Consider the following 104441-nt stretch of genomic DNA (forward strand, 5'->3'; position numbering starts at 1 on the left):
ACGCGCCATTAAACCGCTGGTCATTGGAAGAAAAAATTGGCTCTTCTCAAATACACCAAATGGTGCTGATGCGAGCGCGATGCTTTACAGCATCGTCGAGACAGCGAAAGCCAACGGCCTTATCCTCTACGACTACATAGTCAAGTGCATGAAAGAGCTCGCGAAAGCTGAGCCTGATATCGATGCGCTCCTACCTTGGAACTTCAAACATTAACAACACCGCCCCGTGGGTTCATGGGGCGCATACGAAATTTCTTTGCTCCTTCCCTCGCGTTACGAAGATTGATTTGAATCTCTTCTTCGCTAGGTCGAATATCATGCTCAATCATAATATCGACACGTTCGCTGTATTGACGTTGTTCATATATCAATCTGTGCCACCCGTTTAAGAGGATTCTACAGGCATCTTCTTTACTATTCGTCGTTGTAAAGCCTAAGTCATAAACTTTTTGGGGAGTCACAACATTATCAGTACTCTTAGCTTCTAACTTATCGTCGGTCAGCCAAATAGCAGTAGCACCTGATCCTTTAGTCGAAATTTCTAGTGTGCTTCCCCAAGCTATAACCTGCATACGGTTAGCATTTTTGAAAAGGATCATTTCATTACGATCCAAAGTTGTACCTAAATCGACTCCATCAGCAATGATTTTTGCTGGCTGTTTTGCAACAAATGCAGAAACGCCACTATCGCTCGCTATAATTTGTAAGGGCAAGCTTTTAGGAATAGCAGTCTCCGCAATCTTAGCTCCATTGCTAAGTTCACGAACGGTATAGTCGCCAAAGCTCTTGGCTTGAGCTCCAACAGAGACAATCATTAAGACTATGGAAATTATTGTATTTCTCATATCAATTACCTCTAAAGTTTATAATGCTCTTGCTCATCCAAAGTTGTGTATAGGCGATTGTACTGTATGCCATTGGGATAAAGCTTCCCTAAAAACGTTTCGGTGGGTACTAGTTCGCCCGTAGAGTGGTCAAATGTAACGGTTCGTGTTTCTTGATCGACTTTAACGTCAACCACGTAGCGCTCCTTTCTACTCATATCATAGATCGCCATTTTAGATATCACTCGAGCCATACTTGCACCGATACGCCATCCACCAAGTGGAGTAATCTTTTCTTTGGACATCCAGTACTCAAGTTTGTGACCATCTGGGTTGGATGAATCAATTCGACAATGAACCATCGCCTTTTTCATTGGAGTATTTCCTCTTAAAAACCAATTAGAATTCGGGATAAACTTATACAGAACAATATACCTATAAGTGGTTTTGTTTTCAAATCTAAGCTCGAAACCTAAGTAGAAAGGCTATTCATAGTTAGTCTAGATCTGAAAGTTAGAAGCTTTTCCCGCTGTTACCCAATTCAAATAACACAAAAGTTGCGAATTGTTTCTTTTCAAATAACCAACATAATTTTTATTGATAGTTCGCTAGGATCAAAAAAGGCCTCGCAATGCGAGGCCTTTGGTTTTTCTATCTATCAGAAGAGATTAGTCGCGAAGTGCTGCGCCGAATTTCTCTGAGATTGAAGCTACGATAGCATCTACTGAACCAGCGATGTCTGCGTCTTCTAGTGTGCGCTCTACAGACTGTAGAGTCAGTGCGATAGCTAGGCTCTTCTTGCCTTCTTCTACGCCCTTACCTACGTAAACGTCGAACAGTTTAGCGTCTGTTAGGAATTCGCCACCAGCTGCGATACACGCTTCTACGATGTCGCCAGAAGCGACTGCTTCGTCAACAACAACGGCGATATCACGACGGTTTGCAGGGAACTTAGATACGGCTACTGCTTCTGGAAGCACGCGAGTGTTAATAGCTGCCCATTCGATTTCGAATACGATAGTACGGCCGTTAAGACCAAACTTACGCTCTAGTTCTGGGTGAACAGTACCAATGATACCCACTTCCCTTTCTGTTTCTAAACCAGCGTCTACTACGATAGCCGCAGTTTGACCAGGGTGAAGTGCTGGGTGCTTAGCTGCTTTGAAGCTGTATGCGATTTCGTTTGCAGAAAGCTCAAGAACTGCTTCTAGGTCACCTTTAAGATCGAAGAAATCTACAGTGTTAGTTGCAATGTCCCAGTGCTCTTCACCACGAGTACCAGAGATAACGCCCGCAAGCATCATTTCTTGGCGCATGCCGTTTTCAGCCGTTGCTTCAGGGATGAAACGTAGGCCTGATTCGAATAGACGAACGCGAGACTGTTGACGCTTCTGGTTGTGAACAACTGTGTTTAGAAGACCTTGGATTAGGCCAAGACGCATCGCTGACATGTCCGCAGAGATTGGGAATGGCAGGATTAGCGGCTCAACACCAGGTACAACAAGTTTTTGCTGTTCTGGTTCTACGAAGCTGTATGTGATTGCTTCGTGGTAGCCACGGTCTACAAGAAGGTCACGAACGCGCTTAAGCGGTTGGTCAGCTTCTTTGTGGTCATTCATTTTAAGTGCCGCTTTAGGCGCTTGGTTTGGAATGTTATCGTAACCGTAGATACGACCTACTTCTTCAATTAGGTCTTGCTCGATTGCGATATCAAAACGCCAAGATGGAGACGTTGCCGTCCAACCTGCTTCCGTAGTCTCAACTTCACAACCTAGGCGAGTAAGAATTTCCACTACGTCTGTAGATGGGATTTCGTGACCTAGTAGGCTGTCTAGCTTAGCGCGACGTAGAGCAACTACGTTTGCTTTAGGAAGATCAGCTTCAGATTCGCTGCCGTTTACTGGCGCTACTTCACCACCGCAGATTTCAACTAGAAGCTGTGTTGCACGCTCCATAGCAGCTAGCTGAAGTGTTGAATCAACACCACGTTCGAAACGTAGAGAAGAATCTGTGTGTAGACCGTAAGCACGTGCGCGACCACGGATGTGATCTGGTGCGAAGAATGCTGCTTCTAGAAGTACGTCTGTAGTTTCAGTTGTTACACCAGACTCTTCACCACCAAAGATACCAGCGATTGCTAGTGCTTTGTTGTGGTCAGCGATAACAAGCGTGTTGCTGTTTAGTTCAGCTTCGTTGCCATCTAGAAGTGTTAGTTTTTCGCCCTGCTCTGCTAGACGAACCACGATGCCACCTTCGATCTTAGCTAGATCAAATGCGTGCATTGGCTGGCCTTGCTCTAGCATCACGTAGTTTGTGATGTCTACAACTGGGTCGATTGAACGGATACCACAACGACGCAGTTTTTCTTGCATCCAGATTGGTGTTTCCGCTTTCACGTTTACGTTCTTAACCACACGGCCAAGGTAACGTGGGCAAGCATCAGTTGCTTTAACTTCAACAGATACTGTGTCTTCAATGCTTGTTGCAACAGCTTCTACTGCTGGCTCTGTAACGTCTGCGCGGTTTAGTACGCCAACTTCACGAGCAAGGCCACGGATGCTGAAGCAGTCTGCGCGGTTTGCTGTTAGGTCTACATCGATAGTTACGTCGTTAAGCTCAAGAAGCTCACGTACGTCCATACCTAGCGTTGTGCCTTCTGGCAGCTCAAGGATGCCGTCAGACTCTACGTCGATACCTAGCTCAGAGAAAGAACAAAGCATGCCGTGCGATGGAACACCACGTAGTTTTGCTTTCTTGATTTTGAAGTTACCAGGCAGTACTGCGCCAACTGTTGCTACTGCTACAGTTAGGCCAAGACGACAGTTAGATGCACCACAAACGATGTCTAACAGCTCTTCTTCGCCGATATCAATTTTAGTTACTTGTAGTTTGTCTGCGTCTGGGTGCTGACCGCACTCAACCACTTTACCTACTTTAACGCCGGTGAATTCACCAGCAACAGGTTCTACATCGTCAACTTCCAAACCAGCCATAGTGATTTGGTGAGCTAGCTCTTCGCTGTTAATTGCAGGTTTAACCCACTCGCGTAGCCAAGATTCACTGAATTTCATAGTTTCGACTGCCCCGGATTACTTGAATTGTTTAAGGAAACGAAGGTCGTTCTCGAAGAACGCACGAAGGTCATTTACGCCGTAACGAAGCATCGTTAGACGCTCTACACCCATACCGAATGCAAAACCAGAGTATTTCTCAGGGTCGATGCCAACAGAGCGAAGTACGTTAGGGTGAACCATGCCACAGCCTAGAACTTCTAGCCATTTGCCATCTTTACGTTTCACGTCAACTTCAGCTGAAGGCTCTGTGAACGGGAAGAATGAAGGACGGAAACGCACTTCAACTTCTTCTTCAAAGAAGTTACAAAGGAAATCGTTAAGAATGCCTTTAAGTTGTGCGAAGTTTACGTTCTCATCAACTAACATACCTTCCACTTGGTGGAACATTGGCGTGTGAGTTTGATCGTAGTCGTTACGGTAAACACGACCCGGAGCAATGAAGCGGAATGGCGGTTTGCCGTTTTCCATCGTACGGATTTGAACACCAGAAGTGTGCGTACGTAGCATTAGATCAGGGTTGAAGAAGAAAGTATCGTGATCAGTACGAGCTGGGTGATCGTCTGCGATGTTTAGTGCATCAAAGTTGTGGAATGCATCTTCGATCTCAGGGCCAGACTCAGTGTTAAAACCAAGCTCACCAAAGAACTGTTCGATACGCTCAACTGTGCGAGTAACTGGGTGAAGACCACCGTTCTCAATGCGACGACCTGGTAGGCTCACATCGATAGTTTCTTCAGCTAGTTTCGCTTCAAGCTCTGCACGTTGTAGTGCGTCTTTGCGAGCTGCGATCGCTTGTTGAACAGCACCTTTCGCTTTGTTGATCTCTTGACCAGCAGTGCGACGCTCTTCAGGTGGAAGTTTACCTAGGCTTTGTAGTTGAAGAGTTAGTTCACCCTTCTTACCTAAATACTGAACTCGCACTTCATCAAGTGCGACTAACGAATCTGCTGTATCAATAGCAGTCGTTGCATTAGCAATGATCTCTTCTAGATGTTGCATCATTTCCTCATCTACCAGTTGGTAGTGTCCGTATCGGATGATTAGTTTTTTTAGATAGCTACACATAGTAATCAAACACGCAACCAATGCCAAATTGAATCGCTAAAAGAACAAGTTATTGCCTAAAAACACGGCAAATTTAACGTTAGAAAACAGAATTTCATTGAAATCGGTGAAATCAGAGAGAAACCGATACAAAAACGTCACCAAGTGAGACAGTTTGATTACATTCACCGAAGCTAGGTTGAGGCAGTGTTGTTCACAGGATTTGGATAGGAAGGATGGAATTGAGATCAGAGTGTACAACTGAGATAACTAGGTAGAACGGAGATAAGAGACCAAGGAGCGAGGTTTAAGGCCATCGCTCCTTGGCTTATTCGTGGAAAAGCTGAATATGAACTTAAAAATTGAAGCTAAAACATCGAGCCTTTAGAAGTAATACTCCAACGCAACTTCGACAAAATCATCTTTGCGAGCGAAGAACAGCAAGTCCTCCGGGGTTTCATTCTCAAACAACCACGCATTCAGTCGCCACTTGAGGTTGTTGTTAATGCGGCTTGAGGCTTCTAGCTTAGCGCTATAGACATCGCTGTTATCTAAGTCTTGAGTGATGCCAGTCAACACTTCGGTGCCGTCTTCATCATTCAAGGCGAAACGCGCACCAAGGAACACATCGTTTTGGCCGATGGTTTGCGCGTTATTGCCTCGGCTGTCATACAAGTATTCAGCGATGAAGCCGATGTCCCAGTACGATTCAAGCGCCCCCACCCAAGTGTATTCAAAGCCTGTTGCTACGCCTGTGTGGTTATCGTAACTGTCGCGATAAATGCTTTCCAGCTTCCATAACCAATCACCAATAATGCCTTGCACATCAAGCCCGAAGTGCTGCATTTGTGCGTAGTATGGCTTGAGCTGATTGCCTTGCACACGGTAGTAAGGGTCGCGGTTTGTGCCGCCTAAATAACTTAAACCGACATCCCAATCACCGTACATTTGGCTATAGCGCAGCGCTACATCCACATGCTTTTCTTCTCGCGAGGATTCATAAAGCGCATCGTCTGATACGGGTACGGTTGGCCTTAATCGTCCGTCTTCGCCTGCAAAAGTACGCTCACGAAAATACGGCAATAACATGGCGTCGATGGTGCCCCACTCTTTTATCGAGGTGAAGTGCACCATGGGCTGACCTAACTTGGATTCGCCATCGACCGATTCAATGGCATCGGTCTGGTTTACCACATCCACTAAATGTGCCGATTCGGTTACGCCCCAAAATACTTTGCCTACACCTGCTCTCAGTTCGTAGTCATCCCAATAGGTTAGATACAAAGCTTCGCGAATATCACCATGAGTTCGTTCATCGTCTTCGCTGTCTAGGCGATAAAACGGGGTGAAGGTAAAGCTGCCGTTGCCCTCTTCTTGCTCCCAGTAAAACTCTGGCTGCAACACCAATGAGCTTTGCCCTTTATCTTGCCCTTGTAAGCCGTCGCTAAAGAACTGCCTGTGTTCAATATTCACCTGCCCTGCGAGCTCTGGGCTAAAGCCAGCTGCCACACAAGGCAACGACACCTGCATAAGCCCGACTGTCGCTGCCAAGGTTAAGGATAACTGGGTTCCTGTTGCCACAATCCTTTTCATATTCCTGCCTTATTTCGCACGTTTTAGTGTGTTCTTTTGGAAATCCTTGTCTTTAAGACCGGTCTGGAACACTAAATCTGTCGTGGTTAATACGGTGCTTTTACCTGTTTGATGGTTCTGCATCGACATGGTGTGTGCGCGCCAGTATTGGTTCAGGTACTGTTTGTAATCTTGGAACGATAGCGTCTTCAACAGTGCGCCTTTGCGGTCGTAAAATTCGACTTTCATTGGGCGGTAGTGTTGTTGGTCTAGCCATACTTTCTGCATGGTGTAGCCTGAGTTTTTATCGGTCGGTACTTGCTCTAAAACAAAGGTGTCTACGCCTTCCAGTTTCGCGTCTTCAATGTAGTTGAAGGTGTACTTTTCTAGCTCAAACGAGCTTAAGTCTTCATACGCAAATTCACTGCCCATAAATGGGCCCGATTTGTTGCGTGAAGAGATGCGTTTCACACGTTTCAATGCAGGCAGATACAACCACTGGTCATCTGATTTGGTGATGTGAGAATGGTTTAGGAAAGCCGTGCCTTTTACATCGCGCGGTTCATCAAAAATGGTTAAGCCTTTATCGCCATCGTTATCGACTTCTAACGATTTCAATCGCATCAGGCGTGTGCTGCTTTCGCCCTGTTTGTTACGAAGTAGCATTTCCATGGTCGCGACAGAATCGCCCCACCCAACATCGACCGCTTTACGTTGTTCGGCAATTTCTAAGCCTTTCGCAGGGTCTGCTAACGCTGGGAAAGCGGCGAATGTGCCTATTGTTAACGTACCGACACTCAACGAGCTGACAGTAAGTAATGTAGTAACGAATGATTGTTTAACGCTTTTCATAAATATCTCCTTGAGTCAGCCCACCGCAGCAGGCTGACGTTTCCTTATTTGGTCGATGTCGTCAATTCGGCTGTCGATCTAGGCTGCGACTTGTTGTCAGGCTTTGATTCGTGCTGAGTTTTAGCTGAGTAGTGGGTCTGCTTGTCGAAGATCATCAGTAGGCTTGGTAGCAAGATGAAGTCGACCACCAACGCAATGAAAATCACAATCGCGCTGAGTAAGCCCATGTCGGAGTTGAGTCTGAAGCTCGACATCGCCAGTACAGAGAAACCAGCCACAAGTACCACTGTGGTGATCCACAATGCGCGTCCAACCGTGTGGAAAGCGTATCGAACCGCTTCTTCTGCCGATTTCCCTTCGATTCTTGCGCGCTGATATTTGCTTAAGAAGTGCACCGCATCATCAACCACAATGCCCAGAGTGAGCGTTACCACCACGGACAAACCAAGGTTGATTTCACCAGAGATAAGCGCCCATAAACCAAAGCCAATGATCGCAGGTGCAATGTTTGGCACTAGGCTGATCATGCCCAAGCGAACTGAGCGCAACGCAAAGATCATCAAGCCAGAGATAAGCACTAAGGTGATAGGCAGAGTCGATAGCATACTCGCCATGTTGGTTTCACCAATGTGGGCAAACATCAGTGATGGGCTAGATGCGACGACTTCATATTGAGGTGCATTGGCTGCAAACCATGAGTAAATGCGCTCTTCAAGTTCGACTAGCTCAACGCTGCCAAGGTTGTCGACAGTAAGAACCATTTTGATCGATGACTTATCGACGTTGATCTGGTTGTTCAAGTCCAAGCCATAAGGCAAAGACATCTCATAAAGCAGCAGGTATTGCGCGGCAAGTTCACGGTTAAGCGGCAGCTTGTAGTAGCTTTCGTCGTCGCCATGCATGTTCTTATTCAAACGCATGTAAACATCGGAAAGCGTTGCCACATGGTCGGTTTCTGGTTGAACGCGTAGCCATTCAGTAAAGTCACCAATCGCTTGCAAAAATACAGGATCAGCAATCGCTTGAGACTCGTTGGTCTTAACCGCAATGCTGATGGTGGTCATACCGCTTACCGTTTCTTCCATGAAATCGGCGGCTTGTCTGAATTCGCTTGAGGTATCGAAATACTTCACCGATTCATCGTTCACTTTGTTTAGCGGAATTAACGCAGCAGCGCCAACAATCACCAGAGTTGAAATCGGCAGCAATGCTTTACGGTTAGTTACGACAAAATCGCCAAGCTTATCCATAAAAGTGATTTGGTCTTCCGCTTTAGGGTTGGCAGATAGGCGTTTGACTGGCAGCAGTTTTAGCAACGCAGGCAACATAGTCACAGATAGGAAGCACGCAATGAGTACACCCAGTGCCGACAAGTTACCGAAGTCACGCAGCACTGGAGAGTCCGACATGTTCATCATCAAGAAACCAATCGCAGTGGTCACTGAAGTTATCAGAATCGGCATCGCATTAAGCTTGATGCTGTATTGAATGGCTTGTGCTTTCTCCATGCCGCGTTGCATTGCTTGTCTCATGGTCACAATTACGTGAACACAATCGGCGACAGCAAGAGTTAATACCAAGGTTGGAACATTAACCGTCGCGGTGCTGAGGAACATCCCTGCCCAACCGGATAAACCCATGGTGGCAACAATTGAAGCGATAATCACAATAAGCGTCGCCACCACACTAAAGAACGAGCGCAACATAAAGGTCAGGAACACCAGTACCACCAACAGCATTAACGGCACTAGCGTCGAGCTATCTTGTTGAGCCGAAGTCATAAAGGCGTTGTTCATGGCGATGATGCCCGCTTTATGGAATTCGACATTAGGATACTGAGCTTGGTACTTGCCGATCATGGCATTGATCGCCGCAATCACCTCTTGCACTTCCGCAGTCTTGTCCACTTCTGGCAGCTGCACGGTCACGTTAACAATCGTCACATCGCCAGAGGCCGACACCAAGGCATTCTTAAGCAACGGTTCGTTTAGGGCGATCTGTTTTACTTTGGCGATGCGCTCTGGTGTGTGTTCGTACTCTCCATACAACAGGTCTTCGACCAAAAGATCATCTTCAATGGCTTCGGTGTGCTGATAATTGGCAAGGGAATCCACACGGCTTGAATACGGGATCTGCCACGCATCGACCGTGAGGTTTTGAATCAGGGTGAGAGTTTCTGGAGTGAAGACATTGCCATCTTCAGGTGCGACAACAATCGCAAGGTTGTCGGTTTTTGCAAAGGTGGTTTGGATTTCATCGAACGCCATCAACTGCTTATTGGTGCCTTCGAAGAAGATGTTGTAGTCCCCTCTAAAGTAGAGGTTCTTGGCCCCTAATGCAGAGAGAATGATGATTGAAAACACCACCAGCAGAACGATAAACGATCGCTTGGTAGGTATTGAGTGCCAACTGTTTAGATCTGCGTTTGCACTATCGGCATTAGGGTTATCTCGGTTTTGCTGATCGAACGTGGGCTTCTGGCTGTCATGTTTCATCACAGTCTCCATTTGTGACGATTCGTCATATTTGTGTCATAAAAAGCCAGCCGAAGCTGACAAAAGACACAATGCTTAGTCAAATACTCAAGAAAACAGCAACCACAGTCGGTCAGTCTCAAGTTTGTGACGAATCGTCAAAAATGGTTATTAATAAACCCACATGTGTGGGCTTAATGGAAGCTATCGACCTACAGATTCTAAGTAAGCGATCTCTTCACTGAACAGCTCTTGTTCTACACGACGCCAAGTTTTTCGGTAATCCCAATCGCTAGAAAGGGGCTGCCAATTGAGGCCATCTAGAATCATGTTCGCGTTGTGTAATACTGAATACGGGTCTTGTAACCGCTTAATACAATGACTGTTTGATGCATTCTGTGACAAAGCATTTGAACCAAATGCAATTGACCAGTTAGCAAAAACGATGGCATCAGAACCAACACCAGAAGAGAACTTTAGGTCACCCGCTTCTACCGCTTGGTTAACCATAGAGTCGCATTGTTCAATCACCAACTCTTCCAGTTCATTCATCTCGGCGACGCGTGCACTAGACGCTTTCTCTAGTACCCACGGGCTTTTAGCCATGATCGCACAGGTTGACAGTACCGGTTCCATGCGAGCATAGATTCGGTAAGCAACGTGCAGTGCGACGATCTTTTCACGTGTGTTGCCTTCAAACTCTCCAGAACGAGCAAACATCATTGCTTCTGTTTTAAGAGAGTGAATACATAACGCTAAAACGACGTCTTCTTTGCTGCAAAAGTGATTGTAGATTGTCCCTTTAGAATAAGAGCTCGCAGCCGTTAGCTTGTCCATCGTTAGGTTTCCGAACCCTTGTTCTCGAACCAGATCTTTCGCCAACAACATCAACTCTACTTCTCGGTCTGCAATAGACTGCTGCTTTTTAGACAACACGCCTTTGCAACCAAAGATACCTTGTTTATCGCCTTTACAACCAAAGCCAAACATAATTTCTCAGTCCGTATTTGAGCTTAGCCATTATCTAAGCTTAGCCAGTATTTAAAACACTCCTGTCCAATATTAACACGAATAGTAAATTCATGTAGTTAACCATTTTGTGACGCTTCGTCATTTTTGACTTATCGTCATAATAGCTCATTTATTGATCATATCAAGATGTTTTATAAATTTAATATACTTTGTGAATAACTGGGTGAATAGGTGAGAGAATTATCAATAGCTAAAAGGTGTGATGGGTATGTGAACATCCTACGAAAAAATTGGCGTGTCATGCTGCCTTTATGGGGCAAACCTCTCCTTATGGTTAATATTTGTCTCACTGATGTGGTTTTCTGCTAAGTTGCTATAAATTCAGTATGGGGTGACTTACAATAGAGTCAACGACCTACCTTTTTTGAGAACACGATATTGAGCGCCAAATATTCTTATTTAGCTTGGCAAGTGAATACTTCTAGCCCAGCAGAAAAGCTTGTTTTATTGATGCTTGCAGACGGTGCGGATGAATCCGGTTACACCAATGTGTGCCTGCAATCGGCAAGTCAGCTTTGTGCTCTCTCTACGTTTGGTTTAGCCGACTGCCTTAAGTGCCTAGTCGACCAAGGTATTCTCGATAAGGTAAAAGTAGATTATCGAGATCAAAAAGAGATTCACGTTTTCAAAATGCTCATTGAGCAAGAGCAAGCTGCAGCGGACATTGAGGTTCAACCGACCAATAGTATTCCGGTCTACTCTACTGCACCTAAGTTTCAGCCTGCTCCGGCACCGATGCAAAACATGCAGCATGCCCCTCGCCCACAAAGCCGAGGCTCAATGACCAGCAACACGGTTTCCACTCATGATTTGGATGAAGAGATCATTCCAACATGGGCAGAACGTGCGTTTAAATTCTCCGGCCTTGCTGGTGACCATAGCTTAATATGGAAAAAATTTGTCCTCTGGTATAAAGCCAAAGCCAATGAACTCATGCCAATCTCTCGCATCGAATCTAAGTTGCAGTACTGGTTAGTTAACGAGAAGCAAAATGAAAGACAACAACAGCAGAAGACCTCTCAATATTCAGGAAATGCAGGACAAGCTCAAGGAAATGGGTATCGACAAAAGCTTAGCCCATCTGAACGCTTCAGGCAGCAGCTCATTCAAAAAGGCAAAAAGCCAACCTTCTGATCCTGCACCTACAGTCGTTCCAGAAGTTTTACCGGCAGTTTCGTCGCCATCGGTACCTGTTGTTGAATCAGACACTGACTCAAATCAACAAGTACCTGTGGTTGACCAAGATCCTTCTGAACTAGAACTGACTGATTGGTGTATCCATGTGTTCGGCTCTTTCTTGAGCGTGTACGAGACTCAGTGGGAATACCAATACGGTAGTGAACCAAGCGGTAAGTTCATTGAATTTGCTAACTCTGTCGATTCTGACGGCCTTAACCGTGTGCTCATGCACTGTCATGAGCGTATTCAGCTAGGCAACAGCTGGCCACCGCAAATGGGTGAGCTTTGGATTCTGAAAGACTCTCTGACGGAAGAAGAGCTGTTGGATAGCCGCATTCGAGTATTGTCTCGCACTGCTGCGAACAAGATTGAGAAATGGCTTATTCAAAACAAGCTGTATGACTTAAAACGCACTGCGGAAAACAAGCTTGATGGCCTGTTTAAGAAGTATTACTTGGAAGCAAAACGTTTAGACGAGAAAGGTATGCTTGAAACGGAGTTACCGCAATTCCTTCTTGCCGCCAACTCAGTGAAGAATCTGAATGATTTGAAGCGTGAAGAGTACGAAAGCAAACATGGTAAAGCGCTGAATCCAAGAATCCAACAGATTCTCAACAGCAAGAAATAGCCACTCGCTTTCTAGTGTGAAATACACAGTGAACAGATACAAAAATGCCAGCAATTAAGCTGGCATTTTTTATGAATTCTTACGAACTCTTTAGCGACTAAACAACCGTTATTTACGATCGCCTTACTGAGTAGTTACAGTAGGTGGATAGTTGCGTTTAGCGTGAATACGCCTGAGTCGTCATCTTTCATTTTGAAGTTTTGGTAGCTAGCGCCTACAGATAGAGGACCAAAGATAAAGTATTCTGCGCCTACACCGTACATGATATCAACATCGTCTTGCTTGAAGTTGTCGCCTTTCAGCTCGTAAGAGTGAAGACCACCTTTCGCGTATACGTGAAGAGGACCGAAGTCGATGCTTGGTTTGATTGCTAGGTAAGCAGTGCTTGCATCTAGGTTTGTAAGATTACGGTTACCGTACTTAACGCTGTCGAAAGAGCCTAGATCCCAGTAACCCGCTTCAACACCGATAAGTGGCAGGATACCTGTACCCACGTGGATACCCACTGCTGTTTCTTCTTCGTTACCTAATGAGTTTTGACCACCCATTACACCGCCGTACAACCAAGAATCAGCCATTGCTGTTGAAGATGCACCTAGCAGTGCTAGTGCCAATAACGTTTTTTTCATATTCGACCTTTTTCGTCCTAGTGGCAGGCCTTGAGTGGTAATAAATTGCCACCAAGTCGCCCTGTATGTAATAACTATTCAATTAGTAATGCAATAAGCAAGATTTATACCCAAACCTTGCCATTGCGTCTAGCATTATTCCTTCAGCAAGCATCGATTGCGTTTTTAACACGCTTATCTGACACCGGATAAGGCGTACCGAGTTGCTGTGCGAAGAAGCTTACACGAAGCTCTTCTATCATCCAACGCACCTCTTTTACGTTTTCTGGAACCGCGATCCCTTTTGGAATTTTATTCAGCAGCTCTTTGTAATCATTCATTACCGACTCAACTTTGATCATATGCAAACGATCTTTGTTAGGGTCAATTGGCAGCTTCTCCATGCGGCGTTCGATTGCCTTCATATAGCGTAGGATATCTGGCAAGCGTTTCCATCCACATTCTGTGGCAAAACCCTTAAAAATCAAACCTTCTACCTGAGCTTTTATGTCAGAAAGTGCAAATGCCATAGAAAGATCCACACGCCCTTTCAGCTTCTTGCTAATGCTGAATGCCGTAGTAAGGATGGTTTCTACCTGCTGAGCAATCTCAACCACAGTATCACCCAACTCCGCACGTACGTGTTCTTTCAGTGCTTCGAACTGCTCTGGTTCCCAAACCAAACCGCCCTTCTCTTCGATCAGCTTATCAATACCACAAGCGATACAGTCATCGATAAGATCGAGAACCTTGCCGTATGGGTTGAAGTACAAGCCAAGTTTCGATTTGTTCGGCAAGTTCGAGTGCAAGTATTTGATTGGCGACGGCACGTTCAACAAGATCAAACGACGCTGACCCGATTTCATTGCTGAGATCTGCTCTTGCTCCGTTTCGAACAGTTTGATCTCTACACTGTCTTTGGTATCCACTAACGCTGGGAAGGCTTTTACATCGTAGCCACCGCGCTTCTGTTGGTAGACTTTTGGTAACTCACCAAAGCTCCACGTATGCAGGTTTTGCTGCTCAATATCGTCATCCGCAACTTTAGAGAGCGTCTCTTGAACTTTGTCTTTCAGGCTCTCTTTCAGTTCATGTAAGTCTTTGTGTTCTTTCAACTTACGTTTGCGATGATCCACCGCACGGAATGTTACCTTTAAGTGCTCTGGAATCTGGTCTAACTTCCAATCATCTCGTACCACTTCTACACCTGTCATGCGGCGCAGCTCTTTCTCAAGAGAATCCAGTAACGGCGCTTCAAGTGGTGTCACACGAGCCAAGAACGCATCAGCGTAATTTGGCGCAGGCACAAAGTTACGTCGTAACGTCTTTGGTAGTGACTTGATTAAGCTAACCACCAATTCTTGACGTAGGCCTGGGATCTGCCAATCAAAACCGTTCTGGTCGATTTGGTTCAAGATAGGCAGCGGAATGTGTACCGTTACACCATCGTTGTCATCGCCTGGCTCAAACTGGTAGCTCAGTTTTAACTTCAGGCCATTTTGGTGCCAGAAGTTCGGATAGTCTAAATCGGTAACGTGGCTCGCATCACCGCGGAACAGCATCGATTTCTCGAAGTTAAGTAGCTCTGGAGTCTCTTTGCTGGTTTTCTTCCACCAAGTATCAAAGTGACGGCCCGAAACCACCTCTTCGCCTACGCGCTGGTCGTAGAATTCAAACAGCTCGTCATCATCGATTAAGATGTCACGACGACGTGATTTATGCTCAAGCTCTTCCACTTCTTGGAGAAGCTTGCGGTTCTGTTTGAAGAACGCGTGCTTGGTTTCCCATTCACCTTCAACCAGTGCACTACGCACGAACAACTCACGGCTAATCGTTGGGTCAATCGCGCCATAGTTCACTAGGCGTTTCGGAACGATTGGAATTCCGTAAAGCATCACTTTTTCGTGTGCCATTACCGCCGCTTGTTTCTTAGACCAGTGTGGTTCGCTGAAGCTACGCTTAATTAGGTGCTTCGCTAACGGCTCAATCCACTCAGGCTGAATTTTAGCAATCACACGACCCCATAGTTTTGAGGTTTCCACCAGCTCAGCAGACATGATCCACTTAGGCTGTTTCTTAAATAGGCCAGACGCAGGGAAGATATGGAAGCGCGCGTTACGTGCGCCTTGGTATTCATTCTTCTCTTGGTCTTTCATACCGATGTGAGAAAGCAATCCTGATAGTAGCGACTGGTGAATGCCATCGTAACTACCCGGTTCATCGTTGAGCTTGGTATCCAGCTCACGCATTGCTTGGTGAATTTGGAAGTACACGTCTTGCCACTCACGAATGCGCAGGTAGTTCAGGTAATCTTGTTTACACTGCTTACGGAACTGGTTACTCGACAGCGCTTTTTGCTGTTGCTTGATGTAGTCCCACAGGTTCACAAAGGTGATGAAGTCTGAGTCTTTGTCGAAGAAACGCTTGTGCTTGTCGTCAGACGATTGCTGTTTGTCTGATGGACGCTCACGCGGGTCTTGGATTGAAAGTGCAGACGCAATAACCATCACTTCATGTAGACAGCGGTTGTTTGGCGCTTCGATAACCATGCGCGCTAAACGCGGGTCGATCGGTAGCTTAGACAGCTTACGACCAATTGCCGTTAGCTTCTTAGTATCGTCGCCTTGGTTCTTGTTCTTGTTGCTTGGTTTACCAGAAGCAATCGCACCCAGCTCTTCAAGCAGTCTTACACCATCTTGAATGTTGCGCTTATCTGGCGCTTCAACGAATGGGAATGCTTGAATGTCGCCTAGCCCTAGTGCCGTCATCTGCAGGATTACCGACGCTAGATTGGTACGCAGAATCTCAGGATCGGTAAACTCTGGGCGTGACTCGAAATCTTCTTCAGAGTACAAGCGAATACAGATACCCTCAGCCACACGACCACAACGACCTTTACGCTGGTTCGCACTCGCTTGAGAAATCGGCTCAATCGGTAGACGTTGTACTTTGGTACGGTAGCTGTAACGACTGATACGCGCAGTACCTGGGTCGATTACGTACTTGATGCCCGGAACCGTTAGCGAGGTTTCTGCTACGTTAGTTGCCAGTACAATGCGACGGCCTGTGTGTGACTGGAAGATACGGTTCTGTTCACCCGCCGATAAGCGTGCGTACAAAGGTACAATCTCGGTATCACGCAGATTACGCTTACTTAGTGCGTCCGCAGTATCACGAATTTCACGCTCACCATTCATGAAGATCAGGATGTCGCCTAAGCCTTCATCACACAGCTCATCAACCGCTTCGAAGATACCTTCCATTTGGTCGCGATTAGAATCGCTGTCGTCACCACCTAATGGGCGGTAGCGTGTATCAACTGGGTAAGTACGGCCCGATACTTCGATGATTGGTGCATTATCGAAGTGCTTAGAGAAACGCTCTGGGTCGATGGTTGCCGAGGTAATGATCACTTTTAGATCAGGACGCTTTGGTAGCAACTCTTTCAGGTAACCCATGATGAAATCGATGTTTAGGCTACGTTCGTGTGCTTCATCGATAATGATGGTGTCGTACTGATTTAAGAAACGGTCGTGTTGAATCTCCGCCAGTAGAATACCGTCGGTCATCAGTTTGATTTGTGTGTTGTCAGAAATCTGGTCGTTGAATCGAACCTTATAACCAACAAATTCACCCAACTGGGTTTCCATCTCTTCAGCAATACGGTTCGCCACCGAACGCGCAGCTAGACGACGAGGCTGAGTATGACCAATTAGGCCAAAGCGGCCACGGCCAAGCTCAGAACAGATCTTAGGTAACTGAGTGGTTTTACCCGAGCCCGTTTCACCCGCCACGATAACCACTTGGTTTTCTTCAATGGCTTTAGCGATGTCGTCGCGCTTTTGGCTAACAGGAAGAATCTCTGGATATTCAATGGTTGGTTTTTGCGCAGTACGCTGGGTTGCCGTCATCATCGATTGGGCAATGTCTAATGTGATTTCATCAAAAACAGCATGCTTAGATTGTTCGTTCTTAATTTTGCTTGCACCAGCAATTCGCTTACTCAAACGGAAGCGATCGCGCATCATGCACTCATTTAAGGCCTTACGAAGAGAGGCTGGGCTATTTTGAGATGATGCTGTATTGGTTGCTGCTGAATGATCGGCAGGTTTAGCTTTTGGTTGTTTAGCAGGTCGGGTCGATGCGGGGTTGTTCGATTTCACTTCGTTCATTGTAGAACTCTGCTGTGCTGCATTCTTGTTGTTATCTGCTTTTTCCGGAGACGAAGTCAAAGCGCTTCCTATTCTTGTACTTATTAAACTCGCGCGATTATATCACAAATCTCAAACAAAAAGCCTGATAGCGAAGGGAAAACCTTTTGCTATTAAATTGATTAATCACGCTGCCACTAGCACGAGCTAAGAAAGTGAGATCAAATGTATGTCGCACTTAATAAACTACGGCTTAAAACTACTTAAAAACGTATTATTAAAAACTACAGTTAAAAGCCACTCTTAAAACTCGAACTGGAAGTAAACCGTGTTGTAATTACTGCCGCCTTTGATGCGACCAAATTGGGATGCCTTTTCAAAGATCGCAGAACGGTGGTGCAGTGAGTAACCAAACCATAAATTGTTGAGGTCATTCTTACCGATAAGGTCACCGACATTCACATCAAACGAGAAGTCCAAGTAGTTTAATAAGTGACTTGCCGTGTAGCCCTTACGGTCCATTTCAGAACCTTCGATGTAAGTAATCGAATCTATGTAAGACATACCCTCCGCAACACCAAATCGCCACTGCGTTGGCCAGTTAAAGGTGTAGTACGCTTTAATCGCAATAATGTATTCCGTGCTACTGGATTGAACCTCTGAACTCCAATGGTGAGCGATACCTGGCGTTAAGTAGATATCCAACGGCAAACCAAAGATCTCATCAGTTAAAGGGTGACCATAGAAGAATGATGTGAGTTGGTTATTGTACTCGTCTTTCTCGGTGTTGAATTTCATGATGTCGCCGATATTCGACGGCGTTGCCCAACCGTGCGCGACTCGTAAGTAAGGCGCATTGCTCAACTTAGGCTTAGGCGCTTTTGTTTGGTCGCTGAAGAAACCAAAACCAAGGTAAAGCTCGCCTTGGTAACGATCTTCGATAATAGAAGAGTCGTAAGCGTTGTCATCCAATCGAGTCACACTGGTTGAACCCAACAGATAAAGGTTAGAGATAACATGGTAACGCGCTTCAACGCCAAGATTTAAATCTACGCCTGCACCAATCGACTGTCCCGTAGCCGAGTAGTATTTACTGTTAAAATCAGCGCTTTTATAACGCAGTGTCGCACTTGGGTAGAACTCCCAGTCGCCTGTCTCGTACTTGGCTTTCGCACGTAAGTTACTGTGAAGGTTGAATTCACTATCACTCATGATTTCCGTTTCAACCGCCCACTGCTCATCCAATTGATACGTCAGTTGTCCACCGAAGTCAGTGATGTCACCTTCAATCGCATTCTGTTCAGAGGTCGGGATATCAATAAAGCGCATTCGAGAGATGGCGTTGAAAGACCACTTTTGATCTTCGGTTTGATATAGGTAAGCACCCATTTCCGTACCATCAATGAACACATAGTTGTTTTTAAAGAACAACATTGGGACAAACGAACTGACTGTCTTATCACCACCAGCGGTGTCGTAAGGGATACTGGCAGTACGGAACATTGCCGCAATACCCCACTCTTGCTCTTCAGCAGCCCACGCCACACTATTCGCTAAGAAAGCGTTACTTAATAAAATTGTCCCATACGAGATGAGCTTCGGTGAAAATTTGCGCTTCATTCTTGTTTAATTACTCTTTGTAATAAAATTTGTGGTACTGGTTAGACATTTATTGACTATTCTAGCCAACAATTTTTAGGTTTGATTGAGATTGACCGTTACAATGAAGAATATTCTCGGTTAAATAAAAGTATTGTGAAAGTCTCCGAATTACAAAACATTATAGACCACTTACCCAATGATTCCGATCCAGATATTGTTATGGGTGAAGCGTGGTTACCTGAACGCTTGATGAGCACCAACCTAAACGGCGACATGCTATTTCTTGAATTCGATAATGCCCCTGATGACAATCAAGGGGGTGAAGAAGGCCGTGGTTTTGTGGAACACGAAATCGCAATGATTCGAGAAAAACTAGAGCAAGTGTTGGATGAGCCTTCTGATACCAAAACGAAAGCCGACGCCCTATTAGCAATATTTCTGATGGGACATGAACTTTCTAGTTCAGAAGTTATCGAAATCCTGGAATCAACAGAGCCAGACATTGAACCCAATGAACATGAAATGGCCGCTCCAGACTTCAACGCCGAAGCGCTTAACGACTAACCAACAAAGATTTAGGATCCGACTTGAAACGCCCGATGATGCCCTCTCTTCCCTTCTTACTCGCTGGCCCTATTTTAAGAAAGACTACCGCAACTGAGGTTGTGCTTTGGGTTGTCACAAGTACACCACTCAATGGTAATGCAGAGCTATACAACCAAGGCCAAGAAGCCCCTTTTTATACGTCACCACTTAGCGAACACGAATCGATTAAGGTCGGTACACATGCTTGGGTAAGTTTGATTCAATTAAAGGGTGAGTTCCCAACCAACACGCATTTGGAATATCAGATAGAGACAGATCAAGGCGCGTTAACCGAGCTCGCTCCGCATTTGGTGTACCAAGATCAACAAAACACTACTGGTGCTGCGCCAAGAATAGCCTTTAAGATCTCAACCTGCGCTGACTACATCTTGCATGGTTCATGTCGTAACCCTCATCATCCAAGCAAAGACAGCCTAGTCGCGGCAGATAATAAAGTCGAAAAGCAAAGCGTAATTGAGAGACCAGATATGCTGATGATGAGCGGAGACCAGATCTACGCTGATCACGTCGCAGGCCCAACACTCGATGCAATTCATCAATTGATTCAACTGCTTGGATTAGTGAGCGAAGACCTTCCAACCGATTCATTAGACGGAAAAATCGATAGCAGTGAAGCTCTGTTCAACAGCGACTACCACCTCTATCAACGCGATCATTTGCTACCACACCACAACACATCACATTCATTGCTCGATAAGCTATTCCCTACACGCGGAATACCAATCTTCAGCTCTACCAACTGTGAAAACCACTTGGTGACCTTGTCTGAATTTATTGCCATGTATCTGCTGGTTTGGTCACCGACCTTGTGGCAATGCATTAACCGCGAACGGTTGATCGAGAATAACTTCATGCAGGCTGGCCGACAGCTAACACCAGCCGAGCAGCAACAATGGCGTGATGAAAGTATCATCATCGATGATTTTATCGCCGGTCTGCCGCAAGTACAGCGTCTATTTGCTCATATTCCAACGTACATGATCTTCGATGATCATGATGTCACTGACGACTGGAACCTCACCGTTGGTTGGGAGCATGCGGTGGATCAAAACCAGTTTGCGACACAAGTCATTGGTAACGGCCTTGCGGCTTATTGGATTTGCCAAGGTTGGGGGAACGCACCAGAGAACTTCAACCGCGATTTCATGGAGCAAACAAAACAACTGTTCTCGAAGTTGGCGAATACCAATCAGAGTGAACAAGCCATTGAGGCGCCTATTGGACAACTCGAACCTACAAGACACAAGCAGTATCTTGAAATGCTCGATCGCTTTGAAGAGTGGCATTACACCATCAACACCTCGCCGAAGGTGATTGTGTTAGACACTCGTACCCGCCGCTGGCGCTCTGAATCACTTATGAATAAACCATCGGGTTTGATGGACTGGGAAGCACTCACCGAGTTTCAACATCAGTTGATTAACCAAGAGAAAGTAGTGATAGTGTCTGCCGCGCCAATGTTCGGGGTGAAATTCATCGAAACACTACAGAAGATGATGACCACACTAGGAAAACCACTAGTGATTGATGCCGAGAACTGGATGGCGCACCGAGGCAGTGCCAATACGCTGATCAGCATCTTTACCCATACTAAAACACCGACCAACTTCGTGGTGCTTTCTGGCGATGTTCACTACTCATTTGCTTACGATATCAAGCTGAGATATCGCAGAAACAGCCCGAACATCTATCAAATCACCTGCAGTGGCATTAAAAATCAATTCCCTGCTCCGCTGCTTAAATTCTGCGATATATGGGACCGTTTGTTGTACAGCCCTCGCTCAGTCTTGAACTATTTCACTAAGCGTAAACGCTTGAAGATCGAAAAGCGAAGCCCTGACAATCAGACCTTCTATCGCCTTTCAAACCGCAGTGCGATTGGTGAGTTGAGGCTAGACAGCGATGGGAAACCGCAATCAATTACCACCCTGAGCGGCGATGGCAAGGTCACGCGTTTTCCGGAACCGGACTAGGATGTGTTCCTTATTGCTGGCTTATCCGTAATGTCAGTTTTAAGTAAAGGGGCTTGCGGTCACACTCTGTAGGCCCAATAGTTATGACTATCAGCGTTACGGAACCCAATACAAATTTTAACTGGAGCTCGTTATGTTCAATTCTCTCACATCAATGTTTAAACAATTGATTGAAGGCCAGGACCTAAGCAAAAACCAAGGTACATCACCTAATATCGCCATCGCGAGTTTGTTGTGTGAAGTCGCGGGTGCCGACCATCAGATCAACGAATCAGAAAGAGTCGCTAAGCTAAAGCTTCTGCAACGTTTGCTCGATCTAGATGAAGAACAAGCAAAGGCACTGCTAGAACAAGCAGAACCAAAAGTAGAGAAATCAGTATCACTGTATGACTTTACATCGCAACTTAGAGATCTCTCTCAGGCAGTGCGAATCGATTTAATCAAAGCTATGTGGGAAGTGGCGCACGCCGACGGGGAAATTGACCCTATCGAAGACTCTGTGATCCGTAAAACAGCGGAACTGCTCTACGTCGACCACAGCGACTTTATCAAGACCAAACTAAACGTGCTTGGCGAAGACTAAATTCTGCAGCTAGTGGGCAGCGTAAGGCAATGAATCCAACGCTGTCCTGTCTTTTTAACAAAGACCAAACACCTTTCATCCCCTCTCAGCTAATTAGCACCTCAGTTAGACTCACCACCAATCAGCGCATCGATTTTCTATAGAGGATACCATTGAGCTCGAGATCGTGCCGCCTTTCGTAATGTACGCGACTCGCTGGTCGGAAATTAAAACGCTGCGCTTTTTCTGGTGGTGCTTGATGAATAGATTTTTGACGTTGAAGGTTTGATTTCCGTGGATTTGATTCTGTTCCAACTGGTAGAAGTAATAGTGATTACCCCAACACAAAAATACGTCAAACAACTGCTTGGTTTGCACAACGCGCCTATTCAGGTCATAGCCAACATATAAGAGACAGCCTTGATTCGCTGGCTTCTGTATATATCCGTTCAGATATTGAAGTTGTTTACAGCATAGTCAAAGCAAGTTTCGCTAAGTTGTAAGCATCAATATAACCTGAATGTTGACGACCTTCCCATTCGATATTTTTTGCTTCTTGAGCCGCTCGATGGCCAATGCGCTTGTCTTTTAATCGGTTTTGAACTCGATAAAGCGTTGCAATATTCAAGAACTCACTGAAAGGAGGCTCGATGCCTTTCTCAATACACTCTTTGTGTAAAATCAGGTCATCACGTCCCCACGCAGCATAGATTTTGTTAGGACCACCGAAGTTCTTGATCATCGATTTGATGACTGATTCTAGCGGACGCCCCTGCTTTTCAAGCTTACGTGAAGTAATGCCGGTTAGCTCGGCACAGAACTGAGAGACTTCGTCTTTTTCTGGCTTAACGTAGTATTGCGCTCGTTTCACTATGGTTCCAGATGCCAGATCAATCTCAGCAAGACCCACTTCAATGATCTCGCCTGTTGTTCCTACACCATTTTCGCTCCAACAGCACATTTCCAAATCGAAACACACCACTCGATTGTGATTCATACGTCGCCTAATTCTCTCGTCAAAAATTTTGTGAAATTGTACATGAGCCCAATACAGAACTCGACCCTAGTTACATCAAGTGCTCATTTAGCCTGCAATTGTCACGCGATTTCGACCATTTAACTTACTTTGATAGAGCATACTATCTGTTTTTTGGAGCAGTTCTTCCGTGTCTTCATTTGTATGGATAGCCGCACCAATACTCAAAGTGCAGCTTAACTGTTGCCCTTTATGCTCACAATGAGAGTGACTCACTGTGCTTAGAATACATTGTAAGTATCGGTTAAGCTCTTTACGATTTGAGATATTCGAAATGATACAGAACTCATCACCACCAAGACGGAACAGATTGTCACCGTCCTTTAAGTTTACCGAAATTAACTTAATCACGTGAACAAGCAAAGCATCACCAGCAGGGTGACCATACTTATCATTGATGCTTTTAAATTTATCGACATCAAACCCAATCAAGCTAAATGACTCACTTCGCTTAACCGCCCTATCAAACATCTTGTTGAAAGCACGTCGGTTATAGATTTCAGTTAAGCTATCGCGGTTCGCTAGAAATCGAAGTTCCTCTGTTCTTTTGTCTAACATCCAATACAAACGCTCTTTCTCTCTGATCTGCATGTTAACGATATACGCTAGCAACAATGAGATGGTTGTCCCGACTAGCGCGATGCCAGTTAATACAAGGTAGCCATAAAATGAGATATAAGAGTCTATCTTGTAATCGATTTTCCAATTTCGGTTGGTCAATTCGATAGTCTTAGTTATATGGTGACCTGTTACGCCCTCATAGCCTTGAGTTTCAAATAAGATTGGGGAATCTTCGGCTTCGAAACCGGTATCCGTCACACGAATGTAAACATCCATATCACCCACAGCAGAAGCCAATAGATTCTCAAAGTAATAAGTTGTGCGAACCACACCAATCACAACACCGAGTAAATTATCACTCTCCCCCTCAAATACCGGGTGATAAACCAACATGCCTCTCTTAGGTGTTTCTTGAGTTAGGCCATCTTGAATCAGACGAACCTTGTCTGATAAGCTCGCCTCTCGAGTTTGTTTAATATTGTCTAAAACTAGCTTGAAGCGCTCACGAGAAGAGTAAAAACCAATCATTCTGTCGTTCGCTTCAGTATTCGGATAAATATCGGTAGCAATAAAAGCAGGCTCGCCATCTAACTGGTAACCATAGGTTTTGGGTTCATGTTTAGGAATGGTGAACAGGCGGTAAGATGGGTACTTTGCTTCCATTTTCGCAGTGTGTTCGGCAATCTGATCTGCCGTGACTTTCTGCATCCACTGCAAGCCAATTAAACTTTTTGAGCCATTAATGGTTTGCTGTGCAAAACGGTCAAATTTATCCCAGTTTTCAGGATCATTAGAATAGAAAAAGTTAGCGCCAGACCCTATGTAAGCCACATCATTATCGATAAACGCTTCCAAGCTCAGTGTTTGGTGTTTAGCAAAGCTGTCCAAATTCATGTTCAATGCGCGGTTTTGGTTGAGCGCGACTAGAATAAAACACAACACTGTAATCAAAAAGCTGACCGAAAATACGACCAGTGGAAGCGTTCGTCTCTTCAACCCGGTTAGCGGATCGGTCGTGTCTGGCATAGATATTCCAATTCGGCTTTAATGAACTAAAAGTATATAACGTAAGGGAATGATGCTCCATTTAAGTTTGATTTTAAAAATGACATAAAATGGGCATTGTTTACCTCGCTCTTACATCGACGACCAATATTCGACCGGATTTCGACTAAATTTCACGCTAACACACCAAAAAACTACTTGATTAAAAACATTAAATACCACGCTTAAGCCTTGAATATGCTAATATCCATCCATATTTATAGCTTGAAAGTGACCGTTTCGGCTTCGTGCCACTGAGCTTCCTTCCAACCTGTATATTCCTTTAAACCGACGAATACACCGTTAAATCAATTTTAAAGAGAAATCACTATGATCGTTGATTTGAACCTAATCCCACAAACGTTTGATATGCTTCACGCAGGCCTAACTGCATCAAGCGTTTTACTACTGCTTATTGCCGTTTCTCGTAAAAGCAAAGTGGTTGAGAAAGTCGTAGAAAAACCAGTAGAGAAGATCGTTGAAGTTGAAAAGCCAGTAGAAAAGATTGTCGAAGTAGAAAAAGTTGTTGAAGTAGAAAAAGTCATCGAGAAAGTAGTCGAAGTTGAATCTAAGCTAGCTACTGCACCAACAGATTCTGCAATGCAGCTACTGTCTATCATGCAGCAAGAAGCACGTCTAATCGACTTCCTAAAAGAAGACCTGACTTCGTTCTCTGATGAAGAAGTTGGTGCAGCAGCACGTGTTATTCACACTGGCGGTAAAAAAGTACTAGCAGACTACGTAACGCTGTCTCACATCCGCACTGAAGATGAAGAAACACGTATCACGGTTGTTGAAGGCTTCAACCCACAAGAAATTCGCCTAACAGGCAACGTAACGGGTAATGCACCGTTCAATGGCACATTGGTTCACAAAGGCTGGAAAGCAACGGACATGAACCTGCCTAAACTTGCTGAGAACTACGATGCATCTGTGATTGCACCGGCAGAGGTGGAGCTATAATGGAACACCAAACCCAGCCATCATCGCACGAGTCATCTGCACAGACGCATTCACAAGAGCTATCTTCTCAAGAGCAACATCAGGCGCCTAAGTTCAGTGTTGGTATCGATTTAGGTACAACACACTGCGTTTTGTCTTACATCGACACAACCAATGAAGATGCTCGTGTAGAGGTGATGCAAATCCCTCAGCTAACGGCACCTGGTACAGTAGAAACTCGCAGCCAACTCGGCTCGTTCCTATACCAGCCGCACGAACATGAAATGAATGGGGGTTCTCGCGTTCTGCCTTGGTCTTCTGAGCCTAAAGCACTGGTTGGTGCTATTGCTCGTAACCTTGGTTCTAAAACCCCTATCCGCTTGGTCGCAAGTGCTAAATCTTGGCTATGCCACGGTGGTGTGAACCGTCGTGATGCGTTCCTTCCTGCTGGTAGCCCTGAAGAAGTTGAAAAAGTATCTCCGCTTAAGACAACTGAGTTGTACCTAGAGCACCTGAAAGATGCTTGGAACCACGCTAACCCAGAAGACAAACTGGCAGACCAAGATGTAACGATCACCGTTCCAGCTTCGTTTGATCCTGCGGCTCGTGACCTAACTGCTGAAGCTGCACGTAATGTTGGTTTCACTCACCTGACGCTTCTAGAGGAGCCACAAGCGGCTCTTTACAGCTGGATTGATAACAGCAACGACACATGGCGCGATGAAGTGAGCGTTGGCGACATCGTTCTTGTTGTCGATATCGGTGGTGGTACGACTGACCTTTCGTTAGTTGAAGTAACACAAGATGAAGGCAACCTAAGTCTGAACCGTATCGCAGTAGGTGAACACATCCTACTTGGCGGCGACAACATGGACTTAGCACTCGCTTACCGTCTGAAAATGAAACTGGCTCAAGAAGGCAAAGAACTGGCTCCTTGGCAGGTTCAAGCGATGACTCACGCGTGTCGTGATGCGAAAGAAGCATTGCTAAACGATGCTGAACTCCAATCTGTGCCGATCGTTGTTCCAAGCCGTGGCTCTAAGCTACTTGGCGCAACACTGAAAACAGAACTGACTCAGCAAGAAGTACAACAAACATTGGTTGACGGCTTCTTCCCACAAGTCGCTGTAACGGATCACCCGGTACAGAAAACTCGTGGTGCACTGACTCAAATGGGTCTGCCTTACGCTCAAGACGCAGCTATTACTCGTCACATTGCCGCATTCCTTTCTAAGCAAGCGAACGCGCTTTCTGGAAACAGCGAAACGGCTCAGCAAGATTTCAACCCGTTTGCAAACATGCCCGGTATGCCAGGTGCAGAAGCGCCAGCGGCAGACTTCATCAAACCAACAGCGGTACTGTTCAATGGTGGTGTTCTAAAATCTAACCTACTTGCTGATCGTCTTTCAGACACGATCAATGAATGGCTAATTAATGCAGACGAAGAATTCGCTAAACAGCTTTCAGGCCTAGATCTAGATCTAGCAGTGGCAAGTGGCGCTTCTTACTACGGCGCAGTACGTCGTGGCCAAGGCGTTCGTATCCGCGGTGGTATTGCTTCTTCTTACTACGTAGGAATTGAAAGCGCGATGCCAGCTATCCCAGGTATGGCTCCTCCGATGGAAGCACTGTGTGTTGCACCATTTGGCATGGAAGAAGGTTCAAGCGTTCAAGTGCCTAGCCAAGAGTTTGGTCTAGTGATTGGCCAGCCTGTTCACTTCCAATTCTTCGGTTCAACAACACGTCGTGAAGATGAAGCGGGCACGCACCTTGATCACTGGGCTCCAGAAGATCTTGATGAGCTTCCTGAAATTCAAGTGACACTGCCTGTTTCTGAAGGTCGTCGCGAAGGTGAAGTGGTTCCGGTGACTTTGGCGTCTCGTGTTACTGAATTAGGCACGTTATACCTAGAAGCGATTGCCACTGACAATGGTCAGAAATGGCACGTTGAGTTCGACGTTCGTGAAGATACGAATAGCGACTCAAACGAACAAGCATAATGAATCAACGGCACCTTAACGGGTGCCGTTACTTTATCAATGCGATTCCCTAGCCCTGTATTAAAAACATTCCAAAGACAATAATAAGACCAAGACTATCCATTAACTGGTCATCACTTTGGCAGAATAAGGTTTTGTATGGCATCTCCTCGTTTTTTAGTCGGCATTGACTTAGGCACAACCAACACTGTGGTTGCCTACTGTGAAATCAACGACGACCTACAACACGCTCCCGTTTCCCTTTTCGAAATCGATCAGCTTATCGGCCCTGGTGAAGTGGTTCGTAAGCCTCTACTCCCATCGTTTCGTTACCACCCAGCCCAAGGTCAAATCTCCCCTTCAGACCTAACTATGCCGTGGGAACCAAACCCAGTTGAAGGCGATATCAAGAATGTTATCGTTGGTGAATGGGCGCGTGAATTAGGCGCAAAAGTTGAAGGTCGACAAGTATCGAGTGCGAAGAGTTGGTTATCGCACCAAGCGGTGGATCGTAGCTCAGACATTCTCCCTTGGGCTGGCGCAGTGGATGTCGATAAAGTTTCGCCAGTTGTCGCGAGTGCTAGCTACTTAAATCACATTCGCCAAGCATGGAACTACCGTAATCCAAGTAACAAACTTGAAGACCAAGATGTTGTTGTAACGGTTCCTGCATCATTCGATGAGACAGCTCGTAAGCTGACACTTGAAGCCGCAGAACTTGCAGGCTTAGGTAAGATTTTATTACTCGAAGAGCCGCAAGCGGTTTGTTACGACTGGTATGCGCGCCACCAACAAACAGCGGCGGAAGAACTTCAACAGATCCCTTTGATCTTAGTGTGTGATGTCGGCGGTGGTACTACCGACTTGAGCTTGATTGAAGCCCAGTTCAATGGGGATAGCGATGCAGATAATGCTGGTCATAACGAGCTCGCTCTCGATCGTATCGGTGTTGGCGAACACTTAATGCTAGGTGGTGATAATCTAGATTTAGCTCTCGCTCACCTTGCGGAGCAGCGCTTCAACCAAAACAAGAAGCTGAATGCCTCTAGCCTCACTAAACTGATTCAACAAACTCGCGCTGCAAAAGAGAGCCTGCTTTCTGCTGATGCGCCAGACGATGTCAAAATCACTATGCTTGGTAGCGGTTCGAAGCTACTAGGTGGCACAAAGAGTATTGGCTTAACCAAACAAGAAGTTCATCAAATCGCATTGGAAGGCTTCTTCCCACTCTCTGAGTTTACCGAAACACCAGACAAGCGTCGCAGCGCTGTAGTTGAATTCGGCCTGCCTTACGTTGCCGATCCTGCAGTCAGTAAACACGTTGCTGAATTCCTGACAACGCATCAGCAAGTGTCTAAAGCGGCGCTACAAAATTCAGATGCGGTTCAATTCGATCACACCAAGCCGGCTATCCCTGTCGGTGTGCTGCTTAACGGTGGTGTGTTCAACAGTGAACTTATTACAGAGCGTATTACTCAGATCCTAGGTAACTGGAACGGCGCTCCAGTCACAGTACTAGATAACCCTCACCCAGATTGGTCTGTGGCATTAGGTGCGGTTGCGTTCGGTAAGGCTCGCCGTGGTGCCCAACTGAAAATCGGTGGCGGTGCTGCTCGTTCTTACTTCTTACATCTACAAGAAAAGAACAAGATGGGTAAAGCGCTGTGTCTGCTTGCCAAAGGTACCGAAGAAGGCCAAGAGATACGCTTAAACAGCCGTCGTTTCTCACTGACTATAGGTGAGCCAGTTCGTTTTAACCTGCTAACTTCAACTCACGATCAAATTGCTCACGAAACGGCAATTCAAAATGGTGTGATGGTCGATGTTGATGCGGACCTGTTCTCCCCTCTTCCACCTTACATCTCGACGCTGGAAAGTTCAGGTACAGCAGAGCTTCAAGCTAACCAAAAAGAGCGTGTTGAAGTGCTGCTCGCTTGTCAGTTAACCGAAGTCGGTACATTGAAAATGGAATGCGTGAGTACTGAAGATGACTCGAAGCGTTGGTTACTTGAATTTGAAGTCAGAAACAAACAAGGCGAAGAATCCGACAACTCTACACCTCATCCACGCTTAAATGAATGTAAAGAGCTGATTTCTCGCCTGTACAGTGGCAACAAAAAGAGTGCGGAATCGAAAGAGATCAAAACCCTATCGAAAGATCTTGAAAAACGACTCGGTAAACGCGATGAATGGGATTTCACCACCCTTCGTCATCTATTCGATACTTTGTCATTAGGTCGTAAACGACGTCGTCGCTCAGAAGCACACGAGAAAAACTGGCTACGTTTAGCTGGTTACTCGCTGCGCCCTGGCTTTGGTGATCCAACGGACTCATGGCGTATTGAGCAAATTTGGGGACTTTATCAACAGAACATTCAGTTTAAGAACCATCAAGGCTGGACAGACTGGTGGGTGTTCTGGCGTCGTGTTGCCGGTGGGTTAAACCAAGAGCAACAAGAGAGTATCTTAGCGGACATCGCTAAGTACCTTCACCCAGGCGCAATGAAGAACCCTAAGACAGCCAAAGATGCACAAGACAATGGTTATGAAGCTATGGTTCGTTTAGCGGCGTCACTTGAGCAACTTGAGGTGGAAGACAAAGTACTGCTGGCAAGTTGGTTCTTAAGCAAAGCAATTAATCATAACCAATTTGAACAAGCACACTGGTGGGCTCTGGGTCGGTTAGCATCAAGAACGCCTTTGTATGGCAGCCAACACAGTGTCATTCCTCGTGAGCAAGCTGAGCAATGGTTGCCGAAGCTGCTTGAGCAGAACTGGCATAAAGAGCAGATGATCGCCTTCGCTGCTGTGATGATTTGCCGTAAAACCGGTGACCGTGAATTTGATATCTCTGACGACTATCGTAATCAAGTGATTGAGAAGCTCAAGCAAAGCAAGGTACCTGATTCATGGCTAACGCTGGTTAGCGAAGTAACTGAGCTGTCCGAGAGCGAATCTAAGCGTGTGTTTGGTGATGCTTTACCGAGCGGCTTAAGCCTGATTAATAACTAGGTTTAAAAACGATTAGCTTTAGTTGCTAATGAGTAAAGAAAAAGCCACTTTCGATTCGTTGAAAGTGGCTTTTTTACCGGTGGCTTAAGGCTGGTATGTGTAATCGACTTATAGCTTTTTGGTTAAGAGCCTTAGCCGTGTTGCGGTTAATCATTGTTAATGTTTCGTTCCGTTTGGGTTGATACTAAAGTCTGTATTCTCATAGATGTCAGACAGTTTTTTGGGGTTCTTCTCTTTAGCTCCTTTATTGGGTTGGTTATGAGTTTCGCTCAAAAGCCATTCCTCATGCATTTTTGCTGAATCCAAAAACTCTGGATCTTTCATTGCTTCCTTGCGAAGTTTATTTACACGTTCGAGAGTATCCCAAATCATAATACTTCACCTCCACTAAGGCTACGCTTTCCAATATAGAATCCCACCCTATTGATTCAATACTTTTCGGTTAAACCATAATGAATTTGTGATTTACATATCGAAAATCGCTTTATAAGCACATTATGTAACCAGATTCCTTCCCTTTGTAATTATTTGATTAACGAATAGTTATTACGTGACTATTTGCGACACTTGCCCCACAGAATCAAGATATTTGTGCTATCTGTGTTGAACAAGCTCACATCCTCTGCGGAAATGTTGATATCGCGAAAAAATCCGTTACTCTATTTGTATAGTCAAATAAGGTTTCATTATGTCAAAAGCGCCACTCTACCTGCAAATAAAACTGTTCATAGACGATAAGATCAGCAGTGGTCATTGGCCGGTTGGTTATCAAATCACAACGGAGCTCGAACTCACAGAGCAGTTCAATGTAAGCAGAATGACGGTCAATAAGGCCATTCGAGATCTTGTGTCTGAAGGCAAGCTAATTCGGAAACCAAGACTGGGCACTTTTGTCTGTGAGCCTGAGGAAAAAGCACAATCTCCCCTACTTGATATCAACAACATCGCGCAAGAGATCAAAGACCGTGGCCAAACGTACACAAGCCAAGTGATCAAGCACGATAGCATCAAGGCTGATGAAAGCACCGCTACACGGTTGGGTGTGATGATCAATGCGGAAATCTTCTATAGTGAAATCATCCACTTTGCCGACAACACACCGATACAGCTAGAAGCTCGCTGGGTAAACTCACAAGCGGCTCCCCAATACTTAGAACAAGATTTTTCAACCTCAACGCCGAATGAATACCTTTCCAAAAGTTGCCCGTTGAGTGCGATTGAACACACAGTCGAAGCCATCATTCCAGACTCCAATATCCGTCAGGCATTAAAACTAACGGAATCAGAACCTTGCTTACTTCTCAATAGAAGAACATGGAGCAAGGAACGCCTTATCAGCTTTGCATTACTCTACCATCCTGGCTCTAAATACAAATTAAGCTCTAAAATAGTTTTAGATTAAAGAATATAATCCTGATCTACGATCACATTTTTGCAACATCAACTTGATTCGGGTCAGTATTTAGCCTATTTATTTGTATATACATTTATTGTTTAGCAAAGATCTAGGTGATTATGAATTTGATCCTCAAGAATGCACGAGTGGTCTCAATGAGCTCGGGAGCCGACGGTTACCAACCTTCTTCCCCGCAAGATATCGTTATCGAAAACGGTAAGATCGTATCCCTGTCTCACTCAAGCGATGAGTCACTCCATGGTGAAACCGCGAGTGCTAGCCGCTCTGTTGATCACATCATCTACGACTGCAAAAACAAGCTCGTTACCCCAGGGCTGATTGATTGCCACACACACCTGGTGTTTGCAGGTAATCGCGCCAATGAATTTGAACAACGTTTAAATGGTGTCTGCTACACCGACATCGCAAAGCAAGGCGGTGGTATTTTAGCAACAGTAAAGGCGACACGAGCCGCACATGAAGCCGAACTGGTTGAGATGGCGCTGCCTAGATTAGACGGCCTGCTAAGAAGCGGTGTCACCAGCGTTGAAGTAAAGTCTGGCTATGGCTTAACGCTTGATGATGAACTTAAGATGTTACGTGCTGCTAAAGCCTTAGAAAATCACCGTCGTATTAAGGTCACCACCACACTACTCGCAGCACACGCTGTACCAACCGAATATAAAGAACAACCCGATCGTTACGTTGATCTGGTATGCCAAGAGATCATCCCCAAGGCTGCAGAGCAAGGGCTAGCCGATGCTGTTGACGTGTTCTGCGAATCTATCGGCTTCAACCTAGAACAAACCGAACATGTATTTGCGGCAGCTAAAGAACATGGGCTGGCGATCAAAGGCCACACAGAACAGCTTTCTAACATGGGCGGCAGTGCGCTAGCCGCTAAATACGGTGCTCTCTCTGTTGATCACGTTGAGTACTTAGATGAAGCGGGTGTAAAAGCGCTGGCGCAGTCAGGTACAGTCGCCACCTTATTACCGGGCGCTTTCTACTTTTTGAAAGAGACTCAACAACCGCCTATTTCGCTACTTCGCGAGCACAACATTCCAATGGCAATTGCGACCGACTTAAACCCCGGCACTTCTCCTTTTGCTGACTTAACACTGATGATGAATATGAGCTGTACCCTGTTTAGCACAACCCCAGAAGAAGCATTACGTGGGGTGACTTGCCACGCAGCAGCCGCCATTGGCGAGTCGCAAAATAGAGGCAAAATTGAAGTAGGTTACGCCGCTGATTTGGCTATTTGGAATATCGACCATCCAGCCGATCTAAGCTATCAAGTCGGCGTACCTCATTTGCATAAGCGCATTGTTAATGGCGAGGTATGTCATGACTCAATCTAAATCCAACAGCACTAACGCAACTGCGGTCACCACTCACAACGTTGTGTGGACGGGACGCAATGACCTTGAAGATGGCGAGCTCGGTACTCGCGTTCATCACATTACCAAGCAAGTGCATAGTACTGATTTAAATGACGGACTTACTGACAACACTGTTGCCTTGGTTGGTTTCGCCAGTGATGCCGGAGTGGCAAGAAATAAAGGACGTGTTGGCGCAAAACAAGCACCTAATTTGATTCGCCAAGCGTTGGCTAATATGGCTTGGCACAGTGATACACGCATTGCTGATCTTGGCGATATCGAATGTAGCGATGATCAATTAGAAGTCAGCCAAAAGCAGTGCGCTGATGTGATTGCCAATGCGCTATCAACCAGCAAGGTGATTACCCTCGGTGGTGGTCACGAAGTCGCTTGGGCTTCTTTCCAAGGCCTAGCTGAGCATCTTCACAGAACTCAATCAGATCACAAACCTAAGATAGGCATCGTTAACTTTGATGCTCACTTTGACCTTCGTGAATTTGAAAGCGACATCGCTGACGTCAAGCCAAGCTCAGGCACACCCTTTAATCAGATTAGCGAATACTGCAATGCACATCAGTGGCCATTTCAATACGCTTGCCTAGGCGTAAGTGCTGCCAGCAATACCAAAGCGCTTTTCAACAAAGCCGACCAACTTGGTGTGTGGTACGAACATGATCGCGATATCACCCAAGTAAACCAAATTGGTCAACTGGTTAAGTTGCAAAAATTCATCGCTGAGTGTGATTACCTCTATCTCACTATTGATCTCGATGTCTTCCCTGCGGCGACGGCACCGGGTGTCAGTGCCCCAGCGGCAAGAGGCGTGAGCTATGACGCGCTCGCACCTTTCTTAGAACAGATTTTTAAACACAGTGAGAAACTCATTATCGCAGACATTGCGGAATACAACCCAGACTACGACGTCGATGGCCAAACGGCTCGATTGGCGGCTCGTTTGTGTTGGGATATAGCCAGTGCAATGGCCAGCGACTAATCAAGCTATACCGATAACTACAACTACAACTACAACGATACAACGTGAAACAGAAGGAATTCCAAAATGACGGAACACCACAACAGTGACCCTCGTCTCGACACGACTCGCGAAATTCGCGCACCTCATGGTACCACTTTGCGCGCTAAATCTTGGTTAACAGAAGCACCACTGCGTATGCTGATGAACAACCTAGACCCTGATGTGGCAGAACATCCACATGCACTGGTTGTGTATGGCGGTATTGGTCGTGCAGCACGTGATTGGAAATGTTACGACAAGATTGTTGAAGTATTAGAGCGTTTAGATGATGACCAAACACTACTTCTTCAATCTGGTAAACCTGTAGGCGTGTTCCCGACTCATAAAAACGCACCTCGCGTGTTAATCGCTAACTCGAACCTTGTTCCACACTGGGCAAACTGGGAACACTTCAACGAGCTCGATAAAGAAGGCTTGATAATGTACGGCCAAATGACCGCAGGCAGCTGGATCTACATCGGCTCACAAGGCATCGTTCAAGGTACTTACGAAACCTTTGTCGCGATTGCGAAGAAACACTTCCAAGGCGAAGCAAAAGGCAAATGGGTACTCACGGGTGGCCTTGGCGGCATGGGCGGTGCTCAACCTCTTGCGGCAACGATGGCTGGCTTCTCAATGATCGCCGTGGAATGTGATGAATCACGAATCGACTACCGCTTGCGTACTGGCTATGTCGACAAAAAAGCCACCAGCTTAGATGAAGCAATGGCAATGATTAAAGAGTCAGACACACCTATCTCTGTTGGTCTATTAGGTAACGCTGCTGACGTATTCCCGGAGCTAGTCGAGCGCAACATCACACCTGACGTAGTGACCGACCAAACCTCTGCCCACGATCCTCTGAATGGCTACTTGCCTCAAGGTTGGACGATGGAGAGAGCCGCACAAGAACGCACCATTGATGAAGCGAAGGTCGTTAAGGCAGCTAAGCAGTCCATGGCGGTTCAAGTTCAAGCGATGCTAGACCTGCAATATCGCGGCGCTGCGACCGTAGATTACGGCAACAACATTCGCCAAATGGCACTAGAAGAAGGCGTGGAAAACGCATTTGATTTCCCAGGCTTCGTTCCTGCTTATATTCGACCTTTATTCTGCGAAGGTATTGGTCCTTTCCGCTGGGCTGCGTTATCTGGTGACCCGGAAGACATCTACAAAACAGACCAAAAAGTAAAAGAACTGATTCCAGACAACCCGCATCTACACAACTGGCTAGATATGGCGCGTGAACGCATTCAGTTCCAAGGCCTACCCGCTCGTATTTGTTGGGTTGGATTGAAAGATCGCGAACGTTTAGGCCAAGCATTCAATGAAATGGTTAAAAATGGCGAACTGAAAGCACCAGTTGTTATTGGTCGTGATCACCTAGATTCAGGCTCAGTAGCAAGCCCGAACCGCGAAACAGAAGGCATGATGGATGGCTCAGATGCCGTATCTGATTGGCCACTATTGAACGCCCTTCTAAATACTGCAGGCGGCGCAACATGGGTTTCTCTCCACCATGGTGGTGGCGTTGGCATGGGCTTCTCACAACACTCAGGTATGGTGATTTGTTGTGACGGCAGTGAAGATGCATCACAACGTATTGCTCGTGTACTTCACAATGATCCGGCCACTGGCGTTATGCGTCATGCTGATGCGGGTTACGATATTGCCAAGCAGTGTGCTAAAGAGCAGAAGCTTGATTTGCCTATGCTAAACGAAGAACTTCGTCGCCTTTAATGTCTGGAGAAAACATGTTGAATTTATTACTTAAACCAGGACTTCTAGGCCTGCCTGAACTACGTAAGATTAGCCGTAGCCCTGTGAACTTATCACTCGATCCAGCAGCAATCCCAGATATTGAAGCGAGCATGCACGTTGTCGAGCAAGTGATTGCTGAAGATCGTACTGTGTATGGCATCAACACTGGCTTTGGCTTACTGGCGAACACCAAGATTGCTCCAGAAGATCTCGAAGTTCTGCAGAAAAGTATCGTACTTTCTCACGCAGCAGGCATCGGTAAATTCATGTCTGACGAAACCGTGCGCTTGATGATGGTACTTAAGATTAACAGCTTGTCTCGTGGCTACTCAGGTATCCGACTCAAGGTGATCAATGCCCTTATCGATCTTGTGAACGCACAGGTTTACCCATGTGTTCCACAAAAAGGATCTGTGGGTGCTTCAGGAGATCTTGCTCCCCTCGCCCACATGAGTACTGTACTTCTAGGTGAAGGCCAAGCACGCCACAACGGCAAGATCATCACTGGCTTAGAAGCAATGCAGATCGCTGGCTTGGAGCCAATCACACTTGCTCCGAAAGAAGGCTTAGCTCTGTTAAACGGCACACAAGCATCCACCGCATTCGCCTTAGAAGGCCTATTCGCAGCGGAAGACTTATTCGCGTCTGCAACCGTGTGTGGCGCGATGTCTGTTGAAGCCGCGCTGGGTAGCCGTCGTCCGTTTGATCCGCGTATTCATCGCGTTCGTGGTCATCGTGGCCAGATGGATGCAGCACTTGCTTACCGCCATATGCTTGATCAAAAGAGTGAGATTGGTGAATCGCACACGTGTTGTGAAAAGGTTCAAGACCCTTACTCACTGCGTTGTCAGCCTCAAGTGATGGGTGCTTGCTTACAGCAGATTCGTAATTCAGCTGAAATTTTAAATGTTGAAGCGAACTCGGTATCGGACAACCCGCTGGTTTTCGCTGACGATGGCGACATTATTTCAGGTGGTAACTTCCACGCTGAGCCCGTCGCAATGGCAGCGGATAACCTTGCATTGGCCATTGCCGAAATAGGTAGCTTGTCAGAACGAAGAATGGCGCTACTGATTGATAGTGCACTAAGCAAGCTGCCACCTTTCTTGGTCGATAACGGCGGCGTGAACTCAGGCTTTATGATTGCTCAGGTTACCTCTGCAGCATTGGCGAGTGAGAACAAAACCTTAGCGCATCCTGCGTCAATAGACAGCCTTCCTACATCAGCAAACCAAGAAGACCACGTATCTATGGCAACCTTCGCTGCACGTAGGCTTAGGTACATGGCTGAAAATACCCGTGGGATATTGGCAGTGGAATACTTAGCAGCAGCACAAGGACTTGATTTCCGAGCGCCAAATCTATCATCCCCTCGTGTCGAAGAAGCGAAACAGATTTTGCGTGAAAAAGTCAGCTTCTACGACAAAGACCGATATTTTGCACCGGATATTGAACAAGCGAACTTATTGCTCAAATTATCCGTTCATAATCACCTAATGCCAGAAGGCACTTTGTGTAGCTTCTAAAGCAAAAATATTCTGAACAACACCCATTAGAGTGTCATATAAACAAGGGCTATCGATTAGCCCTTGTTGCATTGAGCCAAAGGCCATATCTCCCTTAAAATCGTCACATACCATCCAACGTATTTATCTAATTGACTGATATATAAGAAAAGTTAACTGGATAGACCATTAGAACGAAGTTAGTTAGCTATAATCCACCCCAGATTTGATGACTAATAGCGATACTATGTTTCTGACACCTTACTTTTCTACTGAAGACAATCAATTTCAATTCACTCGTGAACAGGCTAGCCACTTTGCTAAAAAAGTAGCCGCTGACTTCAACCCAATTCACGATGAAGACAACAAGCGCTTCTGCGTGCCTGGCGACCTTTTATTTGCAGTTCTTCTGCAGAAGGAAGGCATCAGCCAAAAAATGCGTTTTGATTTTTCAGGTATGGTGGGTAACGGTATTGCGCTTAGCGTTGACAACAAGTGTGAGAAAGAAAGCTCACTGGTTGACGAGAAAGGCAAAGAGTACCTACACATGTCTTGTGAAGGTGAAAAGAGCCACGACCAAGCGTTCATCGAGCACGTAGTAACCAACTACGTTAAGTTCTCTGGCATGAACTTCCCACACATCATGGTTCCTCTTATGGAAGAACAACAAATGATGATCAACTGCCAACGCCCTCTTGTGATTTACGAGAGCATGGAAGTTGAATTTACTCGCCTAGATCTATCTCACCCAGAAGTTGAATTCTCTGGCGCGACTTTTGACGTTGAAGGCAAGCGTGGCATCGTGACACTGAACTTCGATTTCAAAGAAGACGGCGAAGTTGTCGGGAAAGGCGTGAAGCGCATGGTAGCAAGTGGTCTTAAGCCATACGACCAAGCTTCTGTAGACGACCTAGTAAACCGCTTCAACGAGCGCAAAGAGATGTTTCTAGCTCAGTTCGCAGCTGCTGCTTAATCGGCACTCTTATTTACATCACTCGATGTAAATAAGCTCTAGAACAAGATCAATAAAGCCCAGCTTGATACCCTCAAGCTGGGCTTTTCTATTGCGACTTTGCTTAACCCCAAAACACCCTGCTATGTTTCAAATCCAACGTCTAACCTTTTGTTTGTAATCAACATATTCCGCACCGAACAATCGCTCTAGAGCTCGTTCTTCTGGCTTAATTTGGAACTGAGTCATGTACATTACAAATACAAAACTGAGTAAAACACTTAACAGGTTTTGGAAGAAGTAACCAAAGCTAAACAGTAGGATGAATAGCCCTAGATACATTGGGTTTCGCGTGTAGCCAAAGATCCCACTGTCCACGACAGCTGAAGCGGTTTCGACCTTAATAGGGTTAACGGTGGTATTCTGTTTTCGAAATTCCCATATGCCTGATATTCCAATAACACCACTCAATACAATCCCGATACCGAGTACAATCATTCCATAAGGCAGTGCCAATGCTCCTAGGGTCAACCGCTGCGCGCAGAAGTACGAGGCTATAAATACAATAATGAACAGTGCAACGGGTGGTACTTTTAATTCAAGAAATCTCATAGCTTTCCTTATTAACAATTCCATTGTTAGTTTAGAAAAAAGCCCAGCAATTACTGGGCTAAATAGTTTAAAGAATTTGTGCTAGTGCCTGTAATGGGTGGGCGAGCTTCTCACCTTCAAAACGCTTCACTTGGCTACGGCAAGAATACCCTGTTGCTAAACAGCGCTCTTTTGGTAAGTCTTGAATCCTTGGCTTCCAACTTAAACCGTAGATGTCTTTAGACATTTGTAACTTATCGATTTCATGTCCGAACGTCCCCGCCATACCACAACAGCCAACAGGTACGCTAGTAAGTGCTGATCCAAAGTGTTGGAAGATAGCACCCCACTCTTTTTCTGCGTTTGGCATCTTAGTTTTTTCTGTACAGTGAGAGAATAAATACCACATCTCTTCACTCACGGATCGCGCTTCATAGTCACCGAGCGATGGTAATAACCATTCATGAACAGTGAGCACATCAAAGTCACCACGCTTATCCTCTAAAATCTCGACATATTCATCGCGATAGCAAAGCACCAAAGCCGGATCCACACCCACTAGTGGGATACCAATATCAGCCACCATCGACAAGAAATCAGAAGTGGATTTCGCCTCGCGTGCAAAACGACTTAAGAAGCCCTTGATGTGCAAAGCTTTACCATTTGGTTTAAACGGCAGTAACACAGGTGTTTTGCCAAGCTTTTGAGCCAGAGTGACGAAATCTTCAACCACCTCTGCATCATAGAAGCTGGTAAACGGGTCTTGGACGATCAAAACATGCTGCTTCTTCTCTTCAGAGGATAGCCCTTCTAGATATTGAATATCGAAAAGTTGCAGCTCTTTGCTTGCCAGACGATTCTTAAGCGTAGGTACCGACATCAGTGGCGCATCGACATAACCGACCGTTTTCGCGGTTGCAGATTGGACCCACTTTTGACCCAATGCAGCGTTGACAACTTTCGGCACTTTCGCCATTAGTGGCAGCATGGTTTCAATGTTAGCCACCAAGTAATCTTTGGCAGGGCGTTGATAGCGTGAGTAATAGATGTTTAAGAATCGTGAGCGGAAACTTGGTACATCAACTTTGATAGGACATTGGCTCGCACACGCTTTACATGCAAGACAACCGTTCATCGCTTCATGTACTTCGTGCGAGAAGTCGTACTCGTGGCGTTTGTTCATCGTATTACGAACGCGCTCAACCATAGTTTTGACCGGAGTATCGTCTTTTAGCGCTTCTTGCTCTAAATCGAGAATATCCACGCCTTGCTCAGTTAGCTGACGCAACCACTCTCTGACTAAACCAGCACGACCTTTTGGTGAATGGCGACGGTCAGCAGTGACTTTCATAGAAGGACACATTGGTGAGCTCGTGTCGTAGTTAAAGCACAAGCCGTTACCGTTACACTCCATCGCTTGCTTAAAGCTGTCGCGCACTTGAACATCTATCTGGCGATCATAAAAGCCACGTTTAGTGTCGGTCACTTTCACCAACTCAGCGTCACTTTCTAAAGGCGTACAGATCTTGCCTGGATTCATCTTGTTATGCGGGTCGAATGCTGCTTTCACACGCCTTAATTCGGTAAACAGTTCTTCACCGAAGAAATCAGGACCGTACTCAGAACGGAAGCCTTTACCATGCTCGCCCCACATTAAGCCGCCGTATTTCGCCACCAGCTTAACCACTTCATCAGAGACTTCGTGCATCAAAGCTTCTTGCATTGGGTCGCACAGATCAAGTGCTGGACGAACGTGTAGAACACCTGCGTCAACGTGACCGAACATGCCGTAATTCAGCTCTTTCGAATCAAGCAGCACTCGAAATTCAGCGATGAAGTCAGCCAGGTTTTCAGGTGGTACACAAGTATCTTCAGCAAAGGCAACTGGCTTAGCACGACCTTTCGCCGCACCTAATAAGCCTACTGCTTTTTTACGCATGTTGTAGATTCGACCAATACTCGCCAAATCACTGCACACTTGGAAGCCAATCACACCCGCTTCTTCGCTTTCAACCATGGTTTCAAGTTTTGCGGTCAGCGCTTGAACTTGCTGTTCCACTTCCGCTTCATCTTGGCCCGCAAACTCAACCATGTTGATGCCAAGCATCTCTTTGTTAGGAACATCTGTCAGTAGGTCACTCACGGTGTGCCAAACAATATCTTGTTTCGCTAAGTTCAATACTCGTGAATCGACCGTCTCTACAGAGAGAGCCTTCGCTTCAACCATGAACGGTGCGTTACGCAGCGCAGAGTCAAACGTGTTGTATTTCACGTTAACCAAAGTGCGCGCTTTCGGAATTGGGGTTAGATTTAGCTTTGCTTCTGTAATGAATGCTAAAGAGCCTTCTGCGCCACATAACACGCGAGTAAGGTCAAAACTGTCATCGTCATCATTGATAGCATTCTTGAGATCGTAGCCCGTCAAAAAGCGGTTCAATGGTGGGAATTTATTGAGGATTTGAGCACGTTTTTCACGACACACCGCTTCGGTTACCGCAAGCGCATGATGCGCAAACTCGCCCTCTTCCGGTAAGCCATGTGATAAATCAGACTCTAAGCACGAACCATCGGCGAATACCGCTTGCAGCGACAACACGTGATCAGACGTTTTACCGTACTTCAATGACCCTTGGCCTGATGCATCAGTATTGATCATGCCACCCAGTGTTGCTCGGTTACTGGTCGAAAGATCTGGAGAGAAAAAGTAACCGTAAGGGCGAACCGCATCGTTCAATTGGTCTTTAACGATGCCCGACTGAACTCGTACCCAGCCTTCCTTCTCATTAATTTCCAGAACCTGATTCATGTAGCGTGATAAATCAACCACAACCCCTTTAGTTAAGGATTGTCCATTGGTTCCGGTACCGCCACCACGAGGAGAAAAAGTTACGCGCTCGTAAGCAGATTTAGAACCCACTTTACCGATGAGCACAACGTCGTGTGTTGTTTTGGGAAGAATAACAGCCTGGGGCAGTTGCTGATAGACACTGTTATCAGTCGAGACCGCCAAACGGTTAGAATATTGAGATTCAATGTCGCCAGTAAAGCCCGCTGTTTTTAGTTCATCTAAAAAGCGTACAACAACTGGATCGACATCAGCATTGAGTTGAAGTCTTGGTAACATTTGCTTCCTGCTCCTACTACGCTGATCCTATCAGCATTAGGTTATCTGAGATTTTTAATAATTTTCTTTGAATTTCGTCACTTTACTACTATTAAGATCATATAAAAAGGTGATCAAATCAGAATCTCAGTGCAAGAATGGAGAAATAGTCACTTTCGTCTTAATTCAGTAACAATATATTGAGTAACATTTTGTTTAAGACATCTCCACGAGCACATCACAATGAAAAAAAATAAAACAGTCACCACAGAAGACATTCTTCTTAAGCTTTGCCAATCAGTTTCAAGCGTACTTACTTCAGCGACGGCTTCTCAGGTGTCCTATTCAGCTATGGTGCAGAAGATCAACAAGACAAGCCTAAAGCCAGATTTTGGTTGTTTTGTTCTTTTTGACGGCGGCTTTTCTGGCCTTGTTGTCATTAATTTTACGTCGAAAGCCGCATTAGAGATCTACACCAATTACATGCGCAATATGGGTATGCCTGAAAATGAATTAGCTGTGCTGCATACATCTGATGAAGTGGGTGACGTATTAGGTGAACTAATGAACCAGCTAGTTGGTGATTTCACGAATAAGATCCGCAAAGAACTGCAAACCAACATCACACAAAACCAACCGAAGATGCTGGCACTGAACAAGCAAGTAAACCTATCTGTTGATACTAACCTTGATCGCCCGCAGGCTCGTCGTGTGACCTTCTCAACTGAAAACAACAATATCTTCTACCTTGAGTTGGCTATGGATAAAACAGAGTTTATCCAACTAGAAGAGTTTGAGATTGCAGAAGACGAGTGCCCGGATAGCATTCTTGAAGCAACTCAGAAAAAGATGCAGGAAGGCAATAAACCAGCACAAAGCTCAGGCAACGATTCAGCAGCAGATCTGCTTGATGAACTGGGTATCTAGTTTGCGAATCTAAAAAATCGTGTCACGAACGCCATCTATCTTCTTGATGGCGTTTTTGTTTATGTTCCAAAGTCCGTTTTGCTTAATTAAATGTTACGAACCCAAGTCGCCCACTGAGTGAGTTTTACTTTCTGTTACCCGCCAAAACATGTAAAATGTCGGACTTTTAAAAATTTGCGGTAATGATTAAGTAGTCGATGGATAAGAAAAAAGCCCTAAAGAAAATAGCTAAGTGTCTTGAGCTTGGTAATTCTGCTAACGTCAACGAAGCTGCCAATGCAATCAAAATGGCGCATAACTTGATGCTGAAATATGGTCTGGAGAAAGACGATATTGAATTTATCAAGATGGGCAAGACTCAATCCACGCACCTGTTACCCGCAAATATCAGCTCAACACTGCTTCGTGTCATTCGTGGTATTAATACTAAGTTCGGCGTAGAAGCTGTACTGCTCAACCACAAAGGCCTTAAACGCGTAGAATTCATTGGTGAAGCCGATCGTGCCATCTTTGCAGCCTTTGCTTTCGATATCATCTACCGTGAACTCAATGAGCATACAGGCCAATTCCGTAACAGCTTTGCGGGGTCTGGTACGGGTACATTAGAAGTAACCCGTCGCGTAAATTCATTTGTATCAGGTTGGGTTGAAGGCGCACTTGAGAAGCTACCGACGATCACACCAGACGACGAATCGAACAACAAAATCAATAACTACATCGATAAAGAGTTCAAAAATATCGACCGCGAAACCTTCAAACAACAACTTAAAGAGGCGATGAAAAACCTCACTGCTGATTACGAGGTTGGTTTGAAGAAAGGTCGTAAATTGTCTGTTAATCGACCAGTTGCCGGTGCACAGGCACCTAAAAAGATATCTAAATCATAGAGCTTCTTTACATTGCTTCAGCGTATTGATAAAAACCATCAATAGGACCTATAGGACCTATAGGACTATATGTTTGTCATTCGTAATCCATACGTTTAACAGAAGTACATGATAGAGAAAATACGTTGAAAAATCATACTAGCCCTAGCGCTTACTGTCGCACTTACGGGTTGTCAGGCAACTCAACGCCAAAACGCGACAACTGGCGAATCTGAGACTAACTCTGCAACTCAAGGCGCTCTAATTGGTGCTCTCGCTGGTGCCGTTGCTGGTGCTGCAACTGGTGACAACTCAAAAGACCGTGGTAAACGTGCTCTTATTGGAGCAGCAGGTGGTGCCGCTGTTGGTGGTGGTATTGGTTACTACTTTGACCGCCAAGAAGCAGCCCTTCGCGAAGAGCTAATGGATTCAGGCGTTCAAGTTGAACGTGTCGGTGAGAACCAACTTCTACTTCGTCTAGAAAACGGCATTGGTTTTGACTCTGGTTCTTACGCGCTTGAATCAAGCATTCACAACACGCTTCGTGGTGTTGCTCGTATCCTAGTTGAATACCCAGACACTAGCCTAGTGATCGAAGGTCACACTGACAGCACAGGCAGTGAGTCGACTAACCAAATCCTTTCTGAGCGCCGTGCTGAATCTGTTCGTGCATTCCTAATCTCTAATGTTGCAGCAGGCCGTGCCATTGCTCGTGGTAACGGTGAGCGTTACCCACTATGTGACAACAACACATCTCAAGGCCGTGCTTGTAACCGCCGCGTAGAGATTCAAATCGTGCCACTTAAGTAGCACGATTAAAGCCCAGCCTCCTTTATCTATTGAAATAACCGCTATATAGTGGCTTGTCTGTCGTATGGCTGATTCAACGCTGTACGACTTTACTATTCACTACATAGCGTCTTGATACTGATATCGGCACTGGGCTTTTTACGAGATTTTTCTTTTGCTTATCCTATCCAATTTTCGATCACCATTGCCCCTGAGAATTCTGCTTCTAGCCCTTGTTTTATTGCTTCCCTACCTCGCCCACGCGGCAAATAAAAGTGAAGAAAGTAACGCAGCAGATTCATCACCTAAAGATTCAGCATCACAATACCAATTAGCACATGCGTATGAATTAGGGATTGGCGTCCCTCAGAACATCGATGATGCATTCTATTGGTATTCACAATCTGCGGAAAACGGCAATGTGAATGCACAGTTTAGATTGGCTGAACTTTACTTAGCAGGAACGGATGGAAAACCCGACAACAAATTGGCCTTGGAATGGTTTATCAAAGCCGCATTGCAAGGGAACAAGCGAGCGACAGTAGAAATCGCCAAGCTCTACGAATCTTCATCAGAACGTGAGCTACTCAGCCCGCTAGACGCGGCACAACTTTGGTATGAAGCGGCATTACCAAACAACCCAGACGCAGAAGATGGCTACAACCGTGTTCTTGAAGCACAGTTCAATCAGCAACGCGCAAAACAGATCTCTTCAATCGAGCAGCTCAACGAGGGTATCGGTTCTGAAATAGACAACAGTCAGGGGTTGCCTCAGCAAATGCAATCTGACCAAGTGCAATCTAACCTCTCCAGTTCTAACCTCTTCAGCTCTAACCTAAGTGGCTCTGACTATATGATTGGTGCGGCATTGGTGTTACTCATTGTTATCGTGAGTATCGGCGCGACTCTGGTGCTCTCGCGAAAAAGAGAGATTCTGAAATCGAGTGACTTGGGAACACAGAAGCAGGCACTCGAAGCGCAACTGAGCGAAAAGAACCGCACCATTAAGCAGCAAAAGCGTCAATTGCAGACCATGTTCAACGAATTGAAGAAACAAAAAGGCGAAAAAAGTTCGAACAATTTACAGCTAGCCTGTGCGCTATTTGGCTACACGCCGAGCTCTATTCCTAATCAGAAAAGTATTAAGGTTAGATATAAGCAACTATCAAAAATTTATCACCCTGATGGTCAAGGATGTGATGAAGAAATGAAACGTTTGAACAGCGCGCTAAAAACCATCTTACAAAGTGTTACGAAATCGTAAACAATTACACACCTTTATCTTTCCATCTCACAGAGATATCGATTTTATTGGTGTTGCAATCGATCACCTTCTCAAAAACGAGTAACAAACTATTAACTAATAGGTCTCTGTTGTGTCATAATTTGCGCCGAAAATACACCTGACTTAAACAGGTGAGGAGAGAATATGTTCACAATAGAAGGCGTTTGTGATTGGTGCAAAAAGCCAAGCCTAGTAAAAAAGCACGACTACCTAGATGGTAAGTGCCATCATGCATGTAAAGACTGCAATGATATCGCGACCATGGATGTTCGCCAGTTCAATATTGGTGAGATGGAAATGAGAGCAAAACTCTCCCAAGCAACACTGAGATAAGCTACACCGTTGAAATATAAGAAAGCGCCTTAGGCGCTTTTTTTGTGTCCAGCGTTTATCTTCTTATCTTCTTATCTTCTTATCTTCTTATCTTCTTATCTTCTATACAGGTGTATACAGTGGTTTTTACAGAAAACTACTGTATACATCTGTATAAAGCTCACATTTTTTTCCATTTCTGAGACAAAATAGCAAAATCATTCAAATTTAATTTATCTAATAATTTCAATATCTTAATTACCAAAATCTCATTTCAACATAAGAAATCGTCCAATAATCCCGCAAAAAACGCTTGATCTTATAAGCAACTAAAACTACTGTATACACATACAGCATGTATATAAGGACAGCAAAATGATTCAAGCACACGTTAAAGCACAACACTCTAGCCCGCTAATTCACGGCGCATTTGCATCAGCTTCTCGCTCAGCTCATCATTCATCTGATGAAGCGTTATTTGCAAAAATGGCGTTGCTGTCCAATCAACATCAATGGCTACTATTTACGGCTCAAACACCACGACCATCTGCTAAGCAACTGCAGAAACATAACGTATGCTGCGACCGCGTTATTCATATGAAAGCTTCTCACCAAATGACCGAAGCTGAAACAGTAGAGAAAGCGATCCGTTCTAAGAATGCGAGTGCGATCGTTGCTAGCGCGTCAATTGATCAATTTAGCCAACAATACTTAAGAACATTAGGTATGCGTTTCCAGTGTGAAGTTTTCTTCATGGATGCCAACTCAGAGCGCATTCACTAAGCAACATCGCTCAACTAGATAGCTCAATAATATAGTCCAAATATACTGCCTTCCCCTGCCCTACGATTCGCCTTAAATTTGGTGGATAGTTAGGCAGGGGTTTTTATTTGATTAGCAGATTTAGCAAACGTTTGCTTTTTCTCTGGAAGCAAACGTTAGATTGGGTATAATGCCCGTCTAATCATGTGCACATTGCACTTCTCTGTATGACGTTTGATAAAAGATAGGAATGTCTAAATGAGCCTCGCTGATCAAGTTCTTGCCGTAAATGATGACCTCCCAATCCGCACTGATAAACCTGTCCACAGTGGCAAGGTTCGTTCGGTTTACTGGTTAACTGAAGAAGATAGCCAACGACTAATTAAAGAGAAAGGCTACGACGTAGCACCTGATGCTCCTTTAGCTATCATGGTGATCAGTGACCGTATCTCTGCATTTGACTGTATCTGGCGTGGTGAAGGCAACCTAAAAGGTGTTCCAGGTAAAGGCGCAGCGCTCAATGCTATTTCTAACCATTGGTTCAAGCTTTTTAAAGACAACGGTCTTGCTGACAGCCACATTCTTGATATCCCTCACCCATTCGTATGGATTGTACAAAAAGCTCGCCCAGTAATGATTGAAGCTATTTGTCGTCAATACATCACAGGTTCTATGTGGCGCGCGTACGCAAATGGTGAGCGTGAATTCTGTGGTATCGAAATGCCAGAAGGTCTAGAGAAAGATAAGAAACTACCGGAGCTACTTATCACTCCTTCGACTAAAGGTATTTTGAAAGGCATTCCTGGTGTACCAGAAGCGGACGATGTAAACATCACGCGTCAGAACATCCAAGATAACTTTGCAGCATTTAACTTCTCACAAGAGAGCGATATCGCGCACTACGAGAAGCTATTGAAAGAAGGCTTTAACGTCATCAGTGACGCACTAGAAAAAGTCGATCAAACCTTCGTTGATACTAAGTTTGAGTTTGGCTACGTGAACGATGCACAAGGTAAAGAGAAGCTGATCTACATGGACGAAGTGGGCACACCTGACTCATCTCGTATCTGGGATACAGAGCAATACAACAATGGCAACATCGTTGAAAACTCAAAAGAAGGCTTCCGTCAGTTCCTACTTAACTACTTCCCTGACGCTGATATTCTACTGAACAAAGAGCGTATGCCAGAGCGTGAAGCACTAGCGCGTGACAATGAATTACCATTGGATGCACTGATGTCTCTTTCTCGCACTTACCTTGATATCGCAGCAAAGATTACTGGCGCTGAGATTGTACTGAGCGAAAACCCTAAACAAGAGATCATCGACGTATTGCGTGTTGACTACGGGCTAATCGATTAATCATCTTGTCGATTTAAACACCGTTACGATACAAAAAGGGCCTCAACATTGAGGCCCTTTTTACATGTAGTTTTCAGTCTTGTTTGAGCATCGCTCTCACTGGTGCAAGGCTTACAGTCGAATAGTAAACTCTTCTCCAGTATTACCTGCAATCACTAAATGACTACGCGATTCGATGTACTCAATCTGCTCTTCTTCAAGAGAATATGGCATCACTACTTTGAGCTCATTGATACCTTCTAATTTGGCAAGCTTAAGCAAAGTAACGATGTTCGATTCATCACTTTTACGTGTAGACATCGATTTTAGTGCCATTTGCCATAAGCGATCTTCTGGGCTTGCTAGCTCTTTGATGCTGTCTCGCCAAACGGTACTGAACACTGGAGCGATTGTGGTAAGTGCTTCCAGAAAAGTCCATTTTTTACTGCACGAGGCGCCAAGAAAAGTTGTGTAATCAAACTCTACACGCGTCTCTTTCTGATTATCCATGATGTCCCCCGACACTTTGGCAACACAATATACTCAATATCTATCAACTCTTTCTTTATAGCAATAGGATATAGAAGAATGGTCTTTTATGACCTTTTGATTGGTTAAAATGGCATATAAAAATCAAATTTGTAACATAATCACCACTGAAAAATCATATATGCGCCTATTTGATTAATATTTTGAAGATAAAACTTATCTATCTATTTTATATCAATAATTCGGCTCGCCTTTTTGTACTGAATACGCCAGCCAGACCAAGTCGGTAACTCCCATCGTTTCGGCGGTGATTTTCTACTACCCGACTGATAATGAACGTAAATCAGCTTTCTTCCCACAAGGTACTCAACCTCCAAGTTCAAGTCAGCAAGAGTAAGTGAGAACGGGTACTTTTCAGCGAACTCTGTGTATTGCCAACTAGGGATACCTTCAAAAGGAATGTCCGAAGCATCAAACATTTCAAGCTCACTGACATCAGTAACTCCTAGCACTTCAAGCTGCTCAATAAACCACGATTCAAAACTCAGTTGCTCGATATCGGAGGTAAACTTGGTTTGCTCATCCAGCCCAAGTTTGACGTACAGCTGCCAATGCTTGATCTCTCGAGTGCGAGCCTCAGCAAAACCAGGAAGCTGAGTACCAGTTACCACCAGATCCACGATGGGCTTTAAGGACAACTGACCTTCTGCAGCAACCTGTTTTGTCGTGATTGTGCGACCTGCGTACACCAAATCCATCTCGGTAAACACACCATCATCATTGACCACTGTTTCGCCCTGTTGCCATTCGCCAAGTTCCGCGTCAACCATCAGATCAATTGCAATCGGTGCAGTGGTCGTTGCGAGAGTCAGTGTCTGCTTAACTCCTCGCCCGGGAAGGCTGTGTGTATCAAACACCAACATAGCCTGCGCATTATCAGGAAAGCGATTTTGTCGACCAAGCACCACCTCTAGTGACCCGTTAGCAAATGCCTCTCTTCTTTTTAAACGGCGCACAAACACCAACTCAGGATGCAACTTAATAATGGTTTCAAGCAGGGCCGTTCGTTGATAACGAGAGGCAACTTCCAACTGAGGAAGCTCAAACACTTCACGCATTTGCTCGGCAAGCCCTTGTGCTTCCGCCAAAGCTTGTTGGTCGATTTCAAGGTGCGGATAATCGCGACCACGCACAATCTGAATCAACAAGGTTAAATCACAGCCCTCTTTTTCTTGCTGAGCGAGCGCTTCCAAATGTTCAACATTATTGGGTAACTGATATAAACGAGCAGGGACAGACAATGCAGCCGTTAGATCGACCATCGCCTCTTTCAATGCTTTGGTTTTAATGCGGGTAACAATGTCGGCATACAAAGCATCAATCGGCAGCGGGTAAAGCTTTTTGCCATGCTCGGTAACTTGATGATCGTCGTCAATCGCTTTCATCGTCAGCAAAGTGTGTGTTGCGCTGTGTAGCGATTTTTCTGGAATCGGGTCGAGGAAAGATAAACTCTCCAAAGTGAAACCACTGCATGCCGCCGCCAACATCGGCTCAGTCAGCTCTTCACGCTGCAATTCTGGTGGCGTGACTAGCTCTAATGCTGCATGTTCGCCATACAAACGAACGCAAACACCGTCCATTACCCTGCCCGCACGGCCTGCTCGCTGCTTGGCACTCGATCGAGATATGGATTTCAGCATCAAAGTGGTTCTGCCGTTACGCTGAACGGTTCTTCTCTCTAATCCTGAATCAATTACCACACCAATATCGGGAATGGTTAGCGAGGTTTCAGCCACGTTAGTCGCGAGAATGACCTTTCGTAAGCCTCTGCCATCGTTTCCATCGCCATCGTCGTTAGCCACATTGCGACCAGATAGCGCGAGATCTCGCTCCTTGTCACTCACGGAGGCATGCAATTTAATAACTTGCAGATCCGGATGTTTTGCCAGCGCTTGCTCACACTGCACAATCTCTTTCTTGCCTGGAAGGAAAACCAAGATATCGCCGTGAGATGCAATAAGTTGGTGCTTCACTTCTTCAGCGATGCGTTGCTCTAAATGTCGACTATCCGGCAAAGCTCTAGATTCATTTGCTCTGTACTCTATATCAACCTGATAAGTTCGCCCCTCACAACTGATCCTGTTCGCTTTTAGATAATCAGCGAGACGCTCCCCTTCGATGGTTGCCGATGTGATGACCAAACGATGGCTCGCCTTCTGTTTGAGGATCGCCACCAGCAAGTCGATGTCCCAACGCCTTTCGTGAAATTCATCCACCACAATCACATCAAAACCGGCTAGCCCATCTTCTGCTAACCAACGTAAAGCAATGCCGGGCGTAACAAACACTACATCAGTCTGCTCGTTGTATTGCGCTTCAAGCTTGATGGCGTAACCCACTTTACAGCCCAACTTCTCGCCCGATTCTTTCGCTAGAAACTTAGCTAACGATGTACAAGCGATCCTTCTTGGTTCCACCACCAGCACACGCCCATGTTGATATGCCCAAATTGGCAAGCGCGTTGATTTACCCGAACCGGTTTCAGCTTCGACAACAAGGTGAGAATCGGCGATCAGTTGATGGAAAGTACTTTGATAGCTATCGATGGGAAGTTGAGACATAAAAAGAGAGAGCCGCGAAAAAATGTGAGCAAAGTATAACGAATTATGACGTTAGAATTCGATAACTGTGGGATAGGAGAAAGAATATCATTTTGTTTGCCCAGATCGGGGAGAAAGTATTTACAATTGAATAACTAAACCGTTATCATTTTTCAGTTACCCTTTCTCCCATATTAGGCATCCAATGAACAACGATAAACGCCCTCTATATATCCCTTATGCTGGTCCTGCTCTACTAAGTACACCCCTTCTAAACAAAGGCAGCGCATTCACTGCTGAAGAGCGTAGCTCTTTTAACCTTGAAGGTTTGTTGCCGGAAACAACGGAAACAATCCAAGAGCAAGTTGGACGTGCATATAAACAATATTGTAACTTCGAAAGTGATATGGATAAGCATATCTACCTTCGTAACATCCAAGACACTAATGAAACGCTTTTTTATCGTTTAGTTCAAAACCACATCTCTGAAATGATGCCTATCATTTACACGCCAACGGTTGGCGCAGCATGTGAGAACTTCTCAAATATCTACCGTCGTGGTCGTGGTCTGTTTATCTCTTACCCGAACCGCGATCGTATCGATGATCTACTGAATAATGCGACAAACCACAATGTTAAAGTTATCGTGGTTACGGACGGTGAGCGCATTCTTGGTTTGGGAGACCAAGGTATCGGTGGCATGGGTATTCCAATCGGTAAACTAGCACTTTACACAGCTTGTGGCGGCATCAGCCCAGCATACATGCTACCAATCGTGCTAGATGTGGGTACAAACAACCCTCAACGTCTTGCTGACCCAATGTACATGGGTTGGCGTCATCCTCGTATCACAGGTGCTGATTACGATGCATTCGTTGAAGAGTTCATTCAAGCGGTTCAACGTCGTTGGCCTGATGCTCTAGTTCAGTTCGAAGATTTCGCACAAAAGAACGCAATGCCACTGCTTGAGCGCTACAAAGATCGCATCTGTTGTTTCAACGATGACATCCAGGGAACAGCAGCAGTAACCGTGGGTTCTCTACTTGCAGCATGTAAAGCAGCAAACAGCAAACTGTCAGATCAACGTATCACCTTCTTAGGTGCGGGTTCTGCAGGCTGTGGTATCGCGGAAGCTATCATTGCTCAAATGGTGTCTGAAGGTATCAGCGACGAGCAAGCTCGCTCTCAAGTTTACATGGTTGACCGTTGGGGCTTACTGCAGGAAGGCATGCAGAACCTGCTTGATTTCCAACAGCGCCTAGTTCAAACCAATGCGAACACTAAAGATTGGGAAAGCGATGGTACAGGTTTCTCTCTACTAGATGTTGTTCGTCACGCTAAACCAACAGTATTGGTTGGTGTATCTGGTGCGCCGGGTCTGTTCAGCAAAGAAGTTATCAAAGAGATGAACCTTCACTGCGAACGCCCTATCGTGTTCCCGCTATCGAACCCAACAAGCCGTGTTGAAGCAACACCAAACGACATCATTCGTTGGACTGATGGCCAAGCACTTGTTGCAACAGGTAGCCCATTTGAGCCAGTGGTTCACAACGGCACAACTTACCCAATCGCTCAGTGTAACAACAGCTACATCTTCCCGGGTATTGGCCTTGGTGTGCTAGCTGTGAACGCTTCACGCATCACTGACGAAATGCTAATGGAATCGAGCCGTGCACTTGCAACGTGTTCTCCACTAGCAATCAATGGTTCTGGCGCTCTACTTCCACCACTGGAAGAGATCCACACTGTATCTAAGAAGATTGCTTTTGCTGTGGGTAAAAAAGCGATTGAACAAGGTGTTGCACTAGAGATCACTGAAGAAGCTCTACAACAAGCGATTGATCAGCACTTCTGGCAGCCGGTTTACCGTCGCTACAAGCGTACTGCATTCTAATAGAGCGTACTTGTTCTCAAATACCACTCTTACAAGAGCCCCTGCATTGCAGGGGCTTTTTTCTTTACACTGACTTGTCTTTTTAACTGATTTTTCTCATTTTTATTTGGTATTATCGAGCACTCAAAAATTAATGCTCAGTCAAAGGACCATACCGAGAGTGAAATTTGATTCTCACATTATCCGTAGCTACCTAAAAACAGCTTACAAAAAACTGCAAGGTTTTCTGTTTGGCGCTTTCCTCGTGTTCTTAGTAGGCAGCGCTGCGGTTATTGCGATCGATTATTGGGTTTCATGGCAAGCGGAAGATCGCATCATCTACGATATTGATGAAGTGCCTGAGCTTGAGGTCGCCGTCGTACTGGGTACCAGCAAATACTTGGGTAGAACGCTCAACGACTATTACAAACACCGCATTGAAGCGGCCATTGAGCTGTTCGACCGTGAAAAAGTAGACCAATTTTTATTAAGTGGCGACAACGCTCACCGCTCTTACAATGAGCCGTGGACAATGAAACGCGACTTGTTAAAAGCTGGCGTTCCTGATGAGCGTATCAACCTCGACTACGCGGGCTTTAGAACTTTAGACTCGATTGTTCGTGCGAAGAAGATCTTCGATACCGACAACTTCCTGATCATCACTCAAAAATTCCACTGTGAACGAGCGCTATTCATCGCCAACTCATATGACATTCACGCGCAATGTTTAGCGGTTTCCGGGCCGACTCGCCACTCTGGAACATCAATACGTTTACGTGAAGTGTTTGCTCGCACCAAAGCCTTTCTAGACTTGTATATTATGGGTACAACACCGAAATTTCTTGGCCCGAAAGAGCCGATTCAGCCTAGCCCAAAACAAGAAACATCACCAATTCCAAGCCCTATTTCAACCCCTTCAGAAACCGATGTGTAGAAATCTACACATTTTGAATTTGTTGCCTCACATTTCCCTACTGTTATACAAAAACACACCAACGCCCCTTTATTAACTTAAGTAACATTCCCTCAACAAAGCCCAACCCTACATGAAGTCAACATTCCTCGAAAAACAATAAGCACGGCTCAATGAAGCAAGTGCACTAATAAACGAGGATAAACAAAAGGAGCGCCTTATGACGGCACTTGTTACTACACTGAAACACTGGTTGTTTACCCGCAACAGCATGATATTAATCGGTAATTTCACGCTATTCGTACTCTTGCTCAACACCCTTCCTTTCGAATCACAAGTCAATACTGGTTTGAGTATTCTCGTGTTCGTTGCTATTTTATGGTTAACAGAAGCTATTCACGTCAGCATCACCGCTTTGCTCGTTCCCCTATTGGCTGTCTTGTTTGGTGTATTCAACACGCCCGCAGCGCTGGCTAACTTTTCGAACCCAATCATCTTCCTATTCATGGGTGGCTTTGCCTTGGCAGCCGCACTGAACAAACAAGAGTTAGATAAAGCGATTGCTGACAAAGTGCTGTTGATTGCAAAAGGCAGAATGTCGGTCGCTGTGTTCATGTTGTTCGGTGTGAGTGCAGGTCTATCCATGTGGATTTCAAACACTGCCACCACTGCAATGATGCTTCCTCTGGTTCTTGGCATCATGAACAAAGTAGACCAAAGTGAAGACCGCAATACTTACGTGTTCGTGCTACTGGGCATCGCTTACTGTGCGTCTATCGGTGGTATCGCAACCCTAGTAGGTAGCCCACCGAACGCTATCGCTGCTGCGGAAGTTGGTCTTAGCTTCACTGAATGGATGGCACTTGGCCTACCAATATCGATGATTCTATTGCCAATCGCAATGTTGATTCTTTACGTGATGACTAAGCCAAAACTAAACCACAAGTTCGAGCTAGACCAAGCGCCAGTAGAGTGGACAAACAGCAAAAAAATCACACTGTCTATATTCCTACTTACCGTGACTCTGTGGATTTTCGGTAAGCCAATCAACGCAATGATCGGCGGTTTCTCTAAGTTCGATAGCTTGGTTGCGATTGGTGCAATCGTCCTGCTTGGCGCTTCTCGAGCGGTGGAATGGAAAGATGTTGAGAAGACAACCGACTGGGGTGTATTGATTCTATTCGGTGGTGGTATCTGTCTAAGTAACATCCTTAAAGCGACTGGCACCAGCGTATTCCTAGCACACTCACTAAGCGGATTTTTAGAAACAGCAGGCGTACTGCTTACGATTCTAGCCGTGGTAGCGTTCGTGGTATTCCTAACGGAATTTGCGAGTAACACAGCGAGTGCAGCACTGTTAGTACCAGTATTCGCAACCATTGCTGAAGCATTAGGTATGTCGCCAGTTATCCTGTCTGCATTAATCGCTGTCGCTGCATCTTGTGCCTTCATGTTACCTGTTGCAACACCACCAAACGCGATTGTATTTGGTTCTGGTCATATCAAGCAGAAAGAGATGATGCGAATTGGTATGGTTCTAAACCTAGTTTGTATCCTAGTGCTAACACTGTTCGCTTGGATCTTCTGGTAAGAAGTAAAGACTGATAAAGAGAACTGCATAAGCAAAAGCTCTGACTTAACTGGCTGCAGTTGCCCCGCTCAGCCAGTATAAAAATGCCCACTCAATGTGAAGCCATCATTTACTTGAGGTTATCACTAAGCGGGCATTTAAAAAGAATAATAAAACGATTTCCCTTTTTGGTGGCTCCTCGCCACCTTTTTTGTTTGGGTATTTACATCCCTATCACGTAATCATTCCCGTTCTAAAAGTCACTTATCACGCCACACTTGGCACAACACGCGTCCAACCGATCAGCAACAGAGAGGCGCACAGTACCCAGACCACTGTTGCCAGCAACAGAGTCGACACTAAGTTATAGCGATAGCTAAACACATATACCGCCCCTAAATAAGCCGCGTATGGCACCAGAGAAAACAGGCCAAACCATGGTAGTGCGCAGCTCTACCATGGTTTGCTCTGTGCCGACAATGTAATGAGCAATCAAGGCAAAGGTAGGAAAAAGAGGTACAAGCCCTGATATGTAAAACTCTTACTTTTTGACAACTGCAATCAACAAAACCGCTGCGGCACCAAGCAAACATTTAAAGAACAATGAGATCATTTCAATACGCTATCCAAACAAACCTACAAAAGCTTTAGAGAGTAAACTCATACAGCGCGCACAAAAACGCCACACGTCATATATGCACGTGTGGCTTATAAAGTAATCAAAACAATTTGTAGATTAGTGGCTCAAGATCACCTGATTGCGCCCTGAGTGTTTAGCTTGATAGAGCGCCTCGTCAGCGCGAGCGATTGTCTCTGTCACCCTCTCCTGCCTCATCTCAGCAATACCGATACTGCATGTCATCGGGTCACCATGAACCCATAAATGCTGACTCACCAAGAAGCGAATTCGTTCCGCCTTACTCTGGGCCTCACCCGCCTCAGTTTCAGGGCAGAAGACAATAAATTCCTCACCGCCCCAACGTACCAGCTTATCTGTAGGGCTGATTGCACTGCCGACCACCATGCTGAACTCTCGTAGGATATGGTCTCCCATTTGATGGCCGTACTTGTCATTCACACTCTTGAAGTAGTCGATATCGAGATACAGCATACTGAGTTTGACATGTTGCGACTGCATCTTCAACCAGTCACGAATCGCATGCCTGTTGAGAATTCCGGTCAACTCATCACGGTACGCCATTTCGGAGAACTCAAAATTCTGCTCTCTTAATGCTTGGTTGACGTTCTTAAGGTGATGATGTCTTTTCTCGGCAATCACCATACGTTTACGCGAGTTGTGTAACTCTGAAATTAAGAATACGGTGCCAGTGCCAACCCAAACAAACAGCAAGATTAGGAACAAGCTCTCGCCGGTGATGTAAGAGCCCTCAAATTCGATACTACGAATAACAATGCGATGATGCCCAAGTTTTGCGCCCGAGGCCGTCGCGAACTCTACCATGTTTACATTGGAGTACTCAGGAGCAGAGTGCTCTAGCGCAACGTCATTGTCCGCTAGCCACCATGTCATCACTTGCAGGTTTTTAATCGGTATTTCAATCACGCCCCCATCGACACCCGGCGAGAACTCCATACCATTGTACTTGTGCGTATACTCATTATCCGGAACCGAATACGCAGGGTTATAGTTTCTCAGGTAGGTTCGTAAACGACCGCTAGAATCCGCTTCCGCATGGTAATCAATGTTCACTCTAAAGGTGTGATACTGAGAAAGGTCAAGGCCAGTGGTTATATCTGGATCGATACGAATCGATAAACCGCAGTAAGGCCAAGGATACTCCGAAGCCTTCAACTCACAGTCGAGAACGTGTAACCCATTTTCATAGGATAATTGAGAGGTACTCGTCCCGCTGTCAACTTGATCGCTGGTCGCGATAAACTCATATTTATCTGGTGTAATTGCCGTTATCACACGATTTCCGCTCACACGGTAATACTGCACAATGGCAAGTGTTGCGATAACTAGAAAGATAACAATCTTATGGATCCACTTCACGTCTAAGCTTCCGGCTTATATCCCTATCTTTAGGGTTTCACGATATAAAATAAGTTATACAAATTAGTGATCTTAATTCCAACAATTCACTAAAAAAACGTTATATCACGCCTAAAAAAATGTCACACTATATTTTTGTGCTTGTATTTCATGCTGATTATTTACGTCGAGAATCAAGTAATATTGCGTATAAAAACAGGCGCCATTTGTTATACTCATCGCATAATCATCGTTAGCCGTACTGCCTGATTATAGGGTAAGCGAGCCGACGAAATAATAATCAAAATACAATGAGTAATGTCATGTCTTTATTAGCGAAAGGAACACTCAAGAAGATGAGCGCGTCCCTTGATGGCGCGGTAACCTACCGTTTGCCTGTAGGCGAAGAGTTTGTAGAGCTAAACCCTCTGATTGGTAAAACCATCAACCTGACTCACACTGGTAATATTTTTTGCTGCTCTTGTGGTAAGAAAACCAAGAAAAGCTACTCTCAAGGCCACTGCTTTGTATGTATGAAAAAGCTAGCAAGCTGCGACATGTGCATCATGAAGCCAGAGACTTGCCACTACGATGAAGGCACCTGTCGTGAGCCTGAATGGGGCGAAGCAAACTGCATGGTTGATCACTTCGTTTACCTGTCGAACACATCAAGCCTAAAAGTGGGAATTACTCGCCATACGCAGATCCCTACCCGTTGGATTGACCAAGGCGCAACGCAAGGCCTACCGATCCTTAAAGTTAAGACTCGCCAAATCTCTGGCCTGATTGAAGTTGAATTAGCAAAACACATTGCTGATAAGACCAACTGGCGCACACTGCTGAAAGGCGATGGCGACGACATGGAACTCGTAGAGAAAGCAAAAAAGCTGCTTCCACTGGTTGAAGATAAGATCCAAAAGATTAAAGCAAAATTCGGAGATGACGCTATCGAAGTATTGAGTGAGGACATCACTTCACTAAGCTACCCAGTTGAACAGCACCCAGTGAAGATTGTTTCGCATAACTTTGATAAGAATCCTGAAGTATCTGGCGTGCTGCAAGGCATTAAAGGCCAATACCTAATCCTAGATACGGGCGTAATTAATATCCGTAAATTTGGTTCTTACGAAGTTGAGGTTTCTGCTTAAACAGCAGAGCACCATTACAAGTGAGATACAAAAATGCCCTGATGCTTCTGCTTCAGGGCATTTTTATTTTAGATAGAACGCTCCGCTTTAAAAAAATAACGAGAAAAGGCTAGAGCGCGACCATATCTCCATCTACACAGTTTTTACCATTGGCTTTGGCGCGATAAAAAGATTGATCGGTGAGATTAACCAGAGCATCAATCGTCATGCCTTCTTCACACGCACGGCTATCGCTCACTCCAATACTGACACTCGAATTGAATCGAATCTGTTCATCAATTTTGAACTCAGCTTGATTAAACTGTTGGCGAATTTGTTCAGAGATTTTATATGGCATTTCTGCCGTTGCATTCGGAATGAAGACAATAAACTCTTCACCACCCCAGCGACCCGCGACGTCACCGAGCATGTGACCGTATGTATCATTAATCGATTTAGAATCATCAATATCGAGCAGCATACACACTTCAATGGCACATTTTACTCATCCCAGTCAGAGAAATAACCTAATAAGAAGTCTATAGCTAGCCGCGCTCGCTGAGGCAAAAAGCGTCGGTTCTGATAAACAATCCAACTGCTTGTACCCGAACCCCAATACTCTTCTAGCACAGGAACCAGCTTGCCATTGGTTAGCCCACCATTAAAACTGCTTCTAGGAAGGTACACAACGCCAAGCCCCTCTTCACACGCTTTCAGTACCGCGCTTGAATTGTTACTTCTCCAACGACCATGCACTCTTACCGCATTCATTGGCTTTCCATTTTGCTCAAACAACCATTGATCACTATTGGCAATAATACAGCTGTGTTGTTTTAACTGTTCTGGATGAGTGGGGGCGCCATATTGATCGATATACGCTTTACTCGCCGCCGCTGCCATTGGGCGATCAACCAACTTTCTTGCCACCAGCCCTGAGTCATCTAACCGACCGTAACGAATCGCGAAGTCGATACCGTCTTCAATAAAGTTCACCATCTTGGTGTTGAAGTTCATTTCAATGGTTAGATCTGGATGAGACTTTGCAAACTCCATCAGCGCTGCCGCGACATGATTCTCGGCAAATGCGCCCGCAGCACTAACACGCAATGTACCGCTAAGCTGAGTTTGTTGTGACGTAACTTGCTCATTGGCTTGTTGCAGCCCGATAACTAAATCTTTGCACTGTTGATAGTAAGTATGTCCAGACTCAGTCAGGCTTACCATGCGTGTTGAACGGGCAAGCAAAGCCACCCCAACTCGCTCTTCCAACCTTGAAACTTGTCGACTCACATGGCTGGTGCTGCAACCTAACTGCTTAGCGGCCGCAGAAAAACCGTGGCATTCGGCAACCGCAACGAATTCGTTAATCCCTTCAAAACTATCCATACTTAACCTACTCGCGTTTTATCTTTGCTATATGGCAACAATGTTTTGCCTTTTAAGCATATTATCACCTAAATGATTTGGAACTAGTATTAGATGTAACAAGACGGCGATAGCCAAGTCACAGTGCACAGGTTAACACCAAGCACGAGTGCTTAGAGAAAAACGCCAACATCTAACGAGAAGAACAGCAGCTCAAAGGGACGAATCATGAAAAAAATACTAATTCCAGTAACTAACCACGCGACACTTGGCGAGACAGATGAAGCGAACGGCACTTATGCTCCAGAACTTACCCACGCTCTGAAAGAGATCCTAGCTGCTGGGTTCGAATACGACATTACTTCTATCAATGGCGGCAAAGCACCGCTGTACGGAACTGATATTGAAGGAGATACGGTTAATGCTGAAATCTTGGCGAATGATGACTTCCAAAACCGCATAAACAACACGATTCCAGTAAGCCAAATCAATGCAGACAGCTATGATGCGATCTTCTACCCAGGTGGTTTTGGCCTGCTTTCAGACCTAGCGTCTAACGATCAATTTGCTAGCATCGCTGCCAAGCATTATGAAGACGGTGGCGTTGTCGCGGCAGTATGTCACGGCCCAGCAGCCCTACTACCTATCGTACTGAGCAATGGCGAAACACTTCTGAGCTCTAAATCAGTGACTGGCTTTACACGTGAAGAAGAGATCGACTTTGGCACCATCAACGACATTCCATTCCTACTGGAAGAGTCGCTAGCTCGCGGGGCAGCACGTTTCAACAAGGTTCAACCTTGGCAAGAGCTTGTGATTGCTGATGAGCGAGTGATCACCGGTCAAAACCCAACAAGCGCACACGCTGTAGGTGTGGCGATTGTTGAACACCTTTCTTAATCGAGCAATAGCTTGATAGGTCTATAGCTTGTCCGACTCACTGACGCGAGTCACCTAAGCAAGGTCAAAAAAAAGAGCATACTCCCGATTCAATATTCTTGAGAGAAGTATGCTCTTTTCTAATTCTGTAACCCGCTTTTAGTGATTTCTAACAATGCCCTCGAGCACGTTGAACAGTAGGTCAATCTCTTCAATCGAGTTGTAATGCATACAGCCAATACGCACTACACCCTGCTCTTCAATACCTAACTGCTTCACCAAACCTAATGCGTAGAAGTGTCCGTTCCACACACAGATATTATGCTCGCCCAGCTTCTTAGCGATAAACTCTGGTGAGTGATTATCAAAGGTGATGGCGAATGTTGGCGTTCTTAGGTTCGAATCAAATTCCGTCTTACCGTAGAGTTTAACCCCTTCTAGATCGCCCAAGCGTTTTAGGAAGTACTCGCTCAGCTGGCTTTCATGCTTGTTATAAAGCGCGTAGCTTTGCTCTAGGCGAGAACGTAATGAGTCGGTTGGCTCACCAAACTGTGCCAAATAATCCACCGCAGCAATCACACCCGCTAGGCCTTCAAAACTTTGCGTTCCTGTTTCAAAACGTCCAGGCCCGATGTTAGTGGCAGGCTCAACCTTGTATGGCTTTAGCGTATGTAGCCATTGAGGCGCCACGTAAGCAATACCAACGTGAGGGCCAAAAAACTTGTAAGCCGAACACGCTAAGAAGTCACAGTTTAACTGCTGAACATCAATCAAATGGTGTGGTGCATAATGAACAGCATCCACATACACCTGAGCGCCGTGTTGGTGTGCAAGCTCGATAACTTTCGCGACATCAACAATTGAGCCCGTGGTGTTTGACGCAAAGGTCACAGCAACCAGTTTGGTTTTCTCGTTCAGTAACGATTCGAAGTGTGCCATGTCTAGGCTGCAATCTGACTCGTCGACACGAACTTGGCGAACAATCGCGCCCTTGTCGTCTGCTGCTTGTTGCCAGCTCGATACATTCGAGTAGTGGTCTAGCGCGGTAACAATCACCTCATCGCCAGCTTGCCAATCGCGGCTGATCGCTCGGCTAAGCTGAAATGTCAGCGAGGTCATGTTAGCACCAAACACAACATTGCCAGAAGATTCGGCATTCAGTAACGCTTGCACTGACTCTCGCGCTTGCTGCATCAAGCCTGTCGTCTTCTGGCTCGAAAAGTAGTGGCCGCCCAAGTTGGAATTAAAGTGGCCAAGGTATTCTGTCATCGACGCAAGAACATTCTCAGGAACCTGAGAGCCACCCGGGCCATCAAAAAAGGTAACTGGCTTACCGTCGTGGTATTGGCCTAGCGCACTGAACTGCTGGCGTACATCATTAAGAGTGAAGGACATTGCGCGCATCCTTAGCCGTTAGAACAAACACATCCATGTAACCCATCTCGTCGTGGTCTATGGTGCGAATTGGTTGTGCGTTGTGCCATAGCTTACTGTCTGCAAGCATTGCGACTTCGCCATCTTCAAGCACTTTTCTAAAGAACGGTGCTTCATGAGAATCTTGGTACAGCATGATTTCGCCGCCAACAATGTTATGACGGTTCACGCCAATTAACGCGATGTGGTCGAAGCCATCTTGGTGCACGCCTTCTGGCGCAACCTGTGTCTCTTCATAAATGGCAGCGATACGAATTTGGTGGATTTCGATTTCTTGTCCGTCTTCAAGCCCGTTGGTTTCAATAAACAGTTCACACATTTCTTGCATGCCTTCGCTGCTTAGGATAGGCGCTTCAATTGGCTCGAATTGACGAACAACATCACCTTGAAAGTGATTGATGTCTTCAGACTGAACGAAGTTATGTTTGTCTAGCTCAACGACTTGTCCATTACTGAATTCAACCACAGAGTACCTTCTCAATCGGTACTGTCCGTCTGCGTGCTCTGTGCTAGGTAGCTTAGAGAAAGAAGGTGACAGCTCCTTAACCGCGTGGTTACTGAGATGGGTAATATGTAGGGTGTTTTCGTGAGCGTGTAACATCATCGACTCCTTAATGATTGTTAATTTACTTTCGATATTTAACGTTTTGTTTACATAAAGGATACTTGAAGATCTTGCCAAATCAATAATAAACAATCATTTATCCCGTCAGAAATAAAAATTAAGATAGTAAAACCAACTTTAAAATCAAAAGCAGTGCATAACACCAGAATAAAAGATGACCAGCTCTTAAAACTAGCACACTTCACTAGCCAGTTATAAACACCTTTAAAATCAATTTAAACGATATTATTAACTAGCACGCTGTGTTTATTATTTTACCAGCCATTTCCCACCAATACGCCAGCCACTGCATCAAGGCTCATCCCTCTATTTCGACATACTTTATTTGTATGTTTTTGCACATCGAAATACGACCTACCTATCAGTGGCCAAGCTATTGATTGTTTACACAACAAACTGGAATTGGTTAATTTATGAGTAAGCCAGAATCCACACGCCTTTGCTTGCGCGTCTGGAACAGGTCGAGTTCGGGGGGAACTCGGCCGCCCTCAATGGCTCATTTCTTTTAAGGGAGCGAGTTGATTAGTCTTTCTGTCACGAAGGTATTTGAAGTGGAATCTTGCGGGTGAGATTTGAAGCAAAAGAATGAAGCGTTAGAAATTCACTATGCAATGGATGTAGTTTCGAGATATGTGGCATGTGTTCAAAATATCTGGGTGCTCTTCGCTAACACATTTATGCCCATTTCCACTTAGTACTTACACTCATTCAAATCCTGCTCATGAGCTTTGGCATTACTAAAAAGTTATGCGTCTCTAAATCAAAAAAGCCCGCATTTGCGGGCTTTAACTATCGGTGGTTTCTATCCGTTCGTCCTCTATTTATATTCCTGCGAACGTCTTTCAATAATTTGTAATTCAAACTCAGTACGTGATAGAACACGGATACTTGTAAGATAACCAAAAAACCAAGAATGGGAAATCCAATACTTTTAAGTACATCAGCATACTGGTAAAGCTGAGGCAAACTCATATAAATTGGTACCAAAATCTGAATCATTAAAATAGTCAGTAATATGCCGGCTGAAACTAATATCACCCATACGAGCTGACTAAGATAACGAGCATCTTCTTCAGCTTCTTGCACTGCAGTTTCAGATGCGGCATTACCACTAAATACTCGACTGATAGTCTTCGGGTAAATGATAGCAACCCAAGCTCCAATAATCGCGAAGATAATTGAGGATAAACTGAGTAAGTTAGAAGCAACACCTTTAAATAGCTCATATTTAAAGCTAGTCACTGTATCGTTAAAAAAGTATACCCCCATTATCAAAGGGATAATCCAAAATATGATACGCATGATAGATTACTCGTCTGTTGTAGGTTCACTTTCAGTATCACTGCTACGCGATTCTTCAGAAGACAGAATGTCATTAAGTGGGACAAGTAAATTCGCTCTTTCCCTAACAATTGTTTCTAGCAAAAGCTCAGCAGAAATACTCTGATCATCTGAGCGGCGAACACTTAGTCGTGTATCGTTAGTAATACTCGTGCCACTCAACATAACTCGAGTTCCATCATTGTACTGGAACCCGACATTCTTTAAAGAGTTATCATCAGATTCATTAAAGTTTCTAACTATCTGTCTTAGCTCAGTTTCTGAGGGTTGATATTGTAACTCATGAGTAATCAGCCTTGTTTGACGACCAAACTCTGGTGTGTCGGATGTCAACCCAGAGAATACATAATCGAAGACGCGCTCATGTAATTGTCTATTATCTGGGTTCAAATAACTTAGTTCTTCTTTCTTAATCAACTTTGTGATTCTTCTGATATTTCTAAGCAAGTCATGTTCCAACGTTGTATTCTTCATGCCCACGGCTTGAAACGAAGGTCTAATTTTGTCGCTGTCATCAGTCACTGTGCCATTCAAAGAGTAACCAATCACTTGGTCAGAACCCTCTGGGTTAAAGACTCTGTAAGGTGATTTATTTCTCAAGAACCCATTAAGATAAGTATCTAAATTACCTTTGCCATTATATGAGTGTTGGAATTTGAGGGTTGCAAAAGCATTGTGTTCAGGAATAAACCAGAAGTAGCTTGGTAGCCCAGGAATAACATTTTCATCACTAAAGCCAGTTGTTAGCATGTTAGTTGAGCCTGGGTGTTCTAATGGATTCTTACCATATATCACTCCATTGTCATTTGGAACTTCATTCCAAAGCACTAAAACATGGTCACCAGTAAGCTCATTTTTAGCCCAGTCGTTGAAGTATGTATTGTACAGATCTCGATTCGGGTTGGCACCATACGTAGTTGTATTAACAAACTCTCGTCCATCACGCGCCCAATCTGCAAGTTTAATAAGAGCATCTTCTATCGATGACAGCTGTGGAGAACGACTACCATGACTATAGTAACCGCACTTGTTTACCTTAAAAAACCTAACATGAACGTCTAACATTGCCTTACAAACCACTGATAATTAATAATTACTTTCGATATTATCAGACAGATTTATATTTACCTAAAGAAACTAGACGCAGAGCACCCATCTGCCTAAGTTATAACACATCGTTTGATCTACAGCATTGAACTAGTTATGCAACAAAAGATATAAGTTCATTTGGAAAAATCAGGATAGGAGCGATGTATGCCATGTAACAAAACACACAATATTCGACTAGATGAGTCTGTACTTACGAATCTTAGTAATCATCAGATGCACAATAATGGGCGTCATAAATGTTGCCAATGTGCATATAATTCCGGTTACGAACAAGGGCGTGAACTAAAAAGTTCAATTAACTTAAACATAAACGAACTAGGACAGAGCCAAGCGAGGTCTGATGGCCGCCATAAGAGTGTTCATCAAGCGTTTGCTCTTGGATACTCACACGGCATTCGAGACTTTATTGAATTAGAGCAATAACATCCCAAGTTCTAATAGGTCCAATAGCAATTTTTACAAGGAGTCAGACTCAAAGAGCCTGGCTTCTCGCTCCTTAATACGACTAAAAAAATTGGTATGTATACAAAGAACTTAATCGTTCCAACCTGAAAAGATTGGCCCTCTAAAGTAGTCAAGATTCCTCATCCCAACCATTTCGAAAATAAATCTACAATCTTCTTTGTGTTCCATTTCAATTAACAGCGATAAACATAGCTAAACAAATGCAAGCCTACTTGATGCAATGGCTTTCACTGTTCTTCCAGCCACGAAAACGTTTGTCTCGATTAAGTTCTAAACTATAACGATTAATTACACTTCAGCCCTTGTTTACACTTTTATTGCCTCCATATTTTCCATACAATCCTAAGCGATTATAAATTAAAACAAATTCAATTTCGGAGTCCTCATGAGCGACGTAAAGCACTGTAATTTATTGATTCTTGGTTCTGGCCCTGCTGGCTATACAGCTGCAGTTTACGCTGCTCGTGCAAACCTAAACCCAGTTCTGGTTACTGGTATGCAGCAAGGTGGTCAGCTTACAACCACAACAGAAGTGGAAAACTGGCCGGGCGATGCAGAAGGTTTAACAGGCCCAGCACTAATGGATCGCATGAAAGAGCACGCAGAGCGCTTTGAAACAGAGATCCTGTTCGACCACATTAACGAAGTAGACCTATCAAACCGCCCTTTCCGTCTTAAAGGCGATTCTGGCGAGTACACTTGTGATGCGTTGATCATCTCAACAGGTGCATCAGCTAAGTACCTAGGTTTAGAGTCTGAAGAAGCATTCAAAGGCCGTGGCGTTTCTGCTTGTGCAACGTGTGACGGTTTCTTCTACCGCAACCAGAAAGTAGCGGTTGTTGGTGGTGGTAACACTGCAGTTGAAGAAGCACTTTATCTATCTAACATCGCGTCTGAAGTTCACCTGATTCACCGTCGTGACACGTTCCGCGCTGAAAAGATTCTTGTTAAGCGTTTAATGGACAAAGTAGAGAACGGCAACATTGTTCTTCACACTGACCGCACGCTAGACGAAGTTCTTGGCGACGATATGGGCGTAACGGGCGTTCGCATTAAAGATACTCAGTCTGACAAGACAGAAGATATCGACGTAATGGGCGCGTTCATCGCTATCGGTCACCAGCCGAACACTGAAATCTTCAAAGGCCAAGTAGATATGAAAGATGACTACATCATCGTTCAGTCTGGTCTGGAAGGTAACGCGACACAAACAAGCATCCCAGGCGTATTCGCTGCAGGTGATGTTATGGACCACAACTACCGCCAAGCGATCACTTCTGCTGGTACAGGTTGTATGGCTGCTCTGGATGCTGAACGCTTCCTAGATGGCCTTAACGATAAGTAAATCTGAGATTGCAGATTTGATTATCGGTGCTGTCGCCTTAGTAGATGCAGGGCGTCATCACATTTTGTTGTAAATCCCTAAAGCCCAGTGGTATATCCACTGGGCTTTCTTTTGTATACTAGCCGCCCTCAACGAATAATAATTATCATTAAGCCTTCATAATGGATAAGAAAAAACAACGCAGCTTGAATAAGTGGCTTAAGCAACAAAGTAAGTTAGCAAAACGCTGGCTTATGATTGCGATTAGCCTTGGCGTACTTTCAAGTGTGTTTTTAATTGCTCAAGCAGCGCTTCTCGCCTCTATTCTTCACCAGCTGATCATCGAAAATGTCGATAAATCTGAACTGGTTGGTCATTTTGCTGGCTTGGCACTATCGGTCGTTGGCCGTGCGGGCTGTACATGGGGTCGTGAAATCGCAGGTTATCGCTGTGGTGAACAGATCCGTGTCTACATTAGGCAGCTCATTCTAGACAAGCTACGCGAACTTGGCCCTGCTTACATCAAAGGTAAGCCAGCCGGCACGTGGGCAACGCTGTTGCTAGAACAAGTTGAAGACATGCAAGATTTCTTCTCGCGTTACTTGCCACAGATGTCTTTGTCGGTACTGATTCCATTCATTATTTTGGTTGTAGTATTCCCAGTAAACTGGGCTGCCGGCCTTATCTTCTTGCTGACTGCGCCACTGGTACCGATGTTCATGGCATTGGTGGGCATGAAAGCGGCAGACGCAAACCGCAAAAACTTCAAAGCACTTCAGCGTCTTTCAGGTCACTTTTACGATCGTTTGCAGTCAATGACAACCATTCGACTTTTCGACCGCACTAGCTCTGAAACAGAAGTGTTGAAAGGCGCATCTGAGGTGTTCAGAACGCGCACCATGGATGTATTGAAGATCGCTTTCTTGTCGTCTGCTGTGCTTGAGTTCTTCACGTCTATCTCGATTGCGATGACGGCGGTTTACTTTGGTTTCACTTACATCGGTGAGCTTAACTTCGGCCACTACGGTGTTGGCATTACACTGTTCGCAGGTCTGTTTATCCTTATCTTGGCGCCAGAGTTTTACCAACCTCTGCGTGACTTGGGTACTTTCTACCACGCGAAGCAACAAGCGGTAGGTGCAGCCGAAAGTATTGTTGAGTTCCTAGAAACCGACATCACTAAGGTTAAATCAGGTGACACTCAACTAGACCCAGCTCAAGGCATCAGTATTGAAGCTGAAGATTTGAAAGTATTGAGCCCTGAAGGTGTTCAACTGGTTGGCCCTATTTCGTTCGCACTGAATACTCGACAATCGACGGCATTAGTTGGCCCAAGTGGCGCGGGTAAGACAAGTTTGATTAATGCCATTCTTGGTTTCATGCCTTATGAAGGAAGCTTGAAAATCAATGGTATTGAACTGCGTGATTTAGACTTGGCATCTTGGCGTAAGACCATTAGCTGGGTTGGCCAAAACCCACTGTTGCTTCATGGTAGCATTCGTGACAACGTCACTCTAGGTAAGCAAGATATTACCGATCAAACAGTTCAAAACGCACTAGACCAATCTTTCGCTAGCGAGTTTGTTAATGAGCATGGCTTGGACTACATGATTTCTGATCGTTCTGGCGGCCTGTCTGTTGGTCAATCTCAACGTTTGGCGTTAGCTCGTGCAATGATTCAAGACGGCCAATTCTGGTTGCTTGATGAACCGACTGCTAGCCTAGATACTCGTAGTGAGCAGCTAGTGATGAAAGGCATCAACAGCAACATTGAAAGTCGCACAGCCCTGCTTGTGACGCACCAACTGGCTCCTCTTCAATCGGTCGATAACATTCTGGTTATGCGCGATGGTGGTCTTGTGGAACAAGGTCATTACTCTCAGCTTTCAACTGCGGGTGGTTTATTTGAAGAGATGCTAAACGCGAACTTAGCTCAACAAGACAATAAGGGTAATTTAGATGCGTGATTTACTGCCTTACCTGAAACTCTATAAAAAGCATTGGTTTGGCCTATCGCTAGGTATGCTATTGGCTTTTGCTACTCTGTCCGCTTCTATTGGCTTGTTAACGCTATCGGGTTGGTTCATTTCAGCTTCTGCGGTTGCAGGCCTGACGATTGCGCGTGAAACCTTCAACTACATGCTACCGGGTGGTGGTGTACGTGGTTTGGCTATGAGCCGTACTGCGGGTCGTTGGGGTGAACGTGTTGTAAGCCACAATGCGACATTCAAACTACTGACTGATCTACGTATCTTCTTCTTCAAGAAGCTGGCTCCGCTGATCCCAGGTCGTATTTCAAACCTACGTGACGCTGACCTACTGAACCGCTTGGTTGCTGATGTCGACGCCATGGACCACGTTTACTTGCGCTTAGTAAGCCCTGTGACGGTTGGTGTGTTTGGTATATTCTTCCTGACTCTGTTCTTGATGTGGTTTGATACCTCGCTAGGCCTTATCTTAGGTTCTATCCTGCTTATCATGCTGTTGATTTGGCCTGTCTTGTTCTACAAGCTGGGTAAACGCAACGGTGGTGAGCTAACACAAAATAAAGCGGATCTGCGTGTTACCACTCTGGATTGGATTGAAGGCTACAGCGAACTGACTCTGTTTAGTGCAGAAGAGCGTTACCGCAATGCGATTCTAGAAACTCAACAGAAGCTTATGGCGAACCAGTTTGTAAACGCTAATCTTACCGGTATGGCTTCAGCAGCGCTTATGCTGTTCAACGGTTTGACACTGGTTCTTATGCTTTGGTTAGCGGCAGATGGCGTGGGTGGCAATGCTCCAGACCCGTTCATCGCGTTAATGGCATTCGCAACCATGGCAAGTTTTGAACTCTTGATGCCAATCGCAGGCGCGTTCCAGCATCTAGGTCAGACTCTGTCTTCTGCACGTCGCTTGAATGAAGTGATTCTGTCCGAGCCTGAAGTTCAGTTCGCAGACGAGAAGCTAGACATCAACAAGCCGCTTGATATTACCTTCTCAAACGTGACCTTCAACTACCCTGACTCTGAGCGCAGTGTTCTGAACGCTGTCGACCTAACGATTCCGGCAACGAACAAAGTGGCGATTGTGGGTCAAACGGGTTCTGGTAAATCGACACTGATTCAGCTTCTAACTCGCTACTGGGATCCGAAGAAAGGTTATATCTCTATCGCGGGCATTGAACTGACACAATGGAACGAGTCACAACTGCGTGAGTCGATCAGTGTGGTAAGTCAGCGTGTCGACATCTTGAATGGCAGCCTACGCGACAACCTGTTGATTGCGAAACCAGATGCTAACGATGAGCACCTAGCTAACATTCTTAAAGACGTTGGCCTAGAAAAGCTGCTTGAGAATGATGGTCTTGATAGCTGGTTAGGTGACGGTGGTCGTCAACTGTCTGGTGGTGAGAAGCGCCGTGTTGGTATTGCACGTGCCATCCTTCATGATGCCCCTATCCTGCTTCTAGATGAGCCTACCGAAGGCTTAGATAAGCAAACTGAGCAGAGCATCATGGCACTGTTTGAGAAGCATTTTGAAGGCAAGACGGTTATCTTCATTACGCACCGTTTGATTGGTCTGGAAGCGATGGATTCTATCGTTCTGATTGAACAAGGTGAGATTGTAGAACATGGCTCCCACGAGACACTGTTGAACGAACAAGGACGCTATTTCCAACTTCGTCAGGCAATCTAGTCGCTTCATTGATGACAAATAAACATCCAAAGCCCGAGTTCATACTCGGGCTTTTTTATGTCTGTAACTCTAGTCCCAAACAACCCTCAACCAATAACCCCAACAAATAACAAGCCACTCATTTGTAAGCCCTACCAATACATCGCTTACAAAAGCTTACTAATAACAAATGCCATTTCTTGTAGCATGCTGGCTTTATGGCTTGCAGATAACTTGGTTCCCTATGGTATACAAACTCACTATTCCAACTCTTGTTCTTACTACGATGCTCACCGCGTGTGGCGGAAGTAGCGACAGCAAAAACACTAGCGCTTCAAAGAATGTCATCGATGCATCTAGCGCAAAGTCCGTTGTTAGCTTAGGAAGTAATTACTCACTGCAATTCAGTGTTAAATCGATTGCAACTGGTAAAGATAAGAACGTGAACATTGATATTACTCAGTATGGTAATAATCTAAAATCTAGTGGCAGCTTCGCACAAGTTCACGGCATTCCTGAGCGCAATTACAAGACTCAAAGCGATGCAGATATTACCTTCTCTGTGACGGCAACAGACTCAGCGGGTAAAACGTTCGATGTAGAAAACTTCGATATTTACTACGAAAACTTTAACGCAACGAGCACCCTTGAAAAGCTTGCTATTGCAGAAGTTGAAAACAACATCAACAACGTCATTCGATGGAAAAAAGCCGACACCGTAACCATCAACAAGCAATTCATCATCGATAGCACTGGCGACAAGTTTAATATCGACCAAATGAGACCGATGAACCTTTATGTACGCGTGGGTAACACCCTAAGTAACGCTATCCAATTTGTTCCAAGCTTTGCTCAAAGTGCTTCAAAGACGTTCGCTCGCGTACCAACAAGTGATTGTTCTGTTATTTCAGACACAACAGGCGACTTGCTTAACAATGGCATCAAGCAACGCAGTTGCGTAGAAGCTCATGGTTACAAGATCCCTTTACTGATCGAAGACAAAACACAGAATGACGGCACGGCTAAAGTTGCGCACGTTAAGAAGATCATGCAGTACTACCTTGATAACTTCCCAGCTGAAGTGACCAAGGCGATCTACGACAGCAAAGCTGCGATGGCGTTCTTTTACGATGAAGACTGGGCTGATGGCCCGAATAGGGACGCAGGCGAATATTTAGATGAGAATTACCGCTTCCAAGATCTATTCGCGACTGAAACGACAGATACTACAGCAGGCGAAAACAAGCCGGGCTTAGTGGCACAAAGAGACGCTGCGTTTGAAGAGATTATTCACTTTGTACACGACTACGGTGTGATGAATTTGGCGGTACAATCACCTTCATCAAAGTGGGGTGTGATGCAAAAAGAACTCGATGAGCTGAATGAAAAAGCGATTCTTGCGGGCTCTTACTTTCCAAATGGAAAAGACTCGACGATTGTCGAAGCTGACCTAGACGCTGAGTCATACGATCAAGAATACCTAGCGTACTCTCTGTACGCTTACTACGACGTAAACTACAAAGGCTACAGCGCTCAAGAGCTAAGTTCCGCGACATTCACAGAGCTTCAAAAGAACGACCCTGCGATGGTGAAGTTTATGGAGAAATACTTCCCTACTCGCGCCAATCTAAAAGCTAAGTTCCCAGGTTACCCGAACAACTAGTTCTTAGTGTCTAAGCCTCCGAATAAGAGGTACAAAAAAGCCGAATGTGATAATCACATTCGGCTTTAAATTTACGCTTTAGTACTTACAGTTTGAAGCGACTGATTTCGCTCTCTAGCTCGTGAGACAGTTCAGACAGCTGAGCTGCTTGCTCTGCCGCTTGGTGTGCTTCGTCTGCTAACTCGTTAGACACGTCACGGATTCCCTCGGTGTTACGAGTGATCTCAGACGTTACAGACGCTTGCTCTTCTGCCGCAGAAGCAATCTGTGTCGCCATGTCGCTGATACGTTCAACAGCAGCATGAATTTGCGTTAGGCTTGCAGCCGCTGAGTTTGCGTCATCAACACTGGTTTCAGCCAAAGTACGGCTGTCATTCATGATGCTAACCGCTTTGCCTGTTGTACCTTGTAGCAATTCGATAGTCTGTTGAATCTCTTGTGTTGAACCGTGTGTACGTTGGCTCAGAACACGAACTTCATCAGCAACAACCGCAAAGCCACGACCTTGCTCACCTGCTCGTGCCGCTTCAATCGCTGCGTTAAGTGCCAGTAGGTTTGTCTGTTCAGCGATGCCTTGAATGTTAGACAAGATAGCGTTGATGCTATTACCGTGCTCTTCAAGCTCTAGGATTACATTAGTTGCAATCTGAACTTCTTGAGCAAGGTTTTGGATAGAGCTTTGAGTTTGTGTTACTTGACCAGTACCGTGCTCACATGCACCAACCGCTTCAGATGAGTTCTGTGCCGTGTGGTCTGCGTTACCCGCGATCTCTTGTGTTGCCGCTGCCATTTCGTTAACAGCCGTTGCAACCATATTGATTTCGTCTTGTTGCATCTGGATGCGAGCGCTACGCTCTTCCGCTTGTGATGCTGTTTGACGCGCTTGGTTACCCAATGCAGCAGACACCTCACTTAGCTTGATCACCATTGTGTGCATGTTGCCCACAAAACGGTTGAAGTTTTGTGCAAGCTGACCAATTTCGTCGTCGCTCTTAGGTTCAAGACGTTGAGTAAGGTCACCTTCACCTGAAGCAATCTCTTCTAGTGCTGCAGATACACGGTTTAAGTCACGGAATAGGAAGCTCACCAACCAAGAAACCAGTACGATCACGATAAGCGTAATCACTACGGCAGTCATAATAAGCTGAGTAAGTAGTGTTGAGTGGTTCGCTTCTTCAGTCGCTCGATCCATCTGAACCGCGAAGATCCAGTTAGTGTTTGGTACTTTCGTGAAGTAAAGCAGCTTCTCAGCGCCACGTTCTTTAATGATCTCGATGCTACCAGTACGCACTGCGTTCTCGATGATAGGCATAGAGATGTCATTAGAAAGCTGGCTTACTGGTTTCAAGCTTAGTGCTGAATCTGGGTGCGCTAGGAAAGTGCCGTCAGACGCATCAATTAGCATCGCGTGCGCATTGTCACCCACATCTAGGCTGATTACGTCGTTAACCAATTGGTCGATAAGTACATCTGCACCTACTACGCCAACAAGCTGACCATTGTGACGAACCGGTTCCGCGATGGTCACGAGTAGTGCTTTAGTGATTGCATCTTGGTAAGCCGTAGTAATGATCTGCTTACCTGCTGCATTTGCTTCTTGGTACCAAGGGCGTTGACGTGGATCGTAATCTGCACGGTTACGTTCAGGATGTGAACGGTACACTACGCCTTCTGGAGTACCTAAAAAGATATCGTCAAAGCCACCCGCTACACGAGCTTGCTTAAGGAAAGGAACAACATCATCCTCTCGTGAAAAATCATTGAATGCTGAAGCGATATCCGCACGAATATCAATCCAGTTTTTAATACCTTCCGATGCTGCTTTAGATACGCTTTCAGCCCGCAGATATACGCCATTACGAGTCTGTTCAAATAATTGGTGTGCTGACAACCAACTCAATGCTGCCGCCATTACGACAACAGCAGATAGGCTCGCAGCTATTAGCTTCTGTTTTAGTGTTAGTTTCATGTCAAAGTTTCACGAGTGATAGGAAATCACGCGCATACTACCTAATATCATTATTAAATACGAGTGATTTCACAATTTAATGTCGTAATATATCTTTCATGTAAACCATAGCCTTAGATTGTGCCAATTAGTTGGCATAACGCCAAATTCAAGGCGCTATTAACGATATAGTTATTATGATATTTGTCGGCTTTACCAAGGTAAAAAGAGACAAAAAACAGGCGATTATCTCACCTGCCTTCACTTAAAATTTCAGTCGAGCACCTATCAAACGCGCCACAATTTCACACTCAGGGTTAGCGTTTTTCTGTACGCATACCCATTAGCAAGCTCACACACATCAGTAATAGAATGATGGTGAATGGCAATGCCGTTGAGATTGCACCCGCTTGTAGAGCTTGTACTGCTTCAGTACCACCAACCCACAATAGAGCCACTGCAATCGCACCTTCAAGGAACGCCCAGAAAACACGTTGAGGTACTGGCGTATCTACCTTACCACCCGCGGTGATGCTGTCGATTACTAGCGAGCCTGAGTCAGACGATGTAATAAAGAATACTAGAACCAATACAACCGCAATGATTGATAGCAGAGTACCAAATGGCAGTACATCAAACATTTGGAACATCGCTAGTGATACATCGGTTAAGCCTTTTTGACCAAGAGTACCAATGTTATTTACGATTTGATCAATCGCCATGCCACCAAACACTGACATCCAAATGATAGTCACGGTAGTTGGTACAATCAGTACTGCTGTGATGAACTCACGAACCGTACGACCTTTAGAGACACGAGCGATAAACATACCTACGAATGGTGACCATGAGATCCACCAAGCCCAGTAGAATACCGTCCAACCGTGTAGCCAAGCTTCATCTTCACGGCCGTGAGGGTTACTCAACGGAATGATGTTTTCAATGTATGCCATCAATGTTGTTGGGATTGAACCCAGCGTCACTGCATAACCGATTAGCGCAACTAAGATCAGCAGTAAGAAAGCTACTAGCATGTTGATATTACTGATAACTTTAACGCCACCATCAATACCACGAAGTACGGATACAACCGCTAATAAAGTCACCACTGTAATAACAATAACTTGCAGCCCTAAGCCCGCTTCAATACCGAATACATGCTGAATACCACTTGCCGCTTGTTGTGCACCTAGGCCAAGCGATGTCGCCAAACCGAATAGGGTTGCAAGAACTGCAAAAATATCAACAATGTGACCAGCCCAGCCCCAAGCTCTATCACCTAAGATTGGGTAAAAGATAGAACGAATTGAAAGAGGTAATCCCTTGTTGTAAGAGAAGAAAGCAAGTGACAATGCCACTACACCATAAATCGCCCAAGGGTGCAGTCCCCAGTGATACATGGTTGCACCTAGTGCTAGCTTAGCCGCTTCTGGTGTATTCGCTTCAACACCTAACGGAGTTTCATACCAACCTGTGTAATATGCTGCTGGCTCTGCCACACTCCAGAACATCAAGCCGATACCCATACCTGCAGCAAACAGCATCGATAGCCAAGACATGAATGAGTAATCAGCGGTTGCATCAACGCCACCTAGGCGGATTTTTCCAAACGGAGAAATAATCAAGCCCAAGCAAAAAATAACGAAAATGTTACCGGACCAGATGAACAGCCAATCAAATGAATTGATAATTTGCCATTTAACACCATCTAGTGCTGCTTTTGCTGAAACGGTATCTGTAAGTAGAACACCGATCAGGAACAAAGCGATGAGTCCCGCACTGATACCAAATACTGGGTTGTGAACATCAAAACCCCATTTTTGGACGTTATCTTGACCAACAGTGTAATCCGTACTGTCGATACTGTATTTATCTATACCTTTAGTCATTATCCCTCTCTACGGAATATTAATAGGGTCTGTTGACCAAATATCCCTTTCTTACCTGTGACTGGATCAAGAACTCGAACATACGATCCAAGTAGCACAAGCTGTTGTCACAATAATTTAAATACTTGGATGTCTGAAGTTTAGCAGGTTAACTTGTTGTTTTCAGTAAAGCAGAATCGGTTCGATGTAATTTCAAACAAAATTCACGTAATTAATCAAATTTATGACGAAAAGAAGGCCGACCCCGTCGACCTTTTTATGAAAAATACTTTCAACTCAAAGCACTTTGATGCTTAACCAATCGATTTTCTGTTCGTAAACCTAGCATTAAGCTTAGGCACATAAGCAATAATATGAAGGCAAATGGTAGCGCCATCGATACCGTTCCAGCTTGCAGTGCTTGAATAGATTCCGCACCACCAACCCACAATAGAACCGCTGCAATCGCGCCGCCCATCAACGCCCAAAATACGCGTTGTGGAACAGGTGCATCGACTTTACCGCCCGAGGTAATGCTATCGATAACCAATGAACCTGAGTCTGAAGAAGTGATAAAGAACACCATAATCAAACCAATCGAAACCACTGAAAGAACAGAGCTCATTGGCAACGCATCGTAGGTATGGAAAAGAGAAAGTGTAATATCTTGCAGACCATTCACACCAATCTCACCCACCTTGTTCGCCACTTGGTCAATCGCGATTCCACCGAAAATAGCCATCCAAATGATGATGACTGTCGTTGGGATGAACAGCACTGCGACGATGAATTCACGAATCGTACGACCTTTAGAGATACGAGCGATGAACATTCCTACAAATGGCGACCAAGACATCCACCATGCCCAATAGAATACCGTCCAACCTTGCATCCAAGCTTCATCACCACGACCGTGTGGATTACTTAGAGGAATAAAGTTTTCTACGTAACCCATCAGCGCGGTTGGGATGGCTGCTACACCCGCCATACCACCTGCAATCGTCACGAAGATCAGCAAGCCCAGAGCAACCAACATATTCACGTTACTCAGTACTTTTACGCCGCCGTTAATACCACGCACCACCGACATAGTTGCCAGAAAAGTCACCACAGCAATCACCATAAGCTGCATACCAATGCCGCCATCAGTACCAAACACATGGTTGATGCCACTGGTTGCTTGCTGCGCGCCTAAGCCTAATGACGTTGCTAAACCAAACAGAGTTGCCAGTACCGCCACGATATCGACAATGTGACCAAACCACCCCCAAGTTCTATCCCCTAGAATCGGGTAGAAAATCGAGCGGATTGAAAGAGGTAAACCTTTATTGAAGGTGAAGAAAGCGAGTGCAAGCGCAACAACAGCGTAGATAGCCCAGCCATGCAAGCCCCAGTTATAGATGGTTGCACCTAGTGCTAGCTTAGCGGCTTCAGGTGAATATGCTTCAACACCAAGCGGCGTTTCATACCATCCAGTGAAGTAAGCCACAGGCTCAGCAACACCCCAGAACATCAAACCAATACCCATTCCTGCGGCGAATAACATCGACATCCAAGAAAGGTTGGAGTGCTCTGCTTTGGCATCATTGCCACCAATACGTATCTTGCCATACGGGGAGACAATGAGGGCAAAACAGAAAATAACAAAGATGTTGGCTGCCCACATAAAGAACCCATCGAAGTTACCGATGACTTTCCATTTTATACCATCAAGTGCAGATTTAGCGGTCTCTGGTTCTGCAACTAAAAGTGCAAGCAGGAAGATGATGATCGCACCTGCACTGATACCAAATACAGGGTTATGTACATCAAAGCCCCATTTCTGAACGTTATCTTGTCCTACGGTATAATCAGTATTCTCAATACTATACCTATCCTTTACAGACTCCATGTATCCTCTCTAATTTGCAGCACACGGTTTGCAACATTGCATTCGGCGCTTAAATTTCGAAAGGAAGAATATCAACCTGTCGCAAAAATACTAAAAAAACCTCCATAAAGGAGGCCTTAATTACACATTTAGTAATTAAATTACACATTTAGTGTAATTTAGCGTAAAATCAGTCCACAAGCCCACAATTGACGGCGTACTTAGCAAGCTCTGCTGTAGAGTGAATGTCGAGCTTATGCTTGATATTTTGTCGATGCGTTTCTACCGTTCGGTAGCTAATATTCAATGCCTTCGCTACCTCTTTACTACTCTCCCCTTTCGCCACTAATTTCAGCACCGCTTCTTCACGTCGACTCAATGGATTCTTCACCGATGGCGTCGGAGTAATTGGCTGAGTGAACAAATTTTGGGTAACTTTCTCGCAGAAATACGTAGAACCTTGATTGACCGTTTTAATTGCCTGAACCATTTTTTCAGCGGAAATCTCCTTCAACATATAGCCCACTGCGCCAGACTGCATCACCTTCATAATATATTCACGGTTGTTATGCATGGTCAGCATCAGTACCTTAGCTTCCGGGTCTTCTTCTTTAATCAGGTGTGTGGCATCAATCCCATTCATGATGGGCATACTGATATCCATCAACACCACATCCGGGCGTAGGTCTTTGACAATCTCGACCGCCTCTAAGCCATTGCTCGCGGTACCTATCACGCTAATATCAGGCTCGAGTTCCAATCTCGCCATAAAGCCATCCAGTACCACTTGGTGATCGTCAGCAATCACAACTCGAATAACTTCACTCATTCATTAATCCCTCTAGTGTCAGTAACACTGTAATTTCCGTTCCGAAGCCAATCTCGCTCATCATTTCAAAATCGCCACCTATAAACTCCACCCGCTCTCGCATATTTCGCAGACCGATCCCTCGTTTTTCCATCGCTTTGTAAGTATTAAAACCGACACCGTTATCCTGGATAAGTAGTTGCAACACATTGCCAATTTGCTGCGCGATAACCCTTACTTTGGTCGCTTGTGCGTGTTTCTCTATGTTATTCAATGACTCTTGCACCACTCGATACAAGGTTGTCGCGGCTTCGGATTTTAACTTACCCGGTTGAGTACTAAACAAGGTTTCCACCTCAATACCCGAGTGCGCCTGAAAATCTAACAACAAAGAAGACAATGCCGCTTCTAAGCCTATGTCATCCAATGAACTTGGGCGAAGTTGATGCGAGATATGTCTCACTTCTTCTATCGCTCGCATCAGTGAGTGCTGCGACTTGTTCAAATGTGCTTTAAGGTCTTCATTTTGCAGCTTATTACCAAGCAGTTCTAAGTGGCAACGACTCGACACTAATAATTGGTTAATACCATCATGTAACTCACGTGCGAGGTGCTTCTTCTCGTCTTCTTGGAACATCACCGTCTTATGCGCCAGTTCCTTCAAGTTGTTATCCGCAACCCTGTGTTCATGCATATTAATGGCCAAGGTCAGCACGATAATGACCGCGACCGTCACGCTCAGAATAACCACAATCGAAAAGAACGTGGTTTGAATATTCTTGTTAATCGCAGCCTGCATCAACGCCACTTCTTGATGGACGTCTTCAATATACAAGCCAGTGCCAATCATCCAGTCCCATCGCTCTAACCACGCGGCATAGCTCAGCTTAGACACCACTTCGCCCGTCGAAGGCTTTTGCCACAAATACTGGTGAAAACCTCCGCCCGTTTGTGCCTCTCGTAACAAGGCTTCAATCAGAAAGTCGCCATCTTCATCTTGAAGTAGCAGCAAATTCTGGCCGATCAATTCTGGCTGTATCGGATGAACGAGATTGGTTCCGTGGCGATCGTAAGCGAAGAAATAGCCGTCCGCTCCATATCTAAGTTTAGACAATATGGCTCGAACTTCCGTTTTAGCTTGGGCTTCTTGAATATCAGGATCGTTGTAGATATGTTCAATGGCGTCGAAAGCGAGATCGACAGTGTCCTTGAGGGCATTTTCACGGGACTTGATCAGGCTGTCTCTGAAGATCTCGACCTCTTTATCCCCCAGAGTTTTAGTCTGGTGTAACGAGATCCAACTAATACTCGCCGTTACGAGCAGCAACGGGATCAATGTCAGCAAAATCAGTTTGGCTTTTAGAGGCATTCCTTTCCCTCACAAAAAACGGCTTACTGAACATCAATAAGCCGTTTTACTTTATCAAGTTATAGATAGCCGTTGAAACATATCATTCACATTCTTGGCTTCACTCACATTCCATAGAAGGAAGGGAAAGCGAGAAGTGATCCAAGTACTAGGATTTGAATCAGAATGAATGGCATCACACCGCGGTAGATGTCTTTCGTCGTCACGCCTTTTGGTGCCACTCCTTTTAGGTAGAACAGGCTAAAACCAAATGGCGGCGTCAGGAATGAGGTTTGTAGGTTCATCGCGATAAGGATAGCGAACCATGTCATGTTAATGCCCATAAGCTCGGCTACTGGTGCAATGATCGGCACGATGATAAAACAGATTTCAACGAAGTCGATAAAGAAACCCAGAATCAGAATCACCAACATGGTAATGATCAAGAAGCCCCACTTCTCACCCGGAAGCTGTAGCATCCACTCTTCAACCAGATAGTCACCTCCGGTATAAGTGAACGCCATCGAGAACGCAGTCGCACCCAGCAAGATAGCAAACACCATTGCCGTTACTTTCACCGTCTCTTTAGACGCGTCATACACCATCGACCAACTAAACTGACCGTATAGAAAAGCAAGCACCATCGCACCTGCACCACCTAATGCAGCAGACTCTGTTGGCGTAGCAACACCCGCAAAGATGGAGCCCAGTACAACTATGATTAGCGCTAAAGGTGGAAGAATCGCTTTTAGTGCATTAAACACTTCTTGTTTGCGGCTAATTGAATCATCGCGCTCAATTGGCTGAGCCGCTTCAGGATGCAGTTTTGCGTATATCAGGATATAAACAATGTACGCGCCGACCAGCATCACGCCCGGCCAAATCGCCGCTTGGAACAAGTCGCCTACAGGCACACCCAATACGTCACCCAACAGAATCAATACGATGGATGGCGGAATGATTTGCCCTAACGTACCAGACGCACAGATAGTGCCGCACGCTAAGCCCTTATCGTAGTTGTACTTGAGCATAACTGGCAAAGAGATAAGCCCCATTGCAACCACAGAAGCACCAACCACGCCGGTTGAAGCAGCAAGCAGAGAACCTACTAACACGGTTGAAATTGCGATACCACCACGTACGCCACCAAACAGTCGTCCCATAGACTCAAGCAACTGCTCAGCAAGCTTAGTCTTTTGCAGAACAAGCCCCATGAAAACAAACAATGGAACGGCCATCAGCACCGTGTTTTCCATGATTGATTGAATTCGATATGGCATGAAGGCAAACATTTCGATGCCCTCAGCCCAAACACCAAAGATTAATGCGATACCACCAAAGGTGAACGCTACAGGGAAGCCAAGTAAAAGTGCAAACAAGGCTACGAAAAACATTACTATTCCAATCATGTTCAGCCTCTACTTGTTCTTTGTATGAAGATTGTTTGCATGGATAAGGTGCGGATTAAAAATCTTGTTCAGTGAATGCAGGATCAAGCCCACGCCACTGAGTACCATTAAGAAAAATGACAGCGGGATCATAGCTTTGATGACCCAGCGATATGGCAAGCCACCGGGATCGCCTGAGGTTTCGCCGAGGTCATAGCTCTCTTTAGCAACATCAATACCAAACCAAGCGACTAACAAACAGAAAGGCATCAGAAAAATCAATGTGCCGAGCAGGTCAATTATGGCTTGTGCCTTGAAGCTCAGTTGCTCGTAGAACACATCCACCCGAACATGGCCACCAGCCTTGATGGCATAAGGAACACCTAACAGGAAAACGGCTGAGAAAAGGTGCCATTCCATCTCTTGGAAGGCGATTGAGACATCATTGAAGGCATATCTCATGACAACGTCATACACAACGTTAACGATAAGTAGAATAAACAACATACTGGAAAGCCATCCCAGTGCATCACCGATACGATTAAACAGGCGTTCAATATAAATTAGACTTCGCATTCCCTACTCCATGGAATTTGAAAAGACATCGGGCAGTACAACTGGCCCAACTAAAAACGATTCAGTTTATAGCTAATAATAGGCACAACGTAGAAAGGGGTCTTGGGCAGTTAATTATTATGGTTAAAATGAACCCGCCGCTTAGTCACTCTTAATTACCTAAGAAGAAAAGCTTTGGGTTCATTTAGTTTCAGTTCAACAACTGTCAATTATTTCGCTTGGCTATTTAGATAAGCTCTGTGTGAAATATCCGTCCATGAACGCACTTGCTCTAGGTAGCTTGCCTGTGAAGCTTGGATCTCTTTTGCCAACTCATCTTTCTCAGCGTGTGCAGCAAGTAGGCGGTCGTTCGCTTCTTTCAATGCCGACATTACTTCAGGCGGGAAGTCTTTCACTTGTACATCTGGGTATTCTGTTTTCATTGAAACCCAGTTCTTGCCACTTTCGTGCGTTGCTTGTGTGTACATGTCGTAAGCTGCTGTACGCATTGCAACACGTAAGATCTCTTGAAGGTCTTCAGGAAGCTTGTTCCATGTGCGCTTGTTCACTAGGAATTGAAGCTCAGAACCCGGCTCGTGCCAACCAGTGTAGTAGTACGGCGCAATTTTGTGGAAACCCATTCGTAGATCAAGTGAAGGACCTACCCACTCTAGCGCATCAATCGTGCGACGCTCTAGAGATGTGTAAAGCTCGCCAGGGGCAATGTTCGTCGGTTTAGCGCCAAGCTCTGCTAGGATTTCACCCGCAAAACCAGGGATTCGCATTTTCAGACCTTGTAGATCTTCAACACTGTTGATCTCTTTTTGAAACCAACCACCCATCTGAATATCCGTGTTACCGCCCGGGAAAGACATCAAGTTATGTGGAGAGTAAACCTGCTCCATCAACTCCATACCACCACCATGGTAGAACCATGCGTATTGTTCTGCTGGCGTCATACCGAAAGGCATAGAAGTGAAGTAAAGCGTGTTTGGAACCTTGCCTTTCCAGTAGTAAGAGCCAGAGTGACCCATATCGTATTGACCAGACTTAACCATATCAAAAACGCCAAGAGGTGCTTTGTGTTTGTTTGCTGAATCGATTCTGATTTGCAGTCGACCATTCGACATCTTCTCAGCCATCGCCGCCATGTTTTTGGTTGCATCACCGAATACTGGGAAGTTTGGTCCCCAAGTTTCCGCAAGTTTTAAACGGTAAACCTTATCCGCAGCTGTTGCACCAGTAGCGACCAAAGCTAAACAAGCCGCAGCGGTTACCGCTACGTTTTTAAAAACTCGTGTGAGGGAGTTAGAAATGAGACTCATGTTCACGTCCTTTGTTGGGTTAACACTCTTTCTTTGAGCATTTTTTATGATTCAACATAAGAGTGCACCGCGATGAGGCAACAAGATATCAGGGAGAGCACGCACGAATACTCCGCACAGAGATACGTATTAGACCAAAGAACTAAGTAGAACTACGTAGGAGATAAATGACCAGCGCTAGTTTTAAAGGACTAAGACTATTCACACGAAGAATGCGTATTGATAAATACCTAAGTAGTTACAATGAAGCCATATTAACAATTGTTTGCTATTTCGTGATGAAGCTCTATTCATCGCTTTAGTTTTGGGGGAAATCATCAGTATTTTTCTTCAGGGTTCGCCCTAATTTGGTGCTTACTGATGAGAGGCAAAGCCAGACGTTAACCTAAATAAGCAAACAAGAAGTTTGGAGGGAATATAGGATTCAGTATTTTGTTGCAGATACAAAAAAGCCTCGATAACCGAGGCTTAAAAACTAAACGAAGCGAATATCATCCCGTGGGATTAGATAGCTTTGTAGATAACCTTGTTACCTGCTAGCTGCTCTTTCGCTACTAGGTTTTCTTCAAGAAGTTTTTTCAATGCGCCTGTTGCCCATGAAGCTGCTTTCGCGTCTTCTTGACCAGCTGCTAGGCCGATACCTTTAGGATTAATGCCTTCAGCATTGCTAACAACGATGTCTAGAACTTGTTGTTGCTTAGGAGTCAGTGCTACTGCAACTTCTTTAGTTGCTGCTACTGTTTTCTCTACCGCTGGTTTTGCTGCTACAGTTTTTTCTGCTACAACTTTCTCTGCGACAGGCTTCGCTTTTTTCGGCGTTGCTACTGCTTTAACTACAGCCGCTTTAGTGCGTTTCTGCAGTTTAGCCTGCACCTTACGCTTATGAGCAAGTCTCATTGAATATTTCTCCAGTTCACTGCTCTTTTCGCAGTGGTGAAAATTTGAAGCGCGATTTATACCAAAAAACAGGAGCTATTTGTAGAGTGAAGCGCCGAAAGTCGACGAAAAATACCGATATTGTCTACTAGCGTCTATTATTTAAACATCGACTTATCAATTCAGGGTCATATACACTGGTTATCCATCCAGACAAAAATATGAAATCTTGGTGTTGCCTATGGACACTCGTCATCTCACTAATTTCTCTTTGCCCTCGTTCACTCGAGCATACCGTTTTCTAGCTGTTATTTGGGGCTTTATTTGCTTCATCATTGCACTCTATAGCGATAATCCAAAGTTACTGATCTTAGGCGCTTTTTGCATTATTACGCTGCTTGGAATAGGCTATTATTTAATGCTACGCAGCCAAGTGATGTTCACACTCACTCCAACACATTTTCAGCAGCACTTTTATAAAGGTGGATGGGTTTTAAAATGGAGTAATATCCAAAAAATCGGCTTGTGTACTTATGAACAAGATGGCTGGCATCAACCTCTTCCTTGGATCGGAGTTAAGGTCAAAGATTACTCACCCTACTTGGATTCCATCTGCCCTAAAATCACCTGCGAATTACTGCTCAGCCAGCGCGCACTTTTGTACTTGGGAGCTAAACAAGCGGGTAAGGAGTCCAACTTTGAAGACATGGTTCTCGACTCTTCGCATTACCACGCTAGCTGCACTGAAGCTGGCTGTGTAGAGCTGAGTAAATTTAAAGAATCAAAAAATACTAAAGAGAGCCATTTTAGTGACAGCCCAACACAAGCTGCACCTGAATCTGCAAAAACATCAAGTAACGAGAAAGCCATCATCAAAGATTATTCAGGACTACAGGCGATGCTCGCTAACAGAATGAAATATCAAAGAGGTTTTCACGGCTACGATATTTTTATATCAACCAATGACCTAAATATGAGTGGGGAAGAGTTTGTAGGCTTGACTCGGCGCTACATGGCGGCTGCCGAGGGTGTTTCTGATTAACATCCAATAGCCTTAGAAAGTAAAGCCGCACGCTAATCCGCGATGAACCATAAAAAACTTAGCTTTCAGAAGAAAAGCTAAGCTTCGTTTTCAATAATTCTGATACTCAATGACAGACTTAGTACAAAGGCATCTCATCAGCTACGAACGGGTTTGATGCGCGCTCACGACCGAATGTTGATTCAGGTCCATGACCAGGAACGAAAGTTACATCGCTGCCTAGTGGCCAAAGCTTAGTTTTGATCGATGTGATAAGCGTGTTAAAATCGCCTTGTGGGAAGTCAGTACGACCAATTGCACCGTTAAACAGCACATCACCAACAAACGCTAAACGAGCTTGCTCACTAAACAGTACCACGTGGCCTGGAGTGTGACCCGGAGTGTGAATGACATCGATAACTTGGTTACCGAACGTTACTTTGTCACCCTCTTCTAACCAAGTATTTGGTTCAAACGCTTTACACAGTGGGAAACCGAACATTTGGCTTTGATTCTCTAGGCCTTGTAGCCAAAAATTATCAGCCTTATGTGGGCCAACAATCTCAACGTTCAACATCTCAGAAAGTGGTACCGTACCCCCCACATGATCTAAGTGACCATGAGTCAATACCAAGTCCACTACCTTAACACCCAGCTCTTCGATGATTGCGGCTAGCTGTTGAATGTCACCACCTGGATCAACAACGATGCCTTTCATGGTTTCATCACACCACACAATCGAGCAGTTTTGAGCAAAAGAGGTAACAGGTACAACTTGATACTTAAGAGACATATACAAACCTTAGAGGGCAAACTGAAATTTGGGGAAACTATGACATTGGATGTCTACTTTGACAAGTACCTACCGCTTTGCTCACCCACTGAGTCTTACTCTACCAAGTTCGTACAGGGCCAGTATCAATGTGAATGAAGTTACTTTGAGCATAGTAACCAACACCACCCGCTTGTAGGCTTCTTGCTACGTCTCTCAACTCTTTCAAATCAACACCATCGATACGGAAATCGATCGCTTTACCAAGCATGTGGTAGCTCTTTTTAGCAACACCACTCGACTTAGAGCGTAACGCTTCATTGGTTGCTTGAGACCGGTAGCCAGAGATGATCTGAACTTCTTTTTGAATGCCTAAGATATTTTGAATCTGAGTGATCTGGTCAAAAAGGTTCTTATCCATTGTATGGATCTCATTACGGCGGAAGTCGCGACATAGCTTACTAAGGCGCGCCATCTCATCACCAATATAGTTGGTGCCATCAAAATAGCAGGTCTCTAACCTTTCACCTGTGTGGAGGTTGTTCATGCTAATCCTTCTCGGTTGATCAGGGCATGAAGCAAAGGCAATAGAAGGAGTAAGTGAGGCAGCAACAGCAGTACCACCAGCGTGAGTCAGGAACTGACGGCGTGAAAATGAACTTTGAGACATACAGCAATAAAACCCAATCAGATCGAACAAAAAATGTACGATACATAATGAGAACTGCTGCGTCAACGCACAAAAAACGGGCAAAATGTTAGTATTTGTAACCTTTGTAAGGTTAGTTATTGATACTAATCATAATTTTATCAATAGAAGGCTAGTTGTCATTTTTGGGTCAAGATCACCATTCTATGCATATCTGTCATTAGCTACCCTGTTTATCGTATTGATAAATGTCGCCACGGTACTGTATACCCTCTTCTTCAAACAACACGGTTTGGTAAATAATGTGTACGGGAATTCGTTTCTTGAGTCGGACCTTAGTATTGGGAGCAAGTTCATCGTCCTGATTCGGCACTTTCTTTACCTTAGTCGCAAATAACAACTCCGCGAGTTCCTCAGCATGCTCAACACGAATGCAACCTGAGCTGTAGGCGCGGAAGTCATCGTTAAACAAGCTTTTGCTTGGCGTGTCATGGAGATAAATGGCTCGTTTGTTGGGTGTATTGAACTTATACAAACCTAATGCGTTGCTAGAGCCTGCTTGCTGGCGCATTCGATAAGGGAAAGAGTTGAAGTTGATCGTCTGCCAATCTATCTCGGTAGTATCGACGGTTTCCATCGAACGCCAACTATCGATCACTTGAAAATTGTGTGTTTCAAGATAGCTCTCGTCGGCTTTTACTTTAGGCAAGATATCTTTAACCATGATTTTCCATGGCACGTTCCAAGTCGGGTTTAAGATCACCGAATCAAGTTTTATCTCTAAGAGTGGCGTTTTTCTCGATTTTCTCCCGACCACCACTTTAGACTCGAAAACCTCTTCCCCGTCTTCCCAGTACTTCATATCAAAACTAGGTACATTCACCACAATCAGTGAGTCTCTATTTCTTGGCCATAAGCGAGCACGCTCGGCGTTCAATGCTAGGGAAGTGAGTCGATCATCGAAGCCCATGTTGATCCACTTGATCGTGTCTGGCCCGATAATTCCATCCGCGGTAATCCCATGCATGCGCTGAAAAGCTTTGGTCGCGATTTGTAAGTCTCGATCAAATTGAGGGGAATCGACAGCGATCATTGAAGTATCTACGCCAACCAATGCAATACGCTCGACCAGCGTTGCTTTGTCTGAAAGTTTATCTCCCAAGCGTTTCAAACCTTTTTGTCGGTAGCGTTCAATACTAAGCTCTGATGCCGTGTTTAAAACAGAATAGGTTGCTTTGAACTGGTCGAAATCGCCAACCGGTGGCGCGTAAGACAACACCATCTCTAATAAGTAATCATTGGCGACGCTGCTTTTAAGTCTCATAACGATATGAGGTGAAGGCGCGGGCAATTTTAAGTGCAGCTGACCGGAGAAATACCAGTCCTTACCTATGATCGGCGCATTCTCAACGTAGCTCAGATAATAGATGAAGGTGTCGGTGAGCAGGATGTCTAACTCTTGCCACTGCTGGCGAGATTGGTACTGGCGAATCTGTTTAAGCCGTCGTTCGACAAGTGGTGCTATCTTCGCCTGTTCAATCAGCGATAACTGAAATTCAAACGCTTTAACAAGCTCTGGAGAGTCCCACAAGAATGGAAATGAGGTGTCTTGATAAATACTCTGGGTGAGTTCGGGATAAATGAGCATGAAAGAGAGTTCTGAATCAGCCGGAATAAACCGACGCTCCTCAGAACTCGTGTAGCTCCATGTGTTCATAGAAACTAGCAGCAATAATCCACAGAAGTATTTGGCTAACATGATCACTCCACCTTTTTCCACCCCATAAGTATGGCAAAGAAATCGGAGTCAGCATGTTATTTTTAGATGACGTTATAAATCAGATAGAACTCCAGTGGTTGTCCCACTGAATAGATGATTGCTGTGTTGATTTCTCATAAGGTTTGCGTTGGCTAACCACACTCCCCGCACCAGAACTCAATCTAAATTCCCCATCAAGAAGCACAGCACCGGAAGCATCAGACAATGCCGATAGCTCCACTAACTCTTTGGTTTGTTTAGACCAAATACCGTAGCAATTGCCTCGTGGCGAGGTAGCGATAATCCAATCATCGGATGCTGCGATACTTGCAATGTAGTGATTAAATCGCGCCCATTGCTCAGGCTCTGCGTTCAAGGATTCGAACTCGCCGCCTCTCGTATGCATCGCTAAAAGTGAAGGATATTCATCGGGTTCGCCACGATATTGCTGACCACAAAGTACAGTCTCTGCCCCGTCATGCGCTAAGTGTCGAATACTTAACTTCTTATCCAACAATTCAACCTGATCAAGCAGCTCACCTTGCGATGAAACATAGCTCAAACTAGGCTGCATGGAATCCAAGTTTTTCGGTGTTCTGCCATCAGTATGAACGCCACCAACGCCTATCGCGAGATTACCATCAGGCATGATGACCACCTCATGGGGTCCAATACCAAAACCGGTGAACTCTTCGACCTTACGATACCCTTTTGCGACATCATAGACACCAATCACGCCTTGGCTCGTGTCCGTTTTCCCTTCAGTCGCATACAGTAGAGTACCGTCTAACGAGTAAACACCGTGACCATAGAAGTGACGATTCTTACCCTTCACTACCATTTTTATCTGCTCACCACTTTTGTAGTCAAACACCATAAAGTAGTCACCCGGCCGACGGGCAAACACTACTGCGTGAGATGACGTTGGACAAATGGCGACACCATGTCCACGCTCGGGGATCGGTAGCTGAGTCAGTGGCATGCCATATTCATCAGCAACAACCGCGGAATACTGGTCTCGACCATTAAGCGCACAACCAATCAACAGAGGTTTGTTCGATGCGTTTTCAACTGAACGACTTGCACACCCGAACGGCAGCACAGGGACAGCAGCACACCCTAGTGCTGCTTTCAGTAAGTTTCTTCGTGTAGTATCAGTCACCATCGGTAGCATTAAATCCTATTACCACGCCCAGCTCTATCGCTATTTCTTCATGAATCAGGTACTTCAAACGTTCTAGCTTATTGTACTGGGTCAAAACCTCTCGGTAACCTTCTTTGCTCTGCAGTAAGCTGAACAAGCTCGAATCCGTTGGCCAAGTCTCTAATGTCAATGTGAACTGATCAGCAACACGATCTGCCAAATCATTAAGCCCTTTCTCTCTCAACAAGCCATCAAGGCCGTTACCGTCAGCGAGATACAATTTCTCTAGAGCTGCAACGTTCGCTTTTAGTTGAGTCATAGAGGTTTGCGCTCGCCAAGACTCTGAAAAGTATGGGCGCGGGTGACCAATTTTTGCCATCGGACGGCTTAGCTTCTTCATGCTGTAATCAAGCTGATTCGTCAAAAGAGCGATGTATTCTGACTCCCAGCGCATCTCATCCAAAGCAAGCCATGGGTTTACTTGCCATGCTTCAGCAATTGAAGCTGATTTCATTGCCAAGTTTTGTGCAATTGCTTGTGAAGACAAACAGCCCGATGCTTTGTCTTTAATCAGTGGTGATTGCTGGTCATATAGCGCCCACTCCAAAGCACCCAAGCCTTGAACAGTCACACTTTGCTGTGCGATTTCGTCTTGCGTCCAAGCTTTATTCTTTTGCGTCAGCTGACGCATTTTAAGGCCTGTGGTGTTCTTTTTGTCTGGCCAAAATTGAACATTCCAACTCTCTTCTAATGCCGCTGTTGGGCCACGCTCCTGCCCTTGCAGTGCCATCCAACTGTTCATGGTGAGCTGCCACTGATTTTTAACTGCATCTAACTCAACGTTATTTTTTTCACAGTAACCTTGCATCAAGGCTTCTAATTCGCTCGATTGCTTAGCGAATAGTACTGCTGAATCAAACTCCTGTTGATACACGTTACGACTAATATGACTTGTCGTGTCGGCTTGATAAGACACACCGTTAACCTCAAACGAAGCAGCTTGGTTCCCTGATGACTGACAGCCTGCCATGGCTAAAACCGACAAAGGCATTAACAATAATTTTTGAGCCATGCTGTTACCTTACTTCCTAATTTTTCTTTTAATTATATGAGTTCATTAAATATGAAACGACCGCTGACCTCGTATTGCTGCAAGTTCAGCGGTAATATGCTTTAGGTTAGCTGAATAGTTAAACCGCTAAATCTCAGTCCGACTACAGCGAATTCAAAAACGCCAATAATGCTTCGCGTTCACTGCGACTCAAATCTAATACTTTTTGTTTTGCCATTTCTGCTTCACCACTATGCCAGAGCACCGCTTCCATCACGTTTCTTGCTCGACCATCGTGCAACAAGAAGGTGTGGCCATTCACTTCTTTTGTATAACCTAAACCCCATAATGGTGTGGTTCGCCACTCACGTCCATTCGCTAGATACTCTGGACGATTATCCGCTAGGCCTTCGCCCATATCATGCAGCAGCATATCGGTATAAGGACTGATTAACTGGTCGGATAGTGCTGGCAAACCTTCGCGTTTGGCTGTACGAATTTCAGCTTGGTGGCAGCTTTGGCAACCAATATCTTGGAACAATTGTTTACCTTGAATGACTGCCGGGTCATCAACATTACGACGAATTGGAACCGCCAAATGTTGAGAATAAAACTCTACGAAGTCGAGAATATTGTCACTCACTTCTGGTTCACCACCATTTGGGAAGTCATCACAAGTTGATTGAGCTGAGGTGCAGTTTTCGTTCGGGAATAAGCTGCTTGTTAAGCCCAAATCACCGTTAAATGCTGCCGCATTTTGCTGCATCAGGTTTGGCTGACCAGCTTTCCAACCGAAACGTCCCATTGCCATTTCGTTTGTACGAACATCAAGAACGTAATTGGCTTTACCTGATACGCCTTGGTTATCCGCTGCTTGTTGCTTCGCGAAACCAAGAATCGTCTCTTGAGGAATACTCTCGAGTAGGCCCAAACCGATCATCGGTGGCGCAACACGAGCTGAGAATTCTGTTTTAGGATGCATTTCACCGAAAGCAAGTTCAGTGATCTTTAAAGAAGGTTTACGCAGAGTAACAACCGTACCGTCTTTAAAAGTAACAGGCGCATCTGTGTAACTGATGTTCACCTTGCCCTCTGGTTTTACCCCTTGAAGTGCAAAATCTTGCAACTGACCGCCGTATGTTGGCTCTGGAATGCCACCATCGCGAATAAAGGCTTGTCGCTGCTCAGGTGTTTCTGCTGGGATACTAAGACGAACCAACATAGACACAGCGTTTTCATCGCCTTTTTCTGGCGCGTGGCCTCGACCATCTTTGATGTGACAGTTTTGACAGCCGTTGGTGTTAAATAGCGGGCCTAGACCATCACGAGCGTCAGTTGATGATGGAGCGGGTACCCAAGGGTTTCGAAAGAAGCTGTTACCAACGCTGAAATCTAAGCGTTTGCTCATTGGCAAGTTAGCAGCAGGAAGAGAAAAAGCATTCGCCCCGTCTTTCTTTACGGTTGTTTTACCACCGGAGTAGGTTTCATGAGCGTGTAATGGAGATACGAAAAACAGTGCTGTTAAGAGTGAGGCTGATAGATACGACTTCATACATTGCCTTGCTGAGTTTTTGATTTTAGTTTTTATAAGGAAGTGGCTTTTTTCTTGGCAAACAATTAAGGGCTCAATCAGAGCCCTTACATTGGTTTCTGGCTCGGGTTCTTAGAACTCGTGGTCAGCCGTGTCTGGGTTTAGGCTATCAATGCCAATCACACCAGCAGCACGCTCAATTGCTGCAGTTTGAGATACTAGAGCAACAATTGTTTTGTTTACTAATGCATTACCTGCTGCGTTGTCAGCAGCGATTAGCTGATCAAAGTGCTGGTTGTTTTTCTCAGCCGATGTTACTAACAGGCCTACTTGTGCACGTGCTAGGTCAAACTGATTTTGAATCTCTTTCGCAGCTTGCTCATCTTTTTGCTCAACTAGGTCAAATAGGCTTGGACCAGAAAGCAGAGTACCGTCTTCACGCTTGTATAGACCCGTGTAAACGTTGTAGATGCCTTGCTCGTTGTAGTAGTGAGAATTGTGCGTGTTATCAGAGAAGCAATCGTGCTCATCTTCAGTAGAGTTAGCTTCTAGAGCTACCTTCATACGCTCACCAGCAAGTTCACCTAGAGAAAGTGAACCCATACCGAATAGCATTTTACGTAGACCATTTTCGCTTGACTCAGAAAGAAGCTCTTGACGGTAGTTACCTTTCTCGCCTTTAGCCCACTGCTTTTCCATCCACTCTAGATCTTGAACTAGCAGCTCAGCAGATGCTTTTAGGTATGCGCCACGACGGTCACAGTTGCCGTTTGTACATTTAGCACCAACAACAAAGTCAGTGTAAGCACGCTGACCTGCTCCTGCGTTTGTGCCGTTTAGGTCTTGACCCCAAAGTAGGAATTCAATCGCGTGGTAACCAGATGCAACGTTCGCTTCAGAACCACCGATCTCGTTAAGCTCTGCAATGAGTTCAGGCGTAATGTTCGTAGCATCTACTGTCGTTTGACCGATTTGGAACGTTTTGTTTGCAACGATGTTAGCGCTTGCGCCTTCGTTACCGAGTTCGTATTGGTAATCAGAAGAAACGTAATCAATCAGACCTTCATCTAGTGGCCATGCATTCAGTTGACCTTCCCAATCATCAACAACCACGTTGCCGAAGCGGAATACTTCTGACTGTTGGTATGGTACGCGAGATTCAAGCCACGCAAGTTTTACTTTTTCGAAGTTACTAGCAGAAGGAGAAGCTAAGAAGGTATCGATAGAAGAGTTCAACGCTTTTGCTGTGATTACTGAGTCTGCAAATACCGCGTGTGCAATATCTGCGTAATGTTCTACAACTTGATCTTGAGTTACTGCAGCGAAAGAAGAAGCAGAGGCAAAAATGAGTGACGAAGTTACGGCTTTTGTCACTAAAGATTTGATAGTCATGAAGCATCCTTGTTGAGCTTTAAATTATTATTCGTAGTAATAGTGCAAACTATTATCATTTACACTACGAATTTGAATAATACAAACTTACAATTTTATTGCAAGATAAATACAAAAAAACCTCACATACGTGAGGTCTTTAAACACTTTTGTGTTAAGCACAACAAGTAAACCGGCTAGATATCCAGGTTATGTTTACCGTGTGAGACTTTTGCTTTTAGGTAATTTTCATTGCCAGATTTGATATGGGCAGACGTATTCACCACTTCTTCTATCTCAATGCCATAAGACTTCAGTTCGTTAATCTTCTTAGGGTTGTTCGTGACCAAACGAATCTTCGCGATACCTAGAGCACGCAGCATCTCAGCCGCTTCAGTGAAATCACGTAAATCATCACCGAAACCTAGGTGGTTATTCGCTTCGTACGTGTTCATACCTTCACTTTGAAGACGGTATGCATCGATCTTATTGTATAAACCAATACCACGACCTTCTTGGCGTAGATAAAGAATTACACCGCCAGTTTCGCCCATGATTCTAATGGTTTCATCTAACTGCTCACCGCAATCACAGCGAGAAGAGTGGAAAACATCACCAGTAAGGCACTCAGAGTGCATACGAACAAGAGGAACATCTTGTGTTTTATCTGCTGAATTAAATATTACAGCAACATGCTCTTTATCTGTTTTCAATCCATGAAAAGAGAGTAATTCAGCATCAATACTGCTTGTTACCCCTACTTTGAAATCTATTCTGGCACGTACTTCCGCCATAGTTATACTCACTTGAAAATTCGATGTATTTAACAACACTACATTATATATCTTGGCAATATTTTGTAGCTAACTATCTAATGATAGATACTATGAGGCTGTTAACAATTTTTTTCAAGGTCGACCACGCTCTAATTGTTATATTATAACAATTTTTTTAGGTCACAAAAAAAAACATATTGAAATGACCAAAATGGGTTGTAAATTAATCAGTTGAGACTAAAACTACGATTTTTTACAGAATGATCAACTTACTTGAGTTTGCTTCCAGATGACAAGTTGAACCCAAGCGTTCTCTAATTCAGTCAACTCTTCTTGAGTAAGCGTAGAAATGCTCGATTTTGCACTGTATTTTTCTGCCCATTTGTCAGATCGGACATGAGTATGAAACTCTTTCTTTAAATTTGAGATTACGTTATCCACAAATACATCCTTATATAACAGTGCTTAGCCTTTATAATCCTTTAATGTTACAAAATACAGTTCAATTGGTAAACAGTAATACACAACTTTTATGAGCGCTTTCCAACACTTTTTACTGATAAATATATAAATAGCAAAAATAATAGGCTTGGTTGCAGCCAAAGTAATAAGTTTGAAACGCTCATCGCTGGTTTATAAAGTACAAACTCACCAAACCTTTCTGTCATATATTGAGTAATTTCATGATTACTCTTCCCTGCTTTCACCATATTAAATACAACAAGGCGTAAGTCCTTTGCAATCGGAGAGTTTGATTCAATCAGGTTCTGGTTTTGGCATTGAGGACAGCGCAGTGTCTTTGCTAAAGCAATGGCGCGCTGCTGTTGGTCGGGGCTTTCAAACTCAAACAGTTCAACTTGAATACTGGTGTTCTTATCACTGGGAACAAACAAATCTTCTGCGGATGCCGGTAAACTTATCGCGATAATCATAGAGACGAATAATATTATTTGGGCTAAAGATCTCATCATCCATCCACACCATCAAAATATAAGGCGAGCTCATCTTGCCATACAGATTCATTAATTACGCCCATGAACTTCTTCACAATATTTCCTTTGGCATCAACCAAGTATGTCTCTGGAGTCCCTATTACACCAAGTTCGAGCGCTAGCTTACCTTGAGAATCGCTAATCACTTTTGAATAAGGGTTTCCATCACTCGATAGCACATTAAGAGCAGCGGCCGGGTTATCTCTGTAGTTAAGTCCAATAATTGGAATACCTTGGTCTTGAAGCTCCAATAAATACGCATGCTCCGTTTTACAGATCCCGCACCATGATGCCCATACATTGACCAGTTGATAAGCGTGCTGTGTGATGTCCGCTCGAGTTAGCTGCTGTTTCGCTTTAATGATTTGACTATCTACTAAAGCCGTCGATGTAAATTCAGGGAACACTCTTTGTGATGTCCATACAGTGGTGGTTTGCTGTTTGTTATCTAATGCAAACAAAAATGCCAACACCACGATCAGTGCCAGTGTAATGAGCACGATAAGTTTGTTACGAACGTTGGTATGCATATTGTGACGCCTTAACGGTTTTCTTTTTACGATGAGTCAGCGAAAGCAATGCGCCTAAGATAGAAATCAGTCCACCGAACCAAATCCAGCGTGCATACGCCTTGTACTGAACACGAAATGCATACGCTGTTGAATCGACTTTCTCTCCCATAGTGATATAGACGTCGCCATGCCAGAACCACTTCATAGCAGGCTCACTCATGTTCATCACTCTGACTTGATAGTGTCTTCTCTCTGGATTGATAGAAAACGCTCGCTCACCGGTGCGCAACGTAAGCATCGCTCTTTCAGCCGTAAAGTTTGAAGCGACATAGAGCTCAGTGTCCTGATGCGAAAGCGTCCAATCCATGAACTCTACCTGCTCTCCAGGACTCAATTTATAACTGCGTTCAAAAGAGTGGTAACTGTTCATTGCAGCCCCTACTGCTAAGACAGCGACGCCAATATGCGCTACTGTCATTACCCACACTTTACGTTGAAACTTAGAATCGCGTGTTACCACTAATCCGTAAACATGAGTAAGGACTACCCAAAAGGCGAGTGACCATGTCAGCAGTACCATCACTTGGACCGTGCTTACTTGCAAAATGTAAGTTAGCAAGCCAAGACCGGAGGACAACAAAGCAATACACCCAACCACACCTTTCGATGCTTGAGGTTTAATACTAAGTAATGGCGCTAACCCTATCACGCCCATCGCAAGCAGAGCCAAAGGCGCAATAAGAAGATTAAAGTAAGGTGCGCCCACAGAGATGTTTCCAAGGCCAAGCAATTCAAAGACCATTGGATAGAAGGTACCAAACACCACTACCGCCGTAGCCAGTACAAATATAAGTACCGCGACTAAGCTCAAAAAACTTTTGCTAGCAAAACTGGTGATTGGATTCGACTCGAAAGATTCACCACGAACAATAAGAAGAGAAAACGAACTCACTAACACCAAAACCAGTATCAGCAACAGCGCGATACCTTTCGTTGGGTCAACAGCAAAAGCATGAACGGAAGTGAGAACGCCAGATCGAACTATAAAAGTACCGAGGATACTTAAACAAAACGTAATGAAAGCAAGGCTAAGTGACCACTTCAGCAACTGTTGCTTACCTTGAGCAACGCCCAAACTGTGCAGTAGAGCGGTTGATGTTAGCCAAGGTAATAGGCTGGCATTTTCTACCGGGTCCCAGAACCACCAACCACCCCACCCTAGCTCGTAGTATGCCCACCAAGAACCAAGAATGATCCCTGCGGTTAAAAAGATCCAAGCGACTAAACACCAACTGCGACAATGAGCAACCCAATCGAACTCAATCGGAGCCACCAGCAAAGCGGCCACGGCAAATGCCAATACAACAGAGAAACCAACATAACCCAAATACAACAGAGGCGGGTGGAATATCAAACCAACGTCTTGCAGCATAGGGTTAAGATCGCGCCCTTCAAGTGGCAAGGTGGAGTTCAATTCAAACGGATTCGAAGCAAACAAGGTGAACCAGGCGAATATCGCGAGTAATACATTCATCACCCACAATACGCGGCTCTGATACTCCGAAGAATAGTGCTTTTGTAGTGCAATCACACCCGACCAACAGCTAATGGTTAACACCCAAAATAATAATGAGCCCTCATGCCCAGCCCACACAGCCGCCATTTTGAAGAAGGTGGGTAATTGGGTATTAGAATGCTCTGCAACATAGAGGATGGAAAAGTCGTCACTGACAAAGGCATAGCCGAGTAAAACGATAGCGCCAATGGAAAACAAAGCGCTTGAAAGGGAGAAACTACGAATTAAAGCCACATTTTGTGCTTGTTTAGTTAGCATTTGATACATCGAATGCACAGCGATAATGCTGCTAAGAACAGCGACCAAAATTAAACTAAACAGCCCCAAAGAACCGACCATATCACCTCAATCAGGTTCTACCTAAGCAAAACCAAGTAAAACCGTAGTTAGCTTCTTTACTCAAAGAAACAAAGAATTAGTAAGCAGATGCTCAGTATCCAACATCTGCTTATTCATTAACTTGAGCGAAATTAAGCTAACGTTAATTGCCCTGCATAAAGGACAAACGTTCTTAGCATTAATACGCCCATCAGGCTCAGTGAAGTAACAGAGAAAATATACACAGTACTATGGCGAACCGATGTTGGTGTTACAGCATTAAGCAACAAAGGTAGAACCATGCCCACACCTATCACGCCATACCAGAACCAACTCGCCCAGAAACCACTGCCTATGGCGTTCCATACTGCCTGCTCACTTTGACCACCAGCAAATACTAACCCAGTAAAGAAAGTGACAAGAACAAACAGTTCAAACATTACAACAGGACGTTCGAAGCCGTGGATCCAAGAAATACTGGCACTATGTGGTGACTCCTTAAATACCAATACACCGAATAGAATACATGCTGCCGCTCCCGAGGATAAACTCGAGAATAAGAACAAAATAGGCAACACTGGGTTATTCAGCATTGGGAAGGTATTTAGTGCAGAAAGTAAGAAACCAGTGTAAGCGGCAAGCAATAGCGCAAGTACTGCCAAGAATATTTCAAAAGCATTCTCGAAAGATTCTAGTTTGCCAATCCAGTTGCTGACAAAGTCTAGTCGACCTTTTAACCATGCTTGATCACTCAAGAATACGGCAATCTGATTACGGAATATAATGCCGATCCAAACAAATAGGATCACCATATACACTTGAAATAAGATCACACCCATCGACATCACAGACGTTGGATTATAGAAGATCATGATCTTCCAAAACGATAGTGGTTTCGTCAGGTGGAAAACCAAGATCAATAAGCCTGAAATTATCCCAAATGGCGCTAGAAATGCCGTTGCCTTTAAAACACCATTATTTGCAGGATCCCCATCAATCACCTTTCTTTTAAGGTAGATCGAGATCATGACAGCACCCGCTGACATACCTGCTAAAAATAGATAAATAGCAATGATCCAATCCCATACCACGGTGCCTGATTGGAAAGCTGTAGCCCATGCACTCATAATCAAATCTCCCCTTTTTGGTGTGGCACTTTATAGAGTTTTGGCTGGGTACCTAGATAAGCTTTATCTCTGTAAACCACCTCTGATTTAAGCACCTGATTAATCTCACTCTTAGGGTCATTTAAATCGCCAAATATCAGCGCATTGGTAGGGCAAGATTCAACACAAGCAGGCAATTTACCTTGTGCTAGATTGGTATCACGACAGAAGTTACATTTGTCGGCCGACTTATTTTCAGGATGGAAGAAGCGCACTTGATATGGACAAGCAAGTAGACAGTAGCCACAGCCCACACACTTCTCTTTATGCACATCAACAATGCCTGTCTTCTCATCTTTGTAGGCCGCCCCTGTAGGACAAACCATCACACAAGGAGCGTTATCACAATGTTGGCAAGAGTTACGAGTGAAACGGTAATCAACATTTGGGTACTCGCCTTGAGGCTCGCTCTTAATAATTTCTAATCGCGATACGCCTTCAGGGACTTTGTTCACTTCACGGCACGCCTCAGTACAGGCAGTACAACCAATACACGCAGTTTCGTCATGAACCATTCCGTAACGTTTAGTACCATCTTCCTGTACATTAGCCAGTGTTTTACGGCTAGTGACTGCTGCAGTGCCCGCAACACCCGTTGTGAAGATCACGGCACCCGCGCCAGCTAAAAAGTTTCTTCTTGAGCAGCTCATAGATTACTCCCCTTCTTTCTTCTGGTTGAAGTCTGAATGGCAATCCACACACAGCTTGATGGTTTGCTTCTTATCTAAGCCAAGCACCTTCGCTTCACTCGCATGTACGTCGTGACAGTTTGAACACGTTAAGTTTTGTGCGTGTACGTCATGGGTCCAACTTGCTTCGCGCAGATCATCAGGCTTGTGACAATCTATACACTGGCTGTTGGCATCTAGGATTAAGCTAGGATCGAGGAAAACCTTTTCAGTTCCAGGTTGTGATTGAGCCGCGCGATACTTCACCACCTCAGGTGCGCCATCACGGTGATCGGGGCCAATAGAACTATGACAATCGGTACAATTCACTTCACGACCAAGTAAAGCGTGCGCACTCTCACCGTGTGAACCAAATACCGTTTCTTTAGAATCTTTATGGCATTGAACACACTTGTAATCTTTGTCACGTATTAATTCGACTTCATGCCTTGTTGACTCCCCTACTGGCGTAACAGCGGGCTCCGCAACAGCATGAATGGAATAACCATAGAGGCAGAATGCTAGAAGGGATTTAAGCATTATGACTATGGCCAATTTAATATTGCCCATTTTATCCTTTCCTTATACCGGCATTATTTAACTCTCAACTAAATAATATTCCGGTTAAACAAAAGTACCCTTAAACGATATTATTACCGCTTAAATGATATCAATTCTTATTTTGGATAAGCCACAACGCTTTCTATATTTAGGATATACCCCTAATTGGGTAATGCGAAATATGCAACGGGTAATATGTGAACACAATCACCCTATTTATTACAGGGACATACTCGCTAATCCACTGTTATATATGATAATAATTCTCAATTAATTTCTTGCTACCTACCACTCACATACCCCTTTAGGGTTATATAAACTTCAACGTGATTAAAGTCACTACCATTAATTGATCTAAAACAAGCAAACACCCGACTCGTAACAAAATGTGTTTATTTATGAATTAATATAAACAGCAATTCTCCAATTCTTAATTTGAATAGCAAACTCACAACGCTTGGTATAAAAATCAGTATATTGGAGATATCACTGTGAAAAAGCATTGGATACGTAATTCGGTCACAGCACTATTAATAGTTAGCGCGTCACTCGCAAGCGCGACCAGTTTTGCTGCGTCTGAACAAAAAGAAATTGGTGATCCTCGTAACGACCAGTTCGAGCAAAACCACCCTGATCAATATCATTCATGGAGACAAACGTCAGAGAGCGAAGCCATTGAAGACGCACTAAAAGAAGATCCAAACATGGTTATTCTATGGGCTGGCTACGGTTTCGCGAAAGACTACAACAAAGCCCGCGGCCACTTTTATGCGGTTGACGATGTAAGACAAACCCTTCGTACTGGCGGACCAACCGACGAAAACTCTGGCCCAATGCCAATGGCGTGTTGGAGCTGTAAAAGCCCAGACGTAGCTCGTGTAATTGAAGAGCGTGGTGAAGACAGCTACTTCGAAGGTAAATGGGCTCGTCTTGGCAGTGAAATTGTCAATCCTATTGGTTGTGCTGACTGTCATGATACTCAGAGCGAAGGCTTTAAGAATGGCGAACCAGCACTAAAAGTTACTCGTCCTTACGTTGAGCGTGCATTCGACGCGATCGGCAAGAACTTTGAGGAACAGGGGCGCTTTGATCAACAAACCTCTGTTTGTGCACAGTGCCACGTGGAATACTATTTCACTGGTCCAACGAAAGGCGTTAAGTTCCCTTGGGATAAAGGCACTCGTGTTGAGCAAATGGAAGAGTACTACGATGAGATCGGTTTTAAAGATTGGACTCACAAAGTCTCTAAAGCACCGATGCTAAAAGCTCAGCACCCAGGTTACGAAACTTGGCGCGAAGGCATTCACGGCAAGAACAACGTTGCTTGTGTTGACTGTCATATGCCTAAAGTGATGAAAGAAGATGGCACCGTTTATACCGACCACAAGGTAGGTAACCCGTTTGACCGCTTCGAAGACACCTGTGCTAACTGCCATACTCAATCTAAAGAGACCATGCGTAACATCGTTTCAAGCCGTAAAGCGCAAGTACTAAACATGAAGCTTACTGCTGAGAAACAAATCGTAGCCGCTCACTTTGAAGCTGGCGCAGCATGGGAAGCAGGCGCAACAGAACAAGAGATGGCACCTATCTTACAAGATATCCGTCATGCTCAATGGCGTTGGGACTACGCTATCGCATCTCATGGTGTTCATATGCATGCACCAGAAGTTGCTCTAGAAGTTCTAGGTACAGCTGTCGACCGTGCAGCAGACGCGCGTACTAAGATTGTTCGTCTATTAGCGAAGAAAGGCATTACCGATCCAATCGAGATTCCAGATATCTCAACCAAGGAAGCGGCTCAAAAAGCGCTAGGAATGGATATGGATAAAATGAATGCTGAGAAGCAACACTTCTTAGACACAGTGGTACCTAAGTGGGAAGAGCAAGCTGAAAAGCGTGAAGCTAGCTACGAATACTAGTTCCGCCAAATAGACCAATAAGAGAAAACCAGTCACACTATAGTAGTGTGGCTGGTTTTTTTAGATTTGGGCACGCTCAACCGTCCCAACTTCACATTACCTTTTAGCTAATTCAAGGAACAAAGAATGAAGCACTTACTTTCGCTTTCAGCATTATGCATCGCACTATTAAGTTCAGGACTTCACGCCTCAGAACGAGCAGAAACAGGGTGGGAAATGATAGGGGAAGGCGCGCTTGTGGTTGATGTAAGGACACCAGAAGAGTTCAAGCAAGGTCATCTAGATAATGCGATTAACTACCCTCTTTCTGAAGTCGCTACCCACTTTGCTAGCATAGACAAAGCTCAGCCTATCGTTTTATATTGCCGCAGTGGTAACCGCTCAGGACAAGCTTACCAGTATTTAAAAGCTCAAGGGTTTACACAGATCCACAACGCTGGCGGTTTAATTGAGATGCAGGAAAGTAAATAACTTAGAGGTTTGAGGTGATACCAAGCTTAATGAATCATCTGTTTAGCTTGGTTGATCGAATGAATGATAGAGACACGATCAATACCTTTCTGGTTAGAGTCGAGGATTTGAATCCATGCGTCGATCGCTTGTTGATAGCGCATGCTGATGAAGTGATCGGTCGCTATCAACATCAATGCCGTACGATCGTTGGGATCAAGCCCCATAGATTGCTTTAGTAACCCTTTCACATCATCACTCATCGCCTGTGAACTCAGGTAATACAAGGCGCTCGCTTTAGCCGCATAAAGTCCAGAAGGCGCCTCTGGTTCTAAACGAATCGCGTAGTCGTAACAAGTATAGGCTGCGTCGAGTTCCCCTTTCTGCATATAGATACCACCTAATTTAAACCACAGATCTGATTGATTAGGATCTTGCTTAAGGCTTTGTTGAAGTTCATTTTTGAAGTCTGTTGCCGTGTAACTATTGTCGTCATCGGAAGAAAGTTGAGGAGTCATTTGCTTCATCTGCGACCAAACCAGAACGCTGGCTAGTATTGCGACAAGTGAGATAACAAGATTACCTTTGAGATTATTGGTATTTCTGTTTGATGCAACCACGATCACCACCAAGAACAAGCTCATTAGCAGCAAAGCAATCAGTAACCAGATATCCATTCCACTCTCCTTTCATCGACCTTTTTACTCTACCTTTTTCTCACTAAAACAATATTGATCGAGGTTTAGCTATTGGCTTTTATACAAGTCACAGGCGAATTCTAGGTAATAAAAAAAGGTTCATCGCGGCTTTCCGGGGAAAGCCGCTTTTATCTTCAAGAAGAAGTAGTCTGTATCTCGATACCCATATCCCATTCGCTTGATTAGTTTTATCTTGTTGTTTATCCCTTCCAATGTGCAGGTGTTAAGCGGATAACTTGCCGATGCGATAATGCCGTGAAGATAAGGACTCAGTTTTCGTGCGAACTCTTGCAATGGCTTAATTCCACTCTCCTGTACTTGTGCCCACCACACCTCCCA

General features: G+C 44.9%; 84 protein-coding genes and 2 pseudogenes. 34 read left to right on the forward strand and 52 right to left on the reverse strand.

Translation table 11 applies throughout. The features are described from left to right. Positions 1-214, forward strand: a 214-nt coding sequence (locus L1D11_RS13540; protein WP_239833600.1) for a transposase domain-containing protein, incomplete at its 5' end; no start/stop codon positions are given. Here L1D11_RS13540 and L1D11_RS13545 read toward each other — a convergent pair. From L1D11_RS13545 to L1D11_RS13580, 8 genes are all read right to left on the reverse strand, one after another. Next, positions 204-845, reverse strand: coding sequence for a hypothetical protein (locus L1D11_RS13545; protein ID WP_239862567.1), 642 nt, complete (start codon positions 843-845; stop codon positions 204-206). The two genes, L1D11_RS13540 and L1D11_RS13545, sit on opposite strands and share 11 nt — an antisense overlap. Before the next feature lie 11 nt (positions 846-856). Beyond that, on the reverse strand, positions 857-1198 hold the full coding sequence (locus tag L1D11_RS13550; RefSeq protein WP_239834238.1) for a hypothetical protein: 342 nt from the start codon (positions 1196-1198) through the stop codon (positions 857-859). A gap of 294 nt (positions 1199-1492) precedes the next feature. Continuing rightward, positions 1493-3895 (reverse strand): phenylalanine--tRNA ligase subunit beta, encoded by a 2403-nt coding sequence (gene pheT / locus L1D11_RS13555; protein WP_239834237.1) that lies wholly within the window; start codon positions 3893-3895, stop codon positions 1493-1495. An 18-nt stretch (positions 3896-3913) separates the two neighbouring features. After that, positions 3914-4897: a phenylalanine--tRNA ligase subunit alpha gene (pheS, locus tag L1D11_RS13560; protein ID WP_004741591.1), complete on the reverse strand. Its 984-nt coding sequence runs from the start codon at positions 4895-4897 to the stop codon at positions 3914-3916. 429 nt (positions 4898-5326) lie between these two features. After that, the gene (locus L1D11_RS13565) at positions 5327-6535 is read right to left on the reverse strand and encodes a hypothetical protein (RefSeq protein ID WP_239834236.1); all 1209 of its coding nucleotides are present in this window, start codon (positions 6533-6535) and stop codon (positions 5327-5329) included. 9 nt (positions 6536-6544) lie between these two features. Further along, the gene (locus L1D11_RS13570; protein WP_239834235.1) at positions 6545-7366 is read right to left on the reverse strand and encodes an outer membrane lipoprotein-sorting protein; all 822 of its coding nucleotides are present in this window, start codon (positions 7364-7366) and stop codon (positions 6545-6547) included. Between the two features lie 44 nt (positions 7367-7410). Beyond that, the gene (locus L1D11_RS13575; protein ID WP_239834234.1) at positions 7411-9873 is read right to left on the reverse strand and encodes an MMPL family transporter; all 2463 of its coding nucleotides are present in this window, start codon (positions 9871-9873) and stop codon (positions 7411-7413) included. 171 nt (positions 9874-10044) lie between these two features. After that, on the reverse strand, positions 10045-10830 hold the full coding sequence (locus tag L1D11_RS13580; RefSeq protein ID WP_004741595.1) for a TetR/AcrR family transcriptional regulator: 786 nt from the start codon (positions 10828-10830) through the stop codon (positions 10045-10047). Positions 10831-11250: 420 nt separating this feature from the next. On the opposite strand from L1D11_RS13580, the gene L1D11_RS13585 reads away from it, so the two are divergent. Then, positions 11251-12006, forward strand: a complete 756-nt coding sequence (locus tag L1D11_RS13585; RefSeq protein ID WP_239833602.1) for a hypothetical protein — start codon at positions 11251-11253, stop codon at positions 12004-12006. Continuing rightward, a complete protein-coding gene (locus tag L1D11_RS13590) occupies positions 11927-12679 on the forward strand; it encodes a hypothetical protein (RefSeq protein WP_239833615.1) in 753 nt (250 codons plus the stop codon). Before L1D11_RS13585 ends, L1D11_RS13590 begins: the two co-directional genes overlap by 80 nt. Before the next feature lie 134 nt (positions 12680-12813). Here L1D11_RS13590 and L1D11_RS13595 read toward each other — a convergent pair whose 3' ends face one another. From L1D11_RS13595 to L1D11_RS13605, 3 genes are all read right to left on the reverse strand, one after another. Further along, the gene (locus L1D11_RS13595; RefSeq protein WP_239833603.1) at positions 12814-13308 is read right to left on the reverse strand and encodes an outer membrane beta-barrel protein; all 495 of its coding nucleotides are present in this window, start codon (positions 13306-13308) and stop codon (positions 12814-12816) included. Between the two features lie 143 nt (positions 13309-13451). Next, complete coding sequence (gene hrpA, locus L1D11_RS13600; protein WP_239833604.1) at positions 13452-17519, reverse strand: ATP-dependent RNA helicase HrpA; 4068 nt, start codon at positions 17517-17519, stop codon at positions 13452-13454. Positions 17520-17741: 222 nt separating this feature from the next. Further along, complete coding sequence (locus L1D11_RS13605; RefSeq protein ID WP_239833605.1) at positions 17742-19058, reverse strand: MipA/OmpV family protein; 1317 nt, start codon at positions 19056-19058, stop codon at positions 17742-17744. Positions 19059-19139: 81 nt separating this feature from the next. Here L1D11_RS13605 and L1D11_RS13610 point away from each other — a divergent pair, with 81 nt between their 5' ends. The 3 genes from L1D11_RS13610 (at position 19140) to L1D11_RS13620 (ending at position 22202) form a co-directional block, all read left to right on the forward strand. Then, positions 19140-19604, forward strand: coding sequence for a hypothetical protein (locus tag L1D11_RS13610; RefSeq protein WP_239833606.1), 465 nt, complete (start codon positions 19140-19142; stop codon positions 19602-19604). A 35-nt stretch (positions 19605-19639) separates the two neighbouring features. Next, positions 19640-21619, forward strand: a complete 1980-nt coding sequence (locus L1D11_RS13615; RefSeq protein WP_239833616.1) for an alkaline phosphatase family protein — start codon at positions 19640-19642, stop codon at positions 21617-21619. A gap of 133 nt (positions 21620-21752) precedes the next feature. Beyond that, entirely contained in the window at positions 21753-22202 is a 450-nt protein-coding gene (locus L1D11_RS13620) for a TerB family tellurite resistance protein (protein WP_239833607.1), read from the forward strand. A gap of 445 nt (positions 22203-22647) precedes the next feature. On the opposite strand, the gene L1D11_RS13625 is transcribed toward L1D11_RS13620, so the two are convergent. Beyond that, positions 22648-23178 (reverse strand): 3'-5' exonuclease, encoded by a 531-nt coding sequence (locus L1D11_RS13625; protein WP_239833608.1) that lies wholly within the window; start codon positions 23176-23178, stop codon positions 22648-22650. A gap of 87 nt (positions 23179-23265) precedes the next feature. Then, positions 23266-24804, reverse strand: a complete 1539-nt coding sequence (locus tag L1D11_RS13630; RefSeq protein WP_239833609.1) for a sensor domain-containing diguanylate cyclase — start codon at positions 24802-24804, stop codon at positions 23266-23268. Positions 24805-25152: 348 nt separating this feature from the next. On the opposite strand from L1D11_RS13630, the gene L1D11_RS13635 reads away from it, so the two are divergent. From L1D11_RS13635 to L1D11_RS13645, 3 genes are all read left to right on the forward strand, one after another. Continuing rightward, complete coding sequence (locus L1D11_RS13635; protein ID WP_239833610.1) at positions 25153-25785, forward strand: DUF2760 domain-containing protein; 633 nt, start codon at positions 25153-25155, stop codon at positions 25783-25785. Further along, on the forward strand, positions 25785-27764 hold the full coding sequence (locus L1D11_RS13640; RefSeq protein ID WP_239833611.1) for an Hsp70 family protein: 1980 nt from the start codon (positions 25785-25787) through the stop codon (positions 27762-27764). The genes L1D11_RS13635 and L1D11_RS13640 overlap by 1 nt, the downstream gene beginning before the upstream one ends. Before the next feature lie 138 nt (positions 27765-27902). Then, positions 27903-30755, forward strand: a complete 2853-nt coding sequence (locus tag L1D11_RS13645; protein ID WP_239833612.1) for an Hsp70 family protein — start codon at positions 27903-27905, stop codon at positions 30753-30755. A gap of 156 nt (positions 30756-30911) precedes the next feature. On the opposite strand, the gene L1D11_RS13650 is transcribed toward L1D11_RS13645, so the two are convergent. Then, complete coding sequence (locus L1D11_RS13650; RefSeq protein ID WP_239833613.1) at positions 30912-31127, reverse strand: hypothetical protein; 216 nt, start codon at positions 31125-31127, stop codon at positions 30912-30914. Between the two features lie 316 nt (positions 31128-31443). Between L1D11_RS13650 and hutC the strand changes: the two genes are divergently transcribed. The 6 genes from hutC (at position 31444) to L1D11_RS13680 (ending at position 38790) form a co-directional block, all read left to right on the forward strand. Continuing rightward, positions 31444-32157, forward strand: a complete 714-nt coding sequence (gene hutC / locus L1D11_RS13655) for a histidine utilization repressor (RefSeq protein WP_239833614.1) — start codon at positions 31444-31446, stop codon at positions 32155-32157. Between the two features lie 113 nt (positions 32158-32270). Further along, entirely contained in the window at positions 32271-33515 is a 1245-nt protein-coding gene (hutI, locus tag L1D11_RS13660; RefSeq protein ID WP_239834036.1) for an imidazolonepropionase, read from the forward strand. Further along, positions 33502-34530, forward strand: coding sequence for a formimidoylglutamase (gene hutG, locus L1D11_RS13665; RefSeq protein WP_239834037.1), 1029 nt, complete (start codon positions 33502-33504; stop codon positions 34528-34530). The genes hutI and hutG overlap by 14 nt, the downstream gene beginning before the upstream one ends. Positions 34531-34596: 66 nt before the next feature. Beyond that, a complete protein-coding gene (hutU, locus tag L1D11_RS13670) occupies positions 34597-36291 on the forward strand; it encodes a urocanate hydratase (RefSeq protein ID WP_239834038.1) in 1695 nt (564 codons plus the stop codon). A 14-nt stretch (positions 36292-36305) separates the two neighbouring features. Next, positions 36306-37838, forward strand: coding sequence for a histidine ammonia-lyase (gene hutH, locus L1D11_RS13675; protein ID WP_010438256.1), 1533 nt, complete (start codon positions 36306-36308; stop codon positions 37836-37838). A 226-nt stretch (positions 37839-38064) separates the two neighbouring features. Continuing rightward, positions 38065-38790, forward strand: coding sequence for a DUF3581 domain-containing protein (locus tag L1D11_RS13680; protein ID WP_010438254.1), 726 nt, complete (start codon positions 38065-38067; stop codon positions 38788-38790). Positions 38791-38919: 129 nt separating this feature from the next. Here the strand turns inward: L1D11_RS13680 and L1D11_RS13685 are convergent, their stop codons facing one another. Both L1D11_RS13685 and L1D11_RS13690 read right to left on the reverse strand, forming a co-directional pair. Next, the gene (locus tag L1D11_RS13685) at positions 38920-39381 is read right to left on the reverse strand and encodes an isoprenylcysteine carboxylmethyltransferase family protein (protein WP_239834039.1); all 462 of its coding nucleotides are present in this window, start codon (positions 39379-39381) and stop codon (positions 38920-38922) included. A gap of 67 nt (positions 39382-39448) precedes the next feature. After that, complete coding sequence (locus L1D11_RS13690) at positions 39449-42484, reverse strand: FAD-binding and (Fe-S)-binding domain-containing protein (protein WP_239834040.1); 3036 nt, start codon at positions 42482-42484, stop codon at positions 39449-39451. A gap of 222 nt (positions 42485-42706) precedes the next feature. Between L1D11_RS13690 and L1D11_RS13695 the strand changes: the two genes are divergently transcribed. From L1D11_RS13695 to L1D11_RS13725, 7 genes are all read left to right on the forward strand, one after another. Next, a complete protein-coding gene (locus tag L1D11_RS13695) occupies positions 42707-43390 on the forward strand; it encodes a DUF3334 family protein (protein WP_128160185.1) in 684 nt (227 codons plus the stop codon). A gap of 197 nt (positions 43391-43587) precedes the next feature. Beyond that, positions 43588-44277, forward strand: coding sequence for a DUF2786 domain-containing protein (locus L1D11_RS13700; RefSeq protein WP_061032746.1), 690 nt, complete (start codon positions 43588-43590; stop codon positions 44275-44277). 132 nt (positions 44278-44409) lie between these two features. Further along, positions 44410-45066, forward strand: a complete 657-nt coding sequence (locus tag L1D11_RS13705; protein ID WP_239834042.1) for an OmpA family protein — start codon at positions 44410-44412, stop codon at positions 45064-45066. Positions 45067-45220: 154 nt separating this feature from the next. Continuing rightward, the gene (locus L1D11_RS13710; RefSeq protein ID WP_239834041.1) at positions 45221-46309 is read left to right on the forward strand and encodes a J domain-containing protein; all 1089 of its coding nucleotides are present in this window, start codon (positions 45221-45223) and stop codon (positions 46307-46309) included. A gap of 165 nt (positions 46310-46474) precedes the next feature. Next, entirely contained in the window at positions 46475-46663 is a 189-nt protein-coding gene (locus L1D11_RS13715; protein WP_004738475.1) for a hypothetical protein, read from the forward strand. A 354-nt stretch (positions 46664-47017) separates the two neighbouring features. Then, positions 47018-47425: a SulA-like leucine-rich domain-containing protein gene (locus L1D11_RS13720; protein WP_004738476.1), complete on the forward strand. Its 408-nt coding sequence runs from the start codon at positions 47018-47020 to the stop codon at positions 47423-47425. Between the two features lie 237 nt (positions 47426-47662). Further along, positions 47663-48766, forward strand: a complete 1104-nt coding sequence (locus L1D11_RS13725) for a phosphoribosylaminoimidazolesuccinocarboxamide synthase (protein WP_239834797.1) — start codon at positions 47663-47665, stop codon at positions 48764-48766. Between the two features lie 111 nt (positions 48767-48877). Here the strand turns inward: L1D11_RS13725 and L1D11_RS13730 are convergent, their stop codons facing one another. Both L1D11_RS13730 and L1D11_RS13735 read right to left on the reverse strand, forming a co-directional pair. After that, positions 48878-49255, reverse strand: a complete 378-nt coding sequence (locus L1D11_RS13730) for a hypothetical protein (protein WP_004738481.1) — start codon at positions 49253-49255, stop codon at positions 48878-48880. A 203-nt stretch (positions 49256-49458) separates the two neighbouring features. Further along, a complete protein-coding gene (locus L1D11_RS13735) occupies positions 49459-51855 on the reverse strand; it encodes a helicase-related protein (protein ID WP_239833911.1) in 2397 nt (798 codons plus the stop codon). Positions 51856-52039: 184 nt separating this feature from the next. On the opposite strand from L1D11_RS13735, the gene L1D11_RS13740 reads away from it, so the two are divergent. From L1D11_RS13740 to L1D11_RS13750, 3 genes are all read left to right on the forward strand, one after another. Beyond that, positions 52040-53728: an NAD-dependent malic enzyme gene (locus L1D11_RS13740; protein WP_239833912.1), complete on the forward strand. Its 1689-nt coding sequence runs from the start codon at positions 52040-52042 to the stop codon at positions 53726-53728. A 160-nt stretch (positions 53729-53888) separates the two neighbouring features. Continuing rightward, positions 53889-54641, forward strand: coding sequence for an ElyC/SanA/YdcF family protein (locus tag L1D11_RS13745; protein WP_239833913.1), 753 nt, complete (start codon positions 53889-53891; stop codon positions 54639-54641). Between the two features lie 199 nt (positions 54642-54840). Next, on the forward strand, positions 54841-56211 hold the full coding sequence (locus L1D11_RS13750; protein ID WP_239833914.1) for a DASS family sodium-coupled anion symporter: 1371 nt from the start codon (positions 54841-54843) through the stop codon (positions 56209-56211). 246 nt (positions 56212-56457) lie between these two features. Here L1D11_RS13750 and L1D11_RS13755 read toward each other — a convergent pair. Together L1D11_RS13755 and L1D11_RS13760 are read right to left on the reverse strand one after the other, a co-directional pair. Beyond that, positions 56458-56803, reverse strand: a pseudogene (locus L1D11_RS13755) (GlpM family protein). Positions 56804-56926: 123 nt separating this feature from the next. Continuing rightward, positions 56927-58207, reverse strand: a complete 1281-nt coding sequence (locus tag L1D11_RS13760; protein WP_239862569.1) for a GGDEF domain-containing protein — start codon at positions 58205-58207, stop codon at positions 56927-56929. A 302-nt stretch (positions 58208-58509) separates the two neighbouring features. On the opposite strand from L1D11_RS13760, the gene L1D11_RS13765 reads away from it, so the two are divergent. Further along, positions 58510-59334, forward strand: coding sequence for a DUF2797 domain-containing protein (locus L1D11_RS13765; protein WP_239862571.1), 825 nt, complete (start codon positions 58510-58512; stop codon positions 59332-59334). Positions 59335-59443: 109 nt separating this feature from the next. Here the strand turns inward: L1D11_RS13765 and L1D11_RS13770 are convergent. Continuing rightward, positions 59444-59800: pseudogene (locus tag L1D11_RS13770) on the reverse strand (GGDEF domain-containing protein); the annotation flags it as partial. A gap of 14 nt (positions 59801-59814) precedes the next feature. Continuing rightward, positions 59815-60699, reverse strand: a complete 885-nt coding sequence (locus L1D11_RS13775; RefSeq protein ID WP_239862573.1) for a LysR family transcriptional regulator — start codon at positions 60697-60699, stop codon at positions 59815-59817. 207 nt (positions 60700-60906) lie between these two features. Here L1D11_RS13775 and L1D11_RS13780 point away from each other — a divergent pair, with 207 nt between their 5' ends. Further along, positions 60907-61578 carry a type 1 glutamine amidotransferase domain-containing protein gene (locus tag L1D11_RS13780; protein ID WP_239833918.1) on the forward strand — a complete coding sequence of 224 codons (672 nt, stop codon included), beginning with the start codon at positions 60907-60909 and terminating at the stop codon, positions 61576-61578. A gap of 138 nt (positions 61579-61716) precedes the next feature. On the opposite strand, the gene L1D11_RS13785 is transcribed toward L1D11_RS13780, so the two are convergent. The 4 genes from L1D11_RS13785 to L1D11_RS13800 form a co-directional block, all read right to left on the reverse strand. Next, positions 61717-62952, reverse strand: a complete 1236-nt coding sequence (locus L1D11_RS13785; protein ID WP_239833919.1) for a cysteine desulfurase-like protein — start codon at positions 62950-62952, stop codon at positions 61717-61719. After that, positions 62936-63592 (reverse strand): 2OG-Fe dioxygenase family protein, encoded by a 657-nt coding sequence (locus tag L1D11_RS13790; RefSeq protein ID WP_128162609.1) that lies wholly within the window; start codon positions 63590-63592, stop codon positions 62936-62938. Before L1D11_RS13790 ends, L1D11_RS13785 begins: the two co-directional genes overlap by 17 nt. Positions 63593-64405: 813 nt before the next feature. After that, the gene (locus L1D11_RS13795) at positions 64406-64918 is read right to left on the reverse strand and encodes a hypothetical protein (protein WP_052879100.1); all 513 of its coding nucleotides are present in this window, start codon (positions 64916-64918) and stop codon (positions 64406-64408) included. Between the two features lie 6 nt (positions 64919-64924). Further along, positions 64925-66022: a hypothetical protein gene (locus L1D11_RS13800; protein WP_239833920.1), complete on the reverse strand. Its 1098-nt coding sequence runs from the start codon at positions 66020-66022 to the stop codon at positions 64925-64927. Between the two features lie 895 nt (positions 66023-66917). Here L1D11_RS13800 and trxB point away from each other — a divergent pair. The 4 genes from trxB (at position 66918) to L1D11_RS13820 (ending at position 73179) form a co-directional block, all read left to right on the forward strand. Then, a complete protein-coding gene (gene trxB / locus L1D11_RS13805; RefSeq protein WP_008223323.1) occupies positions 66918-67877 on the forward strand; it encodes a thioredoxin-disulfide reductase in 960 nt (319 codons plus the stop codon). A 161-nt stretch (positions 67878-68038) separates the two neighbouring features. After that, on the forward strand, positions 68039-69823 hold the full coding sequence (gene cydD / locus L1D11_RS13810; RefSeq protein ID WP_239862575.1) for a cysteine/glutathione ABC transporter permease/ATP-binding protein CydD: 1785 nt from the start codon (positions 68039-68041) through the stop codon (positions 69821-69823). Then, the gene (gene cydC, locus L1D11_RS13815) at positions 69816-71537 is read left to right on the forward strand and encodes a cysteine/glutathione ABC transporter ATP-binding protein/permease CydC (protein ID WP_239862577.1); all 1722 of its coding nucleotides are present in this window, start codon (positions 69816-69818) and stop codon (positions 71535-71537) included. The genes cydD and cydC overlap by 8 nt, the downstream gene beginning before the upstream one ends. 223 nt (positions 71538-71760) lie before the next feature. Then, positions 71761-73179, forward strand: coding sequence for a hypothetical protein (locus tag L1D11_RS13820; RefSeq protein WP_239833025.1), 1419 nt, complete (start codon positions 71761-71763; stop codon positions 73177-73179). A gap of 85 nt (positions 73180-73264) precedes the next feature. On the opposite strand, the gene L1D11_RS13825 is transcribed toward L1D11_RS13820, so the two are convergent. From L1D11_RS13825 to L1D11_RS13865, 9 genes are all read right to left on the reverse strand, one after another. After that, positions 73265-75148, reverse strand: a complete 1884-nt coding sequence (locus L1D11_RS13825) for a methyl-accepting chemotaxis protein (RefSeq protein ID WP_239833026.1) — start codon at positions 75146-75148, stop codon at positions 73265-73267. A 296-nt stretch (positions 75149-75444) separates the two neighbouring features. Further along, entirely contained in the window at positions 75445-77016 is a 1572-nt protein-coding gene (locus L1D11_RS13830; RefSeq protein WP_239833027.1) for a BCCT family transporter, read from the reverse strand. A gap of 271 nt (positions 77017-77287) precedes the next feature. Continuing rightward, positions 77288-78886 (reverse strand): BCCT family transporter, encoded by a 1599-nt coding sequence (locus L1D11_RS13835; RefSeq protein WP_239833028.1) that lies wholly within the window; start codon positions 78884-78886, stop codon positions 77288-77290. A gap of 169 nt (positions 78887-79055) precedes the next feature. Then, on the reverse strand, positions 79056-79694 hold the full coding sequence (locus L1D11_RS13840; RefSeq protein WP_239833029.1) for a response regulator transcription factor: 639 nt from the start codon (positions 79692-79694) through the stop codon (positions 79056-79058). Beyond that, complete coding sequence (locus L1D11_RS13845; protein ID WP_239833030.1) at positions 79687-81042, reverse strand: cache domain-containing protein; 1356 nt, start codon at positions 81040-81042, stop codon at positions 79687-79689. The genes L1D11_RS13840 and L1D11_RS13845 overlap by 8 nt, the downstream gene beginning before the upstream one ends. A 104-nt stretch (positions 81043-81146) precedes the next feature. Next, positions 81147-82430 carry a TRAP transporter large permease subunit gene (locus tag L1D11_RS13850; RefSeq protein ID WP_239833031.1) on the reverse strand — a complete coding sequence of 428 codons (1284 nt, stop codon included), beginning with the start codon at positions 82428-82430 and terminating at the stop codon, positions 81147-81149. Positions 82431-82439: 9 nt separating this feature from the next. Beyond that, positions 82440-82985 carry a TRAP transporter small permease subunit gene (locus tag L1D11_RS13855; protein WP_239833032.1) on the reverse strand — a complete coding sequence of 182 codons (546 nt, stop codon included), beginning with the start codon at positions 82983-82985 and terminating at the stop codon, positions 82440-82442. A 209-nt stretch (positions 82986-83194) separates the two neighbouring features. Next, a complete protein-coding gene (locus L1D11_RS13860) occupies positions 83195-84289 on the reverse strand; it encodes a TRAP transporter substrate-binding protein (protein ID WP_017060957.1) in 1095 nt (364 codons plus the stop codon). A 504-nt stretch (positions 84290-84793) separates the two neighbouring features. Then, entirely contained in the window at positions 84794-85186 is a 393-nt protein-coding gene (locus L1D11_RS13865) for a hypothetical protein (RefSeq protein WP_004740184.1), read from the reverse strand. A gap of 220 nt (positions 85187-85406) precedes the next feature. Here L1D11_RS13865 and L1D11_RS13870 point away from each other — a divergent pair, with 220 nt between their 5' ends. After that, positions 85407-86207, forward strand: a complete 801-nt coding sequence (locus L1D11_RS13870) for a DUF2982 domain-containing protein (RefSeq protein ID WP_239833033.1) — start codon at positions 85407-85409, stop codon at positions 86205-86207. Between the two features lie 118 nt (positions 86208-86325). On the opposite strand, the gene L1D11_RS13875 is transcribed toward L1D11_RS13870, so the two are convergent. The 15 genes from L1D11_RS13875 to nrfB form a co-directional block, all read right to left on the reverse strand. Beyond that, entirely contained in the window at positions 86326-86979 is a 654-nt protein-coding gene (locus L1D11_RS13875) for an MBL fold metallo-hydrolase (protein ID WP_239833034.1), read from the reverse strand. A 100-nt stretch (positions 86980-87079) separates the two neighbouring features. Further along, positions 87080-87628: a YcbK family protein gene (locus L1D11_RS13880; protein ID WP_239833035.1), complete on the reverse strand. Its 549-nt coding sequence runs from the start codon at positions 87626-87628 to the stop codon at positions 87080-87082. Positions 87629-87827: 199 nt separating this feature from the next. Further along, the gene (locus tag L1D11_RS13885) at positions 87828-89366 is read right to left on the reverse strand and encodes a L,D-transpeptidase family protein (RefSeq protein WP_239833036.1); all 1539 of its coding nucleotides are present in this window, start codon (positions 89364-89366) and stop codon (positions 87828-87830) included. A 79-nt stretch (positions 89367-89445) separates the two neighbouring features. Next, on the reverse strand, positions 89446-90531 hold the full coding sequence (locus L1D11_RS13890) for a DUF1513 domain-containing protein (RefSeq protein WP_239833037.1): 1086 nt from the start codon (positions 90529-90531) through the stop codon (positions 89446-89448). Beyond that, complete coding sequence (locus tag L1D11_RS13895) at positions 90521-91582, reverse strand: imelysin family protein (RefSeq protein ID WP_239833038.1); 1062 nt, start codon at positions 91580-91582, stop codon at positions 90521-90523. Before L1D11_RS13895 ends, L1D11_RS13890 begins: the two co-directional genes overlap by 11 nt. 142 nt (positions 91583-91724) lie before the next feature. After that, the gene (locus L1D11_RS13900; RefSeq protein ID WP_239833039.1) at positions 91725-93113 is read right to left on the reverse strand and encodes a di-heme oxidoredictase family protein; all 1389 of its coding nucleotides are present in this window, start codon (positions 93111-93113) and stop codon (positions 91725-91727) included. Between the two features lie 111 nt (positions 93114-93224). Then, positions 93225-94484: an imelysin family protein gene (locus L1D11_RS13905; RefSeq protein ID WP_239833040.1), complete on the reverse strand. Its 1260-nt coding sequence runs from the start codon at positions 94482-94484 to the stop codon at positions 93225-93227. Positions 94485-94660: 176 nt separating this feature from the next. Beyond that, positions 94661-95257 (reverse strand): GTP cyclohydrolase II, encoded by a 597-nt coding sequence (gene ribA / locus L1D11_RS13910; RefSeq protein ID WP_239833041.1) that lies wholly within the window; start codon positions 95255-95257, stop codon positions 94661-94663. A 246-nt stretch (positions 95258-95503) separates the two neighbouring features. Further along, entirely contained in the window at positions 95504-95680 is a 177-nt protein-coding gene (locus L1D11_RS13915; protein WP_017063565.1) for a hypothetical protein, read from the reverse strand. Between the two features lie 89 nt (positions 95681-95769). Next, entirely contained in the window at positions 95770-96210 is a 441-nt protein-coding gene (locus tag L1D11_RS13920) for a cytochrome c-type biogenesis protein CcmH (RefSeq protein WP_239834677.1), read from the reverse strand. Continuing rightward, positions 96207-96761 (reverse strand): DsbE family thiol:disulfide interchange protein, encoded by a 555-nt coding sequence (locus L1D11_RS13925; RefSeq protein ID WP_239834676.1) that lies wholly within the window; start codon positions 96759-96761, stop codon positions 96207-96209. The genes L1D11_RS13920 and L1D11_RS13925 overlap by 4 nt, the downstream gene beginning before the upstream one ends. Beyond that, entirely contained in the window at positions 96742-98658 is a 1917-nt protein-coding gene (locus L1D11_RS13930; protein WP_239834675.1) for a heme lyase CcmF/NrfE family subunit, read from the reverse strand. The genes L1D11_RS13925 and L1D11_RS13930 overlap by 20 nt, the downstream gene beginning before the upstream one ends. A gap of 131 nt (positions 98659-98789) precedes the next feature. Beyond that, entirely contained in the window at positions 98790-99764 is a 975-nt protein-coding gene (nrfD, locus tag L1D11_RS13935) for a cytochrome c nitrite reductase subunit NrfD (protein WP_171366725.1), read from the reverse strand. A gap of 2 nt (positions 99765-99766) precedes the next feature. Beyond that, complete coding sequence (gene nrfC, locus L1D11_RS13940; RefSeq protein ID WP_017072498.1) at positions 99767-100453, reverse strand: cytochrome c nitrite reductase Fe-S protein; 687 nt, start codon at positions 100451-100453, stop codon at positions 99767-99769. A gap of 3 nt (positions 100454-100456) precedes the next feature. Continuing rightward, the gene (gene nrfB / locus L1D11_RS13945; RefSeq protein ID WP_008222036.1) at positions 100457-101041 is read right to left on the reverse strand and encodes a cytochrome c nitrite reductase pentaheme subunit; all 585 of its coding nucleotides are present in this window, start codon (positions 101039-101041) and stop codon (positions 100457-100459) included. Positions 101042-101523: 482 nt separating this feature from the next. Between nrfB and nrfA the strand changes: the two genes are divergently transcribed. Together nrfA and L1D11_RS13955 are read left to right on the forward strand one after the other, a co-directional pair. Then, positions 101524-102954 (forward strand): ammonia-forming nitrite reductase cytochrome c552 subunit, encoded by a 1431-nt coding sequence (gene nrfA, locus L1D11_RS13950; RefSeq protein WP_239834792.1) that lies wholly within the window; start codon positions 101524-101526, stop codon positions 102952-102954. A gap of 126 nt (positions 102955-103080) precedes the next feature. After that, a complete protein-coding gene (locus tag L1D11_RS13955; RefSeq protein ID WP_239834790.1) occupies positions 103081-103425 on the forward strand; it encodes a rhodanese-like domain-containing protein in 345 nt (114 codons plus the stop codon). A 26-nt stretch (positions 103426-103451) separates the two neighbouring features. On the opposite strand, the gene L1D11_RS13960 is transcribed toward L1D11_RS13955, so the two are convergent. Both L1D11_RS13960 and L1D11_RS13965 read right to left on the reverse strand, forming a co-directional pair. Continuing rightward, on the reverse strand, positions 103452-104081 hold the full coding sequence (locus L1D11_RS13960) for a tetratricopeptide repeat protein (RefSeq protein WP_239834791.1): 630 nt from the start codon (positions 104079-104081) through the stop codon (positions 103452-103454). 120 nt (positions 104082-104201) lie between these two features. After that, positions 104202-104441 (reverse strand): transposase (locus tag L1D11_RS13965; RefSeq protein WP_239834706.1); only part of this gene is annotated, 240 nt, incomplete at its 5' end.

It is taken from the genome of Vibrio sp. Isolate32, assembly GCF_022397955.1.
Taxonomy (GTDB): domain Bacteria; phylum Pseudomonadota; class Gammaproteobacteria; order Enterobacterales; family Vibrionaceae; genus Vibrio.

Bases quoted from the DNA above. Each gene is read 5' to 3' on its own strand.
- L1D11_RS13545 (WP_239862567.1), bottom strand. From the start codon at position 845: ATGAGAAATACAATAATTTCCATAGTCTTAATGATTGTCTCTGTTGGA.
- L1D11_RS13550 (WP_239834238.1), bottom strand. From the start codon at position 1,198: ATGAAAAAGGCGATGGTTCATTGTCGAATTGATTCATCCAACCCAGAT.
- pheT (WP_239834237.1), bottom strand. From the start codon at position 3,895: ATGAAATTCAGTGAATCTTGGCTACGCGAGTGGGTTAAACCTGCAATT.
- pheS (WP_004741591.1), bottom strand. From the start codon at position 4,897: ATGCAACATCTAGAAGAGATCATTGCTAATGCAACGACTGCTATTGAT.
- L1D11_RS13565 (WP_239834236.1), bottom strand. From the start codon at position 6,535: ATGAAAAGGATTGTGGCAACAGGAACCCAGTTATCCTTAACCTTGGCA.
- L1D11_RS13570 (WP_239834235.1), bottom strand. From the start codon at position 7,366: ATGAAAAGCGTTAAACAATCATTCGTTACTACATTACTTACTGTCAGC.
- L1D11_RS13575 (WP_239834234.1), bottom strand. From the start codon at position 9,873: ATGGAGACTGTGATGAAACATGACAGCCAGAAGCCCACGTTCGATCAG.
- L1D11_RS13580 (WP_004741595.1), bottom strand. From the start codon at position 10,830: ATGTTTGGCTTTGGTTGTAAAGGCGATAAACAAGGTATCTTTGGTTGC.
- L1D11_RS13590 (WP_239833615.1), top strand. From the start codon at position 11,927: ATGGGTATCGACAAAAGCTTAGCCCATCTGAACGCTTCAGGCAGCAGC.
- L1D11_RS13595 (WP_239833603.1), bottom strand. From the start codon at position 13,308: ATGAAAAAAACGTTATTGGCACTAGCACTGCTAGGTGCATCTTCAACA.
- L1D11_RS13605 (WP_239833605.1), bottom strand. From the start codon at position 19,058: ATGAAGCGCAAATTTTCACCGAAGCTCATCTCGTATGGGACAATTTTA.
- L1D11_RS13615 (WP_239833616.1), top strand. From the start codon at position 19,640: ATGATGCCCTCTCTTCCCTTCTTACTCGCTGGCCCTATTTTAAGAAAG.
- L1D11_RS13620 (WP_239833607.1), top strand. From the start codon at position 21,753: ATGTTCAATTCTCTCACATCAATGTTTAAACAATTGATTGAAGGCCAG.
- L1D11_RS13625 (WP_239833608.1), bottom strand. From the start codon at position 23,178: ATGAATCACAATCGAGTGGTGTGTTTCGATTTGGAAATGTGCTGTTGG.
- L1D11_RS13630 (WP_239833609.1), bottom strand. From the start codon at position 24,804: ATGCCAGACACGACCGATCCGCTAACCGGGTTGAAGAGACGAACGCTT.
- L1D11_RS13635 (WP_239833610.1), top strand. From the start codon at position 25,153: ATGATCGTTGATTTGAACCTAATCCCACAAACGTTTGATATGCTTCAC.
- L1D11_RS13640 (WP_239833611.1), top strand. From the start codon at position 25,785: ATGGAACACCAAACCCAGCCATCATCGCACGAGTCATCTGCACAGACG.
- L1D11_RS13645 (WP_239833612.1), top strand. From the start codon at position 27,903: ATGGCATCTCCTCGTTTTTTAGTCGGCATTGACTTAGGCACAACCAAC.
- L1D11_RS13650 (WP_239833613.1), bottom strand. From the start codon at position 31,127: ATGATTTGGGATACTCTCGAACGTGTAAATAAACTTCGCAAGGAAGCA.
- hutC (WP_239833614.1), top strand. From the start codon at position 31,444: ATGTCAAAAGCGCCACTCTACCTGCAAATAAAACTGTTCATAGACGAT.
- hutI (WP_239834036.1), top strand. From the start codon at position 32,271: ATGAATTTGATCCTCAAGAATGCACGAGTGGTCTCAATGAGCTCGGGA.
- hutG (WP_239834037.1), top strand. From the start codon at position 33,502: ATGACTCAATCTAAATCCAACAGCACTAACGCAACTGCGGTCACCACT.
- hutU (WP_239834038.1), top strand. From the start codon at position 34,597: ATGACGGAACACCACAACAGTGACCCTCGTCTCGACACGACTCGCGAA.
- hutH (WP_010438256.1), top strand. From the start codon at position 36,306: ATGTTGAATTTATTACTTAAACCAGGACTTCTAGGCCTGCCTGAACTA.
- L1D11_RS13680 (WP_010438254.1), top strand. From the start codon at position 38,065: ATGTTTCTGACACCTTACTTTTCTACTGAAGACAATCAATTTCAATTC.
- L1D11_RS13685 (WP_239834039.1), bottom strand. From the start codon at position 39,381: ATGAGATTTCTTGAATTAAAAGTACCACCCGTTGCACTGTTCATTATT.
- L1D11_RS13690 (WP_239834040.1), bottom strand. From the start codon at position 42,484: ATGTTACCAAGACTTCAACTCAATGCTGATGTCGATCCAGTTGTTGTA.
- L1D11_RS13695 (WP_128160185.1), top strand. From the start codon at position 42,707: ATGAAAAAAAATAAAACAGTCACCACAGAAGACATTCTTCTTAAGCTT.
- L1D11_RS13700 (WP_061032746.1), top strand. From the start codon at position 43,588: ATGGATAAGAAAAAAGCCCTAAAGAAAATAGCTAAGTGTCTTGAGCTT.
- L1D11_RS13715 (WP_004738475.1), top strand. From the start codon at position 46,475: ATGTTCACAATAGAAGGCGTTTGTGATTGGTGCAAAAAGCCAAGCCTA.
- L1D11_RS13720 (WP_004738476.1), top strand. From the start codon at position 47,018: ATGATTCAAGCACACGTTAAAGCACAACACTCTAGCCCGCTAATTCAC.
- L1D11_RS13725 (WP_239834797.1), top strand. From the start codon at position 47,663: ATGAGCCTCGCTGATCAAGTTCTTGCCGTAAATGATGACCTCCCAATC.
- L1D11_RS13730 (WP_004738481.1), bottom strand. From the start codon at position 49,255: ATGGATAATCAGAAAGAGACGCGTGTAGAGTTTGATTACACAACTTTT.
- L1D11_RS13735 (WP_239833911.1), bottom strand. From the start codon at position 51,855: ATGTCTCAACTTCCCATCGATAGCTATCAAAGTACTTTCCATCAACTG.
- L1D11_RS13740 (WP_239833912.1), top strand. From the start codon at position 52,040: ATGAACAACGATAAACGCCCTCTATATATCCCTTATGCTGGTCCTGCT.
- L1D11_RS13750 (WP_239833914.1), top strand. From the start codon at position 54,841: ATGACGGCACTTGTTACTACACTGAAACACTGGTTGTTTACCCGCAAC.
- L1D11_RS13765 (WP_239862571.1), top strand. From the start codon at position 58,510: ATGTCTTTATTAGCGAAAGGAACACTCAAGAAGATGAGCGCGTCCCTT.
- L1D11_RS13775 (WP_239862573.1), bottom strand. From the start codon at position 60,699: ATGGATAGTTTTGAAGGGATTAACGAATTCGTTGCGGTTGCCGAATGC.
- L1D11_RS13780 (WP_239833918.1), top strand. From the start codon at position 60,907: ATGAAAAAAATACTAATTCCAGTAACTAACCACGCGACACTTGGCGAG.
- L1D11_RS13785 (WP_239833919.1), bottom strand. From the start codon at position 62,952: ATGTCCTTCACTCTTAATGATGTACGCCAGCAGTTCAGTGCGCTAGGC.
- L1D11_RS13790 (WP_128162609.1), bottom strand. From the start codon at position 63,592: ATGTTACACGCTCACGAAAACACCCTACATATTACCCATCTCAGTAAC.
- L1D11_RS13795 (WP_052879100.1), bottom strand. From the start codon at position 64,918: ATGCGTATCATATTTTGGATTATCCCTTTGATAATGGGGGTATACTTT.
- L1D11_RS13800 (WP_239833920.1), bottom strand. From the start codon at position 66,022: ATGTTAGACGTTCATGTTAGGTTTTTTAAGGTAAACAAGTGCGGTTAC.
- trxB (WP_008223323.1), top strand. From the start codon at position 66,918: ATGAGCGACGTAAAGCACTGTAATTTATTGATTCTTGGTTCTGGCCCT.
- cydD (WP_239862575.1), top strand. From the start codon at position 68,039: ATGGATAAGAAAAAACAACGCAGCTTGAATAAGTGGCTTAAGCAACAA.
- cydC (WP_239862577.1), top strand. From the start codon at position 69,816: ATGCGTGATTTACTGCCTTACCTGAAACTCTATAAAAAGCATTGGTTT.
- L1D11_RS13820 (WP_239833025.1), top strand. From the start codon at position 71,761: ATGGTATACAAACTCACTATTCCAACTCTTGTTCTTACTACGATGCTC.
- L1D11_RS13825 (WP_239833026.1), bottom strand. From the start codon at position 75,148: ATGAAACTAACACTAAAACAGAAGCTAATAGCTGCGAGCCTATCTGCT.
- L1D11_RS13830 (WP_239833027.1), bottom strand. From the start codon at position 77,016: ATGACTAAAGGTATAGATAAATACAGTATCGACAGTACGGATTACACT.
- L1D11_RS13835 (WP_239833028.1), bottom strand. From the start codon at position 78,886: ATGGAGTCTGTAAAGGATAGGTATAGTATTGAGAATACTGATTATACC.
- L1D11_RS13840 (WP_239833029.1), bottom strand. From the start codon at position 79,694: ATGAGTGAAGTTATTCGAGTTGTGATTGCTGACGATCACCAAGTGGTA.
- L1D11_RS13845 (WP_239833030.1), bottom strand. From the start codon at position 81,042: ATGCCTCTAAAAGCCAAACTGATTTTGCTGACATTGATCCCGTTGCTG.
- L1D11_RS13850 (WP_239833031.1), bottom strand. From the start codon at position 82,430: ATGATTGGAATAGTAATGTTTTTCGTAGCCTTGTTTGCACTTTTACTT.
- L1D11_RS13855 (WP_239833032.1), bottom strand. From the start codon at position 82,985: ATGCGAAGTCTAATTTATATTGAACGCCTGTTTAATCGTATCGGTGAT.
- L1D11_RS13860 (WP_017060957.1), bottom strand. From the start codon at position 84,289: ATGAGTCTCATTTCTAACTCCCTCACACGAGTTTTTAAAAACGTAGCG.
- L1D11_RS13865 (WP_004740184.1), bottom strand. From the start codon at position 85,186: ATGAGACTTGCTCATAAGCGTAAGGTGCAGGCTAAACTGCAGAAACGC.
- L1D11_RS13870 (WP_239833033.1), top strand. From the start codon at position 85,407: ATGGACACTCGTCATCTCACTAATTTCTCTTTGCCCTCGTTCACTCGA.
- L1D11_RS13875 (WP_239833034.1), bottom strand. From the start codon at position 86,979: ATGTCTCTTAAGTATCAAGTTGTACCTGTTACCTCTTTTGCTCAAAAC.
- L1D11_RS13880 (WP_239833035.1), bottom strand. From the start codon at position 87,628: ATGTCTCAAAGTTCATTTTCACGCCGTCAGTTCCTGACTCACGCTGGT.
- L1D11_RS13885 (WP_239833036.1), bottom strand. From the start codon at position 89,366: ATGTTAGCCAAATACTTCTGTGGATTATTGCTGCTAGTTTCTATGAAC.
- L1D11_RS13890 (WP_239833037.1), bottom strand. From the start codon at position 90,531: ATGGTGACTGATACTACACGAAGAAACTTACTGAAAGCAGCACTAGGG.
- L1D11_RS13895 (WP_239833038.1), bottom strand. From the start codon at position 91,582: ATGGCTCAAAAATTATTGTTAATGCCTTTGTCGGTTTTAGCCATGGCA.
- L1D11_RS13900 (WP_239833039.1), bottom strand. From the start codon at position 93,113: ATGAAGTCGTATCTATCAGCCTCACTCTTAACAGCACTGTTTTTCGTA.
- L1D11_RS13905 (WP_239833040.1), bottom strand. From the start codon at position 94,484: ATGACTATCAAATCTTTAGTGACAAAAGCCGTAACTTCGTCACTCATT.
- ribA (WP_239833041.1), bottom strand. From the start codon at position 95,257: ATGGCGGAAGTACGTGCCAGAATAGATTTCAAAGTAGGGGTAACAAGC.
- L1D11_RS13920 (WP_239834677.1), bottom strand. From the start codon at position 96,210: ATGATGAGATCTTTAGCCCAAATAATATTATTCGTCTCTATGATTATC.
- L1D11_RS13925 (WP_239834676.1), bottom strand. From the start codon at position 96,761: ATGCATACCAACGTTCGTAACAAACTTATCGTGCTCATTACACTGGCA.
- L1D11_RS13930 (WP_239834675.1), bottom strand. From the start codon at position 98,658: ATGGTCGGTTCTTTGGGGCTGTTTAGTTTAATTTTGGTCGCTGTTCTT.
- nrfD (WP_171366725.1), bottom strand. From the start codon at position 99,764: ATGAGTGCATGGGCTACAGCTTTCCAATCAGGCACCGTGGTATGGGAT.
- nrfC (WP_017072498.1), bottom strand. From the start codon at position 100,453: ATGAGCTGCTCAAGAAGAAACTTTTTAGCTGGCGCGGGTGCCGTGATC.
- nrfB (WP_008222036.1), bottom strand. From the start codon at position 101,041: ATGGGCAATATTAAATTGGCCATAGTCATAATGCTTAAATCCCTTCTA.
- L1D11_RS13955 (WP_239834790.1), top strand. From the start codon at position 103,081: ATGAAGCACTTACTTTCGCTTTCAGCATTATGCATCGCACTATTAAGT.
- L1D11_RS13960 (WP_239834791.1), bottom strand. From the start codon at position 104,081: ATGGATATCTGGTTACTGATTGCTTTGCTGCTAATGAGCTTGTTCTTG.